The organism is Mesorhizobium sp. M0408 (assembly GCF_040321495.1).
Classification (GTDB): Bacteria; Pseudomonadota; Alphaproteobacteria; order Rhizobiales; family Rhizobiaceae; genus Mesorhizobium.
This window is the reverse complement of sequence record NZ_JAMYRO010000006.1, coordinates 1-109030: the sequence shown is the minus strand read 5'-3', so window position 1 is coordinate 109030 and position 109030 is coordinate 1. Positions and strand designations below refer to the sequence as shown.

General features: G+C 62.7%; 121 protein-coding genes, 1 tRNA gene and 2 pseudogenes (1 of these 124 cut by a window edge). 52 read left to right on the top strand and 72 right to left on the bottom strand.

Going from position 1 to position 109030, the window contains the following annotated elements:
• The 3 genes from NKI67_RS09255 to NKI67_RS09245 form a co-directional block, all read right to left on the bottom strand.
• A protein-coding gene (locus NKI67_RS09255) for a hypothetical protein (RefSeq protein WP_156937440.1) crosses the window boundary here: on the bottom strand, positions 1-114 show its 5' end (the start). Its footprint begins 237 nt before the window's first position; only the first 114 of its 351 coding nucleotides appear in the window; its start codon is at positions 112-114; its stop codon lies off the left edge, out of view.
• Between the two features lie 119 nt (positions 115-233).
• Entirely contained in the window at positions 234-677 is a 444-nt protein-coding gene (soxR, locus tag NKI67_RS09250; protein ID WP_352645084.1) for a redox-sensitive transcriptional activator SoxR, read from the bottom strand.
• A gap of 170 nt (positions 678-847) precedes the next feature.
• Entirely contained in the window at positions 848-1306 is a 459-nt protein-coding gene (locus tag NKI67_RS09245) for a tRNA (cytidine(34)-2'-O)-methyltransferase (protein ID WP_352645082.1), read from the bottom strand.
• A gap of 283 nt (positions 1307-1589) precedes the next feature.
• Between NKI67_RS09245 and NKI67_RS09240 the strand changes: the two genes are divergently transcribed.
• From NKI67_RS09240 to NKI67_RS09225, 4 genes are read left to right on the top strand one after another with little or no spacing between them, the layout of a single operon-like run.
• The gene (locus tag NKI67_RS09240) at positions 1590-2132 is read left to right on the top strand and encodes a hypothetical protein (RefSeq protein WP_352645080.1); all 543 of its coding nucleotides are present in this window, start codon (positions 1590-1592) and stop codon (positions 2130-2132) included.
• Between the two features lie 26 nt (positions 2133-2158).
• A complete protein-coding gene (locus NKI67_RS09235) occupies positions 2159-4048 on the top strand; it encodes an ABC transporter ATP-binding protein (protein ID WP_352645078.1) in 1890 nt (629 codons plus the stop codon).
• On the top strand, positions 4045-5925 hold the full coding sequence (locus tag NKI67_RS09230; protein ID WP_352645076.1) for an ABC transporter ATP-binding protein: 1881 nt from the start codon (positions 4045-4047) through the stop codon (positions 5923-5925). The genes NKI67_RS09235 and NKI67_RS09230 overlap by 4 nt, the downstream gene beginning before the upstream one ends.
• 24 nt (positions 5926-5949) lie before the next feature.
• On the top strand, positions 5950-6264 hold the full coding sequence (locus tag NKI67_RS09225; protein ID WP_352645074.1) for a DUF6665 family protein: 315 nt from the start codon (positions 5950-5952) through the stop codon (positions 6262-6264).
• A gap of 27 nt (positions 6265-6291) precedes the next feature.
• Here the strand turns inward: NKI67_RS09225 and NKI67_RS09220 are convergent, their stop codons facing one another.
• Positions 6292-6648 (bottom strand): cupin domain-containing protein, encoded by a 357-nt coding sequence (locus tag NKI67_RS09220; RefSeq protein ID WP_352450559.1) that lies wholly within the window; start codon positions 6646-6648, stop codon positions 6292-6294.
• Positions 6649-6929: 281 nt separating this feature from the next.
• Between NKI67_RS09220 and petA the strand changes: the two genes are divergently transcribed.
• The 4 genes from petA (at position 6930) to NKI67_RS09200 (ending at position 10528) form a co-directional block, all read left to right on the top strand.
• Positions 6930-7490: a ubiquinol-cytochrome c reductase iron-sulfur subunit gene (gene petA, locus NKI67_RS09215; RefSeq protein WP_023719206.1), complete on the top strand. Its 561-nt coding sequence runs from the start codon at positions 6930-6932 to the stop codon at positions 7488-7490.
• A 16-nt stretch (positions 7491-7506) separates the two neighbouring features.
• Positions 7507-8808 (top strand): cytochrome b, encoded by a 1302-nt coding sequence (locus tag NKI67_RS09210; protein ID WP_352586768.1) that lies wholly within the window; start codon positions 7507-7509, stop codon positions 8806-8808.
• Between the two features lie 88 nt (positions 8809-8896).
• Complete coding sequence (locus NKI67_RS09205; RefSeq protein ID WP_352586770.1) at positions 8897-9769, top strand: cytochrome c1; 873 nt, start codon at positions 8897-8899, stop codon at positions 9767-9769.
• Positions 9770-9982: 213 nt separating this feature from the next.
• Positions 9983-10528: an adenine phosphoribosyltransferase gene (locus NKI67_RS09200; protein ID WP_023679476.1), complete on the top strand. Its 546-nt coding sequence runs from the start codon at positions 9983-9985 to the stop codon at positions 10526-10528.
• 43 nt (positions 10529-10571) lie between these two features.
• On the opposite strand, the gene NKI67_RS09195 is transcribed toward NKI67_RS09200, so the two are convergent.
• The 7 genes from NKI67_RS09195 to NKI67_RS09165 all read right to left on the bottom strand — a co-directional run bounded on the left by NKI67_RS09195 (position 10572) and on the right by NKI67_RS09165 (position 15968).
• The gene (locus NKI67_RS09195; RefSeq protein ID WP_352645072.1) at positions 10572-11042 is read right to left on the bottom strand and encodes a MaoC family dehydratase; all 471 of its coding nucleotides are present in this window, start codon (positions 11040-11042) and stop codon (positions 10572-10574) included.
• On the bottom strand, positions 11039-11500 hold the full coding sequence (locus tag NKI67_RS09190) for a MaoC family dehydratase (RefSeq protein WP_352575772.1): 462 nt from the start codon (positions 11498-11500) through the stop codon (positions 11039-11041). Before NKI67_RS09190 ends, NKI67_RS09195 begins: the two co-directional genes overlap by 4 nt.
• Before the next feature lie 134 nt (positions 11501-11634).
• Positions 11635-12609, bottom strand: a complete 975-nt coding sequence (corA, locus tag NKI67_RS09185) for a magnesium/cobalt transporter CorA (protein WP_352637247.1) — start codon at positions 12607-12609, stop codon at positions 11635-11637.
• Positions 12610-12826: 217 nt separating this feature from the next.
• Positions 12827-13930 (bottom strand): redox-regulated ATPase YchF, encoded by a 1104-nt coding sequence (ychF, locus tag NKI67_RS09180; protein WP_352568011.1) that lies wholly within the window; start codon positions 13928-13930, stop codon positions 12827-12829.
• A 77-nt stretch (positions 13931-14007) separates the two neighbouring features.
• Positions 14008-14571, bottom strand: a complete 564-nt coding sequence (locus tag NKI67_RS09175) for a hypothetical protein (RefSeq protein WP_352645069.1) — start codon at positions 14569-14571, stop codon at positions 14008-14010.
• 3 nt (positions 14572-14574) lie between these two features.
• A complete protein-coding gene (gene pth, locus NKI67_RS09170; protein ID WP_352568009.1) occupies positions 14575-15300 on the bottom strand; it encodes an aminoacyl-tRNA hydrolase in 726 nt (241 codons plus the stop codon).
• Between the two features lie 23 nt (positions 15301-15323).
• Complete coding sequence (locus tag NKI67_RS09165) at positions 15324-15968, bottom strand: 50S ribosomal protein L25/general stress protein Ctc (RefSeq protein ID WP_352575776.1); 645 nt, start codon at positions 15966-15968, stop codon at positions 15324-15326.
• 221 nt (positions 15969-16189) lie between these two features.
• Between NKI67_RS09165 and NKI67_RS09160 the strand changes: the two are divergent.
• Positions 16190-16285, top strand: a pseudogene (locus NKI67_RS09160) (alpha/beta fold hydrolase); the annotation flags it as partial.
• 65 nt (positions 16286-16350) lie between these two features.
• Here the strand turns inward: NKI67_RS09160 and NKI67_RS09155 are convergent.
• Both NKI67_RS09155 and NKI67_RS09150 read right to left on the bottom strand, forming a co-directional pair.
• Positions 16351-17100 (bottom strand): SDR family oxidoreductase, encoded by a 750-nt coding sequence (locus tag NKI67_RS09155; protein ID WP_352645067.1) that lies wholly within the window; start codon positions 17098-17100, stop codon positions 16351-16353.
• Positions 17101-17305: 205 nt separating this feature from the next.
• Complete coding sequence (locus NKI67_RS09150) at positions 17306-18550, bottom strand: MFS transporter (RefSeq protein WP_352645065.1); 1245 nt, start codon at positions 18548-18550, stop codon at positions 17306-17308.
• A 128-nt stretch (positions 18551-18678) separates the two neighbouring features.
• Between NKI67_RS09150 and NKI67_RS09145 the strand changes: the two genes are divergently transcribed.
• Complete coding sequence (locus tag NKI67_RS09145) at positions 18679-19560, top strand: AraC family transcriptional regulator (protein ID WP_023678428.1); 882 nt, start codon at positions 18679-18681, stop codon at positions 19558-19560.
• A 97-nt stretch (positions 19561-19657) separates the two neighbouring features.
• On the opposite strand, the gene NKI67_RS09140 is transcribed toward NKI67_RS09145, so the two are convergent.
• The 6 genes from NKI67_RS09140 to lgt form a co-directional block, all read right to left on the bottom strand.
• Positions 19658-20593, bottom strand: a complete 936-nt coding sequence (locus NKI67_RS09140; protein ID WP_023678427.1) for a ribose-phosphate pyrophosphokinase — start codon at positions 20591-20593, stop codon at positions 19658-19660.
• 251 nt (positions 20594-20844) lie between these two features.
• Positions 20845-21465 carry a hypothetical protein gene (locus NKI67_RS09135; protein WP_292661305.1) on the bottom strand — a complete coding sequence of 207 codons (621 nt, stop codon included), beginning with the start codon at positions 21463-21465 and terminating at the stop codon, positions 20845-20847.
• Between the two features lie 54 nt (positions 21466-21519).
• Entirely contained in the window at positions 21520-22671 is a 1152-nt protein-coding gene (locus tag NKI67_RS09130) for a M24 family metallopeptidase (RefSeq protein WP_023678425.1), read from the bottom strand.
• Entirely contained in the window at positions 22671-23459 is a 789-nt protein-coding gene (gene pgeF / locus NKI67_RS09125; RefSeq protein ID WP_023678424.1) for a peptidoglycan editing factor PgeF, read from the bottom strand. Before pgeF ends, NKI67_RS09130 begins: the two co-directional genes overlap by 1 nt.
• Positions 23460-23598: 139 nt before the next feature.
• Entirely contained in the window at positions 23599-24687 is a 1089-nt protein-coding gene (locus NKI67_RS09120) for a class I SAM-dependent methyltransferase (RefSeq protein ID WP_352645063.1), read from the bottom strand.
• Complete coding sequence (lgt, locus tag NKI67_RS09115) at positions 24684-25535, bottom strand: prolipoprotein diacylglyceryl transferase (protein ID WP_023678422.1); 852 nt, start codon at positions 25533-25535, stop codon at positions 24684-24686. Before lgt ends, NKI67_RS09120 begins: the two co-directional genes overlap by 4 nt.
• 131 nt (positions 25536-25666) lie before the next feature.
• Here lgt and NKI67_RS09110 point away from each other — a divergent pair, with 131 nt between their 5' ends.
• The 3 genes from NKI67_RS09110 to NKI67_RS09100 all read left to right on the top strand — a co-directional run bounded on the left by NKI67_RS09110 (position 25667) and on the right by NKI67_RS09100 (position 27167).
• The gene (locus NKI67_RS09110; protein ID WP_023678421.1) at positions 25667-25969 is read left to right on the top strand and encodes an accessory factor UbiK family protein; all 303 of its coding nucleotides are present in this window, start codon (positions 25667-25669) and stop codon (positions 25967-25969) included.
• A gap of 331 nt (positions 25970-26300) precedes the next feature.
• Entirely contained in the window at positions 26301-26801 is a 501-nt protein-coding gene (locus NKI67_RS09105) for a type III secretion system chaperone family protein (protein ID WP_023678420.1), read from the top strand.
• A 6-nt stretch (positions 26802-26807) separates the two neighbouring features.
• A complete protein-coding gene (locus NKI67_RS09100; protein ID WP_352645061.1) occupies positions 26808-27167 on the top strand; it encodes a tRNA-binding protein in 360 nt (119 codons plus the stop codon).
• 12 nt (positions 27168-27179) lie between these two features.
• On the opposite strand, the gene NKI67_RS09095 is transcribed toward NKI67_RS09100, so the two are convergent.
• The 4 genes from NKI67_RS09095 to NKI67_RS09080 all read right to left on the bottom strand — a co-directional run bounded on the left by NKI67_RS09095 (position 27180) and on the right by NKI67_RS09080 (position 31108).
• Entirely contained in the window at positions 27180-28202 is a 1023-nt protein-coding gene (locus NKI67_RS09095; RefSeq protein ID WP_352645059.1) for a glycosyltransferase family 4 protein, read from the bottom strand.
• Between the two features lie 205 nt (positions 28203-28407).
• Positions 28408-29823: an ATP-binding protein gene (locus tag NKI67_RS09090; RefSeq protein WP_352456925.1), complete on the bottom strand. Its 1416-nt coding sequence runs from the start codon at positions 29821-29823 to the stop codon at positions 28408-28410.
• A 51-nt stretch (positions 29824-29874) separates the two neighbouring features.
• Positions 29875-30594 carry a response regulator gene (locus tag NKI67_RS09085; protein ID WP_352645057.1) on the bottom strand — a complete coding sequence of 240 codons (720 nt, stop codon included), beginning with the start codon at positions 30592-30594 and terminating at the stop codon, positions 29875-29877.
• Entirely contained in the window at positions 30581-31108 is a 528-nt protein-coding gene (locus NKI67_RS09080; protein ID WP_023678414.1) for a MarR family winged helix-turn-helix transcriptional regulator, read from the bottom strand. Before NKI67_RS09080 ends, NKI67_RS09085 begins: the two co-directional genes overlap by 14 nt.
• Before the next feature lie 249 nt (positions 31109-31357).
• Between NKI67_RS09080 and NKI67_RS09075 the strand changes: the two genes are divergently transcribed.
• The 3 genes from NKI67_RS09075 to NKI67_RS09065 all read left to right on the top strand — a co-directional run bounded on the left by NKI67_RS09075 (position 31358) and on the right by NKI67_RS09065 (position 33526).
• Positions 31358-32251: a branched-chain amino acid aminotransferase gene (locus tag NKI67_RS09075; protein ID WP_352623101.1), complete on the top strand. Its 894-nt coding sequence runs from the start codon at positions 31358-31360 to the stop codon at positions 32249-32251.
• Between the two features lie 145 nt (positions 32252-32396).
• Positions 32397-32708, top strand: coding sequence for a hypothetical protein (locus NKI67_RS09070; protein ID WP_023678412.1), 312 nt, complete (start codon positions 32397-32399; stop codon positions 32706-32708).
• A 176-nt stretch (positions 32709-32884) separates the two neighbouring features.
• Positions 32885-33526 (top strand): MBL fold metallo-hydrolase, encoded by a 642-nt coding sequence (locus NKI67_RS09065; RefSeq protein WP_352623102.1) that lies wholly within the window; start codon positions 32885-32887, stop codon positions 33524-33526.
• A gap of 69 nt (positions 33527-33595) precedes the next feature.
• Here NKI67_RS09065 and NKI67_RS09060 read toward each other — a convergent pair whose 3' ends face one another.
• The 3 genes from NKI67_RS09060 to NKI67_RS09050 all read right to left on the bottom strand — a co-directional run bounded on the left by NKI67_RS09060 (position 33596) and on the right by NKI67_RS09050 (position 34853).
• The gene (locus tag NKI67_RS09060; RefSeq protein WP_023678410.1) at positions 33596-34006 is read right to left on the bottom strand and encodes a BA14K family protein; all 411 of its coding nucleotides are present in this window, start codon (positions 34004-34006) and stop codon (positions 33596-33598) included.
• Between the two features lie 192 nt (positions 34007-34198).
• Positions 34199-34411: a cold-shock protein gene (locus NKI67_RS09055; RefSeq protein WP_006202521.1), complete on the bottom strand. Its 213-nt coding sequence runs from the start codon at positions 34409-34411 to the stop codon at positions 34199-34201.
• Between the two features lie 229 nt (positions 34412-34640).
• Entirely contained in the window at positions 34641-34853 is a 213-nt protein-coding gene (locus NKI67_RS09050; protein WP_006202520.1) for a cold-shock protein, read from the bottom strand.
• A gap of 491 nt (positions 34854-35344) precedes the next feature.
• On the opposite strand from NKI67_RS09050, the gene NKI67_RS09045 reads away from it, so the two are divergent.
• Positions 35345-35746 carry a Kazal-type serine protease inhibitor family protein gene (locus tag NKI67_RS09045; protein WP_023678409.1) on the top strand — a complete coding sequence of 134 codons (402 nt, stop codon included), beginning with the start codon at positions 35345-35347 and terminating at the stop codon, positions 35744-35746.
• Between the two features lie 138 nt (positions 35747-35884).
• On the opposite strand, the gene NKI67_RS09040 is transcribed toward NKI67_RS09045, so the two are convergent.
• Entirely contained in the window at positions 35885-36130 is a 246-nt protein-coding gene (locus NKI67_RS09040; protein WP_023678408.1) for a hypothetical protein, read from the bottom strand.
• On the bottom strand, positions 36127-36393 hold the full coding sequence (locus NKI67_RS09035) for a hypothetical protein (protein WP_023678407.1): 267 nt from the start codon (positions 36391-36393) through the stop codon (positions 36127-36129). Before NKI67_RS09035 ends, NKI67_RS09040 begins: the two co-directional genes overlap by 4 nt.
• 367 nt (positions 36394-36760) lie before the next feature.
• On the opposite strand from NKI67_RS09035, the gene NKI67_RS09030 reads away from it, so the two are divergent.
• The 3 genes from NKI67_RS09030 to NKI67_RS09020 all read left to right on the top strand — a co-directional run bounded on the left by NKI67_RS09030 (position 36761) and on the right by NKI67_RS09020 (position 39061).
• Positions 36761-36943, top strand: a complete 183-nt coding sequence (locus NKI67_RS09030) for a hypothetical protein (RefSeq protein WP_023678406.1) — start codon at positions 36761-36763, stop codon at positions 36941-36943.
• Between the two features lie 10 nt (positions 36944-36953).
• Positions 36954-37220 carry a DUF1488 family protein gene (locus tag NKI67_RS09025; protein WP_023678405.1) on the top strand — a complete coding sequence of 89 codons (267 nt, stop codon included), beginning with the start codon at positions 36954-36956 and terminating at the stop codon, positions 37218-37220.
• Positions 37221-37405: 185 nt separating this feature from the next.
• Entirely contained in the window at positions 37406-39061 is a 1656-nt protein-coding gene (locus NKI67_RS09020) for a tetratricopeptide repeat-containing sulfotransferase family protein (RefSeq protein WP_352586791.1), read from the top strand.
• Here NKI67_RS09020 and NKI67_RS09015 read toward each other — a convergent pair.
• The 6 genes from NKI67_RS09015 to NKI67_RS08990 all read right to left on the bottom strand — a co-directional run bounded on the left by NKI67_RS09015 (position 39048) and on the right by NKI67_RS08990 (position 46827).
• Positions 39048-39401: a DUF1428 domain-containing protein gene (locus NKI67_RS09015; RefSeq protein ID WP_023678403.1), complete on the bottom strand. Its 354-nt coding sequence runs from the start codon at positions 39399-39401 to the stop codon at positions 39048-39050. The two genes, NKI67_RS09020 and NKI67_RS09015, sit on opposite strands and share 14 nt — an antisense overlap.
• A 77-nt stretch (positions 39402-39478) precedes the next feature.
• Entirely contained in the window at positions 39479-39907 is a 429-nt protein-coding gene (locus NKI67_RS09010; protein ID WP_352489020.1) for a VOC family protein, read from the bottom strand.
• 128 nt (positions 39908-40035) lie between these two features.
• Positions 40036-40209, bottom strand: a complete 174-nt coding sequence (locus NKI67_RS09005; protein WP_352586793.1) for a hypothetical protein — start codon at positions 40207-40209, stop codon at positions 40036-40038.
• A gap of 103 nt (positions 40210-40312) precedes the next feature.
• Positions 40313-41842, bottom strand: coding sequence for an ABC-F family ATP-binding cassette domain-containing protein (locus NKI67_RS09000; RefSeq protein ID WP_352645056.1), 1530 nt, complete (start codon positions 41840-41842; stop codon positions 40313-40315).
• A 441-nt stretch (positions 41843-42283) separates the two neighbouring features.
• Complete coding sequence (uvrB, locus tag NKI67_RS08995) at positions 42284-45460, bottom strand: excinuclease ABC subunit UvrB (RefSeq protein ID WP_352645055.1); 3177 nt, start codon at positions 45458-45460, stop codon at positions 42284-42286.
• A gap of 113 nt (positions 45461-45573) precedes the next feature.
• Positions 45574-46827, bottom strand: coding sequence for a hypothetical protein (locus NKI67_RS08990; protein ID WP_352645053.1), 1254 nt, complete (start codon positions 46825-46827; stop codon positions 45574-45576).
• A gap of 160 nt (positions 46828-46987) precedes the next feature.
• Between NKI67_RS08990 and NKI67_RS08985 the strand changes: the two genes are divergently transcribed.
• Both NKI67_RS08985 and NKI67_RS08980 read left to right on the top strand, forming a co-directional pair.
• Positions 46988-48028 carry a CapA family protein gene (locus NKI67_RS08985; protein WP_352645051.1) on the top strand — a complete coding sequence of 347 codons (1041 nt, stop codon included), beginning with the start codon at positions 46988-46990 and terminating at the stop codon, positions 48026-48028.
• A 61-nt stretch (positions 48029-48089) separates the two neighbouring features.
• Positions 48090-49060: pseudogene (locus NKI67_RS08980) on the top strand (hypothetical protein).
• 26 nt (positions 49061-49086) lie between these two features.
• Here NKI67_RS08980 and NKI67_RS08975 read toward each other — a convergent pair.
• Positions 49087-49572, bottom strand: coding sequence for a YegJ family protein (locus NKI67_RS08975; RefSeq protein WP_352645049.1), 486 nt, complete (start codon positions 49570-49572; stop codon positions 49087-49089).
• Between the two features lie 118 nt (positions 49573-49690).
• Between NKI67_RS08975 and NKI67_RS08970 the strand changes: the two genes are divergently transcribed.
• On the top strand, positions 49691-51313 hold the full coding sequence (locus NKI67_RS08970; RefSeq protein ID WP_352645047.1) for an FAD-binding oxidoreductase: 1623 nt from the start codon (positions 49691-49693) through the stop codon (positions 51311-51313).
• An 8-nt stretch (positions 51314-51321) separates the two neighbouring features.
• On the opposite strand, the gene NKI67_RS08965 is transcribed toward NKI67_RS08970, so the two are convergent.
• From NKI67_RS08965 to NKI67_RS08955, 3 genes are all read right to left on the bottom strand, one after another.
• A complete protein-coding gene (locus tag NKI67_RS08965; RefSeq protein ID WP_352645045.1) occupies positions 51322-51837 on the bottom strand; it encodes a hypothetical protein in 516 nt (171 codons plus the stop codon).
• A 160-nt stretch (positions 51838-51997) separates the two neighbouring features.
• Positions 51998-53128 (bottom strand): hypothetical protein, encoded by a 1131-nt coding sequence (locus tag NKI67_RS08960; RefSeq protein WP_352645043.1) that lies wholly within the window; start codon positions 53126-53128, stop codon positions 51998-52000.
• Between the two features lie 6 nt (positions 53129-53134).
• The gene (locus tag NKI67_RS08955; protein WP_023719157.1) at positions 53135-53569 is read right to left on the bottom strand and encodes a DUF4383 domain-containing protein; all 435 of its coding nucleotides are present in this window, start codon (positions 53567-53569) and stop codon (positions 53135-53137) included.
• A gap of 736 nt (positions 53570-54305) precedes the next feature.
• Between NKI67_RS08955 and NKI67_RS08950 the strand changes: the two genes are divergently transcribed.
• Positions 54306-55244, top strand: coding sequence for a diacylglycerol/lipid kinase family protein (locus tag NKI67_RS08950; RefSeq protein WP_352645041.1), 939 nt, complete (start codon positions 54306-54308; stop codon positions 55242-55244).
• Positions 55245-55349: 105 nt separating this feature from the next.
• Here NKI67_RS08950 and NKI67_RS08945 read toward each other — a convergent pair whose 3' ends face one another.
• The 6 genes from NKI67_RS08945 to NKI67_RS08920 all read right to left on the bottom strand — a co-directional run bounded on the left by NKI67_RS08945 (position 55350) and on the right by NKI67_RS08920 (position 61077).
• A complete protein-coding gene (locus tag NKI67_RS08945; protein ID WP_352623108.1) occupies positions 55350-56561 on the bottom strand; it encodes a mandelate racemase/muconate lactonizing enzyme family protein in 1212 nt (403 codons plus the stop codon).
• Positions 56558-58174 carry a GMC family oxidoreductase gene (locus NKI67_RS08940; RefSeq protein WP_352645040.1) on the bottom strand — a complete coding sequence of 539 codons (1617 nt, stop codon included), beginning with the start codon at positions 58172-58174 and terminating at the stop codon, positions 56558-56560. The genes NKI67_RS08945 and NKI67_RS08940 overlap by 4 nt, the downstream gene beginning before the upstream one ends.
• 141 nt (positions 58175-58315) lie before the next feature.
• Entirely contained in the window at positions 58316-58918 is a 603-nt protein-coding gene (locus NKI67_RS08935) for an SMI1/KNR4 family protein (protein WP_352645038.1), read from the bottom strand.
• A 4-nt stretch (positions 58919-58922) separates the two neighbouring features.
• On the bottom strand, positions 58923-59099 hold the full coding sequence (locus NKI67_RS08930; RefSeq protein ID WP_352450472.1) for a hypothetical protein: 177 nt from the start codon (positions 59097-59099) through the stop codon (positions 58923-58925).
• Positions 59100-59607: 508 nt separating this feature from the next.
• Entirely contained in the window at positions 59608-60171 is a 564-nt protein-coding gene (locus NKI67_RS08925) for a GNAT family N-acetyltransferase (RefSeq protein WP_352645036.1), read from the bottom strand.
• 114 nt (positions 60172-60285) lie between these two features.
• Entirely contained in the window at positions 60286-61077 is a 792-nt protein-coding gene (locus NKI67_RS08920; protein ID WP_352645034.1) for an alpha/beta fold hydrolase, read from the bottom strand.
• Between the two features lie 106 nt (positions 61078-61183).
• On the opposite strand from NKI67_RS08920, the gene NKI67_RS08915 reads away from it, so the two are divergent.
• From NKI67_RS08915 to NKI67_RS08900, 4 genes are all read left to right on the top strand, one after another.
• The gene (locus NKI67_RS08915; RefSeq protein ID WP_352645032.1) at positions 61184-62110 is read left to right on the top strand and encodes a LysR family transcriptional regulator; all 927 of its coding nucleotides are present in this window, start codon (positions 61184-61186) and stop codon (positions 62108-62110) included.
• Positions 62111-62372: 262 nt separating this feature from the next.
• Positions 62373-63344, top strand: a complete 972-nt coding sequence (locus tag NKI67_RS08910) for an MBL fold metallo-hydrolase (protein ID WP_352645030.1) — start codon at positions 62373-62375, stop codon at positions 63342-63344.
• 200 nt (positions 63345-63544) lie between these two features.
• The gene (locus NKI67_RS08905) at positions 63545-63940 is read left to right on the top strand and encodes an acyl-CoA thioesterase (protein ID WP_023678380.1); all 396 of its coding nucleotides are present in this window, start codon (positions 63545-63547) and stop codon (positions 63938-63940) included.
• A 143-nt stretch (positions 63941-64083) separates the two neighbouring features.
• On the top strand, positions 64084-64404 hold the full coding sequence (locus tag NKI67_RS08900) for a hypothetical protein (RefSeq protein WP_352645028.1): 321 nt from the start codon (positions 64084-64086) through the stop codon (positions 64402-64404).
• A 50-nt stretch (positions 64405-64454) separates the two neighbouring features.
• Here the strand turns inward: NKI67_RS08900 and NKI67_RS08895 are convergent, their stop codons facing one another.
• Positions 64455-64823, bottom strand: a complete 369-nt coding sequence (locus NKI67_RS08895) for a winged helix-turn-helix transcriptional regulator (protein WP_023678378.1) — start codon at positions 64821-64823, stop codon at positions 64455-64457.
• 91 nt (positions 64824-64914) lie between these two features.
• On the opposite strand from NKI67_RS08895, the gene NKI67_RS08890 reads away from it, so the two are divergent.
• Positions 64915-65520: an NADPH-dependent FMN reductase gene (locus NKI67_RS08890; RefSeq protein WP_023678377.1), complete on the top strand. Its 606-nt coding sequence runs from the start codon at positions 64915-64917 to the stop codon at positions 65518-65520.
• A 74-nt stretch (positions 65521-65594) separates the two neighbouring features.
• Here NKI67_RS08890 and NKI67_RS08885 read toward each other — a convergent pair whose 3' ends face one another.
• Positions 65595-65987, bottom strand: a complete 393-nt coding sequence (locus tag NKI67_RS08885; protein WP_352645026.1) for a winged helix-turn-helix transcriptional regulator — start codon at positions 65985-65987, stop codon at positions 65595-65597.
• A 98-nt stretch (positions 65988-66085) separates the two neighbouring features.
• On the opposite strand from NKI67_RS08885, the gene NKI67_RS08880 reads away from it, so the two are divergent.
• A complete protein-coding gene (locus NKI67_RS08880) occupies positions 66086-67066 on the top strand; it encodes a quinone oxidoreductase family protein (RefSeq protein ID WP_352645024.1) in 981 nt (326 codons plus the stop codon).
• 41 nt (positions 67067-67107) lie between these two features.
• Here NKI67_RS08880 and NKI67_RS08875 read toward each other — a convergent pair whose 3' ends face one another.
• Positions 67108-67698 (bottom strand): HAD family acid phosphatase, encoded by a 591-nt coding sequence (locus tag NKI67_RS08875; RefSeq protein ID WP_352645022.1) that lies wholly within the window; start codon positions 67696-67698, stop codon positions 67108-67110.
• A gap of 293 nt (positions 67699-67991) precedes the next feature.
• Between NKI67_RS08875 and NKI67_RS08870 the strand changes: the two genes are divergently transcribed.
• Both NKI67_RS08870 and NKI67_RS08865 read left to right on the top strand, forming a co-directional pair.
• The gene (locus tag NKI67_RS08870) at positions 67992-68177 is read left to right on the top strand and encodes a hypothetical protein (RefSeq protein ID WP_352637207.1); all 186 of its coding nucleotides are present in this window, start codon (positions 67992-67994) and stop codon (positions 68175-68177) included.
• A 2-nt stretch (positions 68178-68179) separates the two neighbouring features.
• Complete coding sequence (locus NKI67_RS08865) at positions 68180-68410, top strand: RNA-binding protein (protein ID WP_352637206.1); 231 nt, start codon at positions 68180-68182, stop codon at positions 68408-68410.
• Between the two features lie 2 nt (positions 68411-68412).
• Here NKI67_RS08865 and NKI67_RS08860 read toward each other — a convergent pair whose 3' ends face one another.
• Positions 68413-69210, bottom strand: coding sequence for a hypothetical protein (locus tag NKI67_RS08860; protein WP_352637205.1), 798 nt, complete (start codon positions 69208-69210; stop codon positions 68413-68415).
• A 289-nt stretch (positions 69211-69499) separates the two neighbouring features.
• Here NKI67_RS08860 and NKI67_RS08855 point away from each other — a divergent pair.
• From NKI67_RS08855 to NKI67_RS08845, 3 genes are all read left to right on the top strand, one after another.
• Positions 69500-69576: transfer RNA gene (locus NKI67_RS08855), tRNA-Thr, on the top strand.
• Positions 69577-69637: 61 nt separating this feature from the next.
• Positions 69638-69952 (top strand): Panacea domain-containing protein, encoded by a 315-nt coding sequence (locus NKI67_RS08850; protein WP_352637249.1) that lies wholly within the window; start codon positions 69638-69640, stop codon positions 69950-69952.
• A complete protein-coding gene (locus tag NKI67_RS08845) occupies positions 69942-70283 on the top strand; it encodes a hypothetical protein (protein WP_352645019.1) in 342 nt (113 codons plus the stop codon). The genes NKI67_RS08850 and NKI67_RS08845 overlap by 11 nt, the downstream gene beginning before the upstream one ends.
• A 203-nt stretch (positions 70284-70486) precedes the next feature.
• Here the strand turns inward: NKI67_RS08845 and NKI67_RS08840 are convergent, their stop codons facing one another.
• The 4 genes from NKI67_RS08840 to NKI67_RS08825 form a co-directional block, all read right to left on the bottom strand.
• The gene (locus NKI67_RS08840; RefSeq protein ID WP_352645017.1) at positions 70487-70921 is read right to left on the bottom strand and encodes an FKBP-type peptidyl-prolyl cis-trans isomerase; all 435 of its coding nucleotides are present in this window, start codon (positions 70919-70921) and stop codon (positions 70487-70489) included.
• Between the two features lie 233 nt (positions 70922-71154).
• Entirely contained in the window at positions 71155-71880 is a 726-nt protein-coding gene (locus NKI67_RS08835; RefSeq protein WP_352567972.1) for an SDR family oxidoreductase, read from the bottom strand.
• 34 nt (positions 71881-71914) lie between these two features.
• Positions 71915-72400: a VOC family protein gene (locus tag NKI67_RS08830; protein ID WP_352623119.1), complete on the bottom strand. Its 486-nt coding sequence runs from the start codon at positions 72398-72400 to the stop codon at positions 71915-71917.
• 72 nt (positions 72401-72472) lie between these two features.
• Positions 72473-72658, bottom strand: a complete 186-nt coding sequence (locus NKI67_RS08825; protein ID WP_352637203.1) for a DUF1127 domain-containing protein — start codon at positions 72656-72658, stop codon at positions 72473-72475.
• A 208-nt stretch (positions 72659-72866) separates the two neighbouring features.
• Between NKI67_RS08825 and gcvA the strand changes: the two genes are divergently transcribed.
• The gene (gene gcvA / locus NKI67_RS08820; protein ID WP_352645015.1) at positions 72867-73760 is read left to right on the top strand and encodes a transcriptional regulator GcvA; all 894 of its coding nucleotides are present in this window, start codon (positions 72867-72869) and stop codon (positions 73758-73760) included.
• 39 nt (positions 73761-73799) lie between these two features.
• On the opposite strand, the gene NKI67_RS08815 is transcribed toward gcvA, so the two are convergent.
• From NKI67_RS08815 to NKI67_RS08805, 3 genes are all read right to left on the bottom strand, one after another.
• Positions 73800-74582 carry a class I SAM-dependent methyltransferase gene (locus NKI67_RS08815; RefSeq protein ID WP_352645013.1) on the bottom strand — a complete coding sequence of 261 codons (783 nt, stop codon included), beginning with the start codon at positions 74580-74582 and terminating at the stop codon, positions 73800-73802.
• Positions 74583-74666: 84 nt separating this feature from the next.
• Positions 74667-75140: a VOC family protein gene (locus tag NKI67_RS08810; protein WP_352450557.1), complete on the bottom strand. Its 474-nt coding sequence runs from the start codon at positions 75138-75140 to the stop codon at positions 74667-74669.
• A gap of 258 nt (positions 75141-75398) precedes the next feature.
• Positions 75399-77396 (bottom strand): ABC transporter ATP-binding protein/permease, encoded by a 1998-nt coding sequence (locus NKI67_RS08805; protein ID WP_352645011.1) that lies wholly within the window; start codon positions 77394-77396, stop codon positions 75399-75401.
• A gap of 428 nt (positions 77397-77824) precedes the next feature.
• On the opposite strand from NKI67_RS08805, the gene NKI67_RS08800 reads away from it, so the two are divergent.
• Positions 77825-78115 carry a hypothetical protein gene (locus NKI67_RS08800; protein WP_352450454.1) on the top strand — a complete coding sequence of 97 codons (291 nt, stop codon included), beginning with the start codon at positions 77825-77827 and terminating at the stop codon, positions 78113-78115.
• Between the two features lie 52 nt (positions 78116-78167).
• On the opposite strand, the gene NKI67_RS08795 is transcribed toward NKI67_RS08800, so the two are convergent.
• Complete coding sequence (locus NKI67_RS08795; RefSeq protein ID WP_352645009.1) at positions 78168-78461, bottom strand: hypothetical protein; 294 nt, start codon at positions 78459-78461, stop codon at positions 78168-78170.
• Between the two features lie 180 nt (positions 78462-78641).
• Between NKI67_RS08795 and arr the strand changes: the two genes are divergently transcribed.
• Complete coding sequence (gene arr / locus NKI67_RS08790; RefSeq protein WP_352645007.1) at positions 78642-79064, top strand: NAD(+)--rifampin ADP-ribosyltransferase; 423 nt, start codon at positions 78642-78644, stop codon at positions 79062-79064.
• Positions 79065-79197: 133 nt separating this feature from the next.
• On the opposite strand, the gene NKI67_RS08785 is transcribed toward arr, so the two are convergent.
• From NKI67_RS08785 to NKI67_RS08775, 3 genes are all read right to left on the bottom strand, one after another.
• Positions 79198-79935, bottom strand: a complete 738-nt coding sequence (locus NKI67_RS08785) for a class I SAM-dependent DNA methyltransferase (protein WP_352645005.1) — start codon at positions 79933-79935, stop codon at positions 79198-79200.
• A 76-nt stretch (positions 79936-80011) separates the two neighbouring features.
• Entirely contained in the window at positions 80012-81322 is a 1311-nt protein-coding gene (locus tag NKI67_RS08780) for a hemolysin family protein (RefSeq protein ID WP_352623125.1), read from the bottom strand.
• 59 nt (positions 81323-81381) lie between these two features.
• Positions 81382-82323 (bottom strand): LysR family transcriptional regulator, encoded by a 942-nt coding sequence (locus NKI67_RS08775; protein ID WP_352645003.1) that lies wholly within the window; start codon positions 82321-82323, stop codon positions 81382-81384.
• A gap of 127 nt (positions 82324-82450) precedes the next feature.
• On the opposite strand from NKI67_RS08775, the gene NKI67_RS08770 reads away from it, so the two are divergent.
• The gene (locus NKI67_RS08770; protein WP_352645001.1) at positions 82451-83470 is read left to right on the top strand and encodes a zinc-dependent alcohol dehydrogenase family protein; all 1020 of its coding nucleotides are present in this window, start codon (positions 82451-82453) and stop codon (positions 83468-83470) included.
• Positions 83471-83517: 47 nt separating this feature from the next.
• On the opposite strand, the gene NKI67_RS08765 is transcribed toward NKI67_RS08770, so the two are convergent.
• From NKI67_RS08765 to NKI67_RS08750, 4 genes are all read right to left on the bottom strand, one after another.
• The gene (locus NKI67_RS08765; RefSeq protein ID WP_352567966.1) at positions 83518-84225 is read right to left on the bottom strand and encodes an LssY C-terminal domain-containing protein; all 708 of its coding nucleotides are present in this window, start codon (positions 84223-84225) and stop codon (positions 83518-83520) included.
• A 66-nt stretch (positions 84226-84291) separates the two neighbouring features.
• A complete protein-coding gene (locus NKI67_RS08760) occupies positions 84292-85146 on the bottom strand; it encodes an extensin-like domain-containing protein (protein WP_023678356.1) in 855 nt (284 codons plus the stop codon).
• A 112-nt stretch (positions 85147-85258) separates the two neighbouring features.
• Entirely contained in the window at positions 85259-85804 is a 546-nt protein-coding gene (locus NKI67_RS33855) for an extensin-like domain-containing protein (protein ID WP_023678355.1), read from the bottom strand.
• 427 nt (positions 85805-86231) lie between these two features.
• Entirely contained in the window at positions 86232-86657 is a 426-nt protein-coding gene (locus NKI67_RS08750; RefSeq protein WP_023678354.1) for a DUF3775 domain-containing protein, read from the bottom strand.
• A gap of 235 nt (positions 86658-86892) precedes the next feature.
• On the opposite strand from NKI67_RS08750, the gene NKI67_RS08745 reads away from it, so the two are divergent.
• Positions 86893-87456: a tetratricopeptide repeat protein gene (locus NKI67_RS08745; RefSeq protein WP_352637193.1), complete on the top strand. Its 564-nt coding sequence runs from the start codon at positions 86893-86895 to the stop codon at positions 87454-87456.
• 328 nt (positions 87457-87784) lie between these two features.
• Positions 87785-88258, top strand: coding sequence for a transcription elongation factor GreA (greA, locus tag NKI67_RS08740; RefSeq protein ID WP_023719113.1), 474 nt, complete (start codon positions 87785-87787; stop codon positions 88256-88258).
• A gap of 207 nt (positions 88259-88465) precedes the next feature.
• On the opposite strand, the gene waaC is transcribed toward greA, so the two are convergent.
• Genes waaC through rfaD form a run of 3 tightly spaced genes read right to left on the bottom strand, consistent with a single transcriptional unit; the run spans position 88466 to position 91376 of the window.
• The gene (waaC, locus tag NKI67_RS08735) at positions 88466-89449 is read right to left on the bottom strand and encodes a lipopolysaccharide heptosyltransferase I (protein WP_352644998.1); all 984 of its coding nucleotides are present in this window, start codon (positions 89447-89449) and stop codon (positions 88466-88468) included.
• Positions 89446-90453: a lipopolysaccharide heptosyltransferase II gene (gene waaF, locus NKI67_RS08730; RefSeq protein ID WP_352644996.1), complete on the bottom strand. Its 1008-nt coding sequence runs from the start codon at positions 90451-90453 to the stop codon at positions 89446-89448. Before waaF ends, waaC begins: the two co-directional genes overlap by 4 nt.
• A complete protein-coding gene (gene rfaD / locus NKI67_RS08725; RefSeq protein ID WP_023678351.1) occupies positions 90426-91376 on the bottom strand; it encodes an ADP-glyceromanno-heptose 6-epimerase in 951 nt (316 codons plus the stop codon). Before rfaD ends, waaF begins: the two co-directional genes overlap by 28 nt.
• Before the next feature lie 177 nt (positions 91377-91553).
• Between rfaD and NKI67_RS08720 the strand changes: the two genes are divergently transcribed.
• The 3 genes from NKI67_RS08720 (at position 91554) to NKI67_RS08710 (ending at position 94387) form a co-directional block, all read left to right on the top strand.
• The gene (locus NKI67_RS08720) at positions 91554-92186 is read left to right on the top strand and encodes a LysE family translocator (protein ID WP_352567962.1); all 633 of its coding nucleotides are present in this window, start codon (positions 91554-91556) and stop codon (positions 92184-92186) included.
• 139 nt (positions 92187-92325) lie between these two features.
• Complete coding sequence (gene rfaE1, locus NKI67_RS08715) at positions 92326-93804, top strand: D-glycero-beta-D-manno-heptose-7-phosphate kinase (RefSeq protein WP_352644994.1); 1479 nt, start codon at positions 92326-92328, stop codon at positions 93802-93804.
• Positions 93805-93811: 7 nt separating this feature from the next.
• Positions 93812-94387 (top strand): D-sedoheptulose-7-phosphate isomerase, encoded by a 576-nt coding sequence (locus NKI67_RS08710; protein ID WP_023678348.1) that lies wholly within the window; start codon positions 93812-93814, stop codon positions 94385-94387.
• Between the two features lie 283 nt (positions 94388-94670).
• On the opposite strand, the gene NKI67_RS08705 is transcribed toward NKI67_RS08710, so the two are convergent.
• The gene (locus NKI67_RS08705; protein ID WP_352644992.1) at positions 94671-95147 is read right to left on the bottom strand and encodes an Lrp/AsnC family transcriptional regulator; all 477 of its coding nucleotides are present in this window, start codon (positions 95145-95147) and stop codon (positions 94671-94673) included.
• 255 nt (positions 95148-95402) lie between these two features.
• Between NKI67_RS08705 and trxB the strand changes: the two genes are divergently transcribed.
• Together trxB and NKI67_RS08695 are read left to right on the top strand one after the other, a co-directional pair.
• Complete coding sequence (gene trxB / locus NKI67_RS08700; RefSeq protein WP_352644991.1) at positions 95403-96377, top strand: thioredoxin-disulfide reductase; 975 nt, start codon at positions 95403-95405, stop codon at positions 96375-96377.
• 98 nt (positions 96378-96475) lie between these two features.
• On the top strand, positions 96476-97372 hold the full coding sequence (locus NKI67_RS08695; protein ID WP_023678345.1) for a LysR family transcriptional regulator: 897 nt from the start codon (positions 96476-96478) through the stop codon (positions 97370-97372).
• A gap of 104 nt (positions 97373-97476) precedes the next feature.
• Here the strand turns inward: NKI67_RS08695 and NKI67_RS08690 are convergent, their stop codons facing one another.
• Positions 97477-98121: a TetR/AcrR family transcriptional regulator gene (locus NKI67_RS08690; RefSeq protein WP_352458407.1), complete on the bottom strand. Its 645-nt coding sequence runs from the start codon at positions 98119-98121 to the stop codon at positions 97477-97479.
• A 121-nt stretch (positions 98122-98242) separates the two neighbouring features.
• Here NKI67_RS08690 and NKI67_RS08685 point away from each other — a divergent pair, with 121 nt between their 5' ends.
• A complete protein-coding gene (locus tag NKI67_RS08685; protein WP_352458408.1) occupies positions 98243-98995 on the top strand; it encodes an SDR family oxidoreductase in 753 nt (250 codons plus the stop codon).
• A gap of 19 nt (positions 98996-99014) precedes the next feature.
• On the opposite strand, the gene NKI67_RS08680 is transcribed toward NKI67_RS08685, so the two are convergent.
• The 3 genes from NKI67_RS08680 to NKI67_RS08670 form a co-directional block, all read right to left on the bottom strand.
• The gene (locus NKI67_RS08680; protein WP_023678342.1) at positions 99015-99512 is read right to left on the bottom strand and encodes a methyltransferase family protein; all 498 of its coding nucleotides are present in this window, start codon (positions 99510-99512) and stop codon (positions 99015-99017) included.
• Positions 99513-100329: 817 nt separating this feature from the next.
• Entirely contained in the window at positions 100330-102381 is a 2052-nt protein-coding gene (locus tag NKI67_RS08675) for an elongation factor G (RefSeq protein ID WP_352458409.1), read from the bottom strand.
• A gap of 163 nt (positions 102382-102544) precedes the next feature.
• A complete protein-coding gene (locus NKI67_RS08670) occupies positions 102545-103411 on the bottom strand; it encodes an alpha/beta fold hydrolase (RefSeq protein WP_352644989.1) in 867 nt (288 codons plus the stop codon).
• 144 nt (positions 103412-103555) lie between these two features.
• Here NKI67_RS08670 and NKI67_RS08665 point away from each other — a divergent pair, with 144 nt between their 5' ends.
• Together NKI67_RS08665 and NKI67_RS08660 are read left to right on the top strand one after the other, a co-directional pair.
• Positions 103556-104155, top strand: coding sequence for a methyltransferase family protein (locus NKI67_RS08665; RefSeq protein ID WP_352644987.1), 600 nt, complete (start codon positions 103556-103558; stop codon positions 104153-104155).
• 30 nt (positions 104156-104185) lie between these two features.
• On the top strand, positions 104186-104581 hold the full coding sequence (locus tag NKI67_RS08660) for a (R)-mandelonitrile lyase (RefSeq protein ID WP_023678338.1): 396 nt from the start codon (positions 104186-104188) through the stop codon (positions 104579-104581).
• A gap of 6 nt (positions 104582-104587) precedes the next feature.
• Here the strand turns inward: NKI67_RS08660 and NKI67_RS08655 are convergent, their stop codons facing one another.
• Positions 104588-105790 (bottom strand): pyridoxal phosphate-dependent aminotransferase, encoded by a 1203-nt coding sequence (locus NKI67_RS08655; RefSeq protein ID WP_352644985.1) that lies wholly within the window; start codon positions 105788-105790, stop codon positions 104588-104590.
• A gap of 203 nt (positions 105791-105993) precedes the next feature.
• Here NKI67_RS08655 and NKI67_RS08650 point away from each other — a divergent pair, with 203 nt between their 5' ends.
• From NKI67_RS08650 to NKI67_RS08640, 3 genes are all read left to right on the top strand, one after another.
• Positions 105994-106887, top strand: coding sequence for an EAL domain-containing protein (locus tag NKI67_RS08650; RefSeq protein WP_352458412.1), 894 nt, complete (start codon positions 105994-105996; stop codon positions 106885-106887).
• Positions 106884-107738, top strand: a complete 855-nt coding sequence (locus NKI67_RS08645; RefSeq protein WP_352622192.1) for an EAL domain-containing protein — start codon at positions 106884-106886, stop codon at positions 107736-107738. The genes NKI67_RS08650 and NKI67_RS08645 overlap by 4 nt, the downstream gene beginning before the upstream one ends.
• A gap of 117 nt (positions 107739-107855) precedes the next feature.
• The gene (locus NKI67_RS08640) at positions 107856-108464 is read left to right on the top strand and encodes a glutathione S-transferase family protein (RefSeq protein WP_352644982.1); all 609 of its coding nucleotides are present in this window, start codon (positions 107856-107858) and stop codon (positions 108462-108464) included.
• Positions 108465-109030: the final 566 nt, after the last annotated feature.

The window sequence follows — 109030 nt, the reverse complement described above, 5'->3', positions numbered from 1 at the left end:
AGGACTGCCCTGAACCAAAGTCCTTGCCGTATTCCATTCACCTTCGCTCGGCATGCATCCAGCCAACACAATGGCGCCAAGCAACGCGGCGTAAGTCTTGTATGCAAATTTCAATTCTGCCCCCCAAGATTAGTTGCAGGGGCGTATCAAGCACGGGCACATGAACTTCACAAGACTGTACAGTGACTAACGGACAGGATAAGTTCGCTGAACCCGTCCAGACCGTCATGGCTTCAACGCAGGACCAGCCTGCGGGCGCCCGCGCCGTCCCTTGCCAGCCTGTCGTTCTTATTCCGCAGCGGACATTTGTCGATCGACATGCAGCCGCAGCCGATGCAGTCGCTCAGCCCGTCGCGCAGCTTCTTGAGCTGACTAATTTTCTTGTCGAGGTCGTCGCGCCAAGCCGTCGAAAGCAGGTTCCAATCCTCGCGCGTCGGCGTCCGGCCTTCAGGCAATGATCGAAGGGCTGTGCCGATCTCGGCCAGCGAAATGCCGACCTCCTGCGCTACCTTGATGATCGCCACCCGTCGCAGCACGTCGCGGCCGTAACGCCGCTGGTTGCCTGATGTGCGGTGGCTGCGGATCAGCCCGCGCGCTTCGTAGAAATGCAGCGCCGACACCGCCACGCCGCTGCGCATCGCCACCTGGCCGACTGTTAATTCCGTTGCCGCAGCCATCTCCGATTTTCCGCTTGACCTCAAGTTAAGTTGAGCTTGTAGCGAAGAAGCCTCGAAGATGCAAACGGCAGGAGAAGGCGATGGGCGTCTGGATGAGAATGACCGGAGAGGATGCAGTGTTGCGTGAGGACGACGCCTTGGTCGCTGCGGCCGGCGATCGCGTACACATCCTAGCGGAGCTGCCGGATCGCCTCGGCCGCCACCATCGCAACGGAAAGCGCGACGTTGATGCTGCGCGCGCCGGGCTGCATCGGGATGATCAGTCGCGCATCCGCCGCCTCGTGAACGGCGTCCGGCACGCCTGCGGATTCACGGCCGAACAAGAGAATGTCGTCGCCGGCAAAGGCGAAATCCGTGTAGGCGGTCGTGGCTTTGGTCGAAAGCAGCACCAGCCGTCGGTTGCCGAGTCTGCGCCAGTCCTCAAAGGCGTGCCAGTCGACATGCCGGGTGAGCGCCGCCATTTCGAGGTAGTCCATGCCGGCCCGTTTCAGCGCCCGGTCACCGAGCGGGAAGCCCGCCGGTTCGATGATGTCGACGCCGAGACCGAGGCAAGCGGCGAAGCGCAGGATTGTCCCGGTGTTGCCGGCGATATCAGGCTGGTAGAGCGCGATGCGGAGACGGTCGTTCATTTCCGCGTCTTTCTAATAAGTGGCAGATCAGCCACAGAGCTCTCGCGGTTTTGGAAATTCCTGGACTGGCGGGTGGTCATTTTCTGCGAAGTCGGTTATACGGCCAGCATTGTCAACCCGAACCGATGGAGGGGTAATTCATGATGGCCATGCACATCCACCACCCCTCTCGTGGGCTTACCAGCCCGACGGCGGTTTCGGTACGACGATTCTCCTGACCTTCTAGACTTCAATCGCACCGATTCCCGCCGAAACCTTTTTCGGCCTTTGAAGGAATCCTGCGATGTTTTTCAAGCTGTGGAAGGGGCTGAACGCCCCACCTGAACACGCTTCGACCGATGCCACCTTTGCCGCGCCGCGCGTGCCCGCGGCCTGGGTTGGTTCACCCTTCTACCTGCATCTTCAACTGGAGAACGGACCGATGTTCGATCCCTGTAGAATACCCGGCTCAAGAAGCCTGCACGAGCGCAAGACTGCGACCTGGGCGCTTTTGATCGGCGAGACCTACTCGTCGGCGGTTCACGCCGAGACCCGCCGGCGTCCGCATCGCGGCATGCTGCCGGACGTCGATTTCTCGCGCGCCGTTCCGGACTATAGCCGGCCGTCGCTGGTGCGCCGGATCATCAGGCTGATCCGGCCTGGTGCAAAAACCGGCGCGAAAATCCGGATCGTCAAAACGTCGTCAGCATCGTCAAACGAGACTGTCGGCGAAAGGCCCGCGACAACCTATATAGCGCGAAGCAGGACCGGCGAGGCGGACGATTCCGTATCGCCGGTCCTTGACGCCATGCGGTCTGGGCACCTCGTCCGTTCGCGTGCCGCGTGAGCGGAAACAGTATTGTGAGCATCTCTATGTTTAGCTGGTTTGAAAAAAGGCTCGATCCGTTCCCTGCCAAGGAGCCGGTCGAGCCGCCGCGGACACTGATCGCCTTCTGCGTGCATTATACGCGCGGCGCGTGGCCCTACATCGCTCTCGATGCGGTACTGGTGACGGCCATCGCCCTTGCCGAGGTGTGGATGTTCGGCTTCATGGGCCGGATCGTCGACTGGCTGTCCGGACAGAATCGCGAGACGTTCCTGCAGACCGAAGGCTTGAAGCTGGTCGGCATGGCATTCATCGTGGTTTTCGCGCTGCCGGCGACGGTCTGGTTCCATTCGCTGCTCAACCAGCAGACGCTGATGGGTAATTATCCGATGCGTATCCGCTGGCAGGTGCATCGTTACCTGCTCAAGCAGTCGATGAGCTTCTATCAGGACGAGTTTGCCGGGCGCATCGCGACCAAGCTGATGCAGACCGCGCTCGCGGTGCGCGAGTGCGTCATCAAGCTCATCGATGTGCTCAACTATATCGTCGTCTATTTTCTCGGCATGCTGTTCATTGTCGGCTCGGCAGACTGGCGGCTGGCTGCGCCGCTTGCCGTCTGGCTTGCCGGATATGTCCTGCTGTTGCGCTATTTCATCCCGCGGCTGGGCAAGGTCGGCGAGGAGCAGGCCAATGCGCGCTCAACCATGACCGGCCGTGTCGTCGACAGCTACTCCAACATCCAGACGGTCAAGCTGTTCTCGCATGCGCGGCGCGAGGCATCCTTCGCCAAGGACGGTATGGCCGGCTTTCTCGATACAGTCTACCGGTCGATGCGGCTGGTGACACAGCTCTACGGCCTGCTCTACGTCCTGAATTCGCTGCTGTTGTTTTCGGTCACCGCAATCTCGCTATGGCTGTGGCTCGGCCAAGCCGTGACGATCGGCGCCGTCGCCCTGGTCATCGGCCTCGTGCTTCGGCTCTGGGGCATGTCGCAATGGATCATGTGGGAGATGTCCACGCTGTTCGAGAATATCGGCACGGTGCAGGACGGCATCGCCTCGATCTCGCTGCCGCGCCTCGTCGAAGACCGGCCTGGCGCCAAGGATATCGCCGTGACCAAGGGCGAGATCCGTTTTGAGGACATCCGCTTCCACTATGGCAAGCAGAAGGGCGTGATCGAAAGCCTGTCGCTGACGGTGAAGCCGGGCGAGAAGGTCGGCATCGTCGGCCGTTCGGGTGCCGGCAAGTCGACGCTGGTCAATCTTCTGTTGCGCTTCTATGACCTCGAAAGCGGCAAGGTCCTGATCGACGGCCAGGACATTGCGGCGGTGACGCAGGACTCGCTGCGCGCGCAGATCGGCATGGTCACGCAGGACACCTCGCTGCTGCATCGCTCGGTGCGCGAGAATATCCTCTATGGCCGGCCGGACGCCAGTGACCAGATGCTGATCGAGGCGGCGCGGCGCGCCGAGGCGCTGGATTTCATCGCCGGATTGTCGGATTCTAACGGTCGAAAGGGTTTCGACGCGCATGTCGGTGATCGCGGCGTCAAATTGTCCGGCGGCCAGCGGCAACGCATCGCCATAGCCCGTGTTATGCTGAAGGACGCACCAATCCTTATCCTCGACGAAGCGACCTCCGCCCTCGATTCCGAGGCCGAGGCGGCCATCCAGGAGAACCTCTACAGACTGATGCAAGGCAAGACCGTCATCGCCATTGCGCACCGGCTGTCGACGATCGCGGCCATGGACCGGCTCGTCGTCATGGACAAGGGCCGCGTCATCGAGGAAGGTTCGCATGAGGAACTGGTTGCCAGCGGCGGGCTCTACGCCCAGCTCTGGCAGCGCCAGTCGGGCGGCTTCCTGCTCGACGACGGCCCCTCTGCCAACGATGCAGCCGCCAACGATGCACTCGTCAAGGGTGAAGCCGCCGAATGACTGCCATCTACCGCTGGTTCGAGAACTGGGTCTATCCATTCCGGGAGCCTGCGGACCTTCGGCCACCTGCCGGCGTCAGGGGTTTCCTCTGGCATTATGTCGGGCAGGCGAAGATCGCCTTCTTCGCCATGCTGCTGATCGGCGGCATCGCGCCGTTAGTCGAAGCCGGACTGTTCTATTTCGTCGGGCGGCTGGTCGACATCCTCGATCAGCTTCCCGGCGAACGCAGCTGGCACGCCCTGTGGACTGCCGCCGGCCCGGAACTTGTCTTCATGATCGCGGTGGTGCTGGTCATCCGCACCATTGTCGTCGGCCTGTCGGCGCTGGTCGACGAGCAGACGATCACGCCGGGTTTCTATAATCTGGTGCGCTGGCAGGCGCATCGCCATGTCTCGCGCCAATCCTACGCCTTCTTCCAGAACGACTTTGCCGGACGTATCGCGACCAAGGTCTGGCAGGCGGGACAGGCGACCGGCGATCTGATGGAAAGCTTCATCGAGGTCGTCTGGTTCATGGTCGTCTATACGGTAACGACGCTGGCGCTGGTCGCCGGGCTCGATCTCCGGCTGGCGGTGCTGGTGGTGATCTGGATTACCGCCTTCGGCTTGCTGGCCAGGCGCTATTTGCCGGCGATCCGCAAGCATGCCGAAGCCACCGCCGAAGCCGGCTCGATGATCACCGGCCGCCTTGTCGATTCCTATTCGAACGTCCAGACGCTGAAACTGTTCTCGGCCGATGGCGACGACCGCTACATCAGGAACGGCTTCGACATCTATCTCGACGCGCTGCGCCCGTTCACCCGCCGGCTGACCGGCGTGCGCATGGCACTGACGATGCTGTCGGGCATTATGATCACGGCGATCGCCTGCTTTGCCGTTTATCTCTGGGTCGAGGGCTCGATCACAGTCGGCGCCGTGGCTTTCACGCTGTCTTTGGTGCTGCGGCTGAACATGCTGCTCGGCCGGCTGATGATGCAGCTCAACGGCATCTTGCGGAACCTCGGCGTGCTGGAAAACTCCAAGGCGCTGATCTCACAGCCGCTCGGCCTGACCGATGCGCCGGACGCGAAAGAGATTGTCGTCGGCGGCGGGCGCATCGACGTCAGCAATGTCGAGTTCCACTACGGCAAGGGGTCCGGCGTGCTCGACGGCATCGACCTCGTCGTGCGGCCGGGCGAAAAGGTCGGCCTGGTCGGCCCGTCCGGCGCCGGCAAGACGACCTTGGTCAATCTGATCCTGCGCCTCTACGACCTCGAGAGCGGCAAGATCACCATTGACGGGCAGGACGTCTCCAGGGTCACGCAGAATTCGCTGCGCGCCAATATCGGCGTCGTCAGCCAGGATACGGCACTTTTCCACCGCTCGCTGCGCGACAACATCAAGCTCGGCATGCCGGAAGCGACCGACGCCGAGGTGGTCGCGGCAGCGAAGAAGGCCGAGGCGCACGAGTTCATCCTCGGTCTGCGCGACAATCGCGATCGTATCGGCTACGAGGCCTATGTCGGCGAGCGCGGCGTCAAGCTCTCCGGCGGCCAGCGCCAGCGCGTGGCGATCGCCCGCGTCTTCCTCAAGGATGCACCGATCCTGGTGCTCGATGAGGCGACCTCGGCGCTCGATTCCGACATCGAGGCGGCGATCCAGGAAAATCTGGCAAGGCTGATGGAAGGCAAGACGGTCATCGCCATCGCGCATCGGCTGTCGACCATTGCGGCACTCGACCGGCTGGTGGTGCTCGACGAGGGCCGCATCGTCGAGCAAGGCACGCATGACGAGCTGGTCGGGCTCGACGGGCTCTATGCCAGGCTATGGAAGCGGCAGTCCGGCGGCTTCCTGTTCAACGAAGAGAGCGCGTTGGCCGAGACCCGGCCGGCGGAGTAGTTTTCTATAAAGCGGAGTGAAATCATGGCGGTGAGAATGCCATCGAATTTCGGACGGTCCGGCGCGCAGGAGAGCGCGTTGGACCTGCTTGGCCATGAAATCCTCGGCGAGAAGGCGGCCGCGCTCGGCCGCGCCGGCCGGCGCGTCGAGGAAACATTGACGAGGCTGCGCGAGAATTGCGACAGTGTCGACCGTGCCCGGCTGCTCAGGGATGCAGCCGAAGCGGTGCACGGGTATTTCATCCAGCGCGAACTCTGCGGCCTGCGCAAGCACGACGCGGTGATCCGGGAATACAGCATTCCCAAGGCCGTGCTGGCCAGGCTCGGCGCCAGCGCATGATCCGAACCGGAATCGGTTTGGGAAGCGTTATTCCAGCCACTCGGTGATGAAGCTGCCGTTCTCGTGTATGTCGGTGGTTTCCAGCGGGCCTGGCCCGAGATTGGTGAATTTGTGCGGCGTGTTCGGCGGTACGACCAGGATCTGGCCGGCTGTGGCCTCGATCTGCCGGTCGCCGACGGTGAACAGACCGGTCCCGGTCCGGATGATAAAAATCTCGCAATAGGGATGGCTGTGCAGCCTGGGGCCGCCGCCGATCTCGGGCAGGTAGTTGAAGATCAGGCAGCTGCGGGAGCCGTAAGCTCCGCCTTGCAGCTCGCCCTGCCAATGGTCGGGCCAGCGGTCGGGCGCTTCGGCCCATTTGTCGCGGTCTATGACATGCGCCATAGGCCGAGGATAAACCGGGCCAGCGCCAGCTGTCGAGGCGAACGCAGCCATTTGGTTTTGCTGCTGTTTTCCAATCGTTCCGACGTGCGAATTACGCCCCCGCGACAATCTGCCCTTGTGCCTTCACCCGTCTGGACAAAAACAGGCTTCACGCATAAACCCAAGTCCCAAATGCCGGAGGAATTCGCTAGCCTGTTCGCCATGCGCAGTCGGGCCGGCGTGATTGAGCGGGGAACAAGGCTCGGCCGCCGGCACGGAAAAGGCGAAAGGATCAGGCACCCGTGAGCGCAACCGACACCCAGGATCCCAACCGTCGTGATTTTCTCTACGTCGCCACTGGCATGGCGGCGGTGGTCGGCGCGGGCGCTGTCGCTTGGCCGTTCATCGATCAGATGCGTCCGGATGCCTCGACGCTGGCCCTTGCCTCGGTGGAGGTCGACGTCTCTTCGCTGACGCCAGGAATGTCGCTCGTTGTGAAGTGGCGGGGCAAGCCGGTGGTCGTGCGCAACCGCACCGAGCAAGAGATGAAGGACGGCGAGGCGGTCAATCTCGCCGAGCTCAAGGATCCAATCGCCCGCAACGCCAATTTGCCGGCCGACGCCCCGGCAACCGACGCCAACCGCACCACGCCGGGCAAGGAAGCCTGGATGGTGATGGTCCAGGTCTGCACCCATCTCGGCTGCATCCCGCTCGGCCAGGAAGGCGATTTCGGCGGCTGGTTCTGCCCGTGCCACGGTTCCGTATACGATACCGCCGGCCGCATCCGGAAGGGGCCGGCGCCCGAGAACATGGCGGTGCCGGTGTTCCAGTTCATTTCCGACACCAAGATCCGTATCGGCTGAGGCAAGGGATATTTCCATGAGCGAGGGACACTCGACCTATACGCCCAAGACCGGCATCGGACGCTGGTTCGATTCGCGCATGCCGCTGCCGCGGCTGGTCTATGACAGCTTCATCGCCTATCCGGTGCCGCGCAACCTGAACTACGCCTGGACCTTCGGCGGCATTCTCGCGCTCATGCTGGCGGCGCAGATCCTGACCGGTATCGTGCTGGCCATGCACTACGCGGCCGACAGCACTCTCGCCTTCGATTCGGTCGAGAAGATCATGCGCGACGTCAATTCGGGCTGGCTGCTGCGCTACCTGCATTCGAACGGCGCGTCGTTCTTCTTCGTCGCCGTCTACATCCATATTTTCCGTGGCCTCTACTACGGCTCCTACAAGGCGCCGCGCGAGCTGCTGTGGATCCTCGGCTGCATCATCTACCTCTTGATGATGGCGACCGGGTTCATGGGCTATGTGCTGCCCTGGGGCCAGATGAGCTTCTGGGGCGCCACCGTCATCACCGGCTTCTTCACGGCGATCCCGCTGGTCGGCGACTGGATCCAGCAACTTTTGCTCGGCGGCTTCGCGGTCGACAATCCGACGCTGAACCGCTTCTTTGCGCTGCATTACCTGCTGCCGTTCATGATCGCCGGCGTCGTCGTGCTGCACATCTGGGCGCTTCACGTCGTCGGCCAGAACAATCCGACCGGCATCGAGGTCAAATCGAAGACCGACACGCTCGCCTTCACGCCTTACGCGACCATCAAGGATGGGTTCGGCATGATCGTGTTCCTGTTCGTCTTCGCCTATTTCGTCTTTTATCTGCCGAACTATCTCGGCCATCCGGACAATTACACCGTTGCCAACCCCCTGAAGACGCCGGCCCACATTGTGCCGGAATGGTACTTCCTGCCGTTCTACGCGATCCTGCGCGCTATCACCTTCAATATCGGGCCCATCAACTCCAAGCTCGGCGGCGTGCTCTGCATGTTCGGCGCGATTGTCATGCTGTTCCTGGTGCCGTGGCTCGACACCTCGAAGGTGCGCTCGGCAGTCTACCGGCCCTGGTACAAGCTGTTCTTCTGGCTGTTCGTGGCCGACGCCATCCTGCTCGGCTGGCTGGGCTCGCAGCCGGCCGAGGGCAGCTATGTGTTCATGGCGCAGATGGCGACGCTGTTCTACTTCGCCTTCTTCCTGGTAGCGCTGCCGGTACTTGGGCTGATCGAGACGCCGCGGCGGCTGCCGAATTCGATTACCGAGGCGGTGCTCGGGAAGAACAAGGGTGGCGGTGGACATCCTGCCGGCGCCACGGCCGCGCCGGAAACCAAAGGCTGAGCATGATCCCGAAAAGTGGAAACCGGTTTTCGGACAAGATCATGCTCGAGACGATGACAGCGCGTCAGAGAATCTCAAGGGGATTTGCATGAAGAAGATTCTCACCTCGCTGGCGCTGCTTGGCCTTGTGGCCGCTGGCATTGGGGCCACAGGCACTGGAGCGCGCGCCCAGGAAGAGGCGCACAACGAGGCGGCGCCGACGCATTTCCCGATACACGAACCAAAGGAAATGGACTGGAGCTTCGCCGGGCCGTTCGGCACCTACGACAAGGCCCAGCTGCAGCGCGGGCTGAAGGTCTACAAGGAAGTCTGCTCAGCCTGTCATTCGATGAATTTGGTGGCGTTCCGCACGCTGGAAGGCCTTGGCTATTCGGATGCGCAGATCAAGACGCTGGCGGCCGAATACACGATCCACGACGGCCCGAACGATGCCGGCGACATGTTCGATCGCCCCGGCAAGCCGTCCGACCATTTCCCGGCGCCGTTCCCCAATGCGGAAGCGGCGGCGGCGGCCAATGGCGGCGCAGCACCGCCCGACATGTCGCTGCTGGCCAAGGCGCGCGGCGTCGAACGCGGCTTCCCGCGCTTCGTCTTCGACATCTTCACGCAATATGCCCAGGGCGGTCCCGACTACATCCACTCGCTGCTGACCGGCTACGACCAGCAGCCGCCGGCGGGCATGGTCATACCGGAAGGCACGCATTACAATCCGTACTTCCTGTCCGGCGTGTCGCTGAAGATGCCGAAGCCGCTCTCTGACGGCCAGGTAACCTATGATGACGGCGCGCCGCAGACGGTCGACCAGTATTCGCGCGACGTGTCGGCCTTCCTGATGTGGGCGGCCGAGCCACACCTCGAGGATCGCAAGAAGACCGGCTTTCGCGTGCTGGCCTTCCTGCTGCTGTTCGGTGCGCTGGTCTACCTGACCAAGCGCAAGGTGTGGGCCGGCGTAGCGCACTGAGCCCTGCAACACACGAGACCGGGAGGGCGTCGAAAGGCGCCCTTTTCATTGCAGGCATTTCGATTCATTGCAGCCGTCGCTGAGCACGCCCTTTGCCGGACAATTTTCCGTCAGGCGTCACATGGCGGTAGCCGGACTTAGCTGCACCGGGTTACGATTGGCCAATTCCCTTCACGTCTTCAGCCGAATCTGAAAGGCCCGGAGAGCCGCTTGATGAAATCCTCGCTCGAAGAGACGCTGCTTGCCGCGATCCGCACCATTCCGGATTATCCCAAGCCGGGGGTCCTGTTTCGCGACATCACCACGCTGCTCGGCAATGCGCGGGCCTTCCGCCGCGCCATCGACGAGCTGGTGCATCCCTATGCCGGCCTCAAGATCGACAAGATCGCCGGCATCGAGGCGCGCGGCTTCATCCTCGGCGGCGCCATCGCCCACCAGCTCTCGGCCGGCTTCGTGCCGATCCGCAAGAAGGGCAAGTTGCCTTACGAGACGGTGCGCGTCGCCTACAGCCTGGAATACGGGCTGGACGAGATGGAGATGCACAAGGACGGTGTTTCTCCAGGCGAGAAGGTAATCCTCGTCGACGATTTGATCGCCACCGGCGGCACGGCCGAGGCGGCCGTCAAGCTATTGCGGCAGATCGGCGCCGATATCCTCGCCGCCTGCTTCGTCATCGACCTGCCGGACCTTGGCGGCCGAGAGAGGTTAGAGGCGCTCGGCGTACCGGTGAGGACGCTGATCGGGTTTGAGGGGCATTGAGCGTTTCTTCCTTCTCCCCTGTGGGAGAGGGAAAGAACTCCGCTCATTCCACCTTCACCAGCACGGCACTTTCGAATTCGATGACCTTGTCGCCGGTCGAATCGAAGGCCTCCGAGCGGAGCGTCAGCAGCCGCCAGCCCGGTCGCGAGGCAATGGGGCGATGGGCCAGCGCGGTGCGGGTGAAAGTCACGGTTTCCCCGGCATAGACAGGTTTGGGCCATTTGAGGTTCTTGAAGCCGGGCGAGGGGCCGAATTCCGGCACCGGCCCAGGACCGGGCCAGCGGGCGACCTCTGCCTCTATGCCAGCCTCGAGGTTCAATTTCATCCAGGTGGCGGCGGTGTGCCAGCCCGAGGCGCAGAGCCCGCCGAATATGCTGTTCCTCGCCGCCTCTTCGTCGACATGGAATATCTGCGGGTCGTATTTGCGGGCGAACGCCTTGATCGCCTCCGGTTCGAATCGATGTGAACCGAGCGTGACGGTGATACCGATGCAGAAGAATTCGTCGAGGCTCACGCACGGCCCTCGCGGGTGAGGAACATGACGGTGTTTTCGAGCTCGAAAACACCTTCGCCGCGCTGGTTGAACAACTCGCTGCGCATGGTCACCAGGCCAAGCCTGGGCTTCGATCTGGACAGTCGCTTGGCAAGGACGGTGGTGCTGCCGGTCAACAGGTCGCCGGCCAGGACTGGCCGTTTCCATTTGACCTGGTCGACGCCCGGCGCGCCCTGGGAGGTCGAGTCGAGCAGGAAGGCATCGCACAGCATGCGCATGAACATGGCGCAGGTGTGCCAGCCCGAAGCCGCCAGCCCGCCGAGAATGCTGGCCTGGCCCGCGGCCTCGTCGAGATGCATCGGCTGGGCATCGAATTCACCGGCGAATTCTATGATTTCGGCGGCACTTACCAGCTTGGTGCCGAGGTCGAGCGAAGCGCCCTCGATAAAATCCTCATAAGCCCAGGTCTTTGCGGTCATGGTCTGGAAATCCTGTTCAGGATTGTACGATCGCTACGGGTCCGGGTCCCGGATGCAGGCAGCGTGGCATTTGGTCAAGCAATTTCTATTGCGCCAGCCCGCTGCGCCCAAGCCGCAGCGCGGTATTGACGACCCTATAGCCAGCCGCGGCGGCGGAAATACCAGAAGGGCAGGATTGCCGAAAGCACCATCATGCCGATGGCGAAGGGATAGCCAAAGTGCCATTTGAGCTCAGGGATGATGTCGAAATTCATGCCGTAGATCGAAGCGACAAGCGTCGGCGGCAGGAAGATGACAGCGGCGACGGAGAAGATCTTGATGATGGCGTTCTGCTCGATCGAGATCATGCCGAGCGTCGCGTCGAGCAGGAAGCTGATCTTCTGCGACAGGAAGGTGGCGTGGTCGGCGAGCGACAGGACGTCGCGTGACAAGGTCTTGATGCGAGCGCGGCTGTCCTTGCTCATCCTGCTTTGCGTGGAGGCATGGGCGAGAAAGCCGGCAAGGCGCTGCAGCGAGATCAGGCTGTCGCGGATCGAGGAGGCGAGGTCCTCCTTGCGGCCAATGCCTTTCAACAGCTCCTGGAAGTCGCGGTTGCGCTTGGAAACCTTGGTCGAGCGTGCCTCGAAGATGTCGCGCGAGATCGCCTCGACGTCGCGGCCGGCGCGCTCCAGAATGTCGGCGAGGCGGTCGACGATCGCCTCCAGCAGTCCGATCAGGATGGTGTCACCGCTGGTGCAACCGGTCGCCACCTTTTCGGCGCGCAGCGGAAAGGTCTTGAACGCCTTCGGTTCGTGGTACCGCACGGTGATCAGCCTGCTGCCGGCGAGCACGAAGGTAACCGGCGACATCAACGGATCGTTCACCTCGGTCTGCGCAGGCAGAATGGCGGTCATGAAGTAGGCGCCGTCCTCGACGTAGAGACGGCTCGAGATCTCGATCTCTTCCATCTCTTCGCGGGTCGGAACGGCGATGCCGAGCCAGGTCTCGATTGTCGTCTCTTCTTCCTTTGTCGGGTTGAAGAGGTCGACCCAGACGACAGTGTCGCTGTTTTGCAGGAGATCGTCGACCAGGCGCAGGCGATCATTGTCGACGACGAAGGCCTTGATCATCGCCGGGTCTCCCTTGCTGTTGCCAAAGAGCGTTCGTTTGGAGGGGGCGCGTCAGTCACATCGCACGGACGCGGGCAGGCGAGGCGCGAGGCCGGTGCAGAGGCCCCTTAGACCCCGCACGATGGCCCGTCAAGCAGCGCAAGAGGCACTGCGACACCCTGCTTTGAAGTTTGTCATCGAGCGACGGCAATGGTGACCATTGGGCTCCCTCGCCGGGTCAGGTGTTGAACTTGAACAGCATGATGTCGCCGTCCTGGACGACATACTCCTTGCCTTCGTCGCGCGCCTTGCCGGCCTCCTTGGCCGCGACTTCGCCGCCCAGCCTGACGAAGTCGTCATAGGCGATGGTCTGGGCGCGGATGAAGCCGCGCTCGAAATCGGTGTGGATGACGCCTGCCGCCTGCGGCGCCTTGGCGCCCTTGTGCACGGTCCAGGCGCGTGTCTCCTTGGGGCCAACGGTAAAGTAGGTGATGAGCTGGAGCAGCTCGTAGCCGGCGCGGATGACCTTGTTCAGGCCGGGTTCGTCCAGACCGAGCGTTGCCAGGAATTCCATTTCCTCTTCGTCCGAGAGCTGGGCGACCTCGGCCTCGATCGCCGCGGAAATCACAACGGTGCGGGCACCTTGCGCGGCGGCCATCTTCTCGACCGCCCTGGTATGCGCGTTGCCGGTGGCGGCATCGGCTTCCGCGACGTTGCAGACGTAAAGCACCGGGTGTGAGGTCAAGAGATTCAGCCCCTGCAGGATGCGCAGATCCTCAGCCGAGATGCCGTTGAGCAGGATGCGGGCGGGCTTGCCGGCCTGCAGCAGTTCAAGCGCCGCTTCCATCATCGGAAGTACGGTCGCTGCTTCCTTGTCCTTGCCGGCGGCACGCTTGCGGATCTGCACGATGCGGCGCTCAAGGCTGTCGAGGTCGGCAAGCATCAATTCGGTCTCGACGGTCTCGGCATCAGCGACAGGATCGATGCGGCCCTCGACATGCGTGACGTCGTCATCCTCGAAGCAGCGCAGCACATGGACGATGGCGTCGACCTCACGGATGTTGGCGAGGAATTGGTTGCCAAGCCCTTCGCCTTTGGAGGCGCCACGCACCAGGCCGGCAATGTCGACGAACGAGATGCGGGTCGGGATGATCTCCTTCGACTTGCCGATCGCGGCGATCTTCTGCAGGCGCGGGTCGGGCACCGCCACCTCGCCGGTATTCGGTTCGATGGTGCAGAACGGATAATTGGCGGCCTGCGCCGCCGCCGTCCTGGTCAACGCATTGAAGAGCGTCGACTTGCCGACATTGGGCAAGCCAACGATGCCGCATTTGAAACCCATTTTTGTCTGGTCCTATCGGGAAATCGAAATTTGATCAGGGCTATGGGCGAAAGCGCCGATGATCGTCAAGGCGCAATTCAATTCAGACGCTGCGCGATGTCATCGGTGCCTATCGCCAACGAACGAACGCCGGACCTGCTCAGTATTTGCAGAAGATGCCAGAACGCGTCGACCTCAGCGGTTCCGAAATCGATGGTCAGTTGTCCGTCGAGCAATTGCGCACTGTGAATGACGTTTCCGACGGTCTCCGATGTTTCACGCTCGCCATCGATATCGAACCAGCCGCGAAACCATTCGTCGAAGAGATCGCCGTCGAGCTCATTTATAGGGAATTTAAAATGAACCTCATCCCACCTGAAAGGTGAGATGAGGACATCCATTCCACCCATCCCGGCGTGAATATCCGGAGAGAATTTCACATAGGAATCGCTGTTGATGAATTGCGGATTTGGCTGTCCGTCATTACTGACGAAATCAACCGCGATGAAATTTCGATAGAAGGAATCGACGTTCGAAAACTTGATTTCGGTCGCATGCGATCCTTGGCTGTTGCGAGCAAGTTCGCCGGCAGCGGCGACGAAATAATCAACATACTTCTGTCTGATGAGACGGACCAATTCCTGAATGTCATCCAGATCCATGGCTCAGTCCTTGCCGCCAAAAAGCTTCTTCAGCATGGCCGCCATCGGGCCGGTTTCGGGCAGCTTGGCCGCCGGCTGCTGCGGCCGCGCCTGGCGGACGTGGCTTTGCGCCTTTGGCGCCTTGGGCGGCGGGCGATCGTCGTCGTCCGTCGGCGTGAGCTTGTCGCGCAGCGCCAGCGTCACGCGGTTCATGAACGAATTGTCGTCGCCCTTGGCAAGCAATCCGGCACCATCGGCGATTGCGTCGAGCAGCACGTCCAGCCATTCGCGGTCGCCCTTGGCGAAATCGCCAAGCACATGGCCGTGCACCATTTCCTTGACGCCGGGATGGCCGACGCCGATGCGCACACGGCGAAAATCCTTGCCGACGTGCTGGTCGAGCGAGCGGATGCCGTTGTGGCCGCCGGAACCGCCACCGACCTTGACCCGCACCTTGCCGGCGGCAAGGTCGATCTCGTCATAAAAGACAGTCAGCGCCGAAGGGCCGAGCTTGTAGAAGCGCAAGGCTTCGCCGACCGACTGGCCGGACAGGTTCATGAAGGTCTGCGGCTTGATCAGGATCACCTTTTCGCCGGCAAGCGTGCCTTCGGCGATCAGACCCTGGAATTTCTTCGACCAGGGCGAAAAGGAATGGCGGCGGGCGATCGCGTCCGCCGCCATGAAGCCGACATTGTGCCGGTTGTTGGCGTATTTCGCGCCCGGATTGCCGAGGCCTGCAAAGACAAGCATCGTCGCCTCCGGGCGGGAAGGGGTTACTTCTCTTCGGCGGCAGGAGCCGCTTCGGGCGCAGCCGCTTCAGTCGTCTCTTCCGCAGCCTCCGGCTTCATCGCCGAGGAGCCGGCAATGGTCGCGATGGTGAAGTCGCGGTCGGAGATCACCGGCTTGACGCCGGCCGGCAAGGTGACGGCCGAAATGTGGATCGAATCGCCGATATCGGTACCGGTGAGATCCACGATGATGAAATCCGGGATCGCATTGGCCGGGCAGTGGAACTCGACCTCGTGGCGCACGATGTTGAGCACACCGCCGCGCTTGATGCCGGGCGACTTGTCTTCATTGATGAAGTGCACGGGCACATCGACGTTGACTTCGGTATCCTTGCCGATGCGCAGGAAATCGACATGGACAGGGAAATCCTTGACCGGGTCGAGCTGAAAATCCTTGGGCAGAACCTGGATCTTGTTGCCGTCGACATCGATCGTGGCGACCGTGGTCAGAAACCCGCCGCCATGGATCTTGTAGTAGATGTCCTTGTAGGTCAGCGCAATCGCCAGGGGAGGCTGCTTGTCGCCGTAAATCACTGCAGGCACTTTACCGTTGCGGCGAACTGCACGGGCGGACCCCTTACCGACCTGTTCGCGCGCTTCGGCCTTGAGCTCGTAAGTATCGTGGCTCATGGCATTTCCTTTCGCGTTGTTCTGGAGCGCTCACGGTCAGCGTGGCTGGGCCGTAAACGTCGAAAGCCGCCGGGCCTGCATATCCGAAAGCCGGCAGCCGCATAAGCAAGCGGACCTTTGTTCGGGATCACAAGGGAAGGCAGCCTTCCGCCGCGTTGCCTCCAAGGGTGTCTACGCGGGTGGCGGCTCTATAGCCGAAGGCGGGAAAGGGTGCAAGTCATGGCAGGCGACAGGTCTACAAGGGTTTCCCCCATAGCATGGCGACCACCCATGCCGATGTTATAAACACCGACATGCTGGCCTTCTTCAGGGCGTAAGGTCTTTCAGAACGTAACAAAAAACCCGCCATCTGCGGGTGATCTCGTGTCAGGTCGTGCCGATGTCAGGCGATGCTCAAGCCGCCATCGATCAGCATTTCCGCACCGACCATGAACGGGCATTCGTCCGAAGCAAGAAAAACCACCGCGTTGGCAATTTCCTCGGCGGTTCCGAAACGACGGGCAGGCACCAGGCCGACCACAGCTTTCGCACGCGCCTTCGCCGCTTCGGGGTCCAGCCCAAGTTTGTCGTTGAGCGGAGTGTCGATCGGACCCGGGCTGATCACATTGGCGCGAATACCGCGTTCTATCAGTTCGCCCGAGAGCGTCCGGGCGAGCGAAATCATGCCGGCCTTGGCCAGCGCATAGACGTGCGTTCCAGCCATTCCCATATGCGCGTTGACCGAGCCGCTGAGGATGATCGACGACGGGTTCGAAAACAGCGGAACGAGCGCCTTGACCAGGAAGTACGGCCCCTTGAGGTCGACGTCGATGCTCCTGTCAAACGCGGCCTCGGTCCAGTCGCCAAGCGGGCGCAGGTCGGCGATACCGGCATTGAGGAAGGGAGCGTCGAGCTTGCCGAAGGTTTCCTCGATCCGCCGCGCTATGTCGTTCTGGGCAGCAGCATCTCCGGCGTCGGCGGCAATGACAAGCACATCACTGCCGAGGATGGTGCGCGCCTCCTCGAGACGGCTCGCATTTGTTCCGGTGATAGCGACGCGCGCACCTTCCTCGATGAAACGTCGCGCCGTCACCAGGCCGATGCCGCTGGTGCCGCCGGTAATCAATGCGGCCTTGCCTTTTAGTCTGGACATAAGCGAATTGCCTTTCCTGGCGCGGAGCGCTGCGCAGCATCAGGGTTGAGCCCGGTATGTTCAACTTGAAGGCGTTGCTGACCAAAATTTTGCCTTCAGGGGTGACCCTCTCTAACAGGCTTTTCACCCGGCGTATGATGAAAGAATCATCGAGGGCGCGGCAACTGTCGCGCACTCGTATCAATTCCGAAAGATGAACTGATTTTTAGCTGGCCGCCGCCTCCATCTTCCTCGCTTCCTTCATGTTAGGCAGGAGGACCGTCAGCAGCCCGAGTAGCGGCAAATACGAGCAGACCTGGAAGACGAAATCGATGCCTTTCATGTCGGCGACGACGCCAAGCACGGCGGCGGCGATGCCGCCCATGCCGAAGGCGAAGCCGAAAAAGATGCCGGCGATCATGCCGACCCGGCCGGGCACCAGTTCCTGGGCGAAGACGACGATGTTCGAGAAGGCCGAGGACAGGATCAGGCCGATCAGCACGGTGAGAACCATTGTCCACTCGAAATTGGCGTGGGGCAAGGCCAGGGTGAAGGGCAGCACGCCGACGATCGAGAACCAGATCATCGCCTTCTGTCCGTAGCGGTCGCCGAACGGGCCGCCGAGCAGGATGCCCAGGGCCGAGGCGCCGAGGAACAGGAACAGCATGACCTGCGACATCTGCACCGAAACGCCGAATTTATGGATGGCATAGAAGGTGTAGTAGCTGGACAGGCTGGCGATGTAGGCGTTCTTGGTCAATACCAGCAAGGTCAGCACCGCCAGCGCGCCCAGGACCTTGCGGCGCGGGAAGGGCGAAACGAAGCCTGCCGCTTTGCGGTTGCCGAGTGCGGCGCGCAGGCGGCTGTACCAGCCGCCAACCTGCCACAGCACGATGATGCCGATCAGCGAGCCGCCGGCAAACCAGGCGATGCTGGTCTGGCCGAAGGGCACGACGATGAAGGCTGCCAGCAGCGGCCCCATCGCCTGGCCGAAATTGCCGCCGACTTGGAACAGCGACTGCGCAAGACCGAACCGGCCACCGGAGGCGAAGCGGGCGATGCGCGAGGATTCCGGGTGGAAGATCGCCGAGCCGATGCCGATCAGCGAGGCGCCGATGAGGAGCAGCGAGTAATGTCCGGCATAGGCCAGCACGACCAGCCCGATCAGCGAAGAAGCCATGCCGTAGGGCAGCGAATAAGGCATCGGCCGCTTGTCGGTAATCATGCCGATCACCGGCTGCAGCAAGGATGCCGTCACCTGGAAGGTGAAAGTCAAAAGGCCGATCTGCCAGAAATCGAGACCGTAATTGTCCTTCAGCAGCGGATAGATCGCCGACAGCAGCGACTGCATGATGTCGTTGATGCAATGGCAGAAGCTCACCGCCAGGATGACGGTGAAGGCCGTCGCCTGAGCTGAAATGTGGCTGGCCGCTGCCGGCTTGGCGTCGGCGGTTGCTGTGGTATCGGTCAAGGCAGGCTCCGTGGTCTTTTTGGCGGGCGCTCCCGCAGGCTGTCTTATAGGCCGCAGCCTTATACGTTGCTTGTCACGCGACTTCTTTCGTGGTTTGGTCCAATAGTTTCGCAAGTGGGCCATAGCTGATGCCGCATGGCAGGGAAATGTTCAGAGCGGGCGACACCGATCTCGGGCTGTTGCATGAGCGTCGCTGGCAATGGCTGGAGCAGGCCGTAGGGCCGGCAGTGGCGCTGCCGACCGAATATCCGGACGGCTACCATGTGCCACGGCACCATCATAGCCGCAGCCAGTTGCTGCACGCGCTGGTCGGTGTCGTGCTGGTGACGACGCGGCATGGGCGCTGGATGGTGCCTCCGGACCACGCGATGTGGATCCCCGCCGGCACCGAACATTCCGTCGAGATGCTGGGCGACGTCAGCATGCGGTCCGTCTATGTGATGCCGGAGGCCATTCCCGGCCTGCCGGACGGGTTGCGTGTCGTCGGCATCACCGACCTGATGCACAGCCTGATCGTGGAATCGGAAAAGCTGCCGCAAGGCGCCGAGCTGGAGGGGCGGGGCGGACTGATCATGAAGCTCCTGCTGCACGAAATCCCGAACCTGCCGGAACGGCCGCTCGGCCTTCCGTTCCCGTCCGATGCAAGGCTGGCGACGCTGTGCCGGCGCTTCGTCTCGGCACCGTCACCGCATGCGACGATCGACGAGTGGGCCGCTATCGTCGGCATGAGCCGCCGCTCTTTCACCCGCGCGTTCCACCGCCAGACCGGATTGTCGCTGTCGACCTGGCGTCAGCAGGCCTGTCTGTTCGCGGCGCTGCCACGGCTGGCCGACGGCGAGCCGATCACTAGGGTGGCGCTCGATCTCGGCTATGACAGCGTGCCGGCGTTCATCACCATGTTCAAGCGCATGCTGGGAGCCTCGCCACGCGGTTACATGCGGGGCGCCCGTGATGCTGGCGAAGGTGTGCGACGAATAAGCGGTCCGGCTCGGCCTGAGTCGCAGCCCTGAAGGGCGTCGCGTTCGACCGGCCTCATGCGACGCGCTTTGGGTTCTTGCTTTTATGCATGTCGTTATCGCAAAACCGCTGCACTTTGCGCGACACGAATTAATCGAACAGGCTCGACACCGATTCCTCGGTCGCCGTGCGCGAGATCGCCTCGCCCATCAATTCGGCGATGGAGATGACGCGGATATTGGCGGCGTCCAGCACTGCCTGGGTCGGCTGGATGGAATCGGTGATGACCAGTTCCTGCAGTTTCGAGGCGCCGATGCGGGCGATGGCGCCGCCGGACAAAACGCCATGGGTAGTATAGGCGGTGACACTGGTGGCGCCGTCGGCAAGCAGCGCATCGGCCGCATTGCACAGCGTGCCGCCCGAATCGATGATGTCGTCGATCAACAGGCAATCCTTGCCGCGCACGTCACCGATGACGTTCATGACTTCCGATTCGCCGGGGCGCTCGCGGCGCTTGTCGACGATGGCAAGCTGGGCGTCGATGCGCTTGGCGAGCGCGCGGGCGCGGACCACGCCGCCGACATCCGGCGACACCACCATGACATTGGCAAGCTGCTTGTATTTCGCCTTTACGTCGCGGGCCATGACCGGCACGGAAAACAGATTGTCGGTCGGGATGTCGAAGAAGCCTTGAATCTGGCCGGCATGGAGATCCAGGGTCAGCACCCGGTTGACGCCCGCCCTCGTGATCATGTTGGCGACCAGCTTGGCCGAGATCGGTGTGCGGCCCGAGGCGCGGCGATCCTGCCTGGCATAGCCGAAATAAGGAATAACTGCAGTGATGCGCTTGGCCGAGGAGCGCATGAAGGCGTCGATCATGATGAGCAGTTCCATCAAATGATCGTTGGTCGGGAACGAGGTGGACTGCAGGATGAAGACGTCCTCGCCGCGCACGTTCTCCTGGATCTCGACGAAGATTTCCTGGTCGGCGAAGCGCCTGACGCTGGCCTTGCCCAGCGGAATGTTGAGGTAGCGGGCGACTGATTCGGCCAGCACCCTGTTGGAATTGCCCGCGAAGAGCTTCATGCAGCGTTCCTGGCGAAGGATTGAGAGACTCCGATAGCACTCCAGCCTCTTAGTCGGGCTTTTAGCGGCCCGCGCCGGTATTGCAAGCGTCGTGAATGGGAATCCGCCGGCTAATCTCAATAAACGCTTACGGCTTGACGATGCGGCGATAGGTCCACTTCGATGCCGACGGAATCGGCATAGCTCTGCCTTTCAGTCTGAGCATGATCTTTTCCGAAAACCGAATTCCACTTTCGGAATTATGCTCCAGGTCAGCCGGCGCCGCCGCCAAGCCAGGTGGCGAACTGGTCGATTGTCTGGTCGGCAATTGCCTGCATGGTCGCCGGGGCGACCGCCGCCCAGCCTTCGCCGCCGCCAACAGAGGGCGCCTTCTGCTGGCCGTTGATGCGATGCAGCCGGTTGCCGGCCGGGTCATAGATGTCCCAGACATAGATGACGGTAGTGTCCTTGCCTTCCGTCATGGTCGAGAAATAGCCCTTGAGCACATGCGTAGGGGTCTGGTCGGTGCTGCCGGCCAAGGTGATGCCGCGCTGCCTGGCGCGTGTCTGAAGCTCGGCGGTCAGCGGTGTCGCGGCTTCTACCGAGGCGCCGACGATCGGCGCCACCTGCAGCCGGGTCCGCGCAATGGCAGCCGCGCTTTTGGCGGGCGGCACGGCTGCTGCAGCGGAAGGCTGCGCTGTATCTGCAGTTTGCGCGGTGCCGGCAGGCTGAGCCGGAGTTGAGGGGGGCGTCGCGGCACCTCCGGCTCCGGAGAGCGATTGCGTCGATTGCGGGGCAATGGCCGAGGGTTCGAGAACGTCCTTCGCATTGGTGCAGGCCGCCAATGCCAGCGCCACGAGCAATGACACGGTCGTCACATGCGATCGTCTCATTAGCCTGAAAACTCCTTGGCGACGAACGCCCCTCACACTCTTTCCATTATGGATTCACTGCACGATCAAGTCGAGATCATGGCGGGACAGCGGCTTCGGCTGGGATTCGGTGGTCAGATAGGTGCGGCCAAGAGTCATCGCGGTTTCGGTTTCGGAGTCCATGATGATCATATGGGCGAACAGCGTCATGTTCGGCGCAATCGGTTCGGGATTACCCTGATAGAACATCGGCATATCCATCCAGGACGGGGTGAAGCGGGCGCCGAGCGAATAGCCGCAGGCATTGAGCCGGTGCTTGGTCAAATTGTGGGCTTCGAGGGTGCGGGCATGGGCGTCGAACACGTCGCCGAACGTATTACCGGGCGTCATCGCCTTCTCGACTGCAAGTAGCGCGGCGCGGGCGGCATCGAACAATTCCTGGTGGCGTTTCGATACCTTGCCGGTCAACACCGTGCGCATCATTGCCGCATGGTAGTGGTGGAAGACACCGGCCCATTCGAGCGTCAGCTGGTCGTTCTTGGTGAGCTTGCGGCGACCGGCCTTGTAGCGGCAAAGCAGGGCGTCGACTCCGGAGCCGATGATGAACTCGTTGGCCGGATAATCGCCGCCGCCGGCAAAGATCGCACCTTGCATGGCGGCGAGGATCAGCGCCTCATCGCCGCCCTGCTTGATCAGCGGCAGTGCTGCGTCCAGCGCGTCGTCGGCCAGATTTGCGGCTTTTTCCGCCTTGGCGATTTCTGCCGGGCTCTTGAACAGCCGTAGCCGGCTGACAATGCCGGAGGCATCCGCGATCTGCCCGAAGGTCTGCAACTGCTCGTCGAGGCGCCGGCCATTATAGGCGGTCAGGCCGTGGGTGTCGTATTCGACGCCGATCCGGGCGCCGAGCAGGTCAAGCTCGTTGAGCAGATTGCGCAGGTCTACCGCCGGATTGGCGCCGTTGCGGTCCGTCCACAAAACGATGTTGTCGATGATCGAGGTGTGGCGCGCCTGGCGCAAGTCTGCCGAACGCGTCAGCAGCACCATCGAGCCGTCGGCCTTGACCACCAGGCACTGGAAAAAGCAGAAGCCGAAGGTGTCGTAGCCGGTTAGCCAATACATGCTTTCCTGGGCAAACAGCAGGACGGCGTCGAGCTTCTTTTCGGCGATCTCGATCATCAGTCGATCGCGCCGCGCGTCGAATTCCGAGCGTTCGAAATGCAGCGCCATCAGTCAGCCTCCAAAACGATTGCCGAAACCTGCCGCCCGTAGTCGGGCTCGTTGCGATGCGTGCTGCGCCGATAGGAGTAGAAAAGCTCTTCCTCGGCATAGGTGCAGCGGCCAAGTCCTTCGGCGTTGACGCCAGCCTTGGTCAGCCGGTCGACCGTGTAGCGGTTGAGATCGAACATCGCGTGTCCGGCAGTTGCGGAGGGCGCGAAATAGCGAGCATTGCCGGCATCGGCGTCGACGAAACGGGCGACGAATTCCGGTCCGACTTCGTAATTCCGTGGGCCGATCGAAGGACCGAGCACTGCGACGATGCGGTCGCGCCGGGCGCCGAGGCTTTCCATTGCCGCGATGGTGTTTTCCAGCACTCCGGTGAAAGCGCCTTTCCAGCCGGCATGGGCGGCGCCGATAATGCGCGCCTCGGCGTCGGCGAAGAGGACCGGTCCGCAGTCGGCGGTCGAGGCACCGACGGCAATGCCCGGCCGGTCGGTGACAATGGCGTCGGCCTTGGGCCGCTCGCCGGCAAAAGGCTCCCTGGCAATCACGACGTCCGGCGAATGAACCTGGTGAGCGGTCAGCAGATGGTTTGCAGGCACGCCCATCCATTCGGCGACCCGGCGGCGATTCTCGCGCACCAGCGTCTGGTCGTCGTTCGAGCCGGTGCCGATGTTGAGGCCCCGGTAGATGCCGCTGGAAATGCCGCCGACTCGCGTGAAGTAGCCGTGGCGGATGCCTTGCGCCGTTTCCAGCAAGGGCGACCGAACGGGATCCGGTTTGGTCTGATTCAGCATGGCGGCTTTGTTGTCCGTATGGGCGATTTCGTCAAGCGAGTTGAAGGGGCGCAGTTGAAGGCTGGTCAGTTGAAGGCTGGCGCAGTTGATGTCGGGCGCTAGTCGGAGACGGGAGAGTGAGAGAGGCGGCAGCGAAAAGTCAATCCGTGCTTGGAAACGGCGGAACGGCAATGCCGGCAGGGAGGACGGCAAGCACCTTGAAGAGTTCGCCCATGGCCAGCGGGCCGGCGAGGCGCTCGACGTCGGCCGCGATCTTTTCGCGAGCTGCCTCATCGGCATTGGCGCCGAGCCGGCCAGCTCGTTCGAGAAGCCCCATCTTGAGCAGGAATTCACCTTGCGTTGAGAGGTGGGCATCGAGGCTGTGTGCCCGAACGGTTGCCGCGAGGGCAGCGAAATCGACATGGGCTGTGAGATCGGCCTGCCCCGGATTGGCCAGCACGTCCTCATGACCGTGCTTGCGCAAGGCCTGCAAGGTGTCGCCGATCCCGGGCTGGAGGTGACCGTAGTCGAGAAACAGGCCGGCGCCGCCAAATCCGGCAAGTCGCCCGGCGATGGCCGCCATCAGGGCGGCGCGGGCTGGCGCCACCTCGACGATGGCACCTTGCGGCGCATTCTCGGCACCCTCCGGCAGCAGCATCGGGTCAAGCGAGCCGGCGCCGACGAAAAAGCGCAGCCGGTTCGCATCGTCGAGACCGATCATCCGCTCGCGCCAGCCGGCCCCAGCGCGGACGAACTGGCGGATGGGCACCGCGTCAAACAGCTCGTTACCAACAATCAGAAGCGGCCCCCGCGGTAGTGTGTCGACGGCCTCATGCCAGGCGATGGTGGCCGACGTCCCGGCAAGCGTTCGTTTCTGGACCTCGGTCAACCGCAGACTGGTCTCGATCAAGGCGAACGATGCGCTGGCGGCAAGCGTCGGATCGAGCCGCGAAAGCGTGCGCAGCATATCTCTCATCAGCGTGCCGCGGCCGGGGCCTATTTCGGCGATGGCGACCGGCGTCGGCCGGTCGATCGCCAGCCACGCCTGGTAGAGCCAGATGGCGACCAGTTCGCCAAACATCTGGCTGATCTCCGGCGCGGTGACGAAGTCGCCGGCGGCGCCGAACGGCTCGCGCGTCGTATAATAGCCGTCCTGCGGATCGAACAGGCAGAGCGCCATGTATTCGCTGATGGGGATCGGTCCCACCGCACCGATCAGCTCGGCGATGCGGGTCTTCAGCCGCGTCATGCCGGCTGCGGTTTTGTCACCGGCTTGGCTGTAGCCATCGCCCAGATGCCGGCCAGCACCATCGGCAGTGACAGCACCATTCCCATGGTCAGCCAGCTCGTGCCAAGGAGGTAACCAAGCTGCTGGTCGGGCTCGCGAAAGAATTCGACGAAGATGCGCGAGGCGCCATAGCCGGCGATGAAGGCGCCGCCGACGAAGCGCGGCGCCTTCAGCTTGAGCCGCGAATGGGTGAGGAAGCGCAGGACAAGGAACAACACCAGCCCTTCGAGGAGCGCCTCGTAGATCTGGCTCGGATGGCGTGCAAATGGGCCGCCATTGGGGAATTCGAATGCCCATGGAACGTCGGTCGGCCGGCCCCATAGTTCGGAATTGATGAAGTTTGCCAGGCGAACGAGGCCAAGCCCCACCGGCACGCCGGCGGCAACCACGTCGAACAGCGACCATGTGCGGATGCCGCGAGACCGGGAAAACAGCGTCATTGCGAGAATGACGCCGAGCAGGCCGCCATGAAACGACATCCCGCCCTGCCAGACGGCGACGATATCGAGCGGATTGGCAATGTAGCGCGGCAGGTCGTAGAACAGCACGTAGCCGGTGCGTCCGCCGAGCACCACACCGATGGCTGCCCAGACGATGAAGTCGTCGAGGTCGACGGGCTTCATCGGCAGGGTGCCGTCGGGCCACAGTTTTGGGTTGGTGACGAGGCGCTTGGCATACCACCAGGCAAACAGAATGCCGACGATGTAGCCGACGCCGTACCAATGCACCGCCAGCGGTCCGATCCGGACGATGACCGGGTCGATGTTGGGAAAGGGCAGGGCGGCCAGCGGCAGCAAATATTCGCTCAACAGGGTCTCCGGGTTCCCAATCAGGTTCGGGCGCGGACCATGCGGCAGGCTTTTGGCGCGGTCAAGGCAAGCATATGCTTGCATTCCGAATCGTGCGCCACTACGTCAATTCGACCAAGCGAGGATTTGCCATGGCGACCGGACCGAACCGCATTCTCGATGAATTCGCCAAGCTGATGACCGATGCAGCCGGTGCCGCGCAAGGCGTGCGGCGCGAGGTGGAGACCGCCTTCAGGGGCCAGGCCGAGCGCATACTCAACTCCATGGACGTGGTGCAGCGCGAGGAATTCGAGGCCGCTCGCGACATGGCGGCGAAGGCCAGGGAAGAAAACACCCGCCTCGCCGCTCGCATCGAGGCGCTCGAGGCCAGGCTTGCCGAATTGACCGGTCAAGCAGCGCCTGCGGCTGCGGCAAAGCCGCGTGCAAAAAAATAACAAGAAATAAATCGTTAAACTTTTCCACAAAGCCGGATCGCAAAAAGCGCTTTGTCGTGAATCGCTTACCGGTACTGCGTGAATCTTTGTGACAGCGCCTTTCCACATGCGAATGACGCAGTGCGAAAAATTTGGCTGGTCACGCGACTCCCGATCAATAGACTGAATTTGTTGCATGATTCGGAGCAGGGTCATGCGCCGGGCGGTGGGGTCCGGTCCGGGGTCTTTGCGTTGACGAAGTCCTGGCCGTCCGAGTTCTAGGCAGAATTGTTCGAGTGTGCCTCTCCCGCGGAGCGTGTGGTGGCGCTCCCAGAACGACAGGAAGCATTTCATGGAACTTCTCGAACTCGAATTCTCCCGCGAAATCCATCCGGTGGATGTTATCGAGCAGGTGGCGCACAACAACGATTGGTCCTTCGAGCGGGCCGGCGACGACGAGATCTCGATCTCGGTTGCCGGAAGCTGGACCGACTACCACGTTTCATTCTCCTGGATGGAGGACTACGAGGCGCTGCACCTGGCCTGCGCCTTCGACATCAAGGTCCCGGAGGCGCGCGCGCTCGAGGTGATGCGGCTGCTTTCGCTGATCAACGAGCAGATGCTATTTGGCCATTTCGACCTCTGGGAGCAGGAAGGCGCCATCATGTTCCGCCAGTCGCTGCTGCTGGCCGGTGGGGTCGAGCCGTCGAGCCAGCAGGTCGAGGTGCTGCTGTCGTCGGCGCTGGAAGCCTGCGAATGCTATTTCCAGGCGTTCCAGTTCGTCGTCTGGTCGGGAACTTCGGCCAAGGATGCGTTGGCCGGCGTGCTGTTCGAAACCTACGGAAACGCCTGACCGTCGATGGTTTCGAGCAACGCGCGAAAACCCGAGATCAGCTTTGCCGATTTCGACCGCATCGACATCCGCGCCGGCACGATCGTCGAGGCCGAGCCTTTTCCCGAGGCGCGCAAGCCGGCGATCAAATTGAAAATCGACTTCGGTCCCGTGATCGGGGTGAAGAAATCCTCGGCCCAGATCACGAAATATTATACGCCCGAAACCCTAATCGGCCGGCAGGTGTTCGCTGTGGTCAATTTCCCGCCGCGTCAGATCGGGCCATTCGTGTCGGAAGTGCTGACGCTCGGCTTTCCTGACGAGGAGGGCGCCGTCGTCCTTGGCGCGATCGAGCGCAAGGTGCCGGACGGCGGCAGGTTGTTCTAGCTGCGCTGTTGTTCACGCAGCGAGTTTACGCGTGGTACCCAGCGCCTCTTCGACCGTTTCCATGAACATTTCCGCGCAGGCCTTCCAGCTGTAGCGCATCGCGCGTTGCCGCGCCTCGGCGCGGTCGACGTGAAGGGCGGCGAGCGCTGCTTGCCGCAGGTCGTCCGACACCGCGCCGCCGATGCCGTCACCCACAATATCGATCGGTCCGGTGACTGGATAGGCTGCGACCGGCGTGCCGCTGGCCAGCGCCTCGATGATGACGTTGCCGAACGTGTCGGTGCGGCTGGGGAAGACGAAGGCATCGGCCGAAGCGTAGATCTCGGCCAGTTCGTCGTTCGGACGATGGCCAAGGAAATGGGCATCGGGATATCTGGCCTTCAGCTTCGCCAATTCCGGCCCTTCGCCTACGATCACCTTGCTGCCCGGCAGGTCGAGGTCGAGGAAGGCCGGCAGGTTCTTTTCGATCGCGACGCGGCCGACGCAGAGGAAGATCGGTCCGGGAAATCCCAGGTCCTTTCTTTTGTCCGGCCGAAAATGATCGGTGTCGACGCCGCGCGTCCACGGCCGGAGCTTGGTGAAGCCGCGCGCCGCAAGATCGTCGGCAAGCGACTGGGTGGCAACCAGCGTGCCCTGTCCTGAATTGTGGAAATCACGCAGCCAGCGATAGGCCCATGCTTCAGGCACCGGCAGGCGCGCGCTCAGATATTCCGGAAAACGTGTGTGATAGCTGGTCGTGAACGGGCGGCCGGCGTTGCGGCAGTAGCGCCGGGCCATAATGCCGAGCGGTCCTTCGGTGACGATATGGATGTGATCCACCTTGCGTGCCTCGATCAGCTGCGCCACGCGGAGCGGCGTCGTCAGCGCCAGCCTGATATCGGGATAGGTCGGCAGAGGCAGGGTGCGAAAGATATTCGGCGTCAGGAAGTCCGTCTCGATATCGAAGGATTTCAGGGTCTCCGAGAGGCGCTCCAGCGTGTGGACGACGCCGTTGACTTGCGGGCGCCAGGCGTCGGTGACCATCAGGATGCGCATGGCGGTCCCTTGGCGGCAACCTTGATTGGCTTGCCGCGATGCCTGAACGGCGACCACGCCGCCACTCTGGCCTCGCACCGGCGCACCCGGACAGGCGCGGGGTCGAAATGAGGCCGCAGGGCCGAATCAATCAGGATCGCGCGCTTCATTGGCGCTCTTCACCATGGTTTCATGACGGGCCGATGAAGGCCGGGTGTCGCTGCCGTCAAGCGGGGACCTTGATCACCGCCCGAAGGCCGCCGAGCGGGCTGCGTTCGAGGACGATGTCGCCGCCATGGCTGCGGGCAATGTCACGTGCGATGGAGAGGCCAAGGCCGGTGCCGCTGGCGTCGAGGTTGCGGGCCTCGTCCAGCCGCACGAACGGCTTGAATACATCCTCCCGCTTTTCGGGCGGAATTCCCGGACCGTCATCGTCGATGGTGACGAGCAGCGAACCGCGCCCATGATTGGCATTGATCTCCACCGACTTGGCATAGCGGAATGCATTGCCGACGACGTTGGACAGCAGCCGGGCAAAGGCATTGGGGCGCACGTGCACATGCGGATCGCCGACGAGCACGGTCGACAGCTTGCGCTTGCGCAGCGCGGCCTCCTCGCGAAGCTTATCGAAGAAGGCTTCGAGATCGAACTGGCCGGCGTCTTCCGAAGCTTCGCCGCGTGCAAAGGCAAGGTAGCCTTCCAGCATCGACTGCATGTCGTCGATGTCCTGGTCGAGTGCCTGGGTATCGGCTGCCTTGGTCCCGGCAAGCGCCAATTGCAGCTTGAAGCGGGTGAGGATGGTCCTCAGATCGTGGCTGACGCCACTCAGCATGGCGGTGCGCTGCTCGAGCTGGCGTTCGATGCGTTCGCGCATCTGGATGAAGGCAAAGCCGGCGCGGCGGACCTCCTCGGCTCCGCGCGGGCGAAAATCGCGCGGCATCGGCCGGCCCTTGCCGAAGCTCTCGGCCGCCTCGGCCAGCGTCAGAATCGGCCGGATCTGGTTGCGCAGGAAGGGAATGGCGATCATCAGCAGCACCAGCGAGGTGCCGACCATCCAGATCAGGAAAATATGGGTGTTCGATGCATAGGCCTGGCTGCGGCGCACGAAGACGCGCAGCACCTTGTTCTCGAGCTGGACGCGGACCTCGACGATATTGGAATTGCCGACCGTATCGATCCAGAACGGACGGTTGATCTGGCGGGTGATCTCGGACGAAAGGATCTCGTCGAGGATCGAGAAGAACGGCTTTGGCCCGGGAGGCGGCAGCGGGTCGGGCGGTAGGAGGTCGACTTTCAGCTGCATGCGATCCTGGGCGATGCGGATGACGTTGGCGTAGTCAGCGTCGTGAGGATAGGTCTCTATCAGGTCGATGATGGCGGCGATGTCGCGCACCGTGGCCTGCGACAGGCGCTGCGTCACGGTCTGCCAGTGGCGCTCCATGAAGACAAAGGCGACGACCGACTGCAGCATGATCATCGGCGCGATGACGATGATCAGCGAGCGGGCATAGAGCCGCTTCGGCATGTAAAGCGACACCAGGCGCCAGAAACGGTTCCAGGCGCGCGGCACGGCCTTGAGCGCCCGCGTCGCGCGAGCGCTCAAGCCGCCATCTCCCGGCCGTTCGAGTTGCGTGGTCGCCATTCGTCTTTTCGCTCACCGGCGGCCCGGCAAAGGACCGCTGTCGGCGACATTCTATTCCACGCTGAGCCGATACCCAATACCGCGCACTGTCTGCAGCCAGACCGGATTGGACGGATCGCGTTCGATCTTGCGGCGGAGCCGATTGATCTGGACGTCGATCGTGCGCTCGCCGACCTCGGATTCATCGCCGACAAGCTCATGCCGCGGTATCGTTTCGCCGGCACGCGCAGCGAAGATCGCCAGGATTTCCTGCTCGCGGTCGGTCAGCTTGAGCGCCTCGCCGCCGCGCTTCAGCTCACGCCTGGCGATCTGGAACGTATAGGGGCCAAAGACCAGCTGTTCGACCTTAGGCGTTGTCGCGGGGCCGCCGCGGCGCAGGATATTGTTGATACGCAGGATCAGCTCGCGCGGGTCGAACGGTTTAGGCAGATAGTCGTCGGCGCCGGCCTCGAGCCCGGTGATCCGGCTGTCGGTTTCGGACAGTGCGGTGAGCATCAGGATCGGCACGGTTTTCTCCGCCCGCAGCGCCTTGGTGAGGTCGACGCCACTTTCACCCGGCATCATGACGTCGAGCACGATCAGATCGAAGTCGAGGCCGGCGAGCTTGCGCCGCGCCTCGCCGGAATTTCCGGCGACGGTGACGCGAAAGCCGTTTTCGGTCAGATACTGTTTCAGAAGATTGCGGATACGGGTGTCGTCGTCGACCACCAGCAGATGCGGCGCGTCGTCTTCCGGTGCTGTCGGATGATCAACCCTCTCAATGGTCTCCATGGTTTTTCCCTGACATCTTTGCGGGCACAATGTCGATCTGCGCCCTTAGTTCCGGATTGACCATCGCTTCAAGGAACCGTTCGATAACGGCGCGTTCGGTGGCTCCGGAATCTTCCAATGCAGCATGGATGCGGCGCGACTGTGGCCGCGCCAGCGCCAGCGCCAGGGCACGGCCCTTGGCCGTCGGGTAGAGTTCGCGCTGGCGGCGGTCGCGAGGGCCCTGCAATTGCACGATATGGTCGGTGTCGATCAGTTGCTTGAGCACGCGCGCCAGGCTCTGCTTGGTGATCTTGAGCACGTCGAGGAGCTCGGCGACCGTCAGCCCGGGCCGGCGATTGACGAAATGCAACACCCGGTGATGGGCACGGCCAAAACCGTATTCGGCCAGGATCTGGTCCGGATCGGAGGTAAAGTCGCGATAGGCGAAGAAGAACAACTCGATGATGGCGAAATCGATGCCGTCCTCGTCGGTGATCGCCGTCCTGATCGGTTCTGCGGCTGCGTGGCTCGTCATCTTTTCTCCGTGTGAAGCAGGAAATTATGTCAGCACTATTGACGTATTTTCCGCGCGATGCTAATTTTTGGCAAGCTTTTCGGCGGATTGCGAACGAAAAGGCAAGCGAAGCCGTTTTTTCCGGAACTTCCTGAGTTTGCCAGACCTTAAATATCCGCCTACGCTTTGAGACAATGGCCGCCCACAGCGGCCGAAACGAAACACGCAACGACACAATGATGTGCGGGCCGCCGCCCGCGGGAGGTTACCATGGCATCCGTTCCCTTCGACCAACTGGACGGCTTTATCTGGATGAACGGCGAGTTCGTCAAATGGGCCGACGCCAAGATCCACGTCTTGACCCACGGGCTGCACTACGCCAGCGCGGTATTCGAGGGCGAGCGCGCTTATGGGGGCGAAATTTTCAAGCTGACCGACCACACCGAACGCCTGCATGAATCGGCGCGCCTGCTTGGCTTCAAGATACCCTACTCGGTCGCCGAGATCGACGACGCCTGCCGCACGCTGTTGAAGAAGCAAGGTTTCCAGGACGCCTATGTCCGGCCGATCGCGTGGCGCGGCAGCGAACAGATGGGCGTTTCCGCACAGAACAGCCGGATCAACTGCGCCATCGCCATCTGGCAGTGGCCGAGTTATTTCGACCCGGCGCAGAAGCTCAAGGGCATCCGGCTCGACATGGCCGAATGGCGCCGCCCCGACCCGCGCACCGCACCGTCGAAATCGAAGGCGGCCGGCCTCTACATGATCTGCACCATGTCCAAGCATGCCGCCGAGGCCAAGGGCTATGCCGACGCCATGATGCTCGACTGGCGTGGCCAGGTGGCGGAAGCGACAGGCGCCAACATCTTCTTCGTCAAGGACGGCAAGATCCATACGCCCAGGCCTGATTGCTTCCTCGACGGCATCACCCGCCGCACGGTCATCGACCTTGCCAAGGACCGCGGTTTGGAGGTGATCGAGCGCGCCATCATGCCGGAGGAGCTTGAAGGCTTCCACCAGTGCTTCCTCACCGGGACGGCGGCCGAGGTGACACCGGTTTCGGAGATCGGTCCGTACCGATTCGAGGTCGGCGATATCGCCAAGACATTGATGAACGACTATTCTGCGGCGGTTCAACCCAACCACGCGATTGCTGCAGAATAACGAAAGTCACAGGTTTTTTATCAAGTAGGGGCGGTTTTCGGGCCGCTCCTTTTATTTAAGCGTTTGCGCATTTGACTTTCATTCAATTCGGCGTCTCATGATGGCGTCGGCCTGGGAGGCTGGCAGCTATGGAGGGACTGGAAATATGGATATGAACACGCTTCTTCCGATCATTATTCAGGTGATTACGGGCATCATCGGTGGTCAGGCGGTGGGTGCGGCTATCAAGAGTGCGGCGATGGGGCAGCTTACCAAAATCCTGGGTGGCGCTGTCGGCGGCGTCGGCGGTGCGGCCATCCTCAACAGTCTGCTGGGTGGCGCGGTCGATCCGGCAGCAGCCGCCACGGCGGCAGGGGCCGGCAGCGCGTTGAACATTTCAAATATCGTTGGCGGTGCCGGCGGCGGCGCCATCCTGACCGGCATCATCGGTGCGGTCATGAACGCGATGAAGAAATAAGCTTCGACGTTTCAGGTTCTCAAATGGGCGGCTTCGGCCGCCCATTTCGTTTGCCGTTTGTGGGAGCGGTGGACGCCGTTCGCGTGTGTCTCTACATCAGGGCCTGGTTCAAGGTTGGAGCTCTCCTGACGCGTTCGAGGGGACGCGCAGCACTCCGACAGCGTGAAAGGACGAATATGGGTCAGCTCAACGCCGGCATCGTGCCGGTCACGCCGTTCCAGCAGAACTGCACCATCCTCTTCGACATGGACGACAGACAAGGCGTTGTCGTCGATCCGGGCGGTGACATCGACAAGGTGCTGGCGGCGCTCGAGGACAATGCGATCACTGCCGGCGCGATCTGGATTACGCATGGCCATATCGACCATGCCGGCGGGGCCATGGAACTGAAGGAGGCGCTCGGTATCGAGATCATCGGTCCGCATGCCGCCGACCGGCCGCTGCTCGCCAATCTCGAGAACCAGGCGAAGCGCTACGGCATCACCGATCCCGTGCGCAACTGTGTCCCCGACCGGTTCCTTGCCGAAGGCGAGACCGTTTCGTTCGGCTCGCACGAGTTCGAGGTGCTCCATTGTCCGGGCCACGCACCCGGCCACGTCGTCTACTATAACCGGGCGGCGAAGTTCGCGCATGTCGGCGACGTGCTGTTCCGCGGTTCGGTCGGCCGCACCGATCTGCCGGGCGGCAACCACGCCGCGCTGATCGCCTCGATCAAGGAGAAGCTTTTGCCGTTGGGCGACGACATCGGCTTTATCTGCGGCCATGGTCCCGGCGGCCGTTTTGGTGAGGAGCGGCGGAGCAATCCTTTTCTGGTCTGAAACCGCTTGCCGGAAACAAAAAGCGCAGCCTGTGCGACCGCGCTTTTTTCCGACGGGAAACTGCCTCCGCTAATTGGCGGTGCAGAAATGCTGTTCGCCGTCATAGCCGGTGAACGTGCCGGTACGGGCGTTGAAGCTCCGGTAGCGGTCCGAGCAGTATTCGTACCAGCCGCGGGTCCACGGCTCCGCATAGCTTTCGGCATAGGCCACTCGCGGCTGCACGTAATAACGGCGCACCGGGGCGGGCCTGTAGTATTCATCATCATAGGCCGGGTCGTAATAGCGGGGCTGCGGGCTGGCGAGCGCACCGCCGATCAGGGCACCGGCCGCAAGGCCGAGCACGCCGGCCGCAACGGCGTCGCCGTGGCCGTGGTGGCGGCGGTGATGGCGCCATTCGTCGGCATTGGCCGCGGGCAAGGTCGCAAGCGTGGTCGCAACGACCGCGGCGGACAGGATGGCAGTCTTGAAAATTCGGTTCATGTCGGTCTCCTTCGTGCCGGCCCGGGTCGTTTTCGGGGGATGCGGTCCGGCTTTAACGAAGATTAATATGCGACCGTGGCTGAACGGGGGCTGAACGAAATTTGACCAGGCGGTTCATCTAACTGGGCGGTTCAAGCGTGCGGCAAACACCGCAGGCCAGACCGGCCCACGTCCATTCTGTCCGGGGGTGGTTCAGCCGATCGACAGGTTGACGGCTTTCGGACCCTTGCCGCGCTTGTCCGGCTCGGTGTCGAATGTCACTTTCTGCCCATCCTCAAGACCGGGAAGACCCGACGCCTGCACGGCCGAAATATGGACGAAGACATCCTTTGCCCCGTCGTCCGGCGTGATGAAGCCGAAGCCCTTGGCGTGATTGAAGAATTTGACGGTGCCGGTCTGCGGCATGGGAAGCTCCTTTGATCCCACAAGTCCAGTCTCGGGCCGGCAAATGCCCGGACGGAAATTTGTCCTTTATTTTAGTGCCATCGGCAAGAGAAAGTTTTGCGGGTGCGGGCAAGCATCCCGGAACACAAAAGGCGCGACGAAAACCGCCGCGCCTTTACAGAATTCAAGTTCACTCCAAAAGCCTTGCAGCATCCTCACACCCCGAAAGGACGCGCGGCACGCTGTGGTTTCAGGCAGCGCGGAGATTGACCGCTTTCGGACCCTTGCCCATACGGTCGGGCTCGACATCGAAGGTGACCTTCTGACCGTCGACAAGCGTGCGCAGCCCGGAAGCCTCGATCGCCGAGATGTGGACGAACACATCCTTGGCGCCGCCATCGGGCGTGATGAAGCCGAAGCCTTTGGTAGCGTTGAAGAATTTAACGGTGCCGGTCTGGGCCATTGGGGAAACTCCTTCACCCGTGTCAGTCTTGGTGGTTCCGCCCGCCGCCTGGCGCCGTGGGCAAGTCCCGGTGGTTGCTTCGGCAGTCATGCATTGGCGCATGGGTAAAACCCCCCGCCGAAAACGGGGCTGTCAGAGATTCACAGTATCGGGGAAAGGTCGTCCAAAACGTTCCGCTCTCCGGGTCGCAAATGCCCGAACACAAAATTTATCGCACGGAAACGTGATGCTTGCAAGACACAGCCGCGGGCGGCCCCAACAGGCGCATCCCGACGCATCGCACCGATAGTCCCGGTTCTCTGCGCGGTCATCGGCCAGACTTCACCCAGGCATGGTCCAGCCAGCGGGGCAGGTGCTGTCTTGGCTTGCGCCGGCATACCGCCCTGGCTCGCCAGTTGCAAACAGGGGTTGCATCTGGCAGCGGAATGACGAGGATCGGCCTGACCCAGGCACCATTTGTGCAGGCAGGAGTTTCGAGGGAGGGAACATTCATGCGGTTTCTTGCGGCAATCTTTCCGCGGCAGGTTTTTTCCATCCTGTTCCTGTCGGCAATTCTCGCAGCCTGCACCGTCGTGGTGGATGATGAGGGGCCGGGGCCGCGCCCGCCACGGCCGGGGCCGCAATTCTGCACTAGGCAATATGACCCGGTCTGTGCCCGGCGCGGCGGCGACCGCCAGACCTTCGCCAATGCCTGCCTTGCCGAACGGGCCGGATACCGCATCATTCGCGAGGGCGAGTGCCGCGGCGGTGGTGGTGGCGGTGAGGAGCAGACATTCTGCACCCGCGAATACCGCCCGGTCTGTGCCCGTCGCCATGGCGAACTGCGCACATTCCCCAACGAATGCGAAGCCCGCGCGGCGGATTATCGCGTCGTCGATGACGGGCCCTGCTAGCGCACCGACCTACAGCCTGGCCGGATAAGCACCATCTGGGGGCCGGCGTAGAGCTCAGCGCCGTTCCCGTTGGAGATGCGCAGGCGACGCAGATCTGCGGCACCATCAGCATGTGAAGCAGCGTTGCGGCGCGTCGGCTCAGTTGGCCGGGTTGTCGACCGGTTCGAGATTGTCTTCCGTGGTGACCCGCTCATAGGTCTCCTGATCGCTGCGGATGCGATATTGCGGCGAGCCGTCCTTGACCGGCAGCCGGCTCTTGATCTGGAACAGCTCCGCGGTCTTTTGGGCAAGGCCGGTGCGGCTCTTCATGCGGACGGTCTGGCCGACGGTGAAGATATGCGCCGGCGTGTCCGTGCGCCGCGCATTCTGCTGGAAGCGGATCATGTGACATTCTCCTGGTCGTGCCGAAGCGCTGCGTCGAGCTCGGCATGGTCAATGGCGACAAGCTGGCTGGTCGCGCTTTTCACTGTCCTTGCCGGCAGATGGATGAAAGTGGCGACGCGGCGCCAGGCAGGCCAGGACATGCCGTCGATCAGTTCTTCGTCGTGGTCGATGTCATAGTCGCCGGCCGGCTGCACGCCATCCAGCCCGCCAAGCACGAAAGGTGCCGCGAAATGCGCTATGGAATGGGTGGTGCGAGCAGACATTCTTGTGCCTCGAAGTTCTCGCTTGTGCCTTGAAGTTCTCGTGCCTTGAAGTTTCTTTCCGGCCTGCCCCGGAAGCGGAGCCTGCATTGCGGTACCAGGTGTCGGCGATTTGGATAAGTTTGGCGGGCCGAGAATCCCTGACACCGCGGGGCCAAGCATGGCCCAAAACGGTTTCATACCAATAGTCTGAAAATACGGCTTATTCAAGAAGTTTTCGGCCTCTTACCCCTACCAACGTCAAATTACTTTTCTATAGTTATCCGCAGAACGATGATACGGTCCCGGTGCACCTCAAAAATTGTTTGAAGAACTTCCGAAAAAATTCCTCCGGCATTTGTATTTATCTAGCAATGGAAGGAAGAGAGTCATGAACTCCGCAAGAACACCGGATGTCCCGACAGTTGCAGTCAGTCCTGTCGCAAAGCCGATAAAGGTCTTGTCGCCGCGTCTCACGATAAGAAGCGACGAGGCGGCAAGGCGAAGGATTGCCGACACCGACGGCACGGCGCGGCGGGCGCGCCAGCTTGCCGAAAGCAACCGCCTGATTTGACGCGCAAGCCATGACGCTCAATTTTCCCAATCCCAGCCGCTCCTATGACGCGGCGGCCAAGCGCATTCGTTTCGTCGGCCATGACGGCATGCTCGAAGTCCCGTTCTTTGTCGAGGTCGCGGCACTTTCGGCGGCAAACCCGGCAGCAAGCGGAGCCGAGGCCGAATTTCTCAGCGCCTTCGACGCCAAGCGTTCGTCGATCCACGAGATTGCGCGCCAAGCCTACTCGCACGGCCGCAGGAACATGTATGTGCTGACGCCGGCCGACTTTCGGTAGGCTCCCCCCGGGTTCGAAGGTTTGCTTCGCAGCGACCGCCGTCTGCTCTTGCACGCGCCGCAGCGATGGCCTAGATCGCGGCAGGCGGACAACACGGCAGGTTTCCCATCAACAGAGATCCGAGACAACCGGCAGGCGCACGTTACGGCTCAGGCGGACAGCCGCCGCTGGGGCTCGACCAGCACGTGCAGCAGGCGCTGCAGCTGCACCAGGCCGGGCGCCGGCAGGAAGCCGAGGCGCTTTACCGACAGGTGCTGGCGCAAAAGGCCAACCACCCGGCTGCTGCGCATTTCCTCGGGCTTCTGCTGCACCAGACCGGGCGCAGCGCCGAGGGGCTGGCGCTGATCGAACAATCGGTGCGTCTGCAACCGAACAATCCGGATTTCCTCAACAATCTCGGCACCGTGCTGCGCGACCTCGGCCGGGTCGCGGCCGCCGCCGATCTCTTCCGCAAGGTGGTGGCGATTCGGCCGGACCAGCTGGCGGCGCGTGACAATCTCGGCTCGTCGCTGAAGCAGCTCGGCCAATTCGAAGGCGCCGAGGATATTTATCGCGGCACGATCGGCCGTAACCCGTTCCATGTCCGCGCCCGCGTCGGGCTTGCCGAAACGCTGCAGGAAGCGGGCCGGCTGGATGAGGCACTGGCTGTCTTTCGCGAGGCGCTGACGATCCGGCCGAAGGATGCCGATCTTTTACACGGCCTGGGTGTCGGGCTGATGGAAAAGGGCAATCTCGACGAGGCTGCGGATCTTTTCAGGCAGGCGCTGGCTGTGGACCCCGGCATGGCGAGGGCCTGGCTGATGCTTACCCAGGTCAAGCGCCAGAAGGAGCGCGACGCCGAGCTTGCCCGCATGGAGGCGGAGCACGCCAAGGCGCCGCAAGGCAGCCTGGCGCGCATGCAGCTTTCCTTCGGTCTCGGCAAGGCCAATGACGACCTCAGGCAGTATGGCCGCGCCTTCGACTATTTCGCCGAAGGCAACGCGATCCGCCGCCAGGGCATCGACTACGACGCCGGCAAGACGCGCGGCGAGTTCGAGGCGATGAAGGCGGTGTTCGACAAGGCCTTTTTTGAAAGGCACAGGCCGAGCGGGATAGCCGACGACACGCCGATCTTCGTCGTCGGCATGCCGCGTTCCGGCACCACGCTGGTCGAGCAGATCATCGCCAGCCATCCGCAGGTCTATGGCGCCGGCGAGCTCGGCATATTGAAGACGGCGGTCGGCAAGCAGTTTCCGCTCAGCATGAAGGGCGGCTTTCCCTGGGGCATCGCCGACATGCCCGACAAGGCCTATGCCGAGGCCGGCCAGGCCTATCTCGACATGCTGCACGCCCGCTATCCAGGTTCTCGGCACGTCACCGACAAGATGCCCGGCAATTTCCTCTTGGTGGGCTTCATCCATTTGATGCTGCCGAAGGCCAAGATCATCCATTGCGCGCGCGATGCGGCGGCGACCTGCCTGTCGATCTACAAGGTGCACTTCCGCGGCGACAGCCATCGCTACGGCTACGATCTCGACGAGCTCGCCGATTTCCACAATCTGTACACCGACATCATGGCGCACTGGCACGCCGTGCTGCCTGATGTCGTGCACGACGTTCGCTACGAGGATTTCGTCGCCGACCAGGAAGGCCAGTCGCGGGCGCTGATCGCCCATCTCGGCCTGCCGTGGGACGACGCCGTGCTGTCGTTCCACCAGACCGACCGGCCGGTGCGAACGGCATCGGCTGCGCAAGTGCGCCAGCCGATGTATCAGGGCTCGGTCGACCTGTGGAAGCGCTATGGCGACCGGCTGAAGCCGCTGCACGACAAACTTGATCGAGGGGCGCCTACAGCTCGATGAAGGGCTGAAAACCGCCAAAGATCATGCGCTTGCCGTCGAACGGCATGGTCTCCCAGTCCGACTTGAGGCGCGGGTCGGCCATCACCTTGGCCATCACCGCGTCGCGGCTCTGGCGCGATTCGTAGACCACCCATGAGAAGATGACGACCTCGTCGTCCTTGGCCTGTACGGCGCGCGGGAACGAGGTGAGCTCGCCATAAGGGACGTCGTCGCCGACGCATTCGACGTAGGCAAGTGCACCGTGCTCCTTCCAGACGGCGCCGCCGGTTTCCGCCAGCTTCTTGTAAGCATCGAGCTTTGCCTTCGGTACGGCAAGTACGAAACCGTCGACATAGGACATCTGATTTCCTCCATGCGATCGTTTTCCTCTCCCTCTGGAGCGGGAGAGGTGATTTCAGACACAGCCTGTGTGGAATGCTAAGCTGCTTTCACCGGTGCGTTCATTGCCCATTCGACGCCGAACGGATCACGCATATTGCCCCAGCGGTCGCCCCAGAACATCACCTGCAACGGCACGACTTCCTCGCACCCCGCCTCGATGGCCCGCTTCCACCAGGCGTCGATATCGTCGCTGCCGAGATGGAGCTGCATGGTGTAGCCCTGCGGCTTCACAGCGGCCATTCCATGCTCGGGATAGAAGTCGGAAAGCATCAGGGTCGAACCGTTGATGTGGAGATGGATATGCATGGTGCGGCCCTGTTCGTCCGGCGGATAGGCAAAGACCTGCTCGGCACCGAAGGCCTTTTGGTAAAATTCTGCGGCTTTGAAAGCGCCGTCCAGCTGAAGGTAGGGCGTCAATCCGCCAAGCACTTTGGCGGCGGGCTGGGTCTGCGGCTGGTCATTCATGTCATGCTCCTCTTTGCGTCTGGTTTGCCTTTGCGAACCACAGGACGAACGGAACGGCGACGATCCTACACGGCCGATGGCTTTTTGGATTCGAAATGGCGCCTGCCGCGACGGCCAACTGCCACCTTTCAACCTTCGATGCGAATCCGCGGGCTGTTTTGCCCATCGACGATGATTTCCGGCCAGCCAATATCTTTGCGCAGCTCGATCGGCAATGAAAGGATGGCGCGTTCGCTGCGATAACGGGCGCGAGCCGCCGAGTAACGCGTCACGGCGTGACCTATGGATGACAGAATAGACATGATGCTTTCTCCTCGATTGGCGCCGGCATCACCGTGTCGGCGTCCCAAGGACGTGGCATGCGATCATCATCCGACAGAGCGCCGGAATTTTTTTCGCAATTTTTCAACCGCCGGCTTCGGCTACCTCGCGGAAGAAAGCTTCCGGGTCGTCGACCTCGGTCAGCCGCCCTTTCTCGATCAGCCAGAAGCGGTTGCCAACCGTGCGGATGAAGGAGCGGTCGTGCGAGGCAAGCAGGCAGCTCGCTTGATGTTCCAGCAATTCCGCTTCCAGCGCCTCCTGGCCATCGATGTCGAGATGGTTGGTCGGCTCGTCGAGCAGATAGAAGTTGGGATTGGCGAGCCTGAGCGCCAGCATCATCAGCCGCGCCTTCTGTCCGCCCGACAGCACGCCGATCCTGCGCTCCTGCATGTCGATGCTGACGCCGGCGCCCGCGAGCAGCGAGCGGGCGCGCTGCTCGCCGACATCGAATCTGCGCGAGAGCATCGCCAGCGGCGTGTCGTCGCCGCCGATGCCCGACAATGCCTGGTCGCTATAGCCGGGCACGGTCGACGGCGTCACCTTCACGCCTTGCGCCGCCGTTTCCGGCTCGACGATGGCGTTCCGGATCAGGCCGATCAGCCGTGACTTGCCGACGCCGTTACGGCCGAGCAGGACGATGCGGTCGCCTTGGCAGATGTGGCGCTTGCCGGTGCTGAACAGAACCGTGCCGTCAGGTGTTCCGACCACCAAATCGTCGAGCGTGATCAGCACCTTAGCATGGCTGCCGCGATTGGCGAGCTTGATCGCGCCCGCCGATCTTTCGCGGTGTGCCGGCGCTGCCGCTTCTTCCAGACGCTCTGCCCGCTGGTTGAGCTGCTTGGTCTTGACCGTCAAAAGGTCGCTGCCGGAATTGATGCCGATATTGTTGAGCTTGGCCGCTTGCCGGCGCAGCTGTTGCGCCACCTTCATGTCGCGCTGGAACTTGCGTTCGGTCGAGGTGTCGACCTCGTCCAGCGCAAGCCTCGCCCGCGAATAGGGCAGCGAAAACACCGGCGATTGTTCGGGGCGCAGGAACAGCGTGCGGTTGGTCGTGGCGTCGAGGAACGCCCGGTCGTGGCTGGCGATCACCACCGGCACCTCACGTGGCAGCGCGTTCAGCCAGGTCTCGAGCTGGCTGATCTTGCCGAGATCGAGGTGATTGGTCGGCTCGTCGAGAAGCAGGACGTCGGGGTCGGTGACCCAGACGCGGGCGATCAGCGCCAGCCTTTGCCAGCCGCCGCTCAAGGCCCGCATCGGCCGCTCGCGCATCGGCTGCGGCACATCGAGCGAGTCGAGAACCACGTCAACGCGCCATTGCTCGCTTTCGGCCTGCTCGGCCGGCAAGGCGTCGGCCACGACCTCATGAAAGCTACGCCCGGCCAAGGCTGCGGGGACGACTTGCTCGACATAGCCGACGCGCAGGCCGCGCGTGCGGGTGATGTCGCCTGATGTCGGCTCCATCTCGCCGGTCAGGCACTTCAGCAAAGTGGATTTGCCCCGACCATTGGCGGCGACGATGCCGAGCCGGTCGCCGGTGCCGATGGTGAGGTCGAGGTTGGACAAGAGCGGCGCACTCATGGTGACGCCGAGAGACTTGAGGCTGATCAGGGCCATGTCGATTTCTCTGGTCTGTCCGGAGTGAATTCCGGTTCAATGCACTTTGACGGTGCGCAGGCTGGCCATCAGGCTCAGCGTTGCAGCACCACGAAGGGCGGACCAAAAAAATCGAAGCGGGAAGAAAAACCCGGACCGTCTCTGGTCAGCCCTGCAAGCAAGCTCGCAGGGCAGGGACAGGGCCGCGCTGACGGTGGTGAGAAAATAACACGCAGCCCTCCTTTCAAGACGTTCGAGTTGTAGAAACTGGCTACACCAAGGGTAGGGCCGATGGCAAGTGGCTAGGCTCCCCCTTCTCCACTTGTGGGAGAAGGTGGCCGCGAAGCGGTCGGATGAGGGGTGCTCCAGCTTGGCACCGACGGCGATCCGTCCAGCACCCCTCAACCGTCTCGGCGCTGCGCGTCGATCCACCTTCTCCCACAAGGGGAGAAGGGAAGCTCGCTACCGTCCCGGCCGTCCCGTCTTGCCGGGACGGCGCTTTTCGCGGCGGGCGTCGGCGGGGTCTTCGTAGGAGCCGATGCCGGCGCGCTGGCGGGCAACAGGTTTGGCGGAATCGTCGCGTTCCTTCGCGCCCCCCTCTGCCCTGCCGGGCATCTCCCCCACTTGGGGGGAGATCGGCTGCGGCTTCGCCGGCACTCTTCCCTCAACAGGCTTTTCTGTGCGCCGCACGGTCATCTCATCCAGCGAATTCTTCTTGAACAGCGGCTTGGTGGAGTCACCGGGGATGCCGAAATCGGAGCCGTGCGCTTCTTCGGCCGACTGTTTCTTGAACAGTGAACGCGACACCGCGCCGGCCGGCGTCGGCATGTCGGTGCCCGGGCCCATGGCGTTGAGCGACGGCTTGGCAAACAACGGCTTCTTCATCGGCACGGCGCCGTCGGCGCCCATTTCGTCGAGCGCCGGCTTGTGGAAGAGGTTGGACCGGGTAGCCTTGGTCGCCTCTTCGGCGGCACGTGCCTCGTCGAGCTTGCGGAAACGCTCCTGTTCCTCTGATGTACGATGTTTGGCCACGCCCTTGTTGTGCTTGCCCTTTTCGCGGCCTGAGACCGGGCTTTCCATGTCGGCATATTTGGCCAGCGGATCGTCGGAGATGGACAGCTCCATCTCGCGCAGCCGCTTGATCTCGTCGCGGATGCGGGCTGCCTTCTCGAAATCGAGGTTGGCGGCGGCGTCGCGCATCTGCTTGTCCATCGCGTCGAGATGCGCCTTCAGATTGTTGCCCATCATGGCGCCGGCGCTGTCGGTGAACTGCGAGATGTCGGCGCGGACATGGTCCTTCTCGTAGACCGAATCCAGGATGTCCGAAATGCGCGACTTGACAGATTCCGGGGTGATGCCGTTGGCCGCGTTCCACTCCATCTGCTTTTCGCGGCGGCGGTTGGTCTCGGCCATCGCCCGCTCCATCGAGCCGGTGATCTGGTCGGCGTAGAGGATGACCTTGCCGTCGACGTTTCTGGCGGCGCGGCCGATGGTCTGGATCAGCGATGTCTCGGAGCGCAAGAAGCCTTCCTTGTCGGCATCGAGAATGGCGACGAAGCCGCATTCGGGAATGTCGAGGCCTTCGCGCAGCAGGTTGATGCCGACCAGCACGTCGAAGGCGCCGAGGCGCAGATCGCGCAGGATCTCGATGCGCTCCAGCGTGTCGATGTCTGAGTGCATGTAGCGCACGCGAATGCCCTGCTCGTGCAGATACTCGGTCAGATCCTCGGCCATGCGTTTGGTCAGCACGGTGACCAGCGTGCGGTAGCCGGCCCTGGTGGTCTCGCGGATTTCGCCCACGACATCGTCGACCTGCGTCTTGGCCGGGCGCACTTCGACCGGCGGATCAATCAGGCCGGTCGGGCGGATGACCTGTTCGGCGAAGACACCGCCGGACTGTTCCATCTCCCAACCGCCGGGCGTCGCCGAAACCGCGACGGAGAGCGGGCGCATGGCGTCCCATTCCTCGAAGCGTAGCGGCCGGTTGTCCATGCAGGACGGCAGGCGGAAACCATACTCGGCCAGCGTCGCCTTGCGACGAAAGTCGCCGCGATACATGCCGCCGATCTGCGGTATGGTGACGTGACTTTCGTCGACAAAGACCAACGCATTGTCGGGGATGTATTCGAACAAGGTCGGTGGCGGATCGCCCGGCTGGCGGCCGGTCAGATAGCGCGAGTAATTCTCGATGCCGGCGCAGGAGCCCGTCGCTTCCAGCATCTCCAGGTCGAAGCGGGTGCGCTGCTCAAGCCGCTGCGCCTCGAGCAACCGACCCGCCCGTTCCAGTTCGACCAGCCGGTGCTTGAGTTCTTCCTTGATCGACTTGATGGCCTGATTGAGGGTCGGACGCGGCGTCACATAGTGCGAATTGGCGTAGATCTTGACGCTCTTCAACTCGCCGGTCTTCTGGCCGGTGAGCGGGTCGAATTCGGTGATCGCCTCGATCTCGTCGCCGAACAGCGAGATGCGCCAGGCGCGGTCCTCGAGGTGAGCCGGGAAGATCTCGATCGTGTCGCCGCGCACCCGGAACGAGCCGCGGACGAAATTGATGTCTTGGCGCTTATATTGCTGGGCGACGAGGTCGGCGAGCAGCGCGCGCTGGTCGAGCCGGTCGCCGATCTGCATCTGGAAGGTCATCGCCGTATAGGTCTCGACCGAGCCGATACCGTAGATGCAGGACACCGAGGCGACGATGATGACGTCGTCGCGCTCGAGCAGCGAGCGCGTCGCCGAATGGCGCATGCGGTCGATCTGCTCGTTGATCGAGGATTCCTTCTCGATGTAGGTGTCGGTCCGGGGCACATAGGCCTCAGGCTGGTAATAGTCGTAGTAGCTGACGAAATACTCGACGGCGTTTTCCGGGAAGAATTTCTTGAATTCGGAATAGAGCTGCGCGGCCAACGTCTTGTTGGGCGCCAGGATCAGAGCGGGGCGCTGCGTCTCCTCGATCACCTTGGCCATGGTGAAGGTCTTGCCCGAGCCCGTGACGCCGAGCAGAACCTGGGTGCGGTCGTTGCTGTTGACGCCCTCGACGAGATCCTTGATCGCGGTCGGCTGGTCGCCGGCGGGCTCGAAATCCGAGACCATCTTGATGGCGATGCCGCCTTCGGATTTTTCCGGCCGGGCGGGACGGTGCGGCGTCCACAGCACGCCGTCCTTATGCAACGGATTGCCGGATTCGATCAGCGCCGACAGCGCCGCGACGGTGGCGGTGACGCCGCCCGAGGCCATTGTCTCGGCCTCTTCCAGTGAGACATCGAGGCCGGCGACAGGGTTGAGACCGGCCGCAGTGCGCTCCCGCGCCGAAGCCGCGCCGCCCATCGAGGTGCCGCGTGCCGTACGGCCGGGGGAAGAGGAGCGCTCGGGGATTTTCTTCGCCGGCTTCGGCGATTTGCCGCCGTCTTTGCCGGAAACGCGCCCTTCCTTCTCGGCTTCCTGCTCTATCTGCTCGGCCCAGTCGGCGATCGAGCCGGTCAGCGGCGCGCCGGTGAACTCGGCCTGCGGCGCCTCGGCAAAGCCGCCCTTGTACAAGGGCTCCGACGCATCGAGGAAATCGGTCAGCGGACTGCGCCGCTTGGGCGGCGAAGCGCGCTCGTCATTCGCCGGCGGAGGCGTTTTCTTGTCGGACAGTCTGGCCATGGCCCGAATATGGGAGGTATCGGCCAAAATGGAAAGAGCGGAGTGGCGGGTGGCGCGAGGCGCAATCCAGCTGCTGACAGAAGGGTGTCAGGAGCACCCTCCACGTTTCCCGCTCAATTAAACCAAAGCGCGAACGTCAGAAACCCGGCGCCGCCGAACTGGCGCTGGATCTGGTTGAACTCTTCGCTGGTGAGAATCTTCCCGCGCTCGAGATAGGGCGCGATGGCCGGGCCGGTGATCGACAGCACCAGGTCGAAGGTTTTTGGCTCATCAAAGAAGCGCTTCATGTTGATGCCTTTGTCGGCGATGCGGAAATGCGGCAGCAAGGTGCGTCCCTCCAGCAGATCCTCGGCCATATCAAGGGCGGCGAGCCAGGCCTGCACCTGCTGCTCACCAACTTCGAGACCGGTCAGCGGGCTGGCGCCTTTCTGCTGCGGCCCGGGCAGCCATTCGCGGTCATTGTCGGTTTCGGCGCGGATGGCTCTCCAGTCCTCGCGCGACAGCCGGATCATTTCCATGAGATGGCGGCGTGCCGCTTGCCGGCGCTCAGGCTCGACCACTTGCCAGTTGATGAGATGCACCAGGGAGATAAAGTCGGCTAGGCGCCATTCGGACGTCAGAATGCCGCCATTCGTGCCACCGTCCAGCGGCACGAGCGTGTCCTGCAGTGGCAGTTTTGCGCGCGGGAACAGCATGTGGAAGGAGCCGTCGAACGTGTTTCTGAAATCATGCGCCAGCCAGAAGTCGGCCTGCGCCATCAGGAACTCGGCATAGCCCTGCAGCCAATAGCCGTCGGCGCGGTCGAAGCGGAAGATGAGGGCGGGTGCGGCCGCGTCTGGCGCACCGCCGCCGCGTGACAGAGACGCCATGATCGCCGCGGCGCTTTCGTCCGGCGCGATCGTGCCGTCCTCGTTGAGGTCGATGCCGAGGCGGGTGAGGTCGATGACCATGCCGATGTCCGCGTCGGCGGGTACCGAACCCAGCGTGGCTGCGGATTTCTCCAGCCGGTCGCGGAAGGCGACGAGAATGGCGCGGAATTGTTCGTAGGCCAGCGGCTCGGGATTGGCATTGTCCGGCACCGGCAGCCGCATCAGCGGCAGCATGAACGATTGCGGGCTGTCGAAACCGTGGCGGTGCAGACCGCTGGCCAGGATCTCCAGCGCTGTGAAGAATTCGCCGGCGCCGGCGGCGTAGGCGGCTGCCGGATCGCCTGGCGCGGCGGCTTCCAGAGCGGCAAGAGCGCTGTCGCGTTCGGCTACGATTTTTGCCTCAAACAGGGCCGCCGCTTCGGGAGCCGCGGCGCCGGCTGAGGACAGCGGCAGGACAAGAACGATGGCGCCTGCCATCAGCCTGAAAAAACGCATCATCGTGATCGCCCCTTTTGTCGCTCCGCACGAACCATACACGCATTTGGCTCACGGCGCCTGTTACCTTCGGACGGGCCGGTCATCATTTCATTTATGCTAACAGTCGAAGCTTCAATCAATCCGGCAGACGGTCTACACAGGGCAAACCATTGGGCGTCGCGTGTCGAACTATCCGCTTTCCTACAAACTGTCGTGGCTGCCGCGCTTCCTCCGGCCTTCGCTCGATGGCGACGCGCGCGGCTTTGCGCCTGCGGCAGCGACCCTGATCGAGCCGCCGCCGGCACGGGTGCTGCGGTTGGCTTTCGTCGGCGATATCTCGGCGGTGGCCAATCGCAGCGCGCCGGACTGCGATCCGGCGATTGCGGCACTGCTTGCCTCGGCCGATCTGGTGGTCGGCAATTGCGAAAGCCCGGTGGTGGAGCGGCCGAGCGCTGTTTTGGGCACCAGGCTTGGCACGCACCACGCGATGAGCGAGCGGTTTCTTGCCGAGGCGCTGGCCGCCGCCGGCATCCCGCGCGAAAGACTGCTGCTGTCGCTGGCCAACAACCATGTGCTCGACCAGGACATCGCCGGTTTCGATGAGACGGTCGCCGCGCTGGCGCGGCTCGGCATCCGTACTGTAGGCGCCGCGGCTCCAGTCGAGCGGTTTGCAGTCGGGGCGCTGACCGTAGGCCTTGCCGCCTTTACCTTGTGGCGCAATACCGACGAGGCCCAGTTCGCGGGCCGTGTCTCGATGGCAAGCGATCCGGCGCAATGGCCGCGCGATACAGTTGAGAGTGTCGACCTCCTCTGTGCGGTGCCGCATTGGGATTGGGAGTTCCGGCATTTTCCGCGTGCGAAAACGCGGGCACTGGCGCGACTTCTGGCCGAACATGGCGTCGGCCTGATCGCCGGACATCATGCCCATGTCGTGCAGCCGATCGAGCGGATCGGCAAGACGCTCGTTGCCTATGGGCTCGGCGATTTCATCGGCACCGCCTTCGCGCGGCAGCCATGGCCCGGCCGCATCGGCGCCATTCTCGTCGTCGAGATCAGCGACGATCCCGGCACGCGCGGGGCCATCGCCGCCTACCGGCTGCATGCCTTCATGCGGCTGCGCGCCGGCGATCACGAGCGGCTGGTCCCGGTTGAAACGCTGGCGGGAAAATCCAGGCAAAGGGTTCTAGCCCGCCTCGATGCGGTCTTCGGTGCCGTGCGCTGACGCAGTCCACCAAACCGGCTATCATGCCCAGCGCGGGCAGGCTTGTGGCGGCGGGTGGGTGATGGAAACTGCGGATTTCATGCCGAGCGAAGCGGTGATCGCCGGCCTCAGGAAGAACATCGAGGCCTATGAGGCGCAACGAGCTTCGGCCCATCGCCGGACGCGCTGGCGGGTGCCACTTTTCATCGGGCTGGCGCTGGTGTTCGTGGCGTTTGTGGCCTGGCTCTTCAACGGGGTTGCCGACCCCAACGAGCAGTGGTTCTCGACCCCGCATGTGTTCCTCTATATCGGCGGCTTCCTGGCGGCGATCCTGCTCTATTTCCAGGCGATCAAACCGGCGAGCAAATTGCAGCAGTCGTTTCGCAGCACGCTGTTGCCGATCATCTTCGGCTTCATCGACGACATGCGGTACCGGCACAACGTCAAGTCGAATTCGTTCGACCGGTTGCCGCGCGAGACGGTGGTCCGTTCAACCGGCAATCTTTCGATGATGTTTTTTCCGGCCGTTATGAGGGGTTTCCGTTCGAGCTTTACGAAGCAGATCTCCGGGAAGGGACGGGCAAGAGCACGACGGCAGTGTTCAAGGGGGTCATCGTCGCCTTCGAGACAATCGTGCCGTTCCCCGGCATATTGGTGGCCGCGCGCCGGATCAACAAGGTCGTCGGCTTCTTCCGCGGCATCTTCGGCAGCAAGATGCAGGAACTGTCCAGCGGCGTGCCGGAGCTCGATGCCGCCTACGAGTTCCGCACCGACAACATCGAAGCGGCGCGGCCGCTGGTGACCGGCCGGCTGGCGCACGCGCTCGAATGGCTTGGCGAAACATGGCCGAAGGAACCAGCACGCGTCGCGCTCAACGGCAGCGACGGCTTTCTGCTGCTTCCGCAGACGAAGAACTTCTTCGAGCTGCCGGACATCTCTGTGCCGCTCGACTATGCCAATCATGTCGCGCCGATGATCGCCGACATGGGCACGATCCTGGCGACCGCGGCGCTGGTGCGCAAGATTGGGGCGCAGGACGAGGAGGCGGGGTAGCGGCTAAAGCGCCTCGCGCTCGGACATCAGCAGTCGAAGCCGTAATTGTCGCGGAGATAGTCCGCGTCTTCCTTCGACATCTTCTTGAGCATCACACAGACGGTAAAGCTGCCCACCTGATGGCCGTTCTTGGTGTATCCCCAGTCCGAAATTTCGTCCCGGGTGAATTCGATCTCCTGGCCGGCGACGACGTTGTGCACTGCCTGCGGCTCGTTTGCTAAAATTCCGGCAAATCCGCTCGCCGTTCGGTGAAAGGGAATGATCCAGAAATGTTCCGTCGCGGTTCCGTCTTCGATCCATACCTTCAATTTGAACGTGGCTGTTCCGGACGGCGGCGCCTCGGACAGGATCAGGAAGTCATCCAGGCTGGCGCGGGCCTGCTCAATCGCCGCCGCCATCTCCGGATCGTCCCTTGCCACACCGAGGACTCCCTTCTCACCGCTTTGGGCGTCGGCTGAGACCGGAGTAAACGCGAGTAGCAGGGCAATCGTGGCACGGACGGCAAGCTTCATGGTGCGGCTGCTTTCGACGCTTTCGCCAGAACGACTGTGATCATCATTTGCCGAACGTCTGATGGCAACTGGTTTTTGTCTCCATCTGGCGCTATTCCTGGGACAGTGGGGTGGGGCTATGATCGAGGAACGCAAGGGGTTTCGCCTGTCGCGGCGGCTGCTGCTGGGTGCGGCGGTGGTCGGCGGCGCGATGCTCTGGGGCGGCACGACCGTGGCGCGCCTGGCGCGCGGTCCGTCGGGGCAGAAGAATTCCGGGCGCATCGCCGACATTGACGGGATCGACCTGGCGCAGAAGCCGCTGGGGGGCCCGCCAGCCTACGATCCGGCGCTGCCATGGCTGACCAAGGGCGGCGACATCAACGATGCCAGCGGCTTGTCGATGACACCGGTCTACGGCGTTATCGAAGTCAGCGAGGAAGACCACATCGCGAGCGCGCTGGCCTTTGCCCGCGCCAATAGCCTGAAGGTCTCGGTCGCGGCGGTGCGCCATTCGATGGGCGGCCACGCCTTCGACGATAACGCGCTGGTCCTCGACATGCGCAAATTCAACAAGGTCAGTGTCGACCCGGCGGCGAAGACGATCACCTTGCAGCCGGGCGCGCGCTGGCACGACATCCAGAACCTTTTGCACCCGCGCTTCGCGGTGAAGGCGATGCAATCGACCGACATCTTTTCGGTCGGCGGCTCGCTGTCGGTCAACGCGCATGGCATGGACCACCAGGCCGGCTCGGTCGCCGGCTCGATCCGATCGATGCGGGTGATGCTGGCGGACGGTTCGGTGACGACCTGCTCACCGGCCGAAAATACCGAGCTGTTCCGCCACGTCGTCGGCGGCTACGGCCTGTTCGGCGTGGTGCTGGAGGCGACACTCGACATCGTCGAGAACGCCGTCTACCGGACCTCGCGCGAGATCATCAAATCGGACGATTTCCCGACGTTCTTCGCCGAGGTTCTGGAGCCAAACAGGGCGATCGGTCTGTTTTATGGGCATCTGTCGACTGCGCCGGGCAATTTCCTCGAGGATATGATCGTCTACCGCTATGACAAGGTGGCCGACCAGCCGCCGGCCGACCAGCCGGCAATCGGTGAACCGGGTTCGGTCGGGCTCAAGCGGGTGATCATCAACCTGGCGAAATGGGGCAGCCTGTTCCAGGAGCTGAAATGGTTCACCGAAAAGACGCTGGAGCCGCAATTCGAGAGCTGCACGGTGGCGCGGACGACGGCAATGGCCGAGGGCGAGGCCTGCCTCGTCACGCGCAACAATCCGATGCACGATTCAGTGCCCTATCTGTTCAACGATCTGCTCGATGAGACCGACATCCTGCACGAGTATTTCATCCCGCGGGCGGCCTATAACCCGTTCATCGCGGAAGCGCGCGAGATCCTGCGCAACCAGACCCTGCCGGTGCTCAACGCGTCGGTACGCATCGTCCACAAGGAGGATGTGGCGCTGAATTATGCGCCGGAGCCGGCCTATTCGCTGGTGCTCTACATCAATCAGCCGACAGACGCCGACGGCAATGCCAGGATGCGGGCGCTGACAAGGGCGCTGATCGACGTGACGATCAAGCATGGCGGGCGTTTTTTCCTGCCCTACCAGCTCCACTACACAGGCAAGGAACTGCTTGCCTGCTATCCGGAATTGCCGTCCTTCCTGGCGAAGAAGCTGCAATACGATCCGGGCGAGCTGTTTTCGTCGATTTTTTATCGCGCCGTCAAGGCACTGATCGGCACGGCCTGAAGCGGCGGCTACAGACCGTCAGGCAGCTTCGCCGCCAGCCAGTTCGCCGAACGCCTGGCGATGCCGATCGTTGCCGATGCGGCGCGGCCGAGATCGGTCTTGACCACGGCGTAGCCGGCCTTCGTGCGGTAGAGCAGGGCGCTGCCGCCATCGACCGCCGCTTCATAGGCGACCGGCCGGACGGCTTCCGTTTCCGTCGCCGCGGCCTGCGTTCCGACCGCAGCACTGGGCCGATGGCTCAGTTCCGGTGGCAGCGGGTCTGTCGCTGCGGTGCTGGCCGTCGTCAATTCAGGCTCGGAAGCGGTCGCAGCGAGCTGCGATGACGAAGACGAGTTCTGTGTCCGGCAGATGCCGGAGACCAGCGGATAGTCGAAATTGCGCTCGTGCAGCATCTGGCTTTTCATCGCCGCTTCGCATTCGGCGATGGTCGACCATTTGGCGGGCGTCTCGCCGATATATTCGCAAAGCTTGGCGTCGCAATCGCAGCCGACGATGGTCATGGCGACAAGGGCGGTCTTGATCACAGTCTTGTCCCTCCGAGTTGCCTGGCACATGTGCGCAAGACAACGTGTCTACGGCATCATCAATCGTTGCGGAACAAGGCGGGATTTGGCCGCGATTGTGGAATGAGCGTGGCGGAGCATCACGCAACGTCTTGCCGAGGCCGGCTGTGACCGAAAGGCCTCAGTAATCGTAGACATGCTCGAGCCTGGCGCCCGCCGTCATCAGCGCCGGCAGCACGATGTGCAGCTTGCGCACGGCGACGGTCAGCCCGGTGCGGCGCGTGGAGGGTTCCGCCGGAAGCGGGTAGCTGAACAAGGTGCGTGCACCTTCGGGAACATTGATCTCGTCATTGGAAAGCATGGTGACCATGATCTCGTCATTGCCGCCGATCTCGACGAAGGAGACGCCCTTGTCGATCAGGCGCGGGATCATGTCGGTGAACACCTGATAGCGCCTGGTGACGAAGACCGTGCCGTCGGCGCCGAGATCGCGCTCCAGCAAGGTGTCGGGCTCGTTGCGCGTCACTTCCCCGACCGGACCCTTGGCCCAGACATGAATGTCGAGCAAGGCGGGATCGGTGGTGGCGGCGAGCGCCGACTTGATCAGATCGGCATAGCCCTGCTTGATCGTGTCGGCGAGGCCGAAGGCGAGCTTGCGTTCGCCGGCGCGGACGGCGCTGTCGTCCGGCGCCGGCTGGACGGCTAACAGGCCGGCACGTTTTTCGGCATAGGGAAACTGGTACCACGGCACCTGATCGAGAAAACCGGCGTAGTCGGCCGCGACCTTGGCCTGGTAGATGTCGACGGTGGTGCGCTTGCCGGCTGTCGCTTCGGTAATGCGGCCGACCGTATTTTCATAGGCCCACTGGATGGCGTGCTCGATCGTGTGGCTGGTGCCGATGATCACCAGCATCTGGTGGTTGTCGAGGTTGAACTTGTAGGCGGAGCTGGCGCGGGTGACCATCGCGTAATCCTGCCAGAAGCGGCCGATATAGGAGAGATAAGGGAAGCCGCTCGGCTGGTTCTTGTCGACAAAGCCGGCATATTCACGCGCGGCGTAGACGATGGCCCATTCCGGATAGGTGAGAAAGGTCGATTCCTCCGGCCGTTGGTAGCCGGAGATCTCGGCACGGACCTTGTCGGCCAGCGCCTTTGGCGGAGCACCCCCGGCGATGCCCGGCAATGGTGTTGTGTCCAGCGACGGCGTGGTGAGAAAGCCGTAGGCCAGCCCGGCGATCGGGATCAACACGACAATGACGACGAGCCAGAGGATCGCCTTGATGATGCGCTTCAGCCAGCGAAACAGGAACATGGCCGGTCAGGCCGTGGCGAAATGGTCGTACACACGTTTCGACAACCAGAACCCGACATAGACGGCGAAGCCGCCGATGACGATGTGCGGCAGGTTGGCGAAGAAGCGGGCCGGGAATTCGATGTCGTTCAGGGAGCGGAAGCCGTTGATGAAGATGCCGCCATCGAGGCAGCCGGAACCGGTGACCAGGCCGAGCACGCCGTCGAACAGATAGACCGAGCCGAACAGCTTGAAATAGAACACCGCCTGGCGGTGCGAGATGAAGGCGGCGGCCAGCGCCCAGACGCCGGAGAAGGCGTGCAGCAAATCATCATACCATTGCAGCGAAAACAGGCCGAACAGATTGCCGCCGGCATCGTTGAAAGCCGGCACATAGCCGATGGCAACGACACCGAAGAACAGGAAAGCATAGGCAACGGCAAGCTTTTGGATGAGCGTCATGAAATGTCCCCCTGCCGTCAGCCCTTTTAAACGGCCCCCGACGGCAGTGGATAGTAGCTGATTTTGGCGCAGCGTGAAGCGTCGCCGGCAAAATCGTCAGGCGGGGCCACAAAGACAGTCGGCGCCGGGATTTCTCCCAGCGCCTCCCTGTCAGATCAGGACACGGTCGCGGCAGCAACTCCCGAAAGATGTCGCGCCATGCCGGCCTTGATTTTGACGGTCCTGCCAGTCGCCACCCTAGGGCAGCGTCCGTTCCGGACCACGCCGGTCTCCGCTCTTGCGAGCTTTGCCCAGCGCGCCATCGAAGGTTTTTGCCGTCCTTCATGGCAGCATCGGTCCGCCGTCGGCGTTCGCACGCTTTCCGCGGCCCCGTAGGTCTCGGCGTCCATCCCTCCAACAAGCAAGCCTGTTCTCGTTCAGGGCCGTACGGGCCTCAGGAAATCCGCCGTTCCGCTTTGCCTTTCGGCGTGGCGATCGGTAGCCGCCTGAGATGGGTTTTAACGTACGTCGGATAAGCGTTTGGCGAAACTGCCGCGAGCCTGTGGATAGCGGGATTATCGGGGACTGACCCTGCCAAAATAGCGACTTTCCGATCTCTGCCGCCGCCGGTCGGGATTTGCAGCCTCGATGCCGAAGCCGCATTGTCGGGTAATCGACCCTTGCCCCGCGGCCCGGCGCGGGCTTCAATGCCGGCAAATGATTGGAAGGCGTGTTCGATGGCCTTGGGGAGGCAGGCTTGAAGGTCGCGGTGGTTCTCAATCCGATCGCCGGCGGCGGCAGGCTCAAGCGGCATTGGCCCGAGGTTGCGGCTTCGCTGAAAAGACATTTCGGCGATTTCGAGCTGCGTGAAACGCAGGCCGAGGGGGATGCCGAACGGCTGGCGCTCGACCTTGCCGCCATCGGCTTCGAGCTGGTGATCGCGGCCGGCGGCGACGGCACCGCCAGCGAAGTCGCCGACGGGCTGCTGAAGGCTTTCCGGGAAAGCGGCCGGACGTCCGAACTCGGGCTGCTGCCGTGCGGCACCGGCATCGACTTCGCCCGCGGGCTCGGCCTGTCGAACAATGTCGATCTGACGCTGAAGCGGATTGCCGAGGCCAAGCCGCGCAAGGTCGATGCCGGCTGCATCAGCTATGTCGACGACCATGGCGCGCTGGCCAGCCGCCATTTCATCAACATCGCCAGCCTCGGGCTTTCCGGCGCTACCGACCGCGCGGTCAACGCCGACAGGCGCAAGGGCAAGGTTTCGGCCAAGGCGCTGTTCTATTGGCGCACGGTCTGGGAATTCCTCCGTTACCGCTTCCAGGACGTTGCGATCACCATTGACGACGGTGCCCCGGTTGAGGCGCGCATGGCATTGGTGGCGGTGGCCAACGGCAAATTCTTCGGCGGCGGCATGATGATCGCGCCCGACGCCGAGCTTAACGACGGCGAGTTCGACATCGTCATCCTGCGCGCCGCCAGCAAGCTGAAGCTGATCTGGGACATCCGCCTGCTCTATGGCGGGCGGCACCGCAACCATCCGGCGATCACCATCCTGCGCGGCAAGAAAGTGGTTGTCGAGCCGCTCGGCGATGTGCAAAAGAACGCCGCGCTGATCGACATAGACGGCGAATCGCCGGGTCGCATACCAGCGACTTTCGAGATCCTGCCCGGTGCCTTGACGCTGAGATATTGAATCAAGCCGTTGAGGGATTGATTCAAATCCTTTCGGCGGTGATTCCGATCCTGCGTCCAACACGTTGAAATCGCGTGATATTGTCTGTCGATCCCGCTCGACAGGTCACGGCATCAGCGGCGTCTGCATCATCTGCAAATGCAGATCCTTGCCGGTCCAGGGATGCGCCTCGCAGACGGCTTCGTCGAGTTCGACACCGAGGCCTGGCTCCTTCGACGGGATGACGTTGCCGTCCTGCCATTCGATCTTCTTCTTGAGCAGCTTCGCGTGAAAACCGTCCCACTGTTTCAGCGATTCCAGAATGAGGAAATTGGGCAGCGTCACCGCGAGCTGGATGTTGGCGGCGCCGACGATCGGCCCGCAATAGCAGTGCGGTGCGATCTGGATGTGATAGGCCTCGGCCATGGCCGCGATCTTCTTGGTTTCGAGAATGCCGCCGGAGCGGCCAAGGTCCGGCTGAAGAATGGTCGCCGCACGGTTCTCGATGACGCGGGCGAATTCGAACTTGGTCGTCAGCCGCTCGCCGGTGGCAATCGGGATCGGGGTCGCGCGGGCGACCTGCGCCATCACCTCGGGCATGTCGGGCGGCACCGGCTCCTCGAACCACAGCGGATCATAGGGCTCGATGGCGCGAGCCAGGCGCAGCGCGCCCGATGCGGTGAACTGGCCGTGCGTGCCGAACAGGATGTCGGCTCTTGTGCCGATCGCCTCGCGGATCGCCTTGACCATGCGGGCGGAGAGATCGATGTCGACGAGGCGCGGCTGGTGGCCATCGAAGGCGGTGTAGGGGCCGGCTGGGTCGAGCTTGACCGCGTTAAAACCCTGCTCGATATATTCCAGCGCGCAGGCAGCGGCCAGGTCGGGATCGTTGTAGACGTTCTTGCCGCGCGCGTCCTCGGAGTGGACGCTGCCGCTGTGCGGGTAGAGGTAGGTATAGGAACGCAGCGTTTCGTGCACCTGGCCGCCAAGCAGCTTGTAGACCGGCTTGCCGGCCTCTTTGCCGATAATGTCCCAGCAGGCGATTTCGAGCGCCGAGAAACAGCCCATGCTGGAGACGTCGGGGCGCTGGGTGAAGCCGGACGAATAGGCGCGGCGGAAGAAGGTCTCGACGTCGTGCGGATCGCGGCCGATCAGATAGCGTTCGGCCATGTCCTCAACCATTTTCGCCGTGACATGTGCCGAGAAGGTGGCGTTGTAGGCCTCGCCATAGCCGACGACGCCGCCATCGGTGGTGAGCTTGACGAAGATGAAATACTTGCCGCCGATGCCGGGCGGCGGATTGCCGACCACCCAGGTCTTGACGTCGGTGATTTTCATTTCTGATCCTCCAGAACCAGTTCGGCGCCCTTCCATCCGGTCATCATCGCGGCGGCGTTGGTGTTGCCGGTTATGTTGTCGGGAAAGATCGAGGCGTCGATGACGCGCAAGGCCTGGATGCCGTGCACCTTGAGGCGCGGATCGACGACGGCGTGCGCCGCGTCCGGCCCCATGCGGCAGGTCGAGACCGGGTGGTAGACGGTGCCCGAGCGCTTCCTGAAATCCTGAATGAGATCCGCATCGGAGGTGATCGAGGGGCCGGGCAAAACCTCTTCCTCTATGATCTCGGCCATCGCCGGCATCGAGGCGATCTTCCGGACGAATTTCACCGCCGCCAGCATTTCAACGACATCCGCCTCGGTCGAAAAGGCATTGGCGACGATTTTGGGATAATCGCGCGGATTGGCGGAACGGATCATGATTTCGCCGCGGCTCGACGGACGGCAATTGGAGAGACCGATGGAAAAGCCCGGCCATGGATCGGGCGTCAGGATCGGCCGTTCGCCGCTCTTCGGAATGACCGTCGAAAACGCCTGGAAATAGAGCTGCATGTTGGGCCGTGCCGTGGCCGGATCGGTGCGGAAGAAGCCGCCGGCATTGTTCATCGACAGCGACAGCGGGCCTGAGCGCAAAAACACGTACTGCATGCCGACCAGCAGCTTGCCCCACCACGGGCGCAGGATCTGGTTGAGCGTCGGCAGCCTGCCCTTGAACGTGTAGTTGATGCCGACATGGTCCTGCAGGTTTGCCCCGACATTCTCGTTGGCGTGAACGACGGGAATGCCGAGCGCGCCAAGAAGCGCCGACGGGCCGACACCGGAAAGCTGTAGCAATTGGGGCGAATTGACCGAGCCGCCCGACAGGATGATCTCGCGGCCGGCGCGGGCGGTTTTCGTCGCGCCATTCTGGAGATATTCGATGCCGACGGCGCGTTTGCCCTCGAACAGGATTTTTGTCGCCAGGGCGTTGATCTCGACGCGGACGTTTTTGCGCTTCATCGCCGGGCGCAGGAAGGCGCGCGCCGCCGACATGCGGCGGCCGTTCCTGGTGGTGATCTGGTAGACGCCGGCGCCTTCCTGCGAGGCGCCGTTGAAATCCGGGTTGAGCGGCAGGCCGGCTTGGTTGGCGGCGGCGAGATAGCGCTTGGTGAGCGGATGGACGGAGGTCGAGCAGTCGGTGACATGCAGCGGCCCGCCGACGCCGCGCCATTGGTCGGCGCCGGCCTGGTTATCCTCCAGCGCCTTGAAGGCGGGCAGCAGGTCATCGAAGCCCCAGCCGGGATTGCCGGCCGCTGCCCAAGCGTCGAAATCCTCGCGCGCGCCCCTGATCCAGACCATGGCGTTGATCGAGCTCGAGCCGCCGAGCAGCTTGCCGCGCGGCCAGTGGTCGGCATTGCCGGCCAGGCCGGGATCCGGCTCGGCCTTGTAGTTCCAGTTGACCGCCGGGTCGAAGAAGGTCTTGCCGTAGCCGAGCGGCATCTGCACGTAGAAGCGACGGTCGCTGCCGCCGGCCTCGAGCACCAGCACCGAGAAGCGGCCGGAAGCCGACAGCCTTTCGGCCAGGACCGAGCCGGCCGAACCGGAGCCAACGATGATGAAATCATAGGTCTGCATGGTGGCTGCGGCTGGCTCCGGAATTCGGCTCTAACCTAGGCTTGGGCGCGACGCGGCGTCGCCGGGTCTTCCGGCATCCGTTGTGAAAAAAGCGACCGGGGATATTCAGTCTGAATGTCAGCCTGTGCCTGCTGCCCGAGTTCAGTCGTGTTCGCGCCCATCCGGGTCGAACAGGGCCGCCGCCTCATTGGCTTCTTCCAGCAGGAAGGTGAACACGCTTGAGTAGGACTTGGTCGAACCGGACAGAGGATCATCACTCTCCCAGCGAAAGACCCCCCCGTCCGGATTCATGCCAATTAAATCGTCATTATCCCCTAGCGCACCAATAAAGAGAACATCGTCTGGTGCATTGCCTGGTCGTCTCTTTATATTTGGTTCCAGTATGGAGAAGGGTTGTTGACCCGCCTCCACCAAATTCGTGCGTGACCAGCTACGTCGCAGCCCATAGACGCTTATATAATTCGCAAACAGACCTATCCCGTTGTGGAGCATGAGAAAGCAACGGAAATTATCTGGGAGTCGACGCGAAATTTCAGACTCCATCTGCACAATTCCGATGGCGTCAAGTGGTGCATACAGCTGATGCAAATACGCTTGAGGCGCTCGATGTGGGGTATGGCCAATCCACTCGGTTCCATCCGGATAGGTCTTCTGCCCGAGGCGTTTCCATTTATCGACCAATGCTCGGATTTCTCTGTATGCACGAGCGTCTTCTTCGCTTGACCATTCTTCCTGCTTAGGCATTTCCTTAATAGGCTCCATTTACCCAGTTCGACGGGTCCGTAGGGTCTAATCTGTCGAACGCATCCATCGCATCGAAAACTTTACCAAGTGGCTCTAGCGACCGGCCGGAAGCCGACAATCTTTCGGCCATGACCAAGCCGGCCGAACCGGAGCCGACGATGATGAAATCATAGGTCTGCATGGCGGCTGCGGTCGGCTCCGGAATTCGGCCTCTAACCTAGGCTTGGGCGCGGCGCGGCGTCGCCGGGTCTTCCGGCATCCGATGTGAAAAAAGCGACTGGCGCGATGCTCGGAGTTTTCATCCAGCGGTGATTAGCCGTCCAGTCTTCGTTTGGTCAATTCGACTTGATAGACGCTTCGCGGATGTCGATTGCGTCGCCATATGTTGAGAGATGTAACCAGCGCCAAATACCCGAATATTGCAAGCAGGCCCCACAAAATTCCAAGCACATTGATCGAGACAAAAATAACCACAAATCCAACTGCAGCCACGGTGTAATATAAGACCGAGGCCCAGACATACTTATCCATTTGAGAGCTACTCATCTATCAGTCCTGGTTAGACGATTCGGTTCATCCGTTGTCGAGAATCTGCGGCCGATCGGCGATCTGACACTCAGGACGCTGGCCATGCCTTCGCTGTGCTTTGTCGACAAGCCGTCCAACCATTACAGGCGATGATCGGCAATCTACCTGAAATCATAGCGCACGATCGGGCGGGCCGGCGTCCTGCGAGCGACGACCCTGAACCCGGCGCGCGCGAAGGTGGAGGCATATCCGCTGCCGGAAGCGCTCGGCGATACGTCCGCGTCGAAAGGATAGGCTTCGAGCGCAGGAGCATTTGCGCGCCTCGCGAGTTCCAGTGCCTCTGCTATCAGCTGGAATGTTACGCCCCGCCTGCGGTATCGTTTTCGCACGTACAGGCAGGACAAGGACCAGACCGGCGCATCATCCACACGCTTGAGCTGCCACAGCCGATCGAGCCAGGGCAGGGCATCTCGCGGCGTCACCCGGCACCAGCCGACAGCCGTATCGTCGTCGAAGGCGAGGATGCCTGGAGGCGGACCATGCTGGACGGCTTGCCGGAACGCTGCCTTGTTTTCCTCGCCGGGTCTCTTTCGGTAAGAACGACCGATCCGCCCATACATACACCAACAGCGACTGCAGACGGCGCTGTCACCGAACAGGTCCTCGAGCGCCGGCCACAGATCGGGCGTTAATGGGCGAAAGCCAAGTTCCATGTCAGCCGTCATCCGCTACCTACCTTGCCCAGTCTAGCCTGAGCTACGCGTTAGTGCATCATAGGTTGCGGTCCATGCGGGTGATGTTCGAAACGGAGCCACTCAGCATCCCCGTCATGCACCAACTCAGCGCAGAAAGCCAAGCACGGCCTCCATGAACTCGGCGGGGTACTCGACGTTCGACAAGTGAACCGCGGGCAGAACAACCAGTTTCGCGCCGGGCACCGTCGCCGCGATCAGCTCGCTATGGCTGGCGGCTGTCACAGTGTCGTGCCGGCCGGCGATCACCAGCGTTGGCCTGGAAATCAGCGCTATGGTTCGGCGAAGGTCCGCATCGCGAACCGCCGCGAACAAACCAGCCAAGCCTTGCCGGTCGATAGCCAGCAGCATGGCGCGAAATTCTTCGATGACGGGCCCGTTGGCCGCCAGCATTTTTTCAGGGAACCAGTTGCCCAGGAACATCTCGGCGGTTTCGGACATATCTGGCGCCTGCAGCACGGCGGCAATCCGCTCGTCAAACTGCTTTGCCGGTCCGAGGTAGGATGAGGTGTTGCTCAGGATCAAGCGTTCGATCCGCTCGGGCGCGTGGATGCCGAGCCACTGCCCGACGAAGCCGCCCAACGACAGACCAAGGAAGTGTACGCGTTCAATGCCCAGGGCGTCGAGCAACTCGATCACGTCGCGGCCAAGCCGGTCGAGCGAATAAGCGCCGGCCGGAACGCTCGACCCTCCGTGGCCGCGAAAATCATAGCGCAGAACACGGAAATGCTTCGACAGCTCGTCGACCTGCATGTCCCACATCCGCAGCGTGGTGGCGATGGAATTCGACAGCATCAGCACGGGTTTCCCGGCGTCGCCGTCGATGCGGTAGGCGATGCGGGTACCATCGCCGACGGTCACGAAATCCAGCTCATTCATGGTGAATACACCTTCCTTCTTGGAGCGTTGAATGTGGCAAAGCCTAGCTGCGCCGCGCTTTTGATGATATTACAAAGATAGGACTATCTCTGTAACAGAAGCTGACATGGCCGAATTCACCCTGCACGACCTGCAATGCTTCGATGCCGTGGTCCGCTGCGGCGGCTTTCAGCCTGCGGCGGCCATGCTGCATCGCTCGCACCCGGCGGTGTTCGCAGCCGTTGCAAAGCTGGAGCGGCAACTCGACCTCGTTCTCTTGGATCGCAGCGGCTATCGCGTGCGCCCTACCGAGGCAGGGCTGTCGTTCCATCACAGGGCACAATCGCTGCTGCGCGAGCTGGAAGGCTTGCGGCTTCATGCTGCTCAGCTGTCAATGGGCGAAGAAAGCGAGATCCATGTGGTGATCGGCGACCTTTGCCCGCGTCCGCAGGCATTGGGCATGCTCGGACGGTTCTTCGCCCAGTGTCCGGGCACACGCCTGCATCTGCACTTCGAGGCGGTGGGCGGCCCGTGGGAGCGCCTCTTCGATGACGAAGCCGATTTGATCCTGCACTGGATCGACAAGAGCGATCCGCGGGTGGAATGGATCGATCTGTGCAAGGTGCCCTTCGTCCCAGTAGTAGCGTCGGGCTTTCTGCCGGAGCGCATCAAGCACCCCATCACGCCGGATCAGATGCACGCGTTCACCCAATGTGTCATGCGCGACACGGCCCGCCATTCACCGCGACAAGACTACTTCATGATCGAGGGTGCGCCGCAATGCATGGTGGCCGATCAGGGTATGAAGAAGGAAATCATCCTGCAGGGCCTCGGATGGGGCCACATGCCCCGCTTCCTGATCGAGGATGAGCTGCGCGACGGACGCCTGCAATCCATGGCCGGCCGTCATCTGCCAGGCCGTACCGAGGAGTTGGTGGTGGCGCGCCGCCGCGACCGGCCGCACGGGCCGATCTCGAACCGTCTGTGGGATTATATCGAGCAAGAGGCGCCGACGTTGCGCCGAGCGCTCGAGCCCCGGCAACCTGTCCAGTAGGCGAAGCCGGGGCTCAGCGAGGCCGTTCGGAGGGCCGAACCAGCGGCCTTACCCGCTTAAGTTCACTGCTGCATAATCTGCAGCAGTGAACTGCATCCCATCACTATTCCCGCAGTTTGTGAGGCGGATTATTGATGTCGCAAGGAGTTGGCCATGAACCGCGCCGACCCCCGCCCAAGAGTGGTCCGAGCGGTCGGCATCCGCCCCGGCTGCGACGACGTAGTCTGGGACTAGCTTCATCTGCAATTCGAAGGACAAGACCATGAATATCGACCGTCGAACGTTCGGCATCGGCACCTTTAGTGCCGGCGCCCTGCTACTTTCCCCGATCAGCCTCTTTGGGAGCAACGCTGCGGCTATCGCCGCCCGGTCTCCGGCTTCGCTTGCGAGCGCCCACAGGTTCATGCTCGGCGACCTCGAGATCACAGCACTGAGCGACGGCTACCTCAATCTCGGCCTCGAACTCTTCCCTTCCGCAGATACGGCTGCCGCCGAAGCGCTGCTGGCAAAGGCATTCCTGCCAAAACCACTCCCGACCTCGGTCAATGCTTACCTTGTCACCAAAGGCGACAGACGGGTGCTGATCGATACCGGCACGGCATCGGCGATGGGGCCTATACTGGGACATATACCTGAGGCGCTCGCCGCCGCTGGCGTCAGGCCGGAAGAAATCGACACGGTAATCATCACCCACCTCCATCCCGACCATGCCAACGGCCTTGTCGGTATTGGAGGCAAGGCCGCCTTCCCGGCAGCGGAGGTCGTGGTTGCCGCGCCGGAATTCGCTTTCTGGCACGATGACGGGATCCGGTCCAAGGCGCCCGACCAGATGAAACCGTACTTCGAAATAGCGCGCAAATCGCTGGTGCCTTACCATGGCAAGGTCCGGAAGATCGAAGGCGAAGTCGAGATCGCGCCCGGGATCAGGGCGTTGCCTGCGCCTGGACACACGCCGGGGCATCTCGCGCTTCGAATTGGCTCTGGTGACGCCAACCTGCTGCTCTTCACTGACGTAATCCACGCCTCCGCGCTGCAATTTGCGCATCCGGAATGGGCAATCGCCTTCGACGTGGACCAGGAGGCCGCAATCGCCACACGCAAGAAGGTGCTCGACATGGTGTCGGCGGATGGCCTGCTCGTCGCAGGCATGCACCTGCCCTTTCCAGGCATCGGTCATGTTATTCGCGAGGGCAACGCCTACGCCTACGTCCCGACGCCCTGGCCCGCTTTGTGAAGCACGCCTATTGGTAAGCTTTCTTACCTCGGCCATGGAATGCAATCCTGCTGGTGCGCTCGTCTAGCTCCGCACAGCATCTTTTCAACACTGTCGACCGATAGCCGAACCTCAGGCCGCGACCTGTTCAGTGGCGCGTTGACCTGTCCGTGCCATGACGATACCGGATCGGGACAATCGGCTTCGAGAGGATTGGCCAAATGGTGCATTACGCGGACGGGCGGCCGATCGGCGATCTGACGCTCAGGACGCTGGCCATGCCTTCCGACGCCAATGCGGCAGGTGACATTTTTGGCGGCTGGGTGATGGCGCAGATGGATCTCGCCTGCGGCATCCGCGCCGCCGAGCGCGCCAAGGGCCGCGTGGTGACGGCGGCGGTGAAGGAAATGTCCTTCGCCAAGCCGATGAAGATCGGCGACACGCTGTGCATCTATACGCATGTCGAACGCGTCGGCCGCACCTCGATGACGCTCAAGGTCGAGGCCTGGGCGCAGCGCTATCTCTCCGATCTGATGGAGAAGGTCACCCATGCCGACTTCGTCATGGTGGCGCTGGACGGCGAAGGCAAGCCGAAGGCGGTTCCGGCCGAAGGCTGACCCGGCCTGATTCCAGAAGACGGATTTAAACAGCCGTCTCTCCCGCGCGGGGGATGCGGACAGCGATCCCGCGTGGTCTTTGGCTAACGGGTTCCCGCATGCGCGCCTGCAGCGCGACCGACGGGATCTTGGGAGGAAAGACAATGCGTCAACACATGCTGAACGCTGCCCTGGCGGGTGCCTTTGCAGCCTTGTTCTGCCTGTCGTCCGCAAGCGCTTTGGCGGAGGTCAAAAAAGGCGATCCAGGCGCCACCTGCACGTCGGAAAACCGCACCATCAACGGGCAAGCGGCCAAGTGCGAGATCTGCTCGGCGACGAAATGCGACACCAGCGGCACGACGGTGAGCAATTGCCGCAAGGAGACGACCACGACCTGCACGATTGGCGGCAGGGTGGTCAGTCCCAACCCGAAATGGAACCGGATCGAGAAGCTGCCGAAGAGCAAGATGCAGTTACAGCAGTAGCGCTCATCCGAGGCCTCCCCGACAGGTTCAAACCCTTGCAGCACAAGGGTTCAGCTGTGCATGGCGTCGAACTTCTCGCGCGCCGCCTTGACGCGCTCGGTGTTCTTGCGTGCCCATTCGCCGAGCGCATCGACCGGCACCAGCAGTTCGTAGCCAAGATCGGTCAATTCGTAGTCGACCCGCGGTGGGATGGTCGGGAACACGGTGCGCGTAACGAAGCCGTCGCGCTCGAGCCCGCGCAAGGTCGTGGTCAGCATCTTTTGCGAAATGCCGCCGACCGCGCTGCGCAACTCGTTGAAACGCAGCGGCCCGTTGCCAAGCTTGCCGACCACGAGCACCGTCCATTTGTCGCCGACGCGCTGCAGGATTTCCGAGATGGCGCGGCAGTCCTCGGTGCGGTGCGGGTGCCTTGGTAACAAAAAAGTGCCTCCTTGCACATTGAGCGGCCAGTTACTCATATAGCTCAGGTATCTAAACGATACCAGTATTCCCGTAAGGAGAGCCCCCTCTATGTCAAAACCCAAAATCGCCATCATCATTGGTTCAACCCGCGCGGCCCGCTTTGCCGACGTCCCGACCCAATGGATTGCCAAGATAGCCAAGTCGCACGCCGACATCGACGTTGAAGTCGTCGACCTGCGCGATTTCCCGCTGCCGTTCTTCGATGAGGTCGCATCCTCCGCCTGGGTGCCGTCGCAGAACGAAGTGGCGCAGCGCTGGCAAAAGAAGGTCGCCGGATTCGACGGCTTCATCTTCACCGCCGCGGAATACAATCATGGCCCGACGGCCGTGCTGAAGAACGCCATCGACTACGCCGCCAACGAGTGGAACAAGAAGCCGGCCGGCTTCGTCGGCTATGGCAGCGTCGGTGGCGCGCGCGCGGTCGAGCAGCTGAGGCTGCATGCGGTCGAGTTGCAGATGGCGCCGGTGAAGTCCGCCGTACACATCGCCTGGGCCGATTTCCTTGCCGTCAAGCAAGGCGACAAGAAGCTCGATGAGTTCGAGCACCTCAACCAGGCGGCAACCGCGCTGGTCAACGACATTGCATGGTGGGCCAGGGTGCTGAAGACGGCGCGTCAGGCCGATGCCGTCGCCGAGGAAGTCAAGGCGGCCTGAGCACAGGTTCGAGCAGTCCTCCCAAGGATTAATTCTCCCAAGCATTGGGGCGGCGCATGCGCCGCCCTTTTTGTTCACACGGCATGGGCGTCCTGCGCTTGCCGTGGTCTGATGATGCAATCGGCAAGGCGGTCCATCTCATTCAGCTCGTCGGCGTGATGCTGGCCCCACTGGCAAAGTGCCAGCAGGATCGGCTCGAGGCTGAGGCCGAGCCGCGTCGCCGAATATTCGACGCGCGAAGGTATCTCGGCAAAGATCTCGCGGCGGACGAGGCCGTGCTCTTCCATTTCGCGAAGCTGCTGGATCAGCACTTTCTGGGTGATATCGGGCATCAGCGCCTGCAGCGCCGACAGCCGCCGGGCCCCGTCGAAGAGATGGTACAGGATGACCGCCTTCCAGCGGCCCGAAATCACTTTCAGCGCGCGCTCCGCCGGCAGCGTCGGCAGTCTCTTGATCAGCTTGGCCATGGTCACCTCCCGGTCAGCAGCGGACAAATCGGTATGTAGTCGAAGCCAGGCAGATAGTGGCAAACAGCGGCCGATGCCAACAGCGATCGGTGCATGCGATGATAGCCATTCAACTGAGCCGCTTCGGCGGGCCCGACGTTCTCGACATAGTCGCGGTGCCGAAGCCTGAGCCGCAAGCCGGCGAGGTCTTGGTCCGCGTTCATGCGGCCGGGGTGAATTTCTTCGAAGTGCTGATGCGCGCGGATCGCTATGCGGTGACGCCGCAACTGCCGATGATCCTTGGCGTCGAGGCCGCCGGGATCGTGGAGGCGCTTGGGCAGGGGGTGGACGCTTCCTTGCTCGGCACGCGCGTCGCCGCGTCGTTGTTCGCCTCGAGCCGCCCGTTTGGCGGCTATGCCGAGTATGTGACGATCGACGCAAGCCTGGCCGTGCCCTTGCCGGATTCGCTCTCGTTCGAAAACGCGACGGCATTGATGGTGCAAGGACTGACGGCATTGTATCTATCGCGGCAAAGCCCGCCGGCCGGCAGATCGGTGCTGGTCGCCGCTGCCGCGGGCGGCGTCGGTTCGTTGCTCGTCCAGCTTGCCAAGCGCGCCGGCGCGAGCCGTGTCATCGCGGCAGCCGGCAGCAAGGCCAAGCTCGACCTTGCTTTGTCGCTGGGAGCCGATGCTGCCGTCGACTACAGCAACACGGATTGGCCGGTGCACGTCCGGTCAGCCACAGACGGCGCCGGCGTCGACATCATCTACGACATTGTCGGCGGCCCGCTGACGGCGGTTGCGCTGGAGGCTCTGGCACCTCGCGGAGAGTTGGTGTTTGCAGCACTTGGCAGATACGCGCTCGGCGCCCCGGAGATGGAGGCGATGATCGGCCGCAACCAGTCGCTGAAGGGTTTTGCCCTGCTGCCGTTGCTGTCTAGGGACGGGCTCCGTGACGGCCTTTTGGAGCTTTTCGATCTGGCCGCTGGTGGTCAGCTTGTGGTGACCAAAGGTGGCCGCTTCCCGCTCGACCAGGCCAGCCAGGCGCATCGCCTGCTGGAGGAGCGCGGCGCGACCGGCAAGGTCGTCTTGATACCTTAGTAGGTGCTCCGCAAGGATCCGGGGTTGTGCCGTACAGGCCGTCAGCGAACCCGGTAGAACGGATTTGGCAGCAGGAACAGCCTCTCGGCATGCCCGCCGAACAGGTCGGATGGCTGGTCACCGACATTGGCAATTATCGTGTAGCCGGCCTTTTCGATTTCGGCCCTTATGGGTGACTTGAAATCTGCGGCGGAGCCGTATTTGGCCCCAGGCTGGACCATGTAAAGGTGCTCGTAGCCGGCATAGCCGGCCGACTGCAGGTTCTGTTCGGTTGCCTGACGCTGGTCCTCCGGACGTCCGGTGATGAAGAACACCGCGACTTTCGCCGTTCGCGCCTGCCGGAAAACCTCCAGCACGGCGTCGATGGCCGGATCCTTCGCAAGCTGATCCCAGGCGGCCCAGCCACAGGGACCATCGATTGCGATGTCGCAGGCGCCGCCGATCGGGCGGCCGAAATTGTCACGTGTGATCACTTCCCAGTTGGCCAAAGCCGTCTCGTCGATATCGAGCACCAGTGCGGGGCGAGGCACCTCCATTGCGCGCTTGATGACCCAGTCGCCTGCCTGCTTCGCCACAGCGGCAAGGTCGCGGTCATAGTCGCCGGAATCATGATAATTGGCAGCCGCCAGCATCGCATCGCCGACATTGGCTGGCTGGGACGGGCTTGTGAGAAGGAGCGAGTCGGAACGTGCCGGCGCAGGAACATTTGTGCCAATCATCAGCACGATTGCCCCGGCACGCGCAATTCTATTCCAACCAATCGCCCGCATCACGAGACTTTGCTGTCACGAGAAGTCGGCTGTCAAGCGAGGTCTTCCAAAGGTAGTGTCTCAGTTTGAAATTTGAAATATGCGAAAGCGCCTATCCCGGTTTGCTCGCCTAGGCGAAAGCGCCTATATGCTTAGCGGAAAGCATAGGGCGACAAGTGGCCTACACTGTCATCTGGTATGGAAGACAGGGCATCATCGATAAGGTGATCTTCGACGCCGAGAAGGCGGCCAAAGACCACGCTACCTCCATGTTCCAGACCCGAAAGGGCGACGATGGAATCGTGTCCGTTGAAGTTCGTAAGGACAACGGCGCTGTCGTTTTTAGCCATGCGGAGAACTAGAAATGCCTACCGGACCTAAAGGCCAGAAACGCCCCGCCGACGTGATCGGCAACGCCGTCCGCGTCATGCGCATCGCGACAGGCGAGGAAGCCGACGATGTGATTGACGACGGCAAAGACCCTGCCGCGAAAGCTCTTGGTGCCAAGGGCGGAAAGAAGCGCGCCGAGAACATGACGCCAGAGCGTCGCGCCGAGATCGCGCGTAAGGCCGCTGCAAGCCGTTGGAAAAAGTAGGACTACTGGTAGGAGTCCTTTTCTTCGTCCGTCATCGGTTCATGTGATGCTTGCTGCGCGGCGGTACTGGCGCGGCGCTGCATCTTCCGAATGAACAGCTTCAAATGATCCTCTAGATCGGCAAAGCTTGCTGACGACAAGTTCTCAGGGAAAACTATCGTCACGTCGCCTTCGTCAAGGGTGATCACTTCCTTTCGGGTGCCGGGGTTGGCTTCGACGGTGCCGGCCCGTCGAGCCGCCTCTAGAAGCCATGACTGCTTGCGTGTCGTTTCTGGCGCGGGAGTCTCTTCGACCTGCATGTCTATTTCCTCATCCGAACCTTGTTCCGGGGGATTATAACTCCCCACCGAATCCGGTACAAGCCGCAAAGTTCCGAGGTAAGCCTTTATGGCTTTCGCGACGGCATCAGGGGCAAATCCTCGTTTAGCAAGCCAGTATCGCAGATTGGGTTCGCTGGGCATGCCTGGCATCTCCTTTCGGATTTCCCGGAATAGAGCCGGACGCCATGCAAGGCGTTCCAGTGCGTCGCGCCTATCCGGCGACGCAGGTGGGGCCATCAGTGCGGCAACGGCATCGTCGGTGAGGCGGAGTTCGTCGCCGCTGCCTTCCAGTAGGCCGTAGGCCCTAAGGACACCGATCTTTCCCAGCGCCGGGCCGCTCAGTCCCTCATGCCCAAGATGTTGCGCAACGACGATCTGGGGAACCTTGTTCCGGTGGTCTTTTTCGTAAAGCGTGCGGGCCATCGCTAGCGCCGCTGTCAAATCGGTGTTCGGATAGTTCGGGCTGCGCACCTTTGCCATTGTCGTTCTCCTGTTTTGTTATCGACCTTATCTCTCATCTAAAGAGAAAAATCAAGAGAAGAACGCTAACTGCTAACTCAGTAGGGGGCTTGCGCGGCGGCGAGAAGGCGACTACCATGCAAGAATCATAAGGAGGATGTCATGTCCAGAAGAGTGCGGGGCCAAAGCGTGACGCCGACCGGCGGCTGCGGCCCTTCCAAATAGAAAAGCCGCTGCGCGATCCCTGGCAGGAAACGCAGCGGCTTTAGGTCGGCAACATCGGGCGGGCGGCTTTCGGGCCGTCCGCTTCGCGCTCGTAGCTCAGTTGGATAGAGCTGGAGTTTCGTAGCTTCCCGGTCGCAGGTTCGAGTCCTGTCGAGCGCTCCACCAAATCACTACGGCTGTCGCTACTTAACATAGTGACAGCCGTTTGTGAACTGGCGAGCCACTGGTCGATGGGCACTTTGAGGCATGGGAGTACGGACCCGTCCACCCTGACCTCTATCAGCGCCTTAAGATATTTGGCGCAGACCGGGTGGACAATATTTTCTACGGGATTGGCGATTTAAACCCGGGCCCTGAGAGGGCGATCCTAGACGAGGCTTGCAGGGATCTTGGAAAATTGGGGCCGGGGCGGCTCGTTAATGCCACGCATCGGAAAGATGGCGCGTGGGCTAAGAATTACATTCCTGGGATGCGCCATTGCGTAATCCCGAATGCGGATATCTTGAACGAGTATCGGGAACTGGACAATGGGGAGTGAAGCCGACCCGCCAGTGGTCGGCAAAGGCTTTGGCGCTCTGGTATCGTCCGAGCCATCACCCAAAGACAAACAAATTGAAGAATTGCAGGCGAAGCTTGCGCATGAACGCGACGCTCGGCTTGAAGAACGATTTATCTTCATCGTCATAGCCGTGATGTTGCTGGACGTTGTTTTCTTCACGCTCATGCCGACGTTCGGCGGGCCAATCGCACTGTTGATTTTGGAACTGCTCGTCCTGATTCCGCTGGCCAAGAGAATGGGGATGGAAGAGATCGCTACCATCCTCGGGCGCGTCCTTGACCGCATGGTCGCCAAAGGCGGGGACGGCTAAATTTCAAACTGAGACACTACCCTTCCACAGGTCCTCGAGACTGCGACGCTGAATTGGACATTCCAGATGCCGAATGTCTCTATGGGTGGTGCAACACGATTTCCGCCGTCGCGGTCTTTCCCTCCGACAGGTGACGCACCGCCGGAACCGCCGGTCGAAATGCGTCACCCGAAAATCATGGCCGTTACGCGCTTTGCCGTGCCCTACGCCGCCTGAACGATCTCGACCAGTTCAACGTCGAACACGAGATCGCGTCCGGCCAACGGATGATTGCCGTCGAGCTTGACGCTGGTGTCGTCCACGCCGACGACTGTTACCGGCATCGGGCGCCCTTCCGGGGTTCTGACCTGCAATCGAGCGCCGATATCGACATTGATGTTGTCTGGTACGCGGGCGCGTTCGACGGTCATGACCGCTTCGGGGCGGTGGGGGCCATAGGCGGCCTCGGCGGGAATGGTGACGGTGCTTTTCGCGCCCACCTCCATACCTTCGACATGGGTTTCGAGACCGGCGATCACTTGTCCTTCACCCAACGTGAATTGCAGCGGTTCGTTGCCGGAACAATCGAACTGAGTGCCGTCAGCCAGGCGGCCATTGTAATTGATGCGCACGGTGTCGCCATTCTTGGCCTGTGTCATGATAGCCATCCTTTGAAAGTTTCGAGGGGCCGGCCAGAGCTCACGGTCCCGTCCTCGATCATCCACACACTTAGGTGCGCGGCGCGAAACGCTAAAACTAGGGACCTGGCTGCCGATGTAAACCCCGATTGAGCGACGCCGGCATGACCCGTGGCGTTCGTCGCCTTCGGCAGCAGTGCACCGGACTAGCAGTCATGCCGGCTCAACCCATTCAGGCGGCGTGCAAATGGCGGCTAGATCAGGTTATGGCCGCCATCGATGCGGATCGTCTCGCCGGTGGTGAAGTCGCTTTCCATGAGGTAGAGGTAGGCGGCGGCGACGTCCGCAGCGGTCGGAATTTTTCTCGATGGCAACCGGGCAGCCATGTCGGCAAAGAAGCTGGATTTGGCTTCTCCAACAATGTCCCACATCGGTGTGTCGACCCATCCGGGCGACACGACATTGACGCGCGTCGGGGCCAGTTCGAGCGCCAGGGCGCGGGCGAAGTAGCTGAATGAACCGGCAATCGCGGAGACGACCGAGCCTCCCGGCACCGGCGGCCGATCCTTATTTATTCCCGAGGTGAAGGTCATCGAGCCGCCGGCTTTCAGGGTGCGCACAGCGTGCTTGGAGAGCAAGACGGCGCCGATCAGCTTGTTATCGACGAAGCCTCGCACAGCCTCCATGTCGGTACTGCCGATGGGATCGCCGGGCGGCAGTGTTCCGGCGGTCGATACGAGGTGATCGAAGGGACCGACCTCGTCGAACAGGCGAGCGACGTCCGCTTCGTCGGTCATGTCGGCGACCACGCTTGTCACGCGGCCCGCATTGAGCGTCCGTTCGGCAGCCAGCAGTTTCTCGGGCGAGCGTCCGACGATCACGACCTTCGCTCCGCCGTTGAGAGCAGCTTCCGCGACGCCGAGACCGATGCCGGAACTACCGCCGACGACGATGACTTTCCTGTCCACGAGCGATGTCATGAGGGTTCTCCGTTCGTTGCGATTGCGGTGAGGGTCAGGCCTTGCCGGCGTAGGCGGCTTCGAGCTCGGCGATGATGATCTTGCGCATCCCATACATCGCCTGCCGGACGCGGTTGGCCTTTTCGCGGTCCGGATCGGCACTGAGCCGCGGCAGGATTTCCGGGATGACCTGCCAGTAGACGCCGTATCTGTCGGTGAGCCAGCCGCAGGGTTGTTCCCTGCCGCCGCCGGCGGTGAGCGCCTCATAGTAGTAGTCGGTCTCGGCCTGGTCCTTGGTCTCGATGTAGAGCGAGAGCCGCTCGTTGAAGGGCGGCTGCGGCCCGGCATTGAGCGCAGTAAGGTGCAGTCCTTCGAGCTCGAAATCGAAGGTGGCATGCGGGACCGTCTTGTTGGTTCCGGACACCCAGTCGGTGTATTCGATGGTCTGGAGCGCTTTGCTGTTCTTGAAGACCGAGAGATAGAAATCGCGAGCTTGCTCCGCATCGGTGTTGAACCAGAGGAATGGGTGGATGGTGGCCATGTCCGTTCTCCGTTAATTCCTTGCGACAGCGATCTTTGGCGAAGAGCCTGTCCGCTGTTGCTTTCGTTCAGGCTAGCGGTAGTCCGACGGCCGATAGACCGAGCCGTCCCAGTCGCGGGCAAATCCGAGGTCTTCGAGCCGGCGGGTCGAGAAGCGTGCAATCTGCCGCCCGGTCCGGCGCCGGCTGCTCGAGGCGAGGATGCGGCCGGCCATGCCGGTCAGTACGTCGACGATGGGTTCAACTCGTTTGGCGTTCATGGTGCTCTCCCAGAGTGGCGGCAGTTTTGGTTTCAGCAGTTGCCCCGCGACTTTCGTCAGCGAGAGTATCAGTCACATCAAACTCTCCTTTTTGCAGCGGCGGTGAATGACTGATTACGCGAGCAAATATGCCGGCTTCTGGCCTGGACGACAAACGACTTATCGGCGACAATTTGTGAGCATCACTCACACGTACAGGTATCGATCCATGCCCCGGAAGCTGCCTCCCCTCACCACCTTGCCAAGTTTCGAGGCCGCGGCGCGCCTGTTGAGTTTCTCCAAGGCGGCAGAGGAACTTCATGTCACCCACGGTGCGATCAGCCGGGCGATCAAGAATCTTGAGGATCAGCTCGGTGTGCAGCTGTTCGAGCGCGGTACGCGTTCGGTGAGTCTGACAGCCGTTGGCGAGCCCTATGCGCGGGCGGTGCGCGAGGCGCTCGCCCAGTTGGCCACCGCCACCGCTGCAGCAACAGCCCGCTATTCAAGCTCGACATTGAACGTCAGCACCTCCGATGGCTTCGCGGGGAGATGGCTGGTGCCGCGCCTCTATCGCTTTCACCGTGCGCATGGCGACGTCGATGTGCGGGTTTCGACAAGCGGGAAGCTGACCAACTTCCTCGGCGACGGCATCGATGTCGCCGTCCGTTATGGCAGCGGAAACTATCCGGGGCTCACGTCGGAATTCCTCACCGGCGAGGAGGTGTTTCCAGTGTGCAGCCCAAAGCTTCTTGAGGGTGCACATCCGCTCCGCACGCCTCAGGACCTCAAACACCACACGCTGATCCGTGACAGCTTTCCGATCGACTGGGCGACCTGGCTGGCAAGCGCCGGGGTCGAGGGCGTGGACCCGCAGAGCGGGATTACCTTTGACTCTGCCACCTTTGCCATGGAGTCGGCCGCACAAGGCGAGGGGGTGGTGCTCGGCCGGACCATGCTCGTTGCGGCCGACCTTGCCGCCGGGCGGCTCGTCCGCCCCTTCGGCCACGCCCTGAAATCCCCCTCCAGCTTCTATTTCGTCTACCCGCCAGAGGCGATCCGTCAGCGCAAAGTCAAGGCTTTTCGGGATTGGCTGCTCTCAGAAGTCGCGCCGCAAATGGACTGACGGGAAGGCCGAGAGAACAGGATCGTCTACATCGCGCAGTCACCATCGGCTCGCCCGAAACGCGGTGACGATCCAGGCACGCGAGTCGAAAAGCACACCGTCCGCGGTCAAATGCGCGTCGAGCAGATCGCGCAACCGCCGCAGCGGCGCGTCGACATCCACATCTGCGCGGGCGAGCGGATCCTTGACCAGTTGCAGGCCAAGCAAAGCGTCATAGGCCACATCGACGTCCTGGCCGTAGAAGACCGGCTCATGCACTTCGGCAAAGTCGACCGAAACAAAACCGGATGCACGCAAGATCTCCGCGGTGATGGCGGGGTCGCCAAGCGAAAACGGGGTGGCGGCGCCCCCCGATATGGCGGTCCCCAGCGCAATTGCCCGCTGAATGGCAGTTGCCCACTCGTTACGGTCCTGGCATCGCCATACCATCCACACAAGACGTGCCCCTGGTCGCATCGCCCGGGCGATATTGGCGAACGCCGCCGCCGGATCGGCAAAGAACATCACTCCAAATCGACTAATGCACAGATCGAAGCCGGCAGGCGGAAATACCAGCAATTGCGCATCGCCGCGCTCAAAGGCGACGTTTCGCAATCCCTCTTTCGCGCTACACTTCCGGGCGATCTCGAGCATCTCGGCCGATACGTCCACGCCGAGCACGCTGCCTTCCACCGCGACACGGGCAGCATCACGAGAGGATTGTCCCGAACCGCATCCGATATCGAGCACGCGATCGCGCGTTCCCACCTTGACCGCAGCCCTGAAGACCTCGTTGTGCCGTCGCAGTTCGGCGTCGTAAAACGCAGCGCAGTTCAGCACCATCGCACGCCTGCCTGGAGATGATGGGCCGGCAGCATTTCCGGCCGCTCTGCCCTGATCTTTTCGCGTCGGGCCACCCCCGAACTGTCAGCCGCGCCGCGCCGCCTCGATCGCTGCAACGTCGATTTTCTTCATCTCCATCATCGCCTCGAATGCGCGCTTTGCTTCATCGCCGCCGGCGGCCATCGCTTCGGTCAGCACGCGCGGCGTGATTTGCCAGGAGATGCCCCATTTGTCCTTGCACCAGCCGCAGGCACTTTCCTGGCCGCCATTGCCGACGATGGCGTTCCAATAGCGGTCGGTCTCCTGCTGATCGTCGGTGGCGATCTGGAAGGAGAAGGCTTCGTTGTGTTTAAACGCGGGCCCGCCATTGAGGCCGAGACAGGGGATGCCGGCGACCGTGAACTCGACCGTCAGCACGTCGCCTGCCTTGCCGGACGGGTAGTCGCTGGGAGCGCGGTGGACGGATTTCACCGAACTGTCGGGAAAAATCTCGGAATAGAAGCGGGCCGCAGCCTCGGCGTCCTTGTCGTACCAAAGGCAGATCGTGTTCTTGGCGATTGTCATTGCTGGTCCCTTTGCTTTCGAAATCAATCGGGGCTTTTGAAATCAACCCGGGTTTTTCACAGCTGGCCTCGGCGTTGCACCGGACATGGAAATGCGCTCGTGCCATCGACGTTCCGGCAGCAGCAGCTGCCCGGAATCAAGGTACCACGGCTGGTGCTTTCAGGACCAGATGCGGGCAGTGACTCGAACCGGCGATGGTCCGCCTGCTCCGACCGGCGGCCTCACTCTTTGCGTAGGGCAGCGCCGCTTTGCTCAAGGTCGCGCTGGCTTTCCGTTGGCGCGCCGTTGCCTCAGAAGGCGCATGAGCAAGTTCCGTCTGTCCTTGCGCGGGACGAGTTCGATATCGCTGACAAGTTTTGCGCCGCCCTTGTGCCGCTCCAATGTGATCTTGCGGCTGTGGAAGGCCTCCAGCTCGGCGCGGTGCGCTACGCTTATGATGGTGACCTTCGGCAATTCGCGAATAATCATCTCCATCATCTTGTCCTGGCTCTTCTCGTCGAGTGCCGACGTTGCCTCGTCCAGCACGATGATATCGGGGCGGTGCAGCAGAAGACGCGCGAAGGCGAGGCGCTGCTTTTCGCCACCCGACAAGGTCTGGTCCCATGGCGCGTCCTCCTCGATCCGGTCGTTGAGGTAGTCGAGTCCCACCTTGTCGAGGGCAGCCTTGATCTTATCCAGCGTCCAGTTGTCGGCGGCGCCTGGATAGGCGACAGCGCGGCGAAGCGTCCCGGTCGGGATGTAGGGCCGTTGCGGCAACATGAACAACCGTCTGTCGGCGCGGATGTTGACGCTGCCGCTACCCCATGGCCACAGACCCGCGACGGCCCGCACCAACGTACTCTTGCCCGAGCCGGATTCGCCGGCGACGAGCACCCGCTCGCCTGGTTCGATCACGACCTCGGTTTCCTTGACCACGGCGGTGCCGTCGTCGAGCGACACGGAGAGATTGTTCAGGCTGAGCATCGCATCGCCGCCGGTCTCGCCGCGCTTTATGCGTCCCAGCGTGTTGCTCTGTTCCGCCCGCTCGAGCCCGTCGAGCGACATCATCAGCGAGGCGATGCGCCGTGCACAGGCGTTCCAATCGGCGAGACGGGGATAGTTGTCGACCAGCCATCCGAACGCGCCCTGCACGATGGCAAAGGCCGAGGCAGCCTGCATGACCTGTCCAAGTGTCATGCTGCCTTCGAGGAACTTTGGAGCGCAAAGCAAGACCGGCACGACAGGCGCAAACAGGCTCGACCCCTGAGACACCAGCGCCGTGCGCATGTGCTGGCCTGCAAGGAGCGCCCATTGCCTGAGCACATGGGCAAATGTCTTGTCCATGCCGCTGCGCTCCTCCTCCTCGCCGCCGAGCAATGCGATGCTCTCGCCGTTTTCCCGCACGCGCGTCAGCGTGTAGCGGAACTCGGCTTCCGCCTGATTTTTTCCCTCGGAGAGGTGGACGAAATGGCGGCCAATGACCGCCATCGAAGTGGACGTGATCGCGGAATAGAGCACTGCGGTGATGACCAGGAAGCCGGGAACGGTGACGGTCGAACCTGCAATCGTCAGGGTCAGGGCGCCGCCGATCGTCCAGAGCACCACGATGAAGGTCGAGGCCGACAGAAATGCGACGATGACACCGGCGATGAAATCGACGGGCGATTCGGTGGCAATCCGCAAATCCTCGGCGATGCGGGCTTCGGGGTTGCTATGATCGCCGCCGACGAGGTTCAGCTGATAGTAGCGGCCGCTTGCGAGCCAGCGCGCGATGACCGCGGTGGTGAGCCAGGACCGCCAGCGACGCTGTATCCTCATGCGAAAGAAGACTTGTGCCACCACAAGGCTGGCGCTTCCGAGCACGAGTGGCAGGAATACGGCGCTCAGCCAATATACGGTGTGGGCATTGCGTTGCTCAATGGCGTCGAAAATTGCGCGATTCCAGACATTGATCCCATACTGGAAGCCGACATTGGCGACGATCAGGACCAACAGCCCGATCGTCAACGGCCAGGCGACCCTGTCGCCACTGCCGCTCCAGTAACCGCGCGCGCTGATCCAGAAGCGCTTAAGCAGGTATCTCTTGCGCGCCCGCTCGGCCTCTTCAGGTGTCAGCTCAGGATCGGGTTCGGTGACATCCGGCGGCGGCGCGGGCTCGCCGACGACCTCGGACGCGACTTCGACAGTCGACTGCTTCTCGCGGCGCGACTTCTCGGCATCGCGCGATTGGGCGCCGTCAACCGATTTCAGCTTAAATTTAGCCTCGGGCATCCGGCGATAACGGCTTAAAAATCAGAAGGTTTCATAGCGTCCGCTCGAGATCCCAGATGCCAACAACGCCAAGGCTTCTCAGCTGTTCCGGTGCTCGCAGCAGCCTATGGTCGTTCTCGATGACAGGCTTTGATCGTTGCGGGACAGACCGCCGAGCGTCGGCTGCGGGTCAGTCTGCAACAAAGCATCACCTGCTGCGGTCTCGAGAATTCGCTTCAGGCTCTCAAGATTTGTCCGCATGCTGCATTCGAAGAGGCTGGACGCAAGCGGCGCGAGAAGTGCCATCGGCCCGAGTCAACAGGATCGAGGAGGAGAGATCATCTCGATTGCGATTGCGAGCATCTGCTGCCCAGCCGGACCGCGCCAGCCCCGAGTTCCGGAACAAGGGTGCGATTTTGCCGTTGAGCCAGAAACCGGAAGCGACCCGCATGTCCGAATTGCCGAATGAAGAGATCGAAGGGCGGCTGAACGCCCAGCGCGAGACTCTGGCGCTGGTCGTTGCACTGCTTGCCAGCAAGGATACGGCACCCGAGCGAATATGGGCCGAACTGGAGGCCCGTTTTCAGTTTCAGAACAGTCAGGAGGACCCTGGCGTCCTGCCAAGCCGCGCATTCGCCATCGAAGCTGCGAAGATGCGGGAGTTCAAGCTGATCGCCGAAGAGGCGCAGGCGCGCAATGCGGAATGGAACGGCAGGGACAAGCCACAGGGCGCCAGCTGAAACCCCGGAGAGTGGATGCAGGACCGGCTATTTTACGATGACTGAGCAAGCGTCAGCTTTGCTGCAAAAGTGTACGTGCCAACTCTTGCCATTCCTCGTCAAGCGTTAAGGTCGACGGCGCCGCGTTGCTGCGGCGATACCAATATTCCGCATTCGACTGGTCGCCTTCCTTGCGGTGGAGATAGGCATGCACGTGCATGCCCGCCGTATCGTCGCGCTGCTGCGCGCACTCGTGCGCCTTAGCCCAATCGCCCTTTGCATCCCACCACAGCCCCTGCAGGGCAGGGCTCAAGCCGGCTGGCGGCTGTGGTTTTGCAATCGAATCCCTGAAGGCTTGCAGATCCATTTTCCACCTCGGTAACATGCAGTGCGCCGATAATACCCGCACCGGCAGCCGACCGAAAGCGTGCTTTGGGCGGGATGACGGAATGGGGGGACGTCCGATAACCGCACGGACAGACGGTTGATTCGATGACGTGCATGAAATAGTGCGCACCACGACACCATGACGCCTGAGACAGCGAGGATGAGTAGCGAGCCGATGACAGCCACCGACGACCCGCGCCAATTCTACCACGGCACCCGGGCCGACCTTAAACCGGGAGACCTGATCGAAGCCGGTTACAGCTCCAATTACGGGGCGCGAAAGCAGGCAGCCTGGGTCTATCTAACCTGCACTCTGGATGCGGCTATCTGGGGTGCAGAACTGGCCGCCGGTGACGGACGCGAAAGGATCTACATCGTGGAACCAACCGGCCCGATCATGGACGACCCCAATCTTACGGACAAGAAATTTCCCGGCAATCCGACGCAGTCCTATCGCTGCCGCGAGCCGCTCAGGATCACGGGCGAGGTCACCGAGTGGCAGGGCCACTCCCCCGAGCGGCTGAAAGAGATGAAGGACCATCTCGAACGGCTGAAGGCACAAGGCATCGAGGCAATCGATTGATCGCTGAGCCCTGCGATTGCCAAGCTTGGCTCTGACCTACGGTCGGCGGCAGTCCCCGCGAAATACGGCTCCACGTCCGCAATGGGTCCGCGAGTTGTCGTTGCTTGCAGGGCTGGAGAGCGGATGCTCCTTTTCATCTCGTCGCGAACGTGATGATCTCTGGGCTCGAAGGGCCAAGTGGGCTGCCGTCAAAGCCGCCGAATTGCTGTTCGATTCGTAGCCCCGCGTTCCCCAGCAGGCTCGATAAGGCGTCCGTCTCGAGGAATCGCAAGGTGCTGCGACTAACTTGCGGAAGGCTCGGATGCTTTCCGCCGAACCTGTGGGTGAATGTCACCGTCTGTCCATCGAACGGCATGATCACCTCTGTTGTGATCTGCACCAGCGACCCGTCAGGCAGCTCAACGACGACCGCATTTTCGGGTGTCCAGTGCTCCCACGCCCGCGCCGAAGGGTTCCGCGTTTCGAACGCGAAGCATCCGCCTGGCACAAGGGCGTGTCGGACAGCCGCCATGAAATCCCTCAGGTCTTCGTCGCTGACAAGGGCCTGGAATGCGTGCCCCGTCATCACAATGAGATCAAACTCGGCTGTCCAGCCGGCCGATTGGAGATGGCCGAGAACCCATTCGATATCCGCGCGCGTTCGTGCGCGATTCAACACGCCGGGTGCTGGGTCGATGCCGCAGAGCCGCCCTGAATGTCCGGCCAGGCGTGCCTCGTGAAGGAGGGTGCCCGTTCCACATCCGACATCAAGCACCGCGTCTGCTGTTAGAATGCGGGGCAGGTAGAAATCATAGTCGTCGCGCGCAGATCTCGGGTGCCAGGCGTCGTAGACGGCAGCGAGATATGGGTCGGCGAAAAGGTGGTCGACCATAGGCGGTATTCCCAATCAACTTTGACTGTGCGAGCGGTGTCGCCGCGAGCATATAGCCCATAAGTCGCGTCGATCGTTACCGCACGACCTCGCGGTGGCGGCCGGGCAGGCGGGTGGCGATGAGCTTGTCGATGCGGCGGCCGTCGAGGTCGACGACCTCGAAGCGCCAGCCTTGCGCGTCGACACATTCGCCGGTCGCCGGCAGATGGTGCAAATGCGACAGCACATAGCCGGCGACGGTTTCGTAGTCGCGGCTCTCAGGCAGGTCGATGCCGAGGACCTCTGCCATCTCGTCGGCCTGCATGTAGCCGGCGAGCAGCCATGAGCCGTCCTCGCGCTTGACGGCGTTTTCCTCGTCGCCGGCGTCGAGATCCGAACGGAAGACGCCGGTGATCGCTTCCAGTATGTCGGCCGGGGTGACGATGCCTTCGAAATGGCCGTATTCGTCATGCACCAGCGCCATCGGGACGTCGGATTCCTTCAGCGTCGCAAGCACGTCCAGCGCGTCGGCCTGGTCATGCACGATTGGCGCGGCGCGCACGTGCCGGCGCGGGTCGAGAGCGCGGCCGCCGAGCATTGCGGCCAGCACGTCGCGGGTCTGGACGACGCCGATCATGGCGTCGACGCCGCCGTCGCCGGCCGGCAGGCGCGAATGCTGGGTGTCCATCAGCAGCTTCCTGATGGCCGCCTCGTCGGATTGCAGATTGATCCAGTCGACCTCGGTGCGCGGCGTCATCACCGCGCGCACGGCACGGTCGCCGAGCCGCATGACGCCGGCGATCATCCGCCGTTCGTCGGATTCGATGGTGCCGTGGTGCTCGGCTTCGGCGACCAGCATCTTGATCTCCTCGTCGGTGACCTTATCCTCGCTCTGGCCGCGCTGGCCAAGCAGCCACAGGAGGGCGCGGCCGGAAAAATCGAGCAGGAAGACCAGCGGCGCCGAGACGCTGGCGAGGATAGTCATTGCCGGGGCGACCCTGACGGCTACCCGTTCGGGGTCGCGCAATGCGATCTGCTTGGGCACCAGTTCGCCGATGATCAGCGAGCCATAGGTGATGAGGGCGACGACGATGCCGACGCCGAGCGGATCGGCGAGGCTTTCGCGGATGCCGGCCGACGCCAGGGAGGTGGCCAGCCGCTCGCCGAGCGTGGCGCCGGAAAAGGCACCGGACAAGACGCCGACCAAAGTGATGCCGATCTGCACCGAGGACAGGAATTTTCCCGGATTGGCGCCGAGCGCCAGGGCCCGGCCGGCGCCCTTGACGTTGCGGTCGATCATCGTCTTGAGGCGCGCCGGCCGCGACGAGACGATGGCGAGCTCGGACATCGACAGAAGGCCGTTCACGCAGATGAGGACGACCACGATGGCAATTTCAGCATAAAGCATGCCGGGTCCATAGCATTGCCGCGCGGTTTTCGAAAATAGGACGGTCGCGCTTTTTAAATTTAGCGAGCCCGGCAATCAGGCGGCACCCATGCCGCATCCCAGGGCGGCGCGGCAAAATGCTCGATCAGGGCGTCGATGACGACGCGCACCTTTGGCGCGAGATTGCGTGTTACCGGCCAGATGGCATGCACCACGGTGTTTTCGACAAGACAGTCCGACAGAACCATTTCGAGCTCGCCGCGCCTGATGCAGTCGGCCGTCAGCCATGTCGGCAGATAGACGATGCCGCAGCCGGCCAGTACCGCATCGAGCATCGGTTCGCCATGGCCGAGCACCAGCCGCGCCTTGGGCGCGAATTTTTCGAGACGGCCGTCGACATGCCTGACGGTCCAGGGATGGACCGTGCCGTCGCGGCCGTAGCCGATGAGGCTGTGCCTGGCCAGGTCCTCGATCGATAGCGGCCTGCCATGGGCGTCGAGATAGGCGGGGGCGGCGCAGATGGCCGAACTTTGGGCATAGATGCGGCGCGCGGCGATCGACAAGCTGTCGTCGAGGTCGCCCATACGCACCGCCAGGTCGATGCCTTCCTCGATCAGGTCGACGCGCCGGTCGTTGAACGAGATTTCCATCGTCAGGTCCGGGAATTTTTTGGAAATGTCGAACAGCAGCGGGGCGACGCACCGCCGGCCGAAGGCCAAAGGCAGGTCGACGCGCAGCCGCCCGGAAGGCACCTGCTTGCGGGAAGCCAACAGCGACCGGGCGGCTTCGATCTCGGCCAGTGCCCTGACGCAGGCTTCGTAATAGCTCAGGCCCTCGCTGGTCGGGCTGAGGCTGCGGGTGGTGCGGTTGAGCAGGCGGACGCCCAATCGCTGTTCCAGCTGCGCGATCGACTTGCCGACCGCCGATTTGGTGACATGCAGCCGTGCGCCAGCGCCGGTGAAGCTGCCGGCCTCCACCGCGTGAACGAATGCGACGATGCCTTGCAAATTGGCCGATTCCAATGAAGCGCTCCTATTGTAGAGTTTTGCTCCTTAATCTGTTGAAGAACATGCCACATGGAAGCACTTTTCTCCATAGTGAAACGGCGTAAATGTCTCGCGCAATCATCAACCACGGAGCGCGAACCAAATGAGCACCGAAAACAGATCCTGGCAGATGAACGGTTTCGGCCTGTCCAGGTTGAAGCCGGCTGATGGAAAGCTGCCCCAACCCGGGCCGCATGATCTCCTGGTACGCGTCACAGCGGTATCGCTGAATTACAAGGACAGGATGATCGTCGATGGCGTGCTGATACCGGACCTCAGCTTTCCGTTCGTGCCGACATCGGACGCGGTAGGCGAAGTAGTCGTCACCGGCAGCGAAGTCAGCCGCTTCGGCATCGGGCAGCGCGTGCTCGGCCAGGTGATCGCCGACTGGCCGGACGGCGACGCCCCGCCGGTGCTGCACAAGCATACGCTTGGTTCGTCACTGCCCGGCATGCTGTCCGAGCATGTGCTTTTTCATGAGGATGCCGCCGTGGCGGCGCCGCCGTCGCTCAGCGACGTCGAGGCATCGACGCTGCCGATTGCGGCGCTGACGGCGTGGTTCGCGCTGGTCGAGGCGGCCAAGTCGATCCCGGGCGAAACCGTTCTCATCCAAGGCACCGGCGGCGTGTCGCTGTTTGCGCTGCAATTTGCCGCCGCCTTCGGCCTGCGCACCATCATCACCTCGAGCAGCGACGAGAAGCTCGAGCGGGCGAAGGCGCTCGGCGCCTGGAAGAGGATCAATTATCGCAGCCAGCCGGCATGGGACGAGGCGGCGCGCGAACTGACAAACGGGGCCGGCGTCAGCCATGTGCTGGAAATGGTCGGCGGCGACAATGCGCGGCGCTCGCTCAATGCGCTGGGTGCCGACGGCAGGCTGTCGGTTATCGGCCTTCTCGGCAGCATGGAACTCAGCTTCCCGATCATTCCGTTCCTGCGCAACCGGATCGTCGTACAAGGCATATCGATCGGCCACCGTCGCGCTTTCGAGCGAATGAACCAGGCGATCGAGACGCTTGCCATCAAGCCGGTAATCGACAAGGTGTTTGGCTTCGACGAGGTGCCGCAGGCATTTGAGCGTCTGGAGACGGGACCGTTCGGCAAGATCGTGATCACCATGCCCTGACCCCGTCGGGACGAAATGGCTGTCAGACGGGAAGGCTGATCGCGCGCCTACGGCAGTTGCAGCAGGACGCCGATGATGGTCTTGCCGTCGGTGAAATAGGGATCGCCTTCGCCGTTGCGCCCGGCCTTTGTGGCGCCGACGCCTGGTATCTCGCTGGTCGAGATCAGCATGCCGGCGGCGGAGAGGTCGCGCATCAGCCCATCGCGCTCGGCGTCGATGTCGGGGCCGATGTGATGAGTGATCGCGCCGGTGTCATGGCTGAGGCCGACGCCGCGGTCGAAGCTTGCCGAGCCGAGCCAGAGCGGCCGGCCGTCGTCTCCGGTCGCATCGGTCTGCCAGAAGCGGACATGGTGGCGCCGGTCGGCGCTGTCACCGACCGGCTTTTCGAAGGCGAGGTCCTGGGCGCGGCCTTCGAACAGCAGCCGGCTGACCGGCGCGTCGGGATAGGGGCGGTCAAACAGCACGCTTTCGCCGATTTCGATGGCCGTCTTCAGCGTGATGGCGTCTGCCGTATCCCAGCCGGCGACGGCAAAAGCATGGACAAGCTCCTTCTTGGTGCCGACAAGGCCGACATTGATCGGATCGCCCGGAATGCCTTGCGGCGTGTGCGTCACCATCTCGAATTGCTGATTGCGAAAATTGCGGTCCCGCAACGTCCAGAACTCAGGCGCGGCGAAATAGGCGAGCGAAAGATAGGCGGCACAGCATGCCACCAGCCAGGTCGTTGCACGTCGTCGCAGGCTTCGTTGGCTCAAGAGGCACCACCCAAGCGTCTGCGCACCATCTTAACCGGCGCAGCAAGTCTTGGGCAGGGGCTGCAATCAGCGGCAGGCGCGATAGCCGTTCTTGCGGTTCTTGATGTCGAAATGGAAATGGTTGCGGTGATCGTAATTGTAGCCGGGGCCGAGCACGGTGGTGAAATACTGGCAGCCGTCGGCGCGGACATTGTTGAGGAAGCCGCGGGTGCGGAAGGCGAACAGGCCGGGCTTGCGGACGTCGATATCGTCGCCATTGTTGAGTTCGATGCTCATCACGTCGAGCGCATTGCCCTTGCCGTGTTCCGACAAAACACCTTCGCCGGCAATCCTGCGGCAGGAATAGCTCGAGCCCTGGTGGATGGTCTTGACGCCTGAGAAATAGCGCCAGCGGGCCGACGGCACGAGTTCGTTCCTGGTCCAGCCGGCAAAGGTGGCGGCCATGTCGCAGGTCAGCGTCGCGGCCGGCTTCATCTCGACACTGCCGATGGCCGAGACCTTGACCGGATAGTCGATCCCGCACTGGCCTTCATGGATCGGCGCAACGTCGGTGTAGACGACGCCGAGGCGTTTCAATTCCTTGCGGCAATCGATCTCTGTGGCCGGCATCTGTTCGGCCGGCGACATCGGGTTGTCCAGGCGCGGATAGGCGGCCGTCATAAAGGGATTGGACGGGACGAGGCGCTGCATACCCGAATATTGCGGCCCGGAATCTTGCGCGCCGGAATATTGCGGGTCGGAATTGGGCGGGACGGCAGCGGTCTGGCTGCCGACATCGACGGCCGGCTGCAGCGACAGCACGCTGCCGGTATTGCAGGCCGAGACCGCCGCAATGGCAAGCAGGGCGGCAAGCCTGCCGGCTATGCGCGCGCATTCTGTGTGCCGCACAGCGGCAAGCGCAGCGCGAAATAGCCCGGCCATCGGAAGGGTTCCTGTCCCCAGATGGCACAGACTCTAAACCTGAAGAGTAAAGGAAAAATCAGCGGCGCCGTTCACGCCTGCGGCCAAATTGCGGCGCCCCCATAGGCTAAGGTCACTGGCAAAACGTACCACCGTTGCGGCGCGGTTCGAGGTCGAAGTGGAGATGCTGCGAATGATCGGCGTCGCTGCCGGGGCCAAGCACGGTCTTGAACGGTCCGCAGGCTGCCTTGCGCACTGCGTTCAGGAATTTCGCGTCCTTTTCCGGCGGCGCCGGGCCGACATCGATCTCCTTCCCGTCCGAAAGCTTGAAGCTGGCGATGTCGAGCGCGTTGCCGAAGGCGTGCTCCGACAATTTGCCGCCGCCATTGCGCGACCGGCAGACAAAGGCGGAGGCCTGGCCGATCGATTTAATATCCGCGCCGAACTCGGCCTTTGCGGCAGGCTGGATGACGGACGCAGCAAAGCGGGCGGCCGCTTCCGCCATCTGGCAATTCAGCTCGGGCTCCGGGCCGATGGCGATGGATTTGCCGAGCGTCTTCAGCGCGATCGGGTAGGGGATCGAGCAACCGACTGACGTATCATGCTCTGGCTTGCGCTCCTCGAAATCGACGCCCATCGACTTCAGCCGCCTGCGGCAGGCCAATTCCTCGGCCGGCATTTCTCTCCCGGCAATGGCGGCCGATCGAGGATCAGGAAGGATTTTTTGCTCCGCCTTCTCGTCTGCCTCGGCCGGGTTTGGTGGCGCGCCTGGTGGGCCTGCCGGCGGCTCAGCCCGTGCCGGCTTTTCGGGCGGCTGCGGTGCAATCGCCGGCGGCTCCGGAGCATCCTCCGGGCGCGGTTCGGGGACCGGGATCTCGGTTGGTGGCGGCGGAGTGACTTGCTGGTTGAGCTGCGGAACTGGTGCAGTTTGCGGTAGGTCGGGTGCCTTGGCTAAAACGGGTCCCGCCAGCGGCGTAGCCGCAACGGCCAGCAGCAATCTGCCCAATCTGAAAAAGCCAAACGCCGCCATTACGTCGCAACGGCCAGAATGCAGGGAAGTTGCCTTGAGCGAGGGGGGCGGCCGATCACAATCGGTAACCGCGCCGTCACGCGCCGATCGCTTCCAAGCCTTCCTCGAGCCAGTCCGCCAGCAGCGGCATGCCGAGCAGATATTTTGCCGTGCGCTTGTTGGCGCGCTCGCGGGCGGCGGACAGCGCGTCCGTCCATTCCGTCGCGTCATAGTCGCCGCGGCCGACCCAGGCCAACGCAATCAGTTCGGCCGCTTCGTCGACATTGAGATCGTCGATCAGCTCGCGCAGTTCTTCTTCGGTGAGATCTTCGGAGCTTTCCTCGGCAAGGCCGTCATGATGGTGGTTGTCGTGCGCGTTGCCGTCGAGCTCTACCTCGTGCTCGGCGCCGTCGGCATAGTCTTCGTTGACGGCGGCGCTGAGCGCCTTCGCCTTCAGGATGAACAGGCGCACGGTGTCGGGACCGATCGAAAGCTCCCAGTCTCGTTCAACGCGTTGCTGCACCGGCCGTCTCCCTGCTTCGTGCTCGGTCGGCCCGATGATAGCGGATTTGCAGCGCTCGTCACATTATCTTGCGCGGCGGCGTTGATCGTGAAGCATGATTTCCGATGCCCTCTCTTCCCGGATAAGATGGCCTTGCTGGGAGAGATCGCGGTTTTGAGATAGGATGACATTTTCCGGGACGAAACGGCGTTGGGCCGGCGTTAGTGTTGCATTGTCAGGTTCAAAGGAGAATTCGATGCGCAGACGATTGCTGATTTACGCCATGGCCATCGCCGCCCTGCCGCTGATTGCGGCTCCGGCGTTTTCGGCTGGTGAAGGCGGGGGAGGTGGTGGTGGCGGCGGCGGCGGCAATGGCGGCGGCGGCGGCCAGTCCCAGTGCAAGAAGGGGGAGGCGTGGGACAAGAAACAGAAGAAATGCGTCTCGCCGAAGCAAGGCATGCTGGACGACGACAGCATCTACGATGCCGGTCGCGCGCTGGCGATGGATGGACGCTACGACGAGGCGATCGCCGTGCTCAGCCTCGCCGCCAACAAGCAGGATCCGCGCATCCTCAACTATCTCGGCTATTCGCACCGCCATTCCGGACGCGTCACCGTCGGCCTCGGCTATTACGAGGAAGCGCTGCGCATCGACCCGAATTACACGCTGGTGCGCGAATATCTCGGCGAGGCGCACCTGCAGATCGGCGATCTTGCCGGCGCCCAGGAACAGCTCCGCGAGATCGAGAAGCGCACGGGCAAGGGGTCTCGCGAATACGGCATGCTGTCGGAGCAGATCGATCATTTCATGAGGAGCTGATCCTCCGGAACGCTCCTCATAACCGGCTGTGAGCGATCGCAGCCGGTTTTTTGCTGTGCTGCACATGTTGGCCACAACCGAGATTTGGCATCACGGTACACGATACGATCTTGGAAACCCCCGCTTGACGTGGGGTCAGCCGCGCAATCGGTGGATGATTTTTCAAAAACCGACTTTTTGGACGTGAAAAACCCGCGAAGATTGCTATATCTTGCGAAATTGTGGTGACACGGTTCCGTTAGCCCGAGGCTGCCGGACCGTTTTCTTTTTGTACCATCGACAAGGTCGCTCCCGATTGCGGGGGCGGCGGCAGGAAAGGTCAGGCATTATGAACAAGGTCCCGATGACAGGCGAGGGGTTCGCGTCATTGAAGGAAGAACTGCGCTGGCGCCAGCAACAGGAGCGGCCGCGTATCATCGAGGCGATTTCCGAAGCGCGCTCGCATGGCGACCTCTCCGAAAATGCCGAATATCACGCGGCAAAAGAGGCACAGAGCCTCAATGAGGGCCGGGTCAACGAACTCGAGGACCTGATCGCGCGGGCCGAGGTGATCGACGTCACCAAGCTCAGCGGCGACAAGGTCAAGTTCGGCGCCACCGTGGTGCTGGTCGACGAGGATACCGAGGAGAAAAAGACCTACCAGATCGTCGGCGACCAGGAAGCCGACGTGAAGTCCGGCCGCATCTCGATCTCCTCGCCGATCGCGCGCGCCCTGATCGGCAAGGAAGTCGGCGATGCCATCGAGGTCAACGCACCGGGCGGCGCCAGGGGCTACGAGATCGTCCAGGTGCAATTTATCTAGGGGATTGGCGCTGCTCTGCCTTCTCCCCTTGTGGGAGAAGGTGGCCTCGCGAAGCGAGGTCGGATGAGGGGTGTTCCAGCTTGGCTCCCTCCGCACTCCGTCCAACACCCCTCATCCGTCTTGGCGCTGCGCGCCAATCCACCTTCTCCCACAGGGGGAGAAGGGAAGGGGCAGCGCTGACCTTTCCGATTGAATTGATTGAGCAAATCAGCGGCCACCGGCCTGACCAAGCGTCTGGCGCTCCACAAGCCTTTCGGCTTCCGCCATCACCTCCGGCGGCGTGACGCTGTGGCCGGGCCTGGCCAGCAGCGTCGATGAGAATGGCCCGCGCGGGCCGGTCAGGCCAGGCTCGGTAGCGAGGAATATCGCCACCGTCGGCAGGCCGAAAGCGCTGGCGAGATGGGTCAGGCCGGTGTCGGCGCCGATGACCAGCGCCGAGCCGCCGATAACGGCGGCGATCTCGGCTAGCGGCGACCTGGGAACCACCACGGTTTGTGAAATGGCGCGGGCGATCGCCTCGGCAACCGCCTGTTCCCGGTCGTTCGACCAGGTGGTGACTGGCGTCATTCCCATGTTCACCAGCAGGCGAGCGGTTTCGATCCAGTCCGCGACCGGCCATTTCTTGTCCTCGCGGCTGGTGCCGTGCAGCAGGAAGGCGGTCTTTTCGCCGACAAAAGTCGATCTTGCGGCCGGCGGCGCTATGCCGGAGTCAAGCCGGGAAAAATCCGGCTCGTAGCCGAGCGCCAGGCCGAACAGGCGTCTCGTGCGCTCGATGGCGTGCAGGCCGCGCGGCACGGGATACCGGTGGTCGTAGAACAAGGTCGCCGACGGCTCCCGAGCGCTCGACCGATCGAAGCCGGCGATCGGTGCTGCCGCCAGCCGCGCCACCAGCGCCGATTTCAGCAAGCCTTGCGCATCGAGGACGAGGTCGTAGCGGGACGCGCGCAAGGCGCGGCGCAAGCCGACCACTTCCCGCCATGTGCCGGGCTCGAGCAGCTTCCTGCGCCAGCGCCGGATCGCCACGCTGTGGATGGTTTGGATGGCTGGATGCAGCGCCACGATCCCGGCAAATGCCTCTTCGACACACCAGTCGAAGGAGATATCCTGCCGAGCGCGGCGCGCGTCCTCGATCGCCGGGAAGGTGTGGATGACGTCGCCCATGGACGATGTCTTGACGATCAGCACCTTCATGCGGCGGCCGGCATTTCCAGCAGCCGCTCCGCCGCCGCCACGACGCGTTCGACCTCCAGCGTCTTCAGGCAGTTGAGATGACCGAGCGGGCAGATTTTTTTGTGGCAGGGCGAACAGGACAGGCCGAGCCAGACCAGTTCGCGGCGCTCGGCGAGCGGCGGCGTGTTCTGCGGCGAGGTCGAGCCGTAGACGGCGACTACCGGCGTGCCGACGGCGGCGGCGACATGCATCAGCCCGCTGTCGTTGGAGACGGCGAGCCTCGCCGCCGCGATCAGGTCGATGGCATCCTCGAGCCGCGTCTGGCCGGCAAGATCGACGGCGCCCGGAGCCAGCGCGGCGATTTCAGCCGTCACCCCAGCGTCGTTCTTCGACCCGAACAGCGCGACGCCAAACCCTTTCGCCATCATCTCACGGGCAAGGCCGGCATAGTGTTCGCTCGGCCAGCGCTTGGCCGGGCCGAATTCTGCGCCGGGCATGACTGCCACGAATTTCCCCGCTGTCAGCCCGAAACGGCTGAGCAGTGCCGCCTGGCTGGCTTGATCGACGGCGAGCTTCGGCGCCTGGAAGGCGCCACCACGGGCAAGGCTGAAATAGGCCTGCGCGGTGCGCCGTTTCAGGCGATCGGGCAAGGGCACGATGTCGGTCAGTAGCCCGTAGCGCATTTCCTTGAGATGGCCGACACGGCGCGGAATGCCGGCAAAGAACGGGATCAGCGCCGACTTCCAGCTTCCCGGCAGGACAAAGGCCATGTCGTAGCGGCCGCGCAGCAGGCGGCCGAAGCGCCTTCGGACGCGGAATTCGAACGCGCCGGATTGCAGCGGCAGGTCGATCTGCTGGCGGATTTCGGGCATGCGCTTGACCAGCGGTGCTGCCCAGGCCGGCGCCAGCACGTCGATGGCGGCGTTCGGATGAAGCTCCCTCAGCGCCTGGAACAGGCACTGCGCCATCACCATGTCGCCCACCCAGCGTGGGCCGATCACGAGGATCGTTGGGCTTTCAGCCATTCGACATAGTCTCTGACGCCGGTTTCCACTGTGCGGAACTGGCCATTGTAACCGGCTGCGCGCAAGCGGGACATATCAGCTTGCGTAAAGCTCTGGTAGCTGCCCTTGAGGTGGTCGGGAAACTCGATGAACTCGATCTGGCCTTGGCCGAGCGTATCGATCACCGTTTCGGCAATGGCGCGGAACGGCTGAGCCTTGCCTGTGCCGCAGTTGAAGATGCCGCTCGAGCCGCGTTTCCACAGCCACAGATTGACGTCGGCGACATCGCCGACATGGATGAAGTCGCGGCTCTGCTCGCCGGGCCCGAAACCACCATAGGCGCCGAACAGCTTCGGGTTCTGGCCTTGCTCGACCTGGTTGAACAGATGGAAGGCGACCGAGGCCATGGCGCCCTTATGCGCCTCGCGCGGTCCGTAGACGTTGAAATAACGCAGGCCCGCCACCGGCGAGTGGTCGGTATCGAAGACAGTGCGGCGGACATAGTCGTCGAACAGCTTTTTCGAATAGGCATAGACGTTGAGCGGGCGTTCGTATTGCGGCTCCTCGCGGAATTCGGCGCCGCCGCCATAGACGGAAGCGGAGGAGGCATAGAGAAACGGCACGCGCAGGGCCAGGCAGGCGTGCAGCAGGCGCTTCGAATAGGTGTAGTTGACCTCCATCATGAACTTGCCGTTCCATTCGGTGGTGGTCGAGCAGGCACCCTGGTGGAAAACCGCCTCGATGCGGCCGAGGTCGCCGGCCTCCATCCGCGCCAGAAAATCGTCCTTGTCGAGATAATCGGCGATCTCGAGATCGGCGAGGTTGGCGATCTTGTGGCCGTCGGTGAGGTCGTCGACGACGAGGATGTCGCTGAAACCGTCGGCGTTGAGCGCGGCGACGATGTTGGAACCGATCATGCCGGCGCCGCCCGTGACGATGATCATGAAAGCCTCTGGTACCTTGTGCCGGTTGTAGCCCTTGTGGGATTCTGGCCTTATAGGGGAGGCGGGCCGGGCTGTCGACAAAGCAGGTGGCGGGGCGGCCGGATGAGCGCCACAGTGCCGCCGCAAAGCTCTCGCTTCAGTCGGTGACCACCGGCGAAGCGTGACAGGAGCAAGGTAATGCCGTCAACCGAACTGCTTGTCGCCTTTTTCGCCACCACGGCGATCTTCGCCTATATCCCCGGTCCCGCCATGCTCTATGCCGCCGCGCAAACCATGGCGCGCGGCCGCTGGTCCGGGCTGATGGCGGCGCTCGGCATCCATCTCGGCGGTTACGTTCATGTCTTCGCCGCCGCCGTCGGCCTGTCGGTGCTTTTCCATGCCGTGCCGGTGCTTTACATGGCGGTCAAGCTGGTCGGTGCGCTGTATCTGATCTGGCTCGGTGTTTCTTTGTTTCGCGCCAAGGCGCAAGGCGACGTTGTCTTGCCGGGAATTCAGCCGAAATCCGCCCGCCGCGCGTTTTTCGAGAGCGTTGCCGTCGAGGTGCTCAACCCGAAAACGGCGATTTTCTTCATGGCGTTCCTGCCGCAATTCATCGATGCCTCGGCAGCGTTTCCGGTCTGGCTGCAGTTCGTCGTGCTTGGAACGATCGTCAATTTGATGTTCTCGTCGGCCGACATTGTTTGCGTGGTGCTGGCCGGCGCGGTGATCGCCAGGCTGCGGCAGTCGAGCCGGGCGCAGCGCCTGATGCGGCGCGCCGGCGGTACGATGCTTGTTGGGCTGGGCGTGCATGTCGCGTTGCAGAAAAGCTGACGCACTGTCTCGCCGCGGCGATCGGTCGAAGGCCTGCCGTTGCGTCGGCTGAAATTGCGGTATATCGGCATCGCCATGAACGGCCGGCCCTGCCAATCGAATTTCCCGTCACCGAAAATCGGCCCTCCCACGCGTTGACATGATCAAGCTGCCCTCTCCCGAACCTCTTCACCGCGCCATCTCGCGCTTCGGCGGCGCCACCGTGCTGGTGGTCGGCGATTTCATCCTCGACCGTTTCGTCAACGGCGTGATCGAGCGCATTTCGCCGGAAGCGCCGATCCCCGTGCTGCACGGGCGCGGCGAAACGCTGGCGATGGGCGGCGCCGGCAATGTCGTCGCCAACATCGTTTCGCTCGGCGCTGCCGTGATACCGGTCTCGGTGATCGGCGCTGACGAGGCCGGCAAGAACCTCATGCGCATGCTCGGCGAATTTCGCGTCGACACCGGCGGGCTGGCGCAGGATGTCGATCGCATGACGTCGTCCAAAAGCCGATTCAGCGCGCTCAACCAGCAGGTGCTGCGTTTCGACGAAGAGGAAATCAAGCCGCTGGGCGATGCCGAGCGCGCGACATTGGTCGAGCATTTTCGCGAAGCGCTGGCACGCGCCGACATCGTCATCCTGTCCGACTATGGCAAGGGCGTGCTGCTCGACGGCGTCGCCGGCGAGCTGATCTCGATCTGTCGGGAAGCGGGCAAGCCGGTGCTGGTCGACCCTAAGGGCCGCGACTATGCGCGTTATGCCGGCGCGACGGCAATCACGCCCAACCGCAAGGAACTCGGCGAGGCGGTCGGCCGCGCAGTATTTGCCGACGACGAAATCGAGGCGGCGGCACGCCAGCTGATTTCGGCGCACGGTTTCGATTTCGTCGTCGCGACGCGCAGCGAAAAGGGCATGAGCGTCATCGGTGCGGACGACGCCCGCCATATCGCCACGCAGGCGCGCGAAGTGTTCGACGTTTCGGGCGCCGGCGACACGGTGATCGCGACCTTCGCGCTGGCTCTTGCAGCAGGGGCGGATCGTGTCATGGCCGGATCGATCGCCAACGCCGCCGGCGGTGTTGTCGTCGGCAAGCGCGGCACGGCGCGGCTGACGATCGAGGAACTCACCGGTGCGCTGTTTCGCTCGCATGGTCCGGTCGCCCACTTGGATGCGATCCTCGATGCCGCCGCCGCCGCGCGGCTGGTGGCGGGCTGGAAAGACGAGGGCTTGAGCGTCGGCTTCACCAATGGCTGTTTCGATATCCTGCATGCCGGCCATGTCAGCCTGTTGCATGCGGCGCGCAGCCAGTGCGACCGGCTGGTGCTCGGCCTCAACAGCGATGCCTCGGTGCGCCGGCTGAAAGGGCCGGGGCGCCCGGTCAACGACCAGCATGACCGGGCCTGCGTGCTGGCAGCACTTGCCTCGGTCGACGCCGTCGTCATCTTCGAGGAGGATACGCCGCTTTCGCTGATCGAGGCGCTGAGCCCCGACATACTGGTCAAGGGCGCCGACTATACGGTCGATCAGGTGGTTGGCGCCGATGTCGTGCAGAAGGCCGGCGGGCGCGTCGTGCTGGTCGACCTCGTCGCCGGCAAGAGCACGACCGGCACTATCGGCAGATTGCGCGCCGGGAACTGAGGGTTTCATGTCCGAACTGAACGATTACCTGGCCCGCTCGGCGGCCGCGATTTCGGCGATGGTCGAGCGCGACCTGACCAGCGAGATGGAGCGGGCGGTCAGCGCCGTCGTCGCCGCGCTTTCGCAGGGCAAGGCGCTGCTGATAGCCGGCAATGGCGGCTCGGCCAGCGACGCCATCCACATCGCCGGCGAGCTGGTCGGCCGCTTCCTCAGGGAGCGCAAGGCCTACAACGTCATCGCGCTGCCGGCCAACGCGGCGGTGCTGACCGCCTGGGGCAATGATTACGGCTTCGACACGGTGTTTGCGCGCCAGGTCGAGGCGCATGGTTCGGCGGGCGCCGTGCTGCTCGCCATCTCGACCAGCGGCAATTCGCCAAGCATCCTCGCCGCCGCCCAACAGGCGCGCATGATGGGCATGACGGTGATCAGCCTGACCGGCGACACCGGCGGCAAGCTGAAGCCGCTATCCGACATCCTGCTCAACGTACCCTCGACCTCGACGCCGATCATCCAGCAGGGGCATTTGTGCCTCTACCACCATTTGTGCGAAATGGTCGAAACGCGCCTCTGCGACGCAGGGTGATTGCGCCAGGCCGGGTAGAGGCCATCAAATGTCAACGGGGAGAAGGGACTAGCCGCAACGCTGGCGACCCCTCTCCCCGTCCTTCACGGGAGAGGGTAAGGGTGAGGGGCAGCGCTAGCCTGTAGTGATTATTATTTGACGCATAGCCACATTTTGTTCTTGCTTTGTGCCGGCAGCTATGCTACTAATTTGGGTATGGTGATGATTTCCACCGACGATCCCGCCCGCCGAGGCGGGTTTTTTGTTTCCGGGTTTTTGTTTCGCAGCCGCTTTACCTGCTCTCTTAAGCCGAAAACGCCACCAGCCCTTCGTCTTTGACCCGGCGGATGGTCAGCGCGGTTCGCACCGTGTCGACATTGGAGGCCGAGGCCAGTTCCTCGATGACGAAGGTCTGGAAGGTGCCGAGATCGCTCGCCACGCAATGCAGCAGGAAGTCGGACTCGCCGGACACCATCCAGGCATCGCGCACGATCGGCCAGCCGCGGGTGCGCTCGGCGAAGGTCTTGAGTTCGGCGTCGGCCTGGTGATGCAGGCCGATCAGGCAGAAGGCGACGACGTCGAGGCCGAGCGCCGGAGCGTTGAGCAAAGCGCGGTAGCCGCGGATGATGCCGGCCTCTTCCAGCCGCCTGACGCGGCGCAGGCACGGCGGCGCCGAAATGCCGACGCGGCTCGACAGTTCGACATTGGTCATGCGTCCGTCCTGCTGAAGCTCGCGCAGGATCTTCCAGTCGATGGCATCGAGATCGGCCTTGATCGGCATGGTGGCTTCCGTGGTGACGCGAAAGAATCTTTCGCGACTTTGTAATTAAACGACTTTGCTGTCTATTCCATCCGCTGGATCGAGGATTTTCGCATCATCTTGCTGCGGGTTGCTTGTCGCCGTCGCCGGCGCCGAAGCTTTCCGGGGACGAACGGCAACTTGCCTTGCTGGCGTCGCAGGCAACACTTACATTACGCGCAACAATCGACGAGAGTTCATGCCACAATCCATGGCTGCTCCCCGCAGAGGTTTTTCATGATCACCAAGCACGCGCCTGTTCTCATCATCGGCTCCGGCCCCGCCGGCTATACGGCGGCGATCTATGCCGCCCGCGCCATGCTCAAGCCGATGCTGGTCGCCGGCCTGCAGCAGGGCGGGCAACTGATGATCACCACCGATGTCGAAAACTATCCGGGCTTCGCCGAACCGATCCAGGGTCCATGGCTAATGAGCGAAATGCTCAGGCAGGCCGAGCATGTCGGCACCGATATCGTCAACGACATCATCACCGAAGTCGACCTCAACGTGCGGCCGTTCCGCGCCAAGGGCGATACCGGCACGATCTATACCGCCGACGCGCTGATCATCGCCACCGGCGCGCAGGCGAAATGGCTGGGCATCCCGAGCGAACACACCTTCATGGGATTTGGCGTTTCGGCCTGCGCCACCTGCGACGGCTTCTTCTATCGCGGCAAGGATGTCGCGGTGATCGGCGGCGGCAATTCGGCGGTGGAGGAAGCGCTCTATCTCTCCAACCTGGCCAAGAGCGTCACCGTCATCCACAGGCGCAGCGATTTCCGCGCCGAGCGCATCCTGCGCGAGCGGCTGCTGCGGAAAGATAATATCCGCGTCATCTGGGACACGGTGATCGACGAGATCACCGGCAGGCCCGGCAAGGCGCCGCTGCCGCCTTCGGTCGAAGGGCTGAAGCTGCGCAACGTGGTGACCGGGCAGGAGATGCATCTGGTGGTCGACGGCGTGTTCGTGGCGATCGGCCACGCGCCGGCGGTCGAGCTGTTTGCCGGCAAGCTGAAGCAGAAGCCGAACGGCTATCTGTGGACGGCGCCGGATTCGACCCGCACCGACATGCCGGGCGTGTTCGCCGCCGGCGACGTGACCGACGACATCTACCGCCAGGCGGTGACGGCGGCCGGGCTCGGCTGCATGGCCGCGCTCGAGGCGGAAAAATATCTGGCGGGGATCGAGGTTCACCGCGAAGCGGCGGAGTGATTGTTCGATAAGCGGCTGAGAAAAGCCGCGCAAAAGCCTGATTTTTCATTCAGACGCCGAAAACAGGCGGACGCCAGAAAACAGGACGAGGGGAAATCATGGCGTTGGATTGGGACAAGCTACGCGTGTTTCACGCCGCGGCGGAAGCGGGGTCGTTCACCCATGCCGCCGAGACACTGCATTTGTCGCAATCGGCGATCTCGCGGCAGGTCAGCGCGCTCGAGCATGACGTCGGCGTGCCGCTGTTCAATCGCCACGCCCGCGGCCTGGTGCTGACCGAGCAGGGCGAGATGCTGTTCCGCACGGCGCACGACGTGCTGATGAAGCTCGAAACCATCAAGTCGCGACTGACCGAAACCAAGGACCGGCCCTCCGGCGTGCTCAGGGTGACGACCACGGTCGGCCTCGGCGCCGGCTGGCTGACCGAGCGCGTGCAGGAATTCATCGAGCTCTATCCCGAGGTCAGCCTGCAGCTCATCCTGGCCAATGAGGAGCTCGATCTCACGATGCGCCAGGCCGACTGCGCCATCCGGCTGCGCCAGCCGCAGCAGCCCGACCTCATCCAGCGCCGCCTGTTCACCGTGCATTTTCATCTCTACGCGGCGCCATCCTATGTAAACAAATACGGCAAGCCGAATTCGATCGCCGAGCTGAAAACCCATCGCATCGTCACCTTCGGCGTGCCGGTGCCGGCGCATCTGTCGGAACTGAACTGGCTGGAAACGGTCGGCGATTTCGAAGGCGGGCAAAGGGTGCCGACGCTGCAGATCAACGACATATTGTCGATCAAGCGGGCGGTGCAGGGCGGCGCCGGCATCGCCATGCTGCCCGATTACGTGGTCAGCAAGGATTCCGGGCTGGTGCAGTTGCTGCCCGAGACCGAAGTGCCGTCCTTCGATACCTATTTCGCCTATCCCGACGCGATGAAGAACCAGGCGAAGCTGCATGTCTTCCGCGATTTCATCATCGCCAAGGCGCGCAGCTGGTCGTTCTGATTTAATGCATGTCGCGCAAAAGTGTGCAGCGGTTTTGCGATAACGACATGCATCAAACAAGAACCTAAAGCGCGTCGCATGAGATCGGTCGAACGCAACGCGCTTTAGGAACGCGTATCCGCCAGCGTGCTGGCGCCGTAGCGCAAACCGTCGACCAGCAGGGCAACCATGCGCCGCGCCTGGGCAGGGCCGCCGCCATGTGCCGGCATGGCAAGGCTGGCGGCCGCCCCCAACAGGTCGCCCGGCTCGATATCGGCGCGCACCTCGCCGGCCGCGGCCGCCGCCTCCAGCAATGTTTGAAGCGCGGGCCGGAGTCGTTGGTTGAAATAGGCAGGCAAAGTGTCGAAGGCCGGATTGCCTGAGTACAAGGCTGCCGCGAGGCCGCGTTTTGCCGTGATGAAATCCACATAGCGCTGCATCCACAGGGCCAGCGCTTCACCGGGCTCATGCTTTCCGGCCAGGATCGGCGCGGCGTCCGCACAGGCGTCAACCTCGTTGCGGAAGACGGCCACGATCAGGTCCGAGCGCTGTGGAAAATGGCGGTAGACGGTGCCGACGCCGACGCCAGCCTTTTCCGCGATCTCTCGCACCGGAGCCTCCACGCCGGAGGTCGCGAACACCGCCATGGCCGCCCGGAGCAACGCGTCGATGTTGCGCCGTGCGTCGGCGCGCACGTGCCGATCCGCGCGGTCGCGGGGTTCCAGACCATCGCCTTGATCCGTTTTGCCGTTCGGCGTTTTTTCGCCCATCAAATTACCTCTTGCAAACGGAACATTGTTCCGGATATATGTGGAACGTGGTTCCGCTTGACTTGTATCTAGCACGGCAAGGCGGTGTTGGCCACACATCGGTGCACAAAAGGAGATTACCATGCAGGACAAACCCGTCGCCCTGGTCACCGGGGCCAACAAGGGCATCGGTCTTCAGATCGCCAAGGACCTCGCGGCGAACGGCCTTACCGTGCTCTTAGGATCGCGCAGGCTCGAGCATGCGGAGGCAGCCGCAAAGAGCATTGGAGGGGATGCCCACGCCCTGCAGCTCGACGTCACCGACCAGGCCTCGATCGCCGCCGCGGCAGAGCGCATCCGCATCGAAATCGGCCGCCTCGATGTGCTGGTGAACAATGCGGGCATCTCCCACGCGGGAAAGCCCGGCACGTCGTTCGAGGAGATCATCAACTCGGGCCGCCCGAGCGTTGCCTCCCTCGACGACGTACGCGCGGTGTTCGAGACGAACGTGTTTGGCATCGTCGCCGTCACGCAAGCGATGCTGCGGCTCCTTCGTGAGGCGCCGGCGGCGCGTATCGTCAACGTATCGAGCGGCGCCGGCTCGCTGACATTGAACGCGGATCCGGCCTTTCCGTACCGCACTTCGTTTGGCGCCGTTTACAACCCGTCGAAGACGGCCGTCAACGCGATGACGCTCGCCTTCGCCATCGAGCTCGAGGAGACCGGCATCAAGGTCAACGCTGCGTGCCCGGGCTACACCGCGACGGAGCTGAACAACTTCGAAGGTCCGCGCACCGTCGAACAGGCCGCGCGGGAGCCCGTGCGCCTCGCACTTCTCGACGCTAGCGGTCCGACGGGCACGTTCTCGAACGAGGACGGCCCGCTGCCGTGGTGACGTAGCGTTGGAGCCTGCTTCAGCCGCGCCAAGGTGTCAGGCGGGGCAGCCAGCCTGGTACGGCACGGCGGTAGGCCTCGTATTCGTCGCCGTAGCGGCGGGCAAGCGTCGGTTCCTCATATAGTCTCACGAAGGAGATCATGGCGGCCGCGGCGATGACTAGATAGGCGGCGACCGTCCAGCTCGAAAACAGCAGTGCCTGGCCGAGGACGATCGACAGCACGGCGACGTACATCGGATTGCGGACATGGCGGTAGATGCCGCCGACGACCAGCCTTTCGGTCGGCGCGACCGGGGCGGGGGTACCCAGGCCCTCCAGGGCAAACCGGGCAAAGGCGTGCAGCAGTATGGCTGTGCCGGCGACAACCAGCAGCCAGCCCACAGGAACGAAACCGGGCAGTCTCGACCAGGGCAGGCGATAGCGATCGGTCAGCAGCCAAGGCAACAGTCCGGCGACCACGCCGGGCGCTACAGCAAGGAAGATGACGCTGCCGGCGATCGCCGAAGTGGCTCGCATATAGCTCTCCTTACGGGCGCGGCCTTGAACGGTCTCCTGCAACGCGCTTCAGGTCTTGTCCGGCATGTAACCCAAACCGCTGCACCCTCAGGTCAAGCTCGATGGCGGGCTTTTGGGCGGCATGCACCAGCAAGGTCTGGCTGCCGAAAAAACAAACGCGTGCTGCACGATTCCACGTCATCCTGCGTTTTTCGACTTTCCGAGCAGGAATCGCTGCTGATTCGCGGCCGCGGATCGATTTTTGCCTTGCCGCAGGCTGTATTTCAGCGATTCAACTGGTCCTATTGCGCTTCGGGACGGATTAGACCACAGCCGGCGCCTTTTTGCATGTGAGTGTTGCAAAATAGATGCTTGTTTCTTGGGCATGAAGAGCACATAAATAGCTCATCTCCTGAGCGCGTTCTCCTCCCATTAGCGCTCTCGAGTGTTCCCCTCTGGAGGTTAGCCTTAACAGGCACTTCCAATCAAACTCAGCCGGGTCTTCATTGATCCGGCTTTTTTGTTGCCCGAAACCAACACATCGCCAGAAAATCGGCCGGAACGGTCGCGTAACAGTGACATGTAACCTCGGGTAACATCCCGCGGGCGCGCCAAATCGATTAAGCAGAGCACAGGACGCGGTGTGGCTCGTCCGGGGGATGGGGGCATCACTCGGACGACCCGGGCTCAGGCAGCTACCGCGTCCGAACCTTCCTCCGCCAAAACACCGGCGGCAAGCATGCGGCGGACCTGCCGTTTCGCCTCCCACGAAGACGGTCCGCAAGAAACGGCGCCCGGATCAGCCGGGCGCCGTTTCCTGTTGGGCCGCAAAGGCAGCTCAGGCGGCCTTGCCGTTGGCGTTCAGCGCCTCGTCGGCCAACCGGCCGGTGAGTTCGGCCATGTGGTCGAAGACGGCCCGGTAGCTGGCGACACCCGCCGTGGCCGAGCGCAGCTCGATGATGAGGTCGCCGATCTCGGCTTGCGGCATGGTCGCCTCGACGACGTCCCATCCGGGCCAGTCGGGCCGCGCGTCGTAGCCGAGGATCTGGCCGCGCCGTTGCGGGATCAGCGCAATGATCTTCGACGTCGCGTCGGACGGCGTGACGATCTCGACCTTCATCACCGGCTCGAGCAGCACCGGCGAGCACGCGGCCATGCCTTCTTTCATCGCCAGCTTCGCCGCCATCTGGAAGGCCATGTCGGACGAATCGACCGCATGGTAGGAGCCGTCGGAAAGGTTGACGGCAACATCGACGACCGGGAAGCCGAGCGGCCCGGACTTCAGGTAGTCACGCACGCCGGTCTCGACCGACTGGATGTAGGTCTTCGGCACGACGCCGCCGGTGATCGTATCGGTGAACTGGAAGCCTGACCCGCGCGGCAGCGGTTTGATCTCAATCACGACGTCGCCGAACTGGCCGTGGCCGCCTGATTGTTTCTTGTGGCGGCCGCGCTGCTGCGTCGCTTTGCGGATCGTCTCGCGGTAGGGCACGGCCGGCACATGGCCTTCGACCGGGATCTGGTTCTTGCCTTCCAGCCGCTCGCGCACGACGCGCAGATGCATCTCGCCATGGCCGGACAGCACGGTTTCGGCCGAATCCTGGTTGTGATGCAGGTTGAGTGAGGGATCTTCCTCGGCCAGGCGCTGGATGGCCGCCGACATCTTGACCTCGTCCTTGCGCTCTTTCGGCCGCAGCGCGAAGGCGAAGACCGGTTGCGGCGGCGCCAGCGTGACCAGCGGCTGGATGCCGCCCTTGGTCGAGCTCAGCGTCTGGCCGGTCCTGACGGCGTCCAGCTTGCCGAGCGCGACCGTGTCGCCGGCCTTGGCCGAAGTCAGCTTGACCTGGTCCTTGCCGAGCATCTTGTAGATGCCGGAGACCTTTGCCGTTTCGCCATTGGAAAGGAACAGCTCGGCGGCGTCGGCGACCTGGCCGGACAGGATGCGCGACACAGACAGCTTGCCGCCATGCGCGGTGTGGATGGTCTTCATCACCTGGACCACGGTGGCATTGCCATCGGGAGCGCCGAGGCGCTGGCGCGTCGCCTCGATGTCGGGTGCGTCGTGACGGATCGCCTTCAACAGGCGCAGCACGCCATTGCCCTTCTCGGCGGTGCCGATCAGCACCGGCGTCACCATGCCGTCGCGCAGGTCGGCGGCAAGATCGTCGAAGATCGCATCCTTCGGCGGTTCAATCTCGTCCAGCAATTGCTCCATCAGCCGGTCGTCATGGTCGGCGAGCGTCTCCAGCATGGAAAAGCGCGCCTCGAGCTCGCGCGCCTTGTCGTCGCTCGGGATCTGGGCGACCTCGCTCTCGGCATATTCGCGGTAGATGTAGGCACGTTCCAGAGCGAGGTCGATCGAGCCGATGACGACGCCGTCCTTGCGCAGCGGGATCTGGCGCAGCAGCAATGGCACCGAGCTTGCCGGCTGCAGCATCTTCAGCGTGTCGCGCACACCTGCTATCGCCTTGTCGACCTTGTTCAGGAACAGCATGCGCGGCACGCCGAGATCGTCGAGCTTGCGCATGATCAGCTGCAGGGCAGGGATCTTCTTCTCGTCGGCCTCGGCAACGACCACGGCGACGTCGCAGGCGGCCAGCACCGGCTCGGCTTCGAAGGAGAATTCGATGGAGCCGGGACAATCGACGAAGGTGAACGGCTCGCCCATGAAATCGGTGGTGGCGAAGGTCGCCTCGACGCTCATGCCGTGAGCGCGCGCCTCGGGCGAATGATCGGAAACGGTATTTCCGGACGAAACGGGATTCTGGCGGGGAATGGCGCCTGTACGGGCGAGTATGGCTTCGAGAAGTGTCGTCTTACCGCTTGCGAAGGGACCGACTATGGCAATGCATTTCGGTCCCGTGCGTCGTCCTCCGGCGCGAGTACCCATGGCTGACCTCCACTCAGGCGTTTCCCTGTGAGCGGCGGCCGGCCTGTCGGCCGTCGCGGGCGAGGCTTTTTTCAATTTGCCACCTACCCAAAGGGCATCGTCCCACGGGCAGGCCGGGAGGGCAAGGGATTTGAGGTTGAAGGGATTTGAAGTTGGGGCCGGTTCAGCCGGTGCCGGTTCGGCGCGACGCCAGCGGGGGTGCGTCCACACGCTGCACCGCCACCGTCTCGGCAAAGCGCGCGAGCAACGGATTGAACAGGTCCGCACGCTCCCAGAAAGGCGCATGCCCGGCGCCGGAGATGATGTGGCAATGCTCCCACAGCGAGCCGTAGGCGAGCGTCTCAAAATAGCCGCGCCGGACGAACGGATCGTTCTCGCCATTGACGATAGCGACCGGAAACGCGGCCTGCTCGACCACCTGTCTCTGGTCGGCGCCCTTGCCGGTGAGCATGCCGCGCGTCACCGCGGCGCGCAGCCGGCCGTCGGTGCGCAGGATGGCTTGGCGAAAGGACGGATCGGCGGTGTCGCCGAAACACAGCGTCTCGAAGCGCTCGGCATCGCGTTCGGAATACGTCTTTTTGGACGCCAGCAGCATGTCCCAATGCGCGTGGAAGCCGCGCAGCATGCCGAAAGGACCCTTCGATACCGGCGGCGCGCCGGTCAGCATCAGCCCGCCGACGGCGCGGTGAAAACTCGCGAGTTCGATTGCCACGTGCCCGCCAAGTGACCAGCCGAAGACGACGGCGCGGCCGATCCCCAAAACATCGAGGAGCTGGGCCGCCGACTGGGCAAGGCCGGCGATGGTGTAGTCCGTCGCCGGATCGCGGGCGTCCGACGATTCGCCGTGGCCGGGCAGGTCGAAAGCAATCAACCGATGGGCAGCGGCCAACGGGCTGTCGAACTGGCGGGCGAATACGGCGCGCGAACTGCCCGACCCATGGATCAGGACAAGCGGGATGCCGGGTCCCGACGACTGGCTGAGGCGCAAATCCGCTTGCGGCGTGCGGATCGTGCGGTGGGAAACGGCCATATCTGGTTTGGACCTTGGGATTGTCTCCAGGTCAACATCGCATGCCGAGGTCACCATGTTGTTTAGAACGGTGGTTAAGAAATGATTTCTCGGCTTGCGCCGGGTATGATGAACGAATCCACCACAGCTAACCCCGGGACCCTGATGATGGAATCCACGCTCGACCTTCTCCTCTCGATCAGCAGCATCGCGACGCTCGGCCAATATGCCTGGTCGATGCGCGCGCATTTCCAGTCGCAGACCATGTCTCAAGGCGCGATGATCATTTCGGCCGTCGTGGTCGGCACGGCGCTGTTCTTTCTTGCCCTGCTGTGGATCGAGCGGCAGCCGGTGGCGGCGAAGATCGGCGGGCTCGCCGTCGAACTGGCAAGCTCGGCGCTGTTCTGGTGGGCGATCTCGGTCTCCCGCAAGGCGCGGCTGCGGTTCGCATTCGATCCTGACAATCCCGACAGCCTGGTGACCGAAGGCCCTTATCTCCATGTCCGGCATCCGTTCTACACGTCCTACATCATCTTCTGGATCGGATGGGGTATCGCGACCTGGTCGGTCTGGGCGGTGGTGCCGGTCGCCGGCATCGTTACGATCTACGTGATCGCAGCCTTGGACGAAGAGCGAAAATTTTCGCGGACAAGGTTGGCCGATGCCTACGACGCTTACCGCACGCGGACCGGTCTGTTCTGGCCGCGTTTTGCCCGCAGCCGGCAGGAGATGCAGCCGGCATCGGACGAAAGTGGTAGGGTCTAAGACACTGGATTGAATCGAGGACTTGCGACGATGAAGATTATTGCCTGCGGCAGCGTGCCGACGATTGTTGCGCCGGAAAAATACTTCACTGGCCGGGTTTTGCAGACGCCGATCATCGAGAAAGAGGCGCCGGCGCGGCTCAGAGCCACGCTGGTCAGCTTCGAGCCCGGCGCCCGCACCCACTGGCACACGCATCCGCTCGGCCAGACGCTCTATGTCACATCCGGTGCCGGTCTCGTGCAAAGCTGGGGCGGGCCGCTGCAGGAGATCAGGGCCGGCGACGTCATCTCCTTTGCGGCCGGCGAAAAGCACTGGCACGGCGCCGCGCCCAAATCGGCGATGACCCACATCGCCATGCAGGAGGCGCTCGAGGGTGTGCATGTCGATTGGCTGGAGAAGGTGAACGACGAGCAGTATGGCGGCTGAAACGTCTCAGACCAGCGCGGCGGTAAAGCGCTGGATGCGCGTGCAGGCCTCTTCGAGCAGAGCCTCCGACGTGGCGTAGGAGATGCGGAAGTTCGGGCCGAGGCCAAAGGCCGAGCCGAAAACAACCGCCACGCCCTCCGCCTCGAGCAGTTCCGAGCAGAAGGTTTCGTCGCTGTCGATCACCTTGCCGCTCTTGGTCTTCCTGCCGATCAGCTGGGCACAGGAGGGATAGACGTAGAACGCACCCTCCGGCGACGGACAGGTGATGCCGCGCGCCTGGTTGAGCATCGAGACGACGAGATCGCGCCGGCCCTGGAAGATCGCCTTGTTCTTCGGGATGAAATCCTGCGGGCCGTTCAGCGCTTCGACCGCCGCCCATTGGGCGATGGTGCAGGCGCCGGAGGTCTGCTGGCCCTGGATCATGTCCATCGCCTTGATCAGCGGCACCGGGCCTGCCGCGTAGCCGATGCGCCAGCCGGTCATGGCATAGGCCTTCGACACGCCGTTCATCGTCAGCGTGCGCTCATAGAGCTTAGGCTCGACCTCGGCGATGGTCTTGAAGACGAAGTCGCCATAGGTCAGGTGCTCGTACATGTCGTCGGTCAGCACCCAGACATGGGGATGCTTCAACAGCACGTCGGCCAGGCCCTTGAGTTCCGCTTCGGTGTAGGCGGCGCCCGAGGGGTTCGACGGCGAGTTCATCAACAGCCATTTGGTGCGCGGCGTGATCGCCTTTTCCAGCACGGCCGCCGTCAGCTTGAAGCCGTTGTCGATCGAGGTGTCGGCAAAGGCCGAGGTGCCGCCGCAGATCGCCACCATTTCGGGATAGCTCACCCAGTAGGGCCGCGGGATGATCACCTCGTCGCCGGGGTTCAGCGTCGCCATGAAGGCGTTGAACAGGATCTGCTTGCCGCCGGTGCCGACGATGGTCTGCTCCGGCCGGTAGTCGAGATTGTTCTCGCGCTTGAACTTTTTCACGATCGCCTCGCGCAGCGGCACAATGCCGGATACCGGCGGATACTTCGTCTCGCCGCGGCGGATGGCCTCGATCGCGGCGTTCTTGATGTTGTCGGGGGTGTCGAAGTCCGGTTCGCCGGCGCCCAGCCCGATCACGTCGCGGCCGGCGTTTTTCAGCTCGCGCGCCTTCTGCGTCACCGCGATGGTCGCGGAAGGCTTTACGCGGGAAAGGACGTCGGCAAGAAAGGCCATGACAGATATCTCCAGAAAGGACCGGCGGGCGAAGGCGCCGCGGCGCCTCTCATGTCGCATCGTCTGGTCAAGCGCAAGCCCAGCACAGGCATTGTCGAATGAGCCAGCGCGCAATGCTGGCAACAATAAATTCACCAACGATCGGTAAAAGCTAGAACGGCAGGGACCGTAGCCGGTCCGCCAGTCTCGCACAGCGAGGAACCGTGACGCGCAGCATCGGGCTTGCCCATATCATCCGCCATGATGACGGCACCGCCAGCGGTGTCTGGGGGGTCTATACGCTGCAAAGCGCGTTCCAGCCGATCTTCGCCTTCAACAAGGGCAAGCTTTCCGTCGTCGCGTTCGAGGGGCTGATCCGGCCGTTCCGCGAAGGCGAGCCGCAGCCGCCAATGAGTTTCTTCAACAGCTGTCCGGCGGTCGACCGCCTGCATATCGAGGCGCTGACACGGACGCTGCACCTTCTGAACGCCGGCGCCTGCCTGCCGCGAGACGCCTCCATCTTCATCAATTTCGATCCATCGGTGTTCACCGACCGCAGCATCGCCGACAAGGCGCTGCGCGACATGCGGCTGGTGCTGCACGAGGCCGACATCGATCCGCGCCGCGTCGTCTGCGAGGTCACCGAGCAGAAATCGGCGTCGCAGGAAACGCTCTACAATTTCGTCGAGGCGCTCAGGGGCAATGGTTTGCGCATTGCCGTCGACGATTACGGCGCGGACGAATCCGACATCAATCGCATCAAGGAACTCAGGCCAGACATCGTCAAGTTCGACGCCGACTGGATCATGACGCTGATGGAGTCTGGTGCCGGCTTCGCCTTGCTGACCGCTATGGTGACAAGCTTCGAAGAGCAAGGCATCCGTACGGTATTCGAGGGCATCGAGACGGGCTGGCAGCTCGAGCTTGCCGAAAAGTCGGGCGCCTCGATGGTGCAAGGCTTCGTGCTGGCACGCCCGGAGCTTGCACCTACCAGCTTTCACGTCTTCGACAAGGCCGGGCAAGCATCAGCGGTGTCGCCCGATAAGGACAAAGTTCCCGCGGCCGTTTCGCCATCGCGGCGGCCGATGCGGGCCTTTGGCCGCAGGGTGGCATCGTGACCGGGCGGGCCGACATGCGGCGCAAGGTCGGCGAAGCGATCTTTGCCGACGAGGTCGGCATTGAATATGGCGTCTACGGCGCATTCCGGCTGAGGAGCGCCTACCAGCCGGTCTTCGCGCCGCGCGGCAGGTTTCTCGCCGCCGTCGCGGTCGAGGGACTGATCGAGCCGCATCGTGCAGGCAGGCCGGTGGCGCCGCAAATCTTCTTCGAAGGTGTGCCGGCAGCGGATCGGCTGTTTGTCGAAACCATGTGCCGGGTGCTGCATTTGCGCAACTTCCGCAACATCGGCGTCGACGGGCTCGACCTGTTCTTCAACTACAATCCGCTGATCAACGATGACCCCGCACGGGCGCTGGCCGAAATCAGGCTGATGACCAGGCATCTGACGGATTTCGGCCTGCATCCCGGCATGCTGGTCTGCGAGATTACCGAGCAGGCGGCCGGCGACAAGGTGCTTGTCAGCCTGGCGCGCGAGATGCGGCGCGACGGCGTCCGCATCGCCATCGACGATTTCGGCACCGGGCATTCGACCGAAGAAAGGGTAGCGCTGGTGCAGCCCGACATCGTCAAGATCGACGGCACCTGGTTCGCAGAATTCTGCCGCCATGCCGCCGCCGAGCGGTTTTTCCGGCCGCTGGTTTCGACGCTGCACGACCGTGGCGCCAAGGTGCTGGTCGAAGGCGTCGAGAACGCCACGCATCTGCGTGTCGCGCTGGATGGCGGCGTCGACCTGCTGCAGGGCTTTTACCTTGCCCGGCCGGCGCTGGCCGGTACGCTGTTTGACGAAGAGCCTCTGTCGATCGACAGGCTGCTTGGCAGGGATAACAACGTCATCCCCTTGTTCGGCTGAATGCATCAGCGGCGCTGATGGTTACGCCAAAACAAATCACTGGATGAAGCCGCCGCTGCCGCGATAGAGGCTGGATCAATCCCTGAGACGGGTGGTTGCGAGCAAGGGGGAGCACCGATGATACTCTATGGAATGATCGACAGCGGCAATTGCTACAAGCCGCGCCTATTGATGGCCAAGCTCGGCATCGCTTTCACCAATGTCGAGGTCAGCTCGCACACCGGCGACACGCGCAAACCCGACTATGTCGCGAAAAATCCGAACGCCATGGTGCCGCTGCTCGAACTCGACGACGGCCGCCGGCTGGCCGAATCCAATGCCATCCTGCTCCATCTCGCCGAAGGCACGCGGTTTCTGCCGGCGGACAAATACGAACGCGCGCTGGCCTATCAGTGGCTGTTCTTCGAGCAATACAGCCACGAGCCTTATATCGCCGTGCGCAGGGCGCTGCTGACCTTCCCTGAAAGAGCCAAGGACGCAACGCCCGAGCGGCTGGCGCTGACGCTGGAGCGCGGCAACAAGGCGCTCGGCGTCATGGACAAGCACCTGGCCGGGAGCAGCTTCTTCGCTGGCAATGCGCTCAGCGTCGCCGACATCGCGCTCTATGCCTATACGCATACCGCCGAGACGGGCGGGTTTCAGCTCGACGCCTATCCGGCGGTGGCCGCCTGGCTGAAAAGGGTCGAGGCCGATCCGGGGCACGTGCCGCTGGAGTGGGTGGGTTGAGTGCAACTCGCCGACTTTGCTGAGCAACGTTGACAATTGGCGAAAGCTTCGGCGAAAGCGTCCTTCTCCCCGTCACTGTACGGGGAGAAGATGGCGGCAGCCAGATGAGGGGCGGCGCCAGCCTTTGTTGTGATGTCGTGCTTGGCCTGGCGAAGGGCAGTCCTGATGCGTCGCGCTGCCCCTCATCGCCCTGCCGGGCACTTCTCCCCGTATAGAGACGGGGAGAAGGAGCTGTATCGCCGGTTTCGCCAATTGTCGGCGTTTAAAATCCAGACAGCAAAAAGGCGGGACAAAATCCCGCCTTCCCATGCTTGGTAGCCTGATCGGGAGCGTTTTGGCCGGGCCGGCAGCAATCTGCTGCTTCGGCTTGTCGGGGTCTTTCGCTCCGGCGCGCTTCTCGCGCGACCGCCAGTACATCCGTGACTTGCCGCGGGCCCCCCGGGGGGGCCCGGCGGGCGCCCAGAGCAAAAAAAAGCGGGCGGGGTCAAAAGTACACCGGGGCCCCTTCCCCTGGGGGGGGGGGGCGGCGGGGCGGAGTTTGTATTTTTGGGGTTAAAACGGGGGGG

Excerpts from the sequence above, each read along its gene's own strand:
- soxR (WP_352645084.1), bottom strand. The coding sequence starts at position 677 with ATGGCTGCGGCAACGGAATTAACAGTCGGCCAGGTGGCGATGCGCAGC.
- NKI67_RS09245 (WP_352645082.1), bottom strand. The coding sequence starts at position 1,306 with ATGAACGACCGTCTCCGCATCGCGCTCTACCAGCCTGATATCGCCGGC.
- NKI67_RS09240 (WP_352645080.1), top strand. The coding sequence starts at position 1,590 with ATGTTTTTCAAGCTGTGGAAGGGGCTGAACGCCCCACCTGAACACGCT.
- NKI67_RS09235 (WP_352645078.1), top strand. The coding sequence starts at position 2,159 with ATGTTTAGCTGGTTTGAAAAAAGGCTCGATCCGTTCCCTGCCAAGGAG.
- NKI67_RS09230 (WP_352645076.1), top strand. The coding sequence starts at position 4,045 with ATGACTGCCATCTACCGCTGGTTCGAGAACTGGGTCTATCCATTCCGG.
- NKI67_RS09225 (WP_352645074.1), top strand. The coding sequence starts at position 5,950 with ATGGCGGTGAGAATGCCATCGAATTTCGGACGGTCCGGCGCGCAGGAG.
- NKI67_RS09220 (WP_352450559.1), bottom strand. The coding sequence starts at position 6,648 with ATGGCGCATGTCATAGACCGCGACAAATGGGCCGAAGCGCCCGACCGC.
- NKI67_RS09210 (WP_352586768.1), top strand. The coding sequence starts at position 7,507 with ATGAGCGAGGGACACTCGACCTATACGCCCAAGACCGGCATCGGACGC.
- NKI67_RS09205 (WP_352586770.1), top strand. The coding sequence starts at position 8,897 with ATGAAGAAGATTCTCACCTCGCTGGCGCTGCTTGGCCTTGTGGCCGCT.
- NKI67_RS09200 (WP_023679476.1), top strand. The coding sequence starts at position 9,983 with ATGAAATCCTCGCTCGAAGAGACGCTGCTTGCCGCGATCCGCACCATT.
- NKI67_RS09190 (WP_352575772.1), bottom strand. The coding sequence starts at position 11,500 with ATGACCGCAAAGACCTGGGCTTATGAGGATTTTATCGAGGGCGCTTCG.
- corA (WP_352637247.1), bottom strand. The coding sequence starts at position 12,609 with ATGATCAAGGCCTTCGTCGTCGACAATGATCGCCTGCGCCTGGTCGAC.
- ychF (WP_352568011.1), bottom strand. The coding sequence starts at position 13,930 with ATGGGTTTCAAATGCGGCATCGTTGGCTTGCCCAATGTCGGCAAGTCG.
- NKI67_RS09175 (WP_352645069.1), bottom strand. The coding sequence starts at position 14,571 with ATGGATCTGGATGACATTCAGGAATTGGTCCGTCTCATCAGACAGAAG.
- pth (WP_352568009.1), bottom strand. The coding sequence starts at position 15,300 with ATGCTTGTCTTTGCAGGCCTCGGCAATCCGGGCGCGAAATACGCCAAC.
- NKI67_RS09165 (WP_352575776.1), bottom strand. The coding sequence starts at position 15,968 with ATGAGCCACGATACTTACGAGCTCAAGGCCGAAGCGCGCGAACAGGTC.
- NKI67_RS09155 (WP_352645067.1), bottom strand. The coding sequence starts at position 17,100 with ATGTCCAGACTAAAAGGCAAGGCCGCATTGATTACCGGCGGCACCAGC.
- NKI67_RS09145 (WP_023678428.1), top strand. The coding sequence starts at position 18,679 with ATGCCGCATGGCAGGGAAATGTTCAGAGCGGGCGACACCGATCTCGGG.
- NKI67_RS09140 (WP_023678427.1), bottom strand. The coding sequence starts at position 20,593 with ATGAAGCTCTTCGCGGGCAATTCCAACAGGGTGCTGGCCGAATCAGTC.
- NKI67_RS09135 (WP_292661305.1), bottom strand. The coding sequence starts at position 21,465 with ATGAGACGATCGCATGTGACGACCGTGTCATTGCTCGTGGCGCTGGCA.
- NKI67_RS09130 (WP_023678425.1), bottom strand. The coding sequence starts at position 22,671 with ATGGCGCTGCATTTCGAACGCTCGGAATTCGACGCGCGGCGCGATCGA.
- pgeF (WP_023678424.1), bottom strand. The coding sequence starts at position 23,459 with ATGCTGAATCAGACCAAACCGGATCCCGTTCGGTCGCCCTTGCTGGAA.
- NKI67_RS09120 (WP_352645063.1), bottom strand. The coding sequence starts at position 24,687 with ATGACGCGGCTGAAGACCCGCATCGCCGAGCTGATCGGTGCGGTGGGA.
- NKI67_RS09110 (WP_023678421.1), top strand. The coding sequence starts at position 25,667 with ATGGCGACCGGACCGAACCGCATTCTCGATGAATTCGCCAAGCTGATG.
- NKI67_RS09105 (WP_023678420.1), top strand. The coding sequence starts at position 26,301 with ATGGAACTTCTCGAACTCGAATTCTCCCGCGAAATCCATCCGGTGGAT.
- NKI67_RS09100 (WP_352645061.1), top strand. The coding sequence starts at position 26,808 with ATGGTTTCGAGCAACGCGCGAAAACCCGAGATCAGCTTTGCCGATTTC.
- NKI67_RS09095 (WP_352645059.1), bottom strand. The coding sequence starts at position 28,202 with ATGCGCATCCTGATGGTCACCGACGCCTGGCGCCCGCAAGTCAACGGC.
- NKI67_RS09090 (WP_352456925.1), bottom strand. The coding sequence starts at position 29,823 with ATGGCGACCACGCAACTCGAACGGCCGGGAGATGGCGGCTTGAGCGCT.
- NKI67_RS09085 (WP_352645057.1), bottom strand. The coding sequence starts at position 30,594 with ATGGAGACCATTGAGAGGGTTGATCATCCGACAGCACCGGAAGACGAC.
- NKI67_RS09080 (WP_023678414.1), bottom strand. The coding sequence starts at position 31,108 with ATGACGAGCCACGCAGCCGCAGAACCGATCAGGACGGCGATCACCGAC.
- NKI67_RS09075 (WP_352623101.1), top strand. The coding sequence starts at position 31,358 with ATGGCATCCGTTCCCTTCGACCAACTGGACGGCTTTATCTGGATGAAC.
- NKI67_RS09070 (WP_023678412.1), top strand. The coding sequence starts at position 32,397 with ATGGATATGAACACGCTTCTTCCGATCATTATTCAGGTGATTACGGGC.
- NKI67_RS09065 (WP_352623102.1), top strand. The coding sequence starts at position 32,885 with ATGGGTCAGCTCAACGCCGGCATCGTGCCGGTCACGCCGTTCCAGCAG.
- NKI67_RS09060 (WP_023678410.1), bottom strand. The coding sequence starts at position 34,006 with ATGAACCGAATTTTCAAGACTGCCATCCTGTCCGCCGCGGTCGTTGCG.
- NKI67_RS09055 (WP_006202521.1), bottom strand. The coding sequence starts at position 34,411 with ATGCCGCAGACCGGCACCGTCAAATTCTTCAATCACGCCAAGGGCTTC.
- NKI67_RS09050 (WP_006202520.1), bottom strand. The coding sequence starts at position 34,853 with ATGGCCCAGACCGGCACCGTTAAATTCTTCAACGCTACCAAAGGCTTC.
- NKI67_RS09045 (WP_023678409.1), top strand. The coding sequence starts at position 35,345 with ATGCGGTTTCTTGCGGCAATCTTTCCGCGGCAGGTTTTTTCCATCCTG.
- NKI67_RS09040 (WP_023678408.1), bottom strand. The coding sequence starts at position 36,130 with ATGATCCGCTTCCAGCAGAATGCGCGGCGCACGGACACGCCGGCGCAT.
- NKI67_RS09035 (WP_023678407.1), bottom strand. The coding sequence starts at position 36,393 with ATGTCTGCTCGCACCACCCATTCCATAGCGCATTTCGCGGCACCTTTC.
- NKI67_RS09030 (WP_023678406.1), top strand. The coding sequence starts at position 36,761 with ATGAACTCCGCAAGAACACCGGATGTCCCGACAGTTGCAGTCAGTCCT.
- NKI67_RS09025 (WP_023678405.1), top strand. The coding sequence starts at position 36,954 with ATGACGCTCAATTTTCCCAATCCCAGCCGCTCCTATGACGCGGCGGCC.
- NKI67_RS09015 (WP_023678403.1), bottom strand. The coding sequence starts at position 39,401 with ATGTCCTATGTCGACGGTTTCGTACTTGCCGTACCGAAGGCAAAGCTC.
- NKI67_RS09010 (WP_352489020.1), bottom strand. The coding sequence starts at position 39,907 with ATGAATGACCAGCCGCAGACCCAGCCCGCCGCCAAAGTGCTTGGCGGA.
- NKI67_RS09005 (WP_352586793.1), bottom strand. The coding sequence starts at position 40,209 with ATGTCTATTCTGTCATCCATAGGTCACGCCGTGACGCGTTACTCGGCG.
- NKI67_RS09000 (WP_352645056.1), bottom strand. The coding sequence starts at position 41,842 with ATGGCCCTGATCAGCCTCAAGTCTCTCGGCGTCACCATGAGTGCGCCG.
- uvrB (WP_352645055.1), bottom strand. The coding sequence starts at position 45,460 with ATGGCCAGACTGTCCGACAAGAAAACGCCTCCGCCGGCGAATGACGAG.
- NKI67_RS08990 (WP_352645053.1), bottom strand. The coding sequence starts at position 46,827 with ATGATGCGTTTTTTCAGGCTGATGGCAGGCGCCATCGTTCTTGTCCTG.
- NKI67_RS08975 (WP_352645049.1), bottom strand. The coding sequence starts at position 49,572 with ATGAAGCTTGCCGTCCGTGCCACGATTGCCCTGCTACTCGCGTTTACT.
- NKI67_RS08970 (WP_352645047.1), top strand. The coding sequence starts at position 49,691 with ATGATCGAGGAACGCAAGGGGTTTCGCCTGTCGCGGCGGCTGCTGCTG.
- NKI67_RS08960 (WP_352645043.1), bottom strand. The coding sequence starts at position 53,128 with ATGTTCCTGTTTCGCTGGCTGAAGCGCATCATCAAGGCGATCCTCTGG.
- NKI67_RS08955 (WP_023719157.1), bottom strand. The coding sequence starts at position 53,569 with ATGACGCTCATCCAAAAGCTTGCCGTTGCCTATGCTTTCCTGTTCTTC.
- NKI67_RS08945 (WP_352623108.1), bottom strand. The coding sequence starts at position 56,561 with ATGAAAATCACCGACGTCAAGACCTGGGTGGTCGGCAATCCGCCGCCC.
- NKI67_RS08940 (WP_352645040.1), bottom strand. The coding sequence starts at position 58,174 with ATGCAGACCTATGATTTCATCATCGTTGGCTCCGGTTCGGCCGGCTCG.
- NKI67_RS08935 (WP_352645038.1), bottom strand. The coding sequence starts at position 58,918 with ATGCCTAAGCAGGAAGAATGGTCAAGCGAAGAAGACGCTCGTGCATAC.
- NKI67_RS08930 (WP_352450472.1), bottom strand. The coding sequence starts at position 59,099 with ATGCAGACCTATGATTTCATCATCGTCGGCTCCGGTTCGGCCGGCTTG.
- NKI67_RS08925 (WP_352645036.1), bottom strand. The coding sequence starts at position 60,171 with ATGACGGCTGACATGGAACTTGGCTTTCGCCCATTAACGCCCGATCTG.
- NKI67_RS08920 (WP_352645034.1), bottom strand. The coding sequence starts at position 61,077 with ATGAATGAGCTGGATTTCGTGACCGTCGGCGATGGTACCCGCATCGCC.
- NKI67_RS08915 (WP_352645032.1), top strand. The coding sequence starts at position 61,184 with ATGGCCGAATTCACCCTGCACGACCTGCAATGCTTCGATGCCGTGGTC.
- NKI67_RS08910 (WP_352645030.1), top strand. The coding sequence starts at position 62,373 with ATGAATATCGACCGTCGAACGTTCGGCATCGGCACCTTTAGTGCCGGC.
- NKI67_RS08905 (WP_023678380.1), top strand. The coding sequence starts at position 63,545 with ATGGTGCATTACGCGGACGGGCGGCCGATCGGCGATCTGACGCTCAGG.
- NKI67_RS08900 (WP_352645028.1), top strand. The coding sequence starts at position 64,084 with ATGCGTCAACACATGCTGAACGCTGCCCTGGCGGGTGCCTTTGCAGCC.
- NKI67_RS08890 (WP_023678377.1), top strand. The coding sequence starts at position 64,915 with ATGTCAAAACCCAAAATCGCCATCATCATTGGTTCAACCCGCGCGGCC.
- NKI67_RS08885 (WP_352645026.1), bottom strand. The coding sequence starts at position 65,987 with ATGGCCAAGCTGATCAAGAGACTGCCGACGCTGCCGGCGGAGCGCGCG.
- NKI67_RS08880 (WP_352645024.1), top strand. The coding sequence starts at position 66,086 with ATGATAGCCATTCAACTGAGCCGCTTCGGCGGGCCCGACGTTCTCGAC.
- NKI67_RS08875 (WP_352645022.1), bottom strand. The coding sequence starts at position 67,698 with ATGCTGGCGGCTGCCAATTATCATGATTCCGGCGACTATGACCGCGAC.
- NKI67_RS08865 (WP_352637206.1), top strand. The coding sequence starts at position 68,180 with ATGCCTACCGGACCTAAAGGCCAGAAACGCCCCGCCGACGTGATCGGC.
- NKI67_RS08860 (WP_352637205.1), bottom strand. The coding sequence starts at position 69,210 with ATGGCAAAGGTGCGCAGCCCGAACTATCCGAACACCGATTTGACAGCG.
- NKI67_RS08845 (WP_352645019.1), top strand. The coding sequence starts at position 69,942 with ATGGGGAGTGAAGCCGACCCGCCAGTGGTCGGCAAAGGCTTTGGCGCT.
- NKI67_RS08840 (WP_352645017.1), bottom strand. The coding sequence starts at position 70,921 with ATGACACAGGCCAAGAATGGCGACACCGTGCGCATCAATTACAATGGC.
- NKI67_RS08835 (WP_352567972.1), bottom strand. The coding sequence starts at position 71,880 with ATGACATCGCTCGTGGACAGGAAAGTCATCGTCGTCGGCGGTAGTTCC.
- NKI67_RS08830 (WP_352623119.1), bottom strand. The coding sequence starts at position 72,400 with ATGGCCACCATCCACCCATTCCTCTGGTTCAACACCGATGCGGAGCAA.
- NKI67_RS08825 (WP_352637203.1), bottom strand. The coding sequence starts at position 72,658 with ATGAACGCCAAACGAGTTGAACCCATCGTCGACGTACTGACCGGCATG.
- gcvA (WP_352645015.1), top strand. The coding sequence starts at position 72,867 with ATGCCCCGGAAGCTGCCTCCCCTCACCACCTTGCCAAGTTTCGAGGCC.
- NKI67_RS08815 (WP_352645013.1), bottom strand. The coding sequence starts at position 74,582 with ATGGTGCTGAACTGCGCTGCGTTTTACGACGCCGAACTGCGACGGCAC.
- NKI67_RS08805 (WP_352645011.1), bottom strand. The coding sequence starts at position 77,396 with ATGCCCGAGGCTAAATTTAAGCTGAAATCGGTTGACGGCGCCCAATCG.
- NKI67_RS08800 (WP_352450454.1), top strand. The coding sequence starts at position 77,825 with ATGTCCGAATTGCCGAATGAAGAGATCGAAGGGCGGCTGAACGCCCAG.
- NKI67_RS08795 (WP_352645009.1), bottom strand. The coding sequence starts at position 78,461 with ATGGATCTGCAAGCCTTCAGGGATTCGATTGCAAAACCACAGCCGCCA.
- arr (WP_352645007.1), top strand. The coding sequence starts at position 78,642 with ATGAGTAGCGAGCCGATGACAGCCACCGACGACCCGCGCCAATTCTAC.
- NKI67_RS08785 (WP_352645005.1), bottom strand. The coding sequence starts at position 79,935 with ATGGTCGACCACCTTTTCGCCGACCCATATCTCGCTGCCGTCTACGAC.
- NKI67_RS08780 (WP_352623125.1), bottom strand. The coding sequence starts at position 81,322 with ATGCTTTATGCTGAAATTGCCATCGTGGTCGTCCTCATCTGCGTGAAC.
- NKI67_RS08770 (WP_352645001.1), top strand. The coding sequence starts at position 82,451 with ATGAGCACCGAAAACAGATCCTGGCAGATGAACGGTTTCGGCCTGTCC.
- NKI67_RS08760 (WP_023678356.1), bottom strand. The coding sequence starts at position 85,146 with ATGGCCGGGCTATTTCGCGCTGCGCTTGCCGCTGTGCGGCACACAGAA.
- NKI67_RS33855 (WP_023678355.1), bottom strand. The coding sequence starts at position 85,804 with ATGCCGGCCGAGGAATTGGCCTGCCGCAGGCGGCTGAAGTCGATGGGC.
- NKI67_RS08745 (WP_352637193.1), top strand. The coding sequence starts at position 86,893 with ATGCGCAGACGATTGCTGATTTACGCCATGGCCATCGCCGCCCTGCCG.
- greA (WP_023719113.1), top strand. The coding sequence starts at position 87,785 with ATGAACAAGGTCCCGATGACAGGCGAGGGGTTCGCGTCATTGAAGGAA.
- waaC (WP_352644998.1), bottom strand. The coding sequence starts at position 89,449 with ATGAAGGTGCTGATCGTCAAGACATCGTCCATGGGCGACGTCATCCAC.
- waaF (WP_352644996.1), bottom strand. The coding sequence starts at position 90,453 with ATGGCTGAAAGCCCAACGATCCTCGTGATCGGCCCACGCTGGGTGGGC.
- rfaD (WP_023678351.1), bottom strand. The coding sequence starts at position 91,376 with ATGATCATCGTCACGGGCGGCGCCGGCATGATCGGTTCCAACATCGTC.
- NKI67_RS08720 (WP_352567962.1), top strand. The coding sequence starts at position 91,554 with ATGCCGTCAACCGAACTGCTTGTCGCCTTTTTCGCCACCACGGCGATC.
- rfaE1 (WP_352644994.1), top strand. The coding sequence starts at position 92,326 with ATGATCAAGCTGCCCTCTCCCGAACCTCTTCACCGCGCCATCTCGCGC.
- NKI67_RS08710 (WP_023678348.1), top strand. The coding sequence starts at position 93,812 with ATGTCCGAACTGAACGATTACCTGGCCCGCTCGGCGGCCGCGATTTCG.
- NKI67_RS08705 (WP_352644992.1), bottom strand. The coding sequence starts at position 95,147 with ATGCCGATCAAGGCCGATCTCGATGCCATCGACTGGAAGATCCTGCGC.
- trxB (WP_352644991.1), top strand. The coding sequence starts at position 95,403 with ATGATCACCAAGCACGCGCCTGTTCTCATCATCGGCTCCGGCCCCGCC.
- NKI67_RS08695 (WP_023678345.1), top strand. The coding sequence starts at position 96,476 with ATGGCGTTGGATTGGGACAAGCTACGCGTGTTTCACGCCGCGGCGGAA.
- NKI67_RS08690 (WP_352458407.1), bottom strand. The coding sequence starts at position 98,121 with ATGGGCGAAAAAACGCCGAACGGCAAAACGGATCAAGGCGATGGTCTG.
- NKI67_RS08685 (WP_352458408.1), top strand. The coding sequence starts at position 98,243 with ATGCAGGACAAACCCGTCGCCCTGGTCACCGGGGCCAACAAGGGCATC.
- NKI67_RS08680 (WP_023678342.1), bottom strand. The coding sequence starts at position 99,512 with ATGCGAGCCACTTCGGCGATCGCCGGCAGCGTCATCTTCCTTGCTGTA.
- NKI67_RS08675 (WP_352458409.1), bottom strand. The coding sequence starts at position 102,381 with ATGGGTACTCGCGCCGGAGGACGACGCACGGGACCGAAATGCATTGCC.
- NKI67_RS08670 (WP_352644989.1), bottom strand. The coding sequence starts at position 103,411 with ATGGCCGTTTCCCACCGCACGATCCGCACGCCGCAAGCGGATTTGCGC.
- NKI67_RS08665 (WP_352644987.1), top strand. The coding sequence starts at position 103,556 with ATGATGGAATCCACGCTCGACCTTCTCCTCTCGATCAGCAGCATCGCG.
- NKI67_RS08660 (WP_023678338.1), top strand. The coding sequence starts at position 104,186 with ATGAAGATTATTGCCTGCGGCAGCGTGCCGACGATTGTTGCGCCGGAA.
- NKI67_RS08655 (WP_352644985.1), bottom strand. The coding sequence starts at position 105,790 with ATGGCCTTTCTTGCCGACGTCCTTTCCCGCGTAAAGCCTTCCGCGACC.
- NKI67_RS08640 (WP_352644982.1), top strand. The coding sequence starts at position 107,856 with ATGATACTCTATGGAATGATCGACAGCGGCAATTGCTACAAGCCGCGC.